Annotated in this window: 92 protein-coding genes, 1 tRNA gene and 2 pseudogenes (1 of these 95 running past the window's edge); 47 read left to right on the top strand and 48 right to left on the bottom strand. The window is 44.9% G+C overall.

Annotation, left to right across the window (positions count from 1 at the left end; genetic code table 11):
- Window positions 1–113 precede the first annotated feature (113 nt).
- Window positions 114–728: a fumarylacetoacetate hydrolase family protein gene (locus NL626_RS07180; protein WP_253657198.1), complete on the top strand. Its 615-nt coding sequence runs from the start codon at window positions 114–116 to the stop codon at window positions 726–728.
- Here the strand turns inward: NL626_RS07180 and NL626_RS07175 are convergent.
- The 3 genes from NL626_RS07175 to NL626_RS07165 all read right to left on the bottom strand — a co-directional run bounded on the left by NL626_RS07175 (window position 725) and on the right by NL626_RS07165 (window position 2,653).
- A complete protein-coding gene (locus NL626_RS07175; RefSeq protein ID WP_005385193.1) occupies window positions 725–1,036 on the bottom strand; it encodes an AzlD domain-containing protein in 312 nt (103 codons plus the stop codon). The two genes, NL626_RS07180 and NL626_RS07175, sit on opposite strands and share 4 nt — an antisense overlap.
- Window positions 1,036–1,746 (bottom strand): AzlC family ABC transporter permease, encoded by a 711-nt coding sequence (locus NL626_RS07170; RefSeq protein ID WP_005375526.1) that lies wholly within the window; start codon window positions 1,744–1,746, stop codon window positions 1,036–1,038. Before NL626_RS07170 ends, NL626_RS07175 begins: the two co-directional genes overlap by 1 nt.
- 79 nt (window positions 1,747–1,825) lie before the next feature.
- On the bottom strand, window positions 1,826–2,653 hold the full coding sequence (locus NL626_RS07165; RefSeq protein ID WP_005385198.1) for an AraC family transcriptional regulator: 828 nt from the start codon (window positions 2,651–2,653) through the stop codon (window positions 1,826–1,828).
- Between the two features lie 229 nt (window positions 2,654–2,882).
- Between NL626_RS07165 and NL626_RS07160 the strand changes: the two genes are divergently transcribed.
- Both NL626_RS07160 and NL626_RS07155 read left to right on the top strand, forming a co-directional pair.
- Complete coding sequence (locus NL626_RS07160; RefSeq protein ID WP_005375522.1) at window positions 2,883–3,515, top strand: LysE family translocator; 633 nt, start codon at window positions 2,883–2,885, stop codon at window positions 3,513–3,515.
- A gap of 79 nt (window positions 3,516–3,594) precedes the next feature.
- The gene (locus NL626_RS07155) at window positions 3,595–4,017 is read left to right on the top strand and encodes a GNAT family N-acetyltransferase (protein WP_005375519.1); all 423 of its coding nucleotides are present in this window, start codon (window positions 3,595–3,597) and stop codon (window positions 4,015–4,017) included.
- A gap of 99 nt (window positions 4,018–4,116) precedes the next feature.
- Here the strand turns inward: NL626_RS07155 and NL626_RS07150 are convergent, their stop codons facing one another.
- Window positions 4,117–5,811, bottom strand: coding sequence for a phospho-sugar mutase (locus NL626_RS07150; protein ID WP_154203950.1), 1,695 nt, complete (start codon window positions 5,809–5,811; stop codon window positions 4,117–4,119).
- A gap of 330 nt (window positions 5,812–6,141) precedes the next feature.
- Between NL626_RS07150 and coxB the strand changes: the two genes are divergently transcribed.
- The 4 genes from coxB to NL626_RS07130 are packed head-to-tail and all read left to right on the top strand — an operon-like array spanning window position 6,142 to window position 10,429.
- Window positions 6,142–7,305, top strand: a complete 1,164-nt coding sequence (gene coxB / locus NL626_RS07145; protein ID WP_005385208.1) for a cytochrome c oxidase subunit II — start codon at window positions 6,142–6,144, stop codon at window positions 7,303–7,305.
- Entirely contained in the window at window positions 7,302–8,933 is a 1,632-nt protein-coding gene (gene ctaD, locus NL626_RS07140) for a cytochrome c oxidase subunit I (protein WP_005375510.1), read from the top strand. The genes coxB and ctaD overlap by 4 nt, the downstream gene beginning before the upstream one ends.
- 20 nt (window positions 8,934–8,953) lie before the next feature.
- Window positions 8,954–9,493, top strand: coding sequence for a cytochrome c oxidase assembly protein (locus tag NL626_RS07135; protein ID WP_005385211.1), 540 nt, complete (start codon window positions 8,954–8,956; stop codon window positions 9,491–9,493).
- Window positions 9,494–9,544: 51 nt separating this feature from the next.
- Window positions 9,545–10,429: a cytochrome c oxidase subunit 3 gene (locus NL626_RS07130; protein ID WP_005385214.1), complete on the top strand. Its 885-nt coding sequence runs from the start codon at window positions 9,545–9,547 to the stop codon at window positions 10,427–10,429.
- A 24-nt stretch (window positions 10,430–10,453) separates the two neighbouring features.
- On the opposite strand, the gene NL626_RS07125 is transcribed toward NL626_RS07130, so the two are convergent.
- Window positions 10,454–10,690: a DUF2909 domain-containing protein gene (locus tag NL626_RS07125; protein ID WP_005375504.1), complete on the bottom strand. Its 237-nt coding sequence runs from the start codon at window positions 10,688–10,690 to the stop codon at window positions 10,454–10,456.
- Between NL626_RS07125 and NL626_RS07120 the strand changes: the two genes are divergently transcribed.
- The 4 genes from NL626_RS07120 to cyoE are packed head-to-tail and all read left to right on the top strand — an operon-like array spanning window position 10,689 to window position 13,929.
- Window positions 10,689–11,480, top strand: coding sequence for an SURF1 family protein (locus NL626_RS07120; protein WP_195723057.1), 792 nt, complete (start codon window positions 10,689–10,691; stop codon window positions 11,478–11,480). The genes NL626_RS07125 and NL626_RS07120 overlap by 2 nt on opposite strands.
- Window positions 11,470–12,006, top strand: a complete 537-nt coding sequence (locus NL626_RS07115) for a hypothetical protein (RefSeq protein ID WP_017635864.1) — start codon at window positions 11,470–11,472, stop codon at window positions 12,004–12,006. Before NL626_RS07120 ends, NL626_RS07115 begins: the two co-directional genes overlap by 11 nt.
- Window positions 12,007–12,017: 11 nt before the next feature.
- Window positions 12,018–13,037, top strand: coding sequence for a heme A synthase (locus NL626_RS07110; protein ID WP_182039330.1), 1,020 nt, complete (start codon window positions 12,018–12,020; stop codon window positions 13,035–13,037).
- Complete coding sequence (gene cyoE, locus NL626_RS07105) at window positions 13,030–13,929, top strand: heme o synthase (protein ID WP_005375639.1); 900 nt, start codon at window positions 13,030–13,032, stop codon at window positions 13,927–13,929. The genes NL626_RS07110 and cyoE overlap by 8 nt, the downstream gene beginning before the upstream one ends.
- Before the next feature lie 82 nt (window positions 13,930–14,011).
- Here the strand turns inward: cyoE and NL626_RS07100 are convergent, their stop codons facing one another.
- On the bottom strand, window positions 14,012–14,485 hold the full coding sequence (locus NL626_RS07100) for an FKBP-type peptidyl-prolyl cis-trans isomerase (protein ID WP_054578695.1): 474 nt from the start codon (window positions 14,483–14,485) through the stop codon (window positions 14,012–14,014).
- Window positions 14,486–14,498: 13 nt separating this feature from the next.
- The gene (locus tag NL626_RS07095) at window positions 14,499–15,131 is read right to left on the bottom strand and encodes a thiol:disulfide interchange protein DsbA/DsbL (protein WP_005375635.1); all 633 of its coding nucleotides are present in this window, start codon (window positions 15,129–15,131) and stop codon (window positions 14,499–14,501) included.
- A gap of 282 nt (window positions 15,132–15,413) precedes the next feature.
- Between NL626_RS07095 and NL626_RS07090 the strand changes: the two genes are divergently transcribed.
- Window positions 15,414–16,040 carry an OmpA family protein gene (locus NL626_RS07090; protein ID WP_025768460.1) on the top strand — a complete coding sequence of 209 codons (627 nt, stop codon included), beginning with the start codon at window positions 15,414–15,416 and terminating at the stop codon, window positions 16,038–16,040.
- A 191-nt stretch (window positions 16,041–16,231) separates the two neighbouring features.
- Here the strand turns inward: NL626_RS07090 and NL626_RS07085 are convergent, their stop codons facing one another.
- From NL626_RS07085 to NL626_RS07070, 4 genes are all read right to left on the bottom strand, one after another.
- Window positions 16,232–16,591: a glutaredoxin gene (locus NL626_RS07085; protein WP_005375631.1), complete on the bottom strand. Its 360-nt coding sequence runs from the start codon at window positions 16,589–16,591 to the stop codon at window positions 16,232–16,234.
- Window positions 16,592–16,702: 111 nt separating this feature from the next.
- Window positions 16,703–17,245 (bottom strand): hypothetical protein, encoded by a 543-nt coding sequence (locus NL626_RS07080; protein WP_005375629.1) that lies wholly within the window; start codon window positions 17,243–17,245, stop codon window positions 16,703–16,705.
- Window positions 17,232–17,777, bottom strand: a complete 546-nt coding sequence (locus NL626_RS07075) for a YaeQ family protein (RefSeq protein ID WP_005375627.1) — start codon at window positions 17,775–17,777, stop codon at window positions 17,232–17,234. Before NL626_RS07075 ends, NL626_RS07080 begins: the two co-directional genes overlap by 14 nt.
- 90 nt (window positions 17,778–17,867) lie before the next feature.
- Window positions 17,868–18,077: a cold-shock protein gene (locus NL626_RS07070; RefSeq protein ID WP_005375625.1), complete on the bottom strand. Its 210-nt coding sequence runs from the start codon at window positions 18,075–18,077 to the stop codon at window positions 17,868–17,870.
- Between the two features lie 365 nt (window positions 18,078–18,442).
- Here NL626_RS07070 and NL626_RS07065 point away from each other — a divergent pair, with 365 nt between their 5' ends.
- Window positions 18,443–18,730 (top strand): alternative ribosome-rescue factor A, encoded by a 288-nt coding sequence (locus NL626_RS07065; protein ID WP_017821594.1) that lies wholly within the window; start codon window positions 18,443–18,445, stop codon window positions 18,728–18,730.
- Window positions 18,731–18,737: 7 nt separating this feature from the next.
- On the opposite strand, the gene NL626_RS07060 is transcribed toward NL626_RS07065, so the two are convergent.
- Entirely contained in the window at window positions 18,738–18,884 is a 147-nt protein-coding gene (locus NL626_RS07060; RefSeq protein ID WP_253657168.1) for a hypothetical protein, read from the bottom strand.
- A gap of 131 nt (window positions 18,885–19,015) precedes the next feature.
- On the opposite strand from NL626_RS07060, the gene NL626_RS07055 reads away from it, so the two are divergent.
- Both NL626_RS07055 and NL626_RS07050 read left to right on the top strand, forming a co-directional pair.
- Window positions 19,016–20,458: a diguanylate cyclase gene (locus tag NL626_RS07055; RefSeq protein ID WP_017635871.1), complete on the top strand. Its 1,443-nt coding sequence runs from the start codon at window positions 19,016–19,018 to the stop codon at window positions 20,456–20,458.
- Between the two features lie 333 nt (window positions 20,459–20,791).
- Window positions 20,792–21,682, top strand: a complete 891-nt coding sequence (locus NL626_RS07050) for an RNA polymerase sigma factor RpoD/SigA (protein WP_017635872.1) — start codon at window positions 20,792–20,794, stop codon at window positions 21,680–21,682.
- Window positions 21,683–21,708: 26 nt separating this feature from the next.
- Here the strand turns inward: NL626_RS07050 and NL626_RS07045 are convergent, their stop codons facing one another.
- The 7 genes from NL626_RS07045 to NL626_RS07015 all read right to left on the bottom strand — a co-directional run bounded on the left by NL626_RS07045 (window position 21,709) and on the right by NL626_RS07015 (window position 31,261).
- Window positions 21,709–22,083, bottom strand: a complete 375-nt coding sequence (locus NL626_RS07045; RefSeq protein ID WP_005375619.1) for a hypothetical protein — start codon at window positions 22,081–22,083, stop codon at window positions 21,709–21,711.
- Window positions 22,084–22,188: 105 nt separating this feature from the next.
- On the bottom strand, window positions 22,189–24,327 hold the full coding sequence (locus NL626_RS07040; RefSeq protein WP_053809549.1) for an ATP-binding cassette domain-containing protein: 2,139 nt from the start codon (window positions 24,325–24,327) through the stop codon (window positions 22,189–22,191).
- A complete protein-coding gene (locus tag NL626_RS07035) occupies window positions 24,324–25,910 on the bottom strand; it encodes an ATP-binding cassette domain-containing protein (protein ID WP_033906826.1) in 1,587 nt (528 codons plus the stop codon). The genes NL626_RS07040 and NL626_RS07035 overlap by 4 nt, the downstream gene beginning before the upstream one ends.
- Window positions 25,900–27,324, bottom strand: a complete 1,425-nt coding sequence (locus NL626_RS07030) for a TolC family protein (RefSeq protein WP_253657167.1) — start codon at window positions 27,322–27,324, stop codon at window positions 25,900–25,902. The genes NL626_RS07035 and NL626_RS07030 overlap by 11 nt, the downstream gene beginning before the upstream one ends.
- Window positions 27,299–29,530, bottom strand: a complete 2,232-nt coding sequence (locus NL626_RS07025) for a response regulator (RefSeq protein ID WP_253657166.1) — start codon at window positions 29,528–29,530, stop codon at window positions 27,299–27,301. The genes NL626_RS07030 and NL626_RS07025 overlap by 26 nt, the downstream gene beginning before the upstream one ends.
- A gap of 3 nt (window positions 29,531–29,533) precedes the next feature.
- Entirely contained in the window at window positions 29,534–30,883 is a 1,350-nt protein-coding gene (locus NL626_RS07020; RefSeq protein WP_033906830.1) for an HlyD family type I secretion periplasmic adaptor subunit, read from the bottom strand.
- A 9-nt stretch (window positions 30,884–30,892) separates the two neighbouring features.
- Entirely contained in the window at window positions 30,893–31,261 is a 369-nt protein-coding gene (locus tag NL626_RS07015; protein WP_031777210.1) for a hypothetical protein, read from the bottom strand.
- A gap of 182 nt (window positions 31,262–31,443) precedes the next feature.
- On the opposite strand from NL626_RS07015, the gene NL626_RS07010 reads away from it, so the two are divergent.
- The 4 genes from NL626_RS07010 to NL626_RS06995 all read left to right on the top strand — a co-directional run bounded on the left by NL626_RS07010 (window position 31,444) and on the right by NL626_RS06995 (window position 55,530).
- Window positions 31,444–51,843, top strand: a complete 20,400-nt coding sequence (locus NL626_RS07010) for a tandem-95 repeat protein (RefSeq protein ID WP_253657165.1) — start codon at window positions 31,444–31,446, stop codon at window positions 51,841–51,843.
- A 431-nt stretch (window positions 51,844–52,274) separates the two neighbouring features.
- Entirely contained in the window at window positions 52,275–52,628 is a 354-nt protein-coding gene (locus NL626_RS07005; protein ID WP_253657164.1) for a hypothetical protein, read from the top strand.
- A 121-nt stretch (window positions 52,629–52,749) separates the two neighbouring features.
- Window positions 52,750–54,750, top strand: a complete 2,001-nt coding sequence (locus tag NL626_RS07000) for a methyl-accepting chemotaxis protein (RefSeq protein WP_253657163.1) — start codon at window positions 52,750–52,752, stop codon at window positions 54,748–54,750.
- Between the two features lie 300 nt (window positions 54,751–55,050).
- Window positions 55,051–55,530, top strand: a complete 480-nt coding sequence (locus tag NL626_RS06995) for a Dps family protein (protein WP_005388254.1) — start codon at window positions 55,051–55,053, stop codon at window positions 55,528–55,530.
- Window positions 55,531–55,636: 106 nt separating this feature from the next.
- Here the strand turns inward: NL626_RS06995 and NL626_RS06990 are convergent, their stop codons facing one another.
- The 5 genes from NL626_RS06990 to NL626_RS06970 form a co-directional block, all read right to left on the bottom strand.
- Window positions 55,637–56,251 carry an HAD family hydrolase gene (locus NL626_RS06990; protein ID WP_021707668.1) on the bottom strand — a complete coding sequence of 205 codons (615 nt, stop codon included), beginning with the start codon at window positions 56,249–56,251 and terminating at the stop codon, window positions 55,637–55,639.
- A 142-nt stretch (window positions 56,252–56,393) separates the two neighbouring features.
- On the bottom strand, window positions 56,394–57,470 hold the full coding sequence (locus tag NL626_RS06985) for a PQQ-dependent sugar dehydrogenase (protein WP_253657162.1): 1,077 nt from the start codon (window positions 57,468–57,470) through the stop codon (window positions 56,394–56,396).
- A gap of 149 nt (window positions 57,471–57,619) precedes the next feature.
- The gene (gene yiaY / locus NL626_RS06980; RefSeq protein WP_005375581.1) at window positions 57,620–58,768 is read right to left on the bottom strand and encodes an L-threonine dehydrogenase; all 1,149 of its coding nucleotides are present in this window, start codon (window positions 58,766–58,768) and stop codon (window positions 57,620–57,622) included.
- Between the two features lie 333 nt (window positions 58,769–59,101).
- Window positions 59,102–59,752, bottom strand: coding sequence for an isoprenoid biosynthesis glyoxalase ElbB (gene elbB / locus NL626_RS06975; RefSeq protein ID WP_017634378.1), 651 nt, complete (start codon window positions 59,750–59,752; stop codon window positions 59,102–59,104).
- A gap of 12 nt (window positions 59,753–59,764) precedes the next feature.
- Window positions 59,765–59,914 carry a hypothetical protein gene (locus NL626_RS06970; protein WP_017634379.1) on the bottom strand — a complete coding sequence of 50 codons (150 nt, stop codon included), beginning with the start codon at window positions 59,912–59,914 and terminating at the stop codon, window positions 59,765–59,767.
- A 120-nt stretch (window positions 59,915–60,034) separates the two neighbouring features.
- Here NL626_RS06970 and yddG point away from each other — a divergent pair, with 120 nt between their 5' ends.
- A complete protein-coding gene (gene yddG / locus NL626_RS06965) occupies window positions 60,035–60,937 on the top strand; it encodes an aromatic amino acid DMT transporter YddG (protein WP_253657161.1) in 903 nt (300 codons plus the stop codon).
- A gap of 151 nt (window positions 60,938–61,088) precedes the next feature.
- Here the strand turns inward: yddG and NL626_RS06960 are convergent, their stop codons facing one another.
- Both NL626_RS06960 and NL626_RS06955 read right to left on the bottom strand, forming a co-directional pair.
- Complete coding sequence (locus NL626_RS06960) at window positions 61,089–61,982, bottom strand: cation diffusion facilitator family transporter (RefSeq protein WP_005389400.1); 894 nt, start codon at window positions 61,980–61,982, stop codon at window positions 61,089–61,091.
- Between the two features lie 176 nt (window positions 61,983–62,158).
- Complete coding sequence (locus NL626_RS06955) at window positions 62,159–63,037, bottom strand: LysR family transcriptional regulator (RefSeq protein ID WP_005375568.1); 879 nt, start codon at window positions 63,035–63,037, stop codon at window positions 62,159–62,161.
- A 171-nt stretch (window positions 63,038–63,208) separates the two neighbouring features.
- Between NL626_RS06955 and NL626_RS06950 the strand changes: the two genes are divergently transcribed.
- The gene (locus tag NL626_RS06950; protein ID WP_017821100.1) at window positions 63,209–63,784 is read left to right on the top strand and encodes a class I SAM-dependent methyltransferase; all 576 of its coding nucleotides are present in this window, start codon (window positions 63,209–63,211) and stop codon (window positions 63,782–63,784) included.
- 148 nt (window positions 63,785–63,932) lie between these two features.
- Here NL626_RS06950 and NL626_RS06945 read toward each other — a convergent pair whose 3' ends face one another.
- A complete protein-coding gene (locus tag NL626_RS06945) occupies window positions 63,933–65,906 on the bottom strand; it encodes an acetoacetate--CoA ligase (protein WP_253657160.1) in 1,974 nt (657 codons plus the stop codon).
- Between the two features lie 222 nt (window positions 65,907–66,128).
- On the opposite strand from NL626_RS06945, the gene phhA reads away from it, so the two are divergent.
- Complete coding sequence (phhA, locus tag NL626_RS06940; RefSeq protein ID WP_053350625.1) at window positions 66,129–66,923, top strand: phenylalanine 4-monooxygenase; 795 nt, start codon at window positions 66,129–66,131, stop codon at window positions 66,921–66,923.
- A complete protein-coding gene (locus NL626_RS06935; RefSeq protein WP_005375563.1) occupies window positions 66,913–67,251 on the top strand; it encodes a 4a-hydroxytetrahydrobiopterin dehydratase in 339 nt (112 codons plus the stop codon). The genes phhA and NL626_RS06935 overlap by 11 nt, the downstream gene beginning before the upstream one ends.
- A 70-nt stretch (window positions 67,252–67,321) precedes the next feature.
- Here the strand turns inward: NL626_RS06935 and NL626_RS06930 are convergent, their stop codons facing one another.
- Window positions 67,322–69,091 carry a choice-of-anchor I family protein gene (locus tag NL626_RS06930; protein WP_253657159.1) on the bottom strand — a complete coding sequence of 590 codons (1,770 nt, stop codon included), beginning with the start codon at window positions 69,089–69,091 and terminating at the stop codon, window positions 67,322–67,324.
- Between the two features lie 199 nt (window positions 69,092–69,290).
- On the opposite strand from NL626_RS06930, the gene NL626_RS06925 reads away from it, so the two are divergent.
- The gene (locus NL626_RS06925) at window positions 69,291–69,635 is read left to right on the top strand and encodes a HopJ type III effector protein (protein WP_253657158.1); all 345 of its coding nucleotides are present in this window, start codon (window positions 69,291–69,293) and stop codon (window positions 69,633–69,635) included.
- A gap of 38 nt (window positions 69,636–69,673) precedes the next feature.
- Here the strand turns inward: NL626_RS06925 and NL626_RS06920 are convergent, their stop codons facing one another.
- Window positions 69,674–69,982, bottom strand: coding sequence for a cysteine-rich CWC family protein (locus NL626_RS06920; protein WP_081007910.1), 309 nt, complete (start codon window positions 69,980–69,982; stop codon window positions 69,674–69,676).
- Between the two features lie 144 nt (window positions 69,983–70,126).
- Between NL626_RS06920 and NL626_RS06915 the strand changes: the two genes are divergently transcribed.
- Window positions 70,127–70,342 carry a DUF3820 family protein gene (locus NL626_RS06915; protein WP_005375557.1) on the top strand — a complete coding sequence of 72 codons (216 nt, stop codon included), beginning with the start codon at window positions 70,127–70,129 and terminating at the stop codon, window positions 70,340–70,342.
- A gap of 40 nt (window positions 70,343–70,382) precedes the next feature.
- Complete coding sequence (locus NL626_RS06910) at window positions 70,383–70,628, top strand: hypothetical protein (protein WP_017821096.1); 246 nt, start codon at window positions 70,383–70,385, stop codon at window positions 70,626–70,628.
- Between the two features lie 169 nt (window positions 70,629–70,797).
- On the opposite strand, the gene NL626_RS06905 is transcribed toward NL626_RS06910, so the two are convergent.
- Window positions 70,798–71,406, bottom strand: coding sequence for a LysE family translocator (locus tag NL626_RS06905; protein WP_253657157.1), 609 nt, complete (start codon window positions 71,404–71,406; stop codon window positions 70,798–70,800).
- Window positions 71,407–71,567: 161 nt separating this feature from the next.
- On the opposite strand from NL626_RS06905, the gene NL626_RS06900 reads away from it, so the two are divergent.
- Window positions 71,568–72,926 (top strand): PLP-dependent aminotransferase family protein, encoded by a 1,359-nt coding sequence (locus NL626_RS06900; protein WP_137283130.1) that lies wholly within the window; start codon window positions 71,568–71,570, stop codon window positions 72,924–72,926.
- Window positions 72,927–73,232: 306 nt separating this feature from the next.
- Here NL626_RS06900 and NL626_RS06895 read toward each other — a convergent pair whose 3' ends face one another.
- Window positions 73,233–73,835 carry a helix-turn-helix transcriptional regulator gene (locus NL626_RS06895; RefSeq protein WP_025768446.1) on the bottom strand — a complete coding sequence of 201 codons (603 nt, stop codon included), beginning with the start codon at window positions 73,833–73,835 and terminating at the stop codon, window positions 73,233–73,235.
- A 45-nt stretch (window positions 73,836–73,880) separates the two neighbouring features.
- Between NL626_RS06895 and NL626_RS06890 the strand changes: the two genes are divergently transcribed.
- The 3 genes from NL626_RS06890 (at window position 73,881) to NL626_RS06880 (ending at window position 76,481) form a co-directional block, all read left to right on the top strand.
- Window positions 73,881–74,552 carry a B3/4 domain-containing protein gene (locus NL626_RS06890; RefSeq protein ID WP_253657156.1) on the top strand — a complete coding sequence of 224 codons (672 nt, stop codon included), beginning with the start codon at window positions 73,881–73,883 and terminating at the stop codon, window positions 74,550–74,552.
- Window position 74,553: 1 nt separating this feature from the next.
- Complete coding sequence (locus tag NL626_RS06885) at window positions 74,554–75,180, top strand: LysE/ArgO family amino acid transporter (protein ID WP_053350632.1); 627 nt, start codon at window positions 74,554–74,556, stop codon at window positions 75,178–75,180.
- Between the two features lie 281 nt (window positions 75,181–75,461).
- Window positions 75,462–76,481, top strand: a complete 1,020-nt coding sequence (locus NL626_RS06880) for a hypothetical protein (RefSeq protein WP_253657155.1) — start codon at window positions 75,462–75,464, stop codon at window positions 76,479–76,481.
- Between the two features lie 123 nt (window positions 76,482–76,604).
- Here the strand turns inward: NL626_RS06880 and NL626_RS06875 are convergent, their stop codons facing one another.
- The gene (locus NL626_RS06875) at window positions 76,605–77,411 is read right to left on the bottom strand and encodes a sulfite exporter TauE/SafE family protein (RefSeq protein WP_253657154.1); all 807 of its coding nucleotides are present in this window, start codon (window positions 77,409–77,411) and stop codon (window positions 76,605–76,607) included.
- A gap of 122 nt (window positions 77,412–77,533) precedes the next feature.
- Here NL626_RS06875 and NL626_RS06870 point away from each other — a divergent pair, with 122 nt between their 5' ends.
- Entirely contained in the window at window positions 77,534–78,328 is a 795-nt protein-coding gene (locus tag NL626_RS06870) for a helix-turn-helix transcriptional regulator (RefSeq protein WP_253657153.1), read from the top strand.
- A gap of 330 nt (window positions 78,329–78,658) precedes the next feature.
- Window positions 78,659–79,909, top strand: a complete 1,251-nt coding sequence (locus tag NL626_RS06865; protein ID WP_225491734.1) for a DEAD/DEAH box helicase — start codon at window positions 78,659–78,661, stop codon at window positions 79,907–79,909.
- A gap of 151 nt (window positions 79,910–80,060) precedes the next feature.
- Here NL626_RS06865 and NL626_RS06860 read toward each other — a convergent pair whose 3' ends face one another.
- Window positions 80,061–80,477 (bottom strand): VF530 family DNA-binding protein, encoded by a 417-nt coding sequence (locus tag NL626_RS06860; RefSeq protein WP_005375544.1) that lies wholly within the window; start codon window positions 80,475–80,477, stop codon window positions 80,061–80,063.
- Between the two features lie 410 nt (window positions 80,478–80,887).
- Between NL626_RS06860 and NL626_RS06855 the strand changes: the two genes are divergently transcribed.
- Window positions 80,888–82,345, top strand: coding sequence for a DUF3360 domain-containing protein (locus NL626_RS06855; RefSeq protein ID WP_005375642.1), 1,458 nt, complete (start codon window positions 80,888–80,890; stop codon window positions 82,343–82,345).
- Window positions 82,346–82,476: 131 nt separating this feature from the next.
- On the opposite strand, the gene trpB is transcribed toward NL626_RS06855, so the two are convergent.
- The 4 genes and pseudogenes from trpB to NL626_RS06835 form a co-directional block, all read right to left on the bottom strand.
- On the bottom strand, window positions 82,477–83,700 hold the full coding sequence (trpB, locus tag NL626_RS06850; RefSeq protein WP_206958535.1) for a tryptophan synthase subunit beta: 1,224 nt from the start codon (window positions 83,698–83,700) through the stop codon (window positions 82,477–82,479).
- Window positions 83,701–84,100: 400 nt separating this feature from the next.
- A pseudogene (locus NL626_RS06845) lies at window positions 84,101–84,409 on the bottom strand (S1 RNA-binding domain-containing protein); the annotation flags it as partial.
- Between the two features lie 359 nt (window positions 84,410–84,768).
- The gene (locus tag NL626_RS06840) at window positions 84,769–84,981 is read right to left on the bottom strand and encodes a cold-shock protein (protein ID WP_005375644.1); all 213 of its coding nucleotides are present in this window, start codon (window positions 84,979–84,981) and stop codon (window positions 84,769–84,771) included.
- A gap of 307 nt (window positions 84,982–85,288) precedes the next feature.
- Window positions 85,289–85,537, bottom strand: a complete 249-nt coding sequence (locus NL626_RS06835) for a hypothetical protein (protein WP_005375646.1) — start codon at window positions 85,535–85,537, stop codon at window positions 85,289–85,291.
- A gap of 289 nt (window positions 85,538–85,826) precedes the next feature.
- On the opposite strand from NL626_RS06835, the gene pcp reads away from it, so the two are divergent.
- From pcp to NL626_RS06815, 4 genes are all read left to right on the top strand, one after another.
- Window positions 85,827–86,465: a pyroglutamyl-peptidase I gene (gene pcp / locus NL626_RS06830; protein WP_253657151.1), complete on the top strand. Its 639-nt coding sequence runs from the start codon at window positions 85,827–85,829 to the stop codon at window positions 86,463–86,465.
- Between the two features lie 198 nt (window positions 86,466–86,663).
- Window positions 86,664–86,927 (top strand): hypothetical protein, encoded by a 264-nt coding sequence (locus tag NL626_RS06825; protein ID WP_017635759.1) that lies wholly within the window; start codon window positions 86,664–86,666, stop codon window positions 86,925–86,927.
- Window positions 86,928–86,990: 63 nt separating this feature from the next.
- Window positions 86,991–87,977, top strand: a complete 987-nt coding sequence (locus NL626_RS06820) for a GTP-binding protein (RefSeq protein ID WP_017821090.1) — start codon at window positions 86,991–86,993, stop codon at window positions 87,975–87,977.
- A gap of 170 nt (window positions 87,978–88,147) precedes the next feature.
- Window positions 88,148–89,440 (top strand): DEAD/DEAH box helicase, encoded by a 1,293-nt coding sequence (locus NL626_RS06815; protein WP_025768979.1) that lies wholly within the window; start codon window positions 88,148–88,150, stop codon window positions 89,438–89,440.
- Between the two features lie 64 nt (window positions 89,441–89,504).
- Here the strand turns inward: NL626_RS06815 and NL626_RS06810 are convergent, their stop codons facing one another.
- The 3 genes from NL626_RS06810 to NL626_RS06800 all read right to left on the bottom strand — a co-directional run bounded on the left by NL626_RS06810 (window position 89,505) and on the right by NL626_RS06800 (window position 94,422).
- Window positions 89,505–92,534: a DUF6701 domain-containing protein gene (locus tag NL626_RS06810; protein WP_253657150.1), complete on the bottom strand. Its 3,030-nt coding sequence runs from the start codon at window positions 92,532–92,534 to the stop codon at window positions 89,505–89,507.
- Window positions 92,535–92,841: 307 nt separating this feature from the next.
- Window positions 92,842–93,681: an arginase gene (locus NL626_RS06805; RefSeq protein ID WP_005375657.1), complete on the bottom strand. Its 840-nt coding sequence runs from the start codon at window positions 93,679–93,681 to the stop codon at window positions 92,842–92,844.
- A gap of 6 nt (window positions 93,682–93,687) precedes the next feature.
- Window positions 93,688–94,422 (bottom strand): IclR family transcriptional regulator, encoded by a 735-nt coding sequence (locus NL626_RS06800; protein WP_005386192.1) that lies wholly within the window; start codon window positions 94,420–94,422, stop codon window positions 93,688–93,690.
- 347 nt (window positions 94,423–94,769) lie between these two features.
- Between NL626_RS06800 and NL626_RS06795 the strand changes: the two genes are divergently transcribed.
- Window positions 94,770–96,242, top strand: a complete 1,473-nt coding sequence (locus tag NL626_RS06795) for an EAL domain-containing protein (RefSeq protein ID WP_005386194.1) — start codon at window positions 94,770–94,772, stop codon at window positions 96,240–96,242.
- Here the strand turns inward: NL626_RS06795 and modF are convergent.
- Window positions 96,230–97,684: a molybdate ABC transporter ATP-binding protein ModF gene (gene modF, locus NL626_RS06790; protein ID WP_222716913.1), complete on the bottom strand. Its 1,455-nt coding sequence runs from the start codon at window positions 97,682–97,684 to the stop codon at window positions 96,230–96,232. The two genes, NL626_RS06795 and modF, sit on opposite strands and share 13 nt — an antisense overlap.
- A 285-nt stretch (window positions 97,685–97,969) precedes the next feature.
- On the opposite strand from modF, the gene NL626_RS06785 reads away from it, so the two are divergent.
- Window positions 97,970–99,520 (top strand): PAS domain-containing methyl-accepting chemotaxis protein, encoded by a 1,551-nt coding sequence (locus NL626_RS06785; RefSeq protein ID WP_025768974.1) that lies wholly within the window; start codon window positions 97,970–97,972, stop codon window positions 99,518–99,520.
- Window positions 99,521–99,681: 161 nt separating this feature from the next.
- Here the strand turns inward: NL626_RS06785 and NL626_RS06780 are convergent.
- A tRNA-Ser gene (locus NL626_RS06780) sits at window positions 99,682–99,772 on the bottom strand.
- A 329-nt stretch (window positions 99,773–100,101) separates the two neighbouring features.
- Here NL626_RS06780 and NL626_RS06775 point away from each other — a divergent pair.
- The gene (locus NL626_RS06775) at window positions 100,102–100,782 is read left to right on the top strand and encodes a MaoC family dehydratase (protein ID WP_005386198.1); all 681 of its coding nucleotides are present in this window, start codon (window positions 100,102–100,104) and stop codon (window positions 100,780–100,782) included.
- Between the two features lie 63 nt (window positions 100,783–100,845).
- Here NL626_RS06775 and NL626_RS06770 read toward each other — a convergent pair whose 3' ends face one another.
- Entirely contained in the window at window positions 100,846–101,670 is an 825-nt protein-coding gene (locus tag NL626_RS06770) for a phosphate ABC transporter substrate-binding protein (RefSeq protein ID WP_253657149.1), read from the bottom strand.
- Between the two features lie 266 nt (window positions 101,671–101,936).
- On the opposite strand from NL626_RS06770, the gene NL626_RS06765 reads away from it, so the two are divergent.
- Window positions 101,937–102,290: a DUF3024 domain-containing protein gene (locus NL626_RS06765; protein WP_017635751.1), complete on the top strand. Its 354-nt coding sequence runs from the start codon at window positions 101,937–101,939 to the stop codon at window positions 102,288–102,290.
- A gap of 33 nt (window positions 102,291–102,323) precedes the next feature.
- Here the strand turns inward: NL626_RS06765 and NL626_RS06760 are convergent, their stop codons facing one another.
- Window positions 102,324–103,133, bottom strand: coding sequence for a helix-turn-helix transcriptional regulator (locus NL626_RS06760; RefSeq protein ID WP_053307810.1), 810 nt, complete (start codon window positions 103,131–103,133; stop codon window positions 102,324–102,326).
- A 71-nt stretch (window positions 103,134–103,204) separates the two neighbouring features.
- Window positions 103,205–105,208, bottom strand: a complete 2,004-nt coding sequence (gene rnb, locus NL626_RS06755; protein ID WP_253657148.1) for an exoribonuclease II — start codon at window positions 105,206–105,208, stop codon at window positions 103,205–103,207.
- Window positions 105,209–105,621: 413 nt separating this feature from the next.
- On the opposite strand from rnb, the gene NL626_RS06750 reads away from it, so the two are divergent.
- Window positions 105,622–107,553 carry a DEAD/DEAH box helicase gene (locus tag NL626_RS06750; RefSeq protein WP_005375680.1) on the top strand — a complete coding sequence of 644 codons (1,932 nt, stop codon included), beginning with the start codon at window positions 105,622–105,624 and terminating at the stop codon, window positions 107,551–107,553.
- A 72-nt stretch (window positions 107,554–107,625) separates the two neighbouring features.
- Here the strand turns inward: NL626_RS06750 and NL626_RS06745 are convergent, their stop codons facing one another.
- Window positions 107,626–109,164, bottom strand: coding sequence for a bifunctional diguanylate cyclase/phosphodiesterase (locus NL626_RS06745; RefSeq protein WP_253657147.1), 1,539 nt, complete (start codon window positions 109,162–109,164; stop codon window positions 107,626–107,628).
- A 363-nt stretch (window positions 109,165–109,527) separates the two neighbouring features.
- Between NL626_RS06745 and NL626_RS06740 the strand changes: the two genes are divergently transcribed.
- A complete protein-coding gene (locus NL626_RS06740) occupies window positions 109,528–110,721 on the top strand; it encodes an acetate/propionate family kinase (protein ID WP_005386205.1) in 1,194 nt (397 codons plus the stop codon).
- Between the two features lie 69 nt (window positions 110,722–110,790).
- Here NL626_RS06740 and NL626_RS06735 read toward each other — a convergent pair whose 3' ends face one another.
- A complete protein-coding gene (locus NL626_RS06735) occupies window positions 110,791–111,720 on the bottom strand; it encodes a LysR family transcriptional regulator (protein WP_253657146.1) in 930 nt (309 codons plus the stop codon).
- A 128-nt stretch (window positions 111,721–111,848) separates the two neighbouring features.
- Here NL626_RS06735 and NL626_RS06730 point away from each other — a divergent pair, with 128 nt between their 5' ends.
- From NL626_RS06730 to NL626_RS06715, 4 genes and pseudogenes are all read left to right on the top strand, one after another.
- Window positions 111,849–112,775 (top strand): alpha/beta hydrolase, encoded by a 927-nt coding sequence (locus NL626_RS06730; RefSeq protein ID WP_253657145.1) that lies wholly within the window; start codon window positions 111,849–111,851, stop codon window positions 112,773–112,775.
- A 60-nt stretch (window positions 112,776–112,835) separates the two neighbouring features.
- Window positions 112,836–113,774, top strand: a complete 939-nt coding sequence (locus NL626_RS06725) for an alpha/beta hydrolase (RefSeq protein ID WP_253657144.1) — start codon at window positions 112,836–112,838, stop codon at window positions 113,772–113,774.
- Between the two features lie 205 nt (window positions 113,775–113,979).
- Window positions 113,980–114,282: a hypothetical protein gene (locus tag NL626_RS06720; protein WP_005375707.1), complete on the top strand. Its 303-nt coding sequence runs from the start codon at window positions 113,980–113,982 to the stop codon at window positions 114,280–114,282.
- 176 nt (window positions 114,283–114,458) lie between these two features.
- Window positions 114,459–114,681: pseudogene (locus tag NL626_RS06715) on the top strand (transposase); the annotation flags it as partial.
- 122 nt (window positions 114,682–114,803) lie between these two features.
- Here the strand turns inward: NL626_RS06715 and NL626_RS06710 are convergent.
- A protein-coding gene (locus tag NL626_RS06710; RefSeq protein ID WP_130545542.1) for a LacI family DNA-binding transcriptional regulator crosses the window boundary here: on the bottom strand, window positions 114,804–115,343 show its 3' portion. 483 nt of this gene lie beyond the right edge of the window; only the last 540 of its 1,023 coding nucleotides appear in the window; its start codon lies off the right edge, out of view; its stop codon occupies window positions 114,804–114,806.

Genomic DNA, 115,343 nt, shown 5'->3' with positions numbered 1-115,343 from the left:
ACAAAACTCAAAACGGGGTGAATGTCTTATTTTTTACACTAGAGGTTGCTATTTAGTGTCGTTAAGTCAATAGGTTAGATTATGATGGGATTTTTGTTTTGCAGGGAAGAATGATGAGTGTTATTCAAGTTGAAGAAAAGAAAGTAGAAGTGGGTAAAGTGCTTTGTGTTGGACGAAATTACGTTGAACATATTCATGAGCTTAATAATGCAATGCCTGAGCAAATGGTGGTATTTAATAAACCCGCAACTTCCGTATCAACAACTCTGCGTTCATTCCATCAAGAGCCCCTTCATTATGAGGCTGAAATCTGCTTTTTGATCAAGGATGGACGTTATTCAGCGGTTGGTTTGGGATTGGATCTGACCAAGCGTGGTTTGCAATCCTCGCTTAAAAATCAGGGGTTGCCGTGGGAGCGTGCTAAGGCATTTGATGGCTCTGCTGTGTTTAGTCGGTTTGTCTCTTTGGATAACATTGATATCAACGAGCTTAACCTTGAGCTCTTAATCAACTGTGTTCGTGTACAAAAAGGTCACGTTAACCAAATGCTCTATCCGCCGCTAACTATCCTGGATGAATTAACCAGTTACACAACACTTCAAGATGGCGATGTAGTGATGACTGGTACACCAAAGGGCGTTGGTGAGGTACATGAAGGTGACATCTTCCTTGGTCGATTAAAGTGTGGCGATGTCACCTTGTTGGAGATTGAGTGGTTGGCGGATTAAAGCCAAATTCGTAGAACGAGAAATACCACCATACTGATAACCGTCGTTAAAAGAACATTTTTAGTAAAATACGCGATTAAAGCAGCCAGTACGGCAGCCAGTAAAAATGGGTTTTGCACATTGACGCTGAGCTCCCCATCGGGAATGAAAACGATCGGTGCCCAGATCGCAGTCAGTACTGCGGGGCTAGCGTAATTGAGTACTTTTTGAGTGCGCGTCCCTAATCGCAATGGTAGCTTGGGTTCTAAAAACAAGTAGCGGCTGGTGAAAACAAGTACCGTCATCAGCAAAATAGCCAACATGATCATTAGCGTTTCTCCTTTACTTGTTCCACAAAGTAACCAGTAAGCATGGCTAAAATGCTCGAAATCATCAAACTTCCCTCAATTTGATAATAGGTTAGGGCAACTGAGCTCACCAAAGCCACAATAACACTCGCGAGCACCGCTGCATTTTTAATGGTGGGTACTACTATCGCGATAAAAGTTGCGGCCACAGCAAATTCCAAACCCATTTCGTTCAGTTCAGGGATTAGACTTCCCGCAATAATGCCCGTCAATGTCGCGACATTCCAAAACAGGTAAAAACTCAGACCAGCCCCAAGTGCATACCAGCGATTAAATTGTTTATCGGAATGGTGGCCTACAATCGCAAACAGCTCGTCAGTAAGTAAGAAGCCGAGTGATAATCGCCATTTTAGAGGGAGCGGTGCAATTTTACTGCGCATCGATACACTGTAGAGGAAGTGTCGAGAGGTGATAAAAAACGTTGTCAGTAACATGGTCACTAGACCTGCTCCCGTTTTAATCATTCCCATCGCGACGAGCTGTGCAGAACCTGCGAACAAAATGGCGGATAGTGCTTGTCCTTCCAAAGGGTGAAGCCCAGTATCAATTGCGAATGAGCCTGCGAGTAAGCCCCAAGGGAGCACTGCGATACTCAAAGGCATCATCGCAAGTGTACCTTGCCAAAATAGCGTGGCTTTTGATTCTTTTTGTAACGGCAAAGTGTGGTCCATAGTTTCTTCTTATTTATTCCTAAATCAGATTACCAAGATAGCTCGGTAGTCGCATAACGCCTTGTACAATATTGCTGCTTTAGCTGTGACGGACGTATTGGCCGGGAGTGACGCCCATGGCTTTTTTAAAGTGTCGATGCAGATGGCTCTGATCATGGAAGCCACATTCTTGTGCCACGTCTGAAATTTTTTGTCCCATTTTTAGTAGCTTCTTCGCCATACGTAAACGTTGCTGAATTTGATAGGCATGAGGCGGAAAGCCAAATTGCTTTTGAAACTCTCTCAGCAGATGAAAAGGGCTTAATCCAGACAGTTTCGCGAGTTCTTCTAGTGAGACGTCCGTTTGTGGAAAGTCTTCCAAAAATTCTCTGACGAGCTGCACTTGTCGCTGAGCTCTGGTTGACTCTTTCAGTGGTGCCCGATGAGTGCTGTGTTTACTGGCTAGCTTGATCAACGTGCCGTAAACCAAAGTTTCTCTCAATAAACGGTTGTCTGATTTTTCTAGTGTTTCAAATACCAGTCGTAACTGACTAGCCAGCTCAGGATCGTAAACCACAGGTTGAGGGAAATAGGGTAGAGCTACATTTGGTGAGCCAAGCTCTTGTCCTAAAGTTTGAAACTGCTGAGGTACGGGGTACATTGCTTTGTATTCCCAGCCGCCTTCCGAGGCTGAATGCCCGTTGTGTACTTCATCTGCATTAACAAGGATGATGCTGTCCTGTGGCGCGATATGATTCCCGCCCGTCCTAAAAAATTGTTGTGCCCCTTTTTCGATGACACCAATAGTGTAACCTTCGTGGCTATGGCGTGAAAAATTCTGCTTCTCATACTTTGCATCGAGAAGTTCTAAACCGCCGAGCTCTTGAGCTATCTTGAAGGTAGCGATTTCCTTATTCTTTTCTTTCATCTTTATCCGGTCTGCTCAAGAAAATCATTTTAGAAGTGTAACGGATCCATCGTGCTTATTTTTGTACAAAATTGCTATTCGATTTTGATAAACAGGCGAATTGATTGCTATTTCTCATATGGGCAAACTATGATTTTTATTTTTTGAGTTATCTTGGCTATTTTGGGCTGGATGATGTCATTTTGTTGGTATAACATTCGCCGCCTTGTTGTAGAAAAGCGGTTCCATCATGATTGATTTATCTGTACTTCCTGTTTATCTCACCGCAGTAGTGGCTTTGTTGCTGTTACCAGGGCCCGATATGTTGCTGATAGCGAGCTCAAGTATGAGTTACGGTAAGAAGGTCGGTCTTTTTGCTAGCTTAGGCAATGCGACGTCTGGTGTTATTCTTACTTTGCTTGCTGCGATGGGCGTATCTACCCTGATTGCCATGAGCCCAATAGCCCTTAAAGTCCTTCATCTACTAGGTGGCGCTTACTTGTTAAAAATGGGTTGGGACTGCTTACGAGCTGAGGCATCTTCGGCTCCAGAGCTTGATGGTCAAAACAAAATGGCATCAACTTATTATCAACGTGCTTTGATGAGTAATTTGCTCAACCCTAAAGCCTTAGTCTTTTTTGTGATGTTTTTGCCGCAGTTTGTCTCAAGCAATATCACGGCATCTTCTGGTGAGCAGATGCTAGCGCTAGGGTTATTGTTGAACGTTCTTGGCTTGTCATTCAATTTATTACTTGTTGGGTTAGCAGGCACATTGGGCAAAGGGCTGCTCGAGAACGAAAAATTCCGCACGTATCAACATAAACTAATGGGGTTAGTGTTTGTTATTCTGGCGTTGTGGATGCTGAGTAGTTTCGCCTTGTAAAGTTATCATATTCCATCAGAAAGCCAGCAATTGCTGGCTTTTTGTTTTAGGATATTGGTGTTTCCTAAGGAGAGGGTATATGAAGCTTGAATTTTGTTTAAATCCAGATCAAACAGACCTTGATTTTGTTCGTGAAGGTATTCGATCTTATAACCGACTGCATTTACCTGAAGGGGAAGTGCATGCTGTAGGCTGTTTCGCAAAAGATGAGAATGGCAAGATCATGGGTGGCTTGACTGGCGAAATGTTTAAAAATACGGTATTTGTTGAGTTTTTGTGGGTAGACGCTGAAAGTCGAACCTCTGGTCTCGGTAGCCAATTAATGTCGATGCTAGAACAAAAAGTAAAGCCTCATGGGGTTACCCATGTTTATTTGGATACCTACAGCTTTCAAGCTCTTGAGTTCTATCTCAAATTGGGTTTTGAGAAAGTGGGGCAGTACTCAGGCTATCCTGCAGAGGGGATCCACAAGTACTTTCTACAAAAGGAAATTGTAGGCTAGGGAAAGCACGGGTTAGCTTGACTTGTTCTCGTTAAAATCAAAAAAAGAGGCGCGAATTTGCGCCTCTTGTTGTATCAAATATCTATGTTTCTCTTTGACTTACAAACTTTGCTGGTGCGCGTCGATAAGTTCGTTCATCTTCGCTTCTGCTGCTTGCTGTGCTTGTTCATAGCTCATATCCGCAGGGAAGAGGTTGATGACTTCGTAGTAACATTTTAGTTTTGGCTCAGTACCAGAAGGACGAACAATCACGCGTGATTGATCTTCTAGGTGATAAATCAATACGTCACTTGCCGGTAAGTCAATGGATTCTTCAGAGCCGTCGTCAAACATGCGAACCGATGTTTTTAGATCTTCGGTTACTGCAACTTTTTTACCAGCAATCTCTGTTGGTGGATTTGCTCGGAGTTTGTCGCCGATTGGTGGAGAGTTCGGGTCGAGAGCAATGCTGCGTTGCGCGTTGAAGTAGAAACCGTGCTCGCGGTACAGCTCTTCCAGTTTATCCCACAGTGTTTTACCTTGCGCTTTAAGCTTGCCTGTTAGCTGTGAAAACGCGACGATTGCAGATAAACCATCTTTATCCCACACCTTGTTACCCACGGTATAACCGAGCGCTTCCTCATAAGCAAACAAGAATGGGTTGGTTTCTGTCTCTTGTTCCATGGCAACGTTAGTAAGCCATTTAAAGCCAGTTAATGTTTGATAGTATTGTGCGCCATGCGCCTTAGCGATGCTGCTCAGCATTCTTGAGGATACGATGGTGTTGCCAACCAAAGCGTTAGGTTGCTGTTCCAACAAGTAATCGCCAAACAGTGAGCCCACCTGATCACCCGTTAGCATTTGATACTCGCCATCTGGGCGTTTAACTGCCACGGCAAAACGGTCCGCATCTGGGTCGTTCGCGCAAGCGATATCGGCATCTACGGACTTACCTAATGCCATCACCATATCCATTGCACCGGCTTCTTCAGGGTTTGGGAAGTTGACGGTTGGGAAGCTTCCATCAGGTTCGCGTTGTTCCTTAACACTTGCCACTTTTTGGAAGCCTGCGTCGGCAAGTAGCGTTTCCGCCATATTCGCGCCAACGCCATGCATTGCGGTGTAAGCAATAGATATATCGGTATTGTTGTCAGGAGTAAGCAGCGCGTTTTCATTCATTGTCTTACGGTAAGTTTGGTAGTAGTCGTCTTCCAACCAAACTAACAAACCGTGCTGTTTTGCATCATCGAGAGACATTAAAGGTAATGGCTTCGTTGTTGCGTCATCAATTTTCGCTGCGATTCCAGAGTCGTGTGGAGGAATAATCTGTGCGCCATTTTCCCAATATACTTTGAAGCCATTGTATTCTGGTGGATTGTGGCTGGCAGTAACAACAACAGCGGCCGCAGCACTCAATGTACGGACACCAAACGCAACAATTGGGGTTGCTGCAACGTCATACGTTAGGTAAACCTTGATACCAAGGGCCGTCAGTACGGATGCGGTATCATGCGCGAATTGTTTTGAATCGGGACGACCGTCGTAGCCAATAACGACACCACGACTCGCGGCATCTTTGACTTGCTCAAGCAAATAGTTCCCTAAACCAGTGGCGGTCTCTTGAATCACCAAGCGGTTCATTCGGTTTGGACCTGCGCCCACTTTGCCACGTAAGCCTGCAGTACCAAAGGCAAGGCGTGAGCCAAAGCGATCAGTAAGCTCTTGTTCATTGTTCGTATCGACGAGGTGTTGTAGCTCTTCACGAGTCTTAGGGTCAGGGTCTCGTTCTAGCCATTGCGTAATTAGTGCTGTCATATCAGTCATTCCTTAGTAGGGGGAGCCTACTTTCTTGGACACTTCGTTTGGTAAGTATCTCAATGTTTTCTTTTAAATCAATGTAAATGGTTCTCAATTACATTTCAAAGAGGGCAATCGATAAACCGAATTAATTTTTCTTATCCGAACAAAATTTAATCATATTTAATTTCTTGAAGAACCTTGGAACTATAACTAGCCTTTTAACATAAATATAACAAACCGTGTCGAAATCGTAGTTTTTGTGATTTTTCGTAAAGTTGTTCGATATTTGCATCGGGACGCAAGGAAGCTCGCGTAGGCGTAGCGGCTGAGCAGAGGAGAGATCTTTTGAAAAGATTAACGACTACTCTAGCCTTATCACTGAATGTGATTTTAATCACATTTTCCTCTTTTGGTTGGTCAAAGGAAAATGACTACAACATGACAAAAGGGGTCACAGAGATAAGTGGGCAAGTGTATGAATTACATATGCTGATTTTCTATATCTGCTGTGTAATTGCTTTGATTGTTTTTGGTGTGATGTTCTATTCCATCTTCCGTCATCGCAAGTCAAAAGGAGCAGTTGCCGCACATTTCCATGAAAGTACAAAAGTGGAAATTATTTGGACGGTCATACCCATCATCATTCTTGTCGCTATGGCGATTCCCGCAACAAAAACTCTAGTAGCAATGGAAGACACAAGCCAATCGGATATCACGGTCAAGATCACAGGCTCGCAATGGAAATGGCATTACAGCTATTTTGGCGAAGATGTTGAGTTTTTTAGTTTGCTTGCCACCAGCCAAAAACAAATTGATGGAATCGAAGCTAAAGGCGCACATTACTTACTGGAAGTAGACAACCCTTTGGTGTTGCCTGTGAATCGCAAAGTGCGTTTTTTGATGACTTCTGATGATGTCATTCACTCTTGGTGGGTACCAGACTTTGCCGTCAAGAAAGACACCATTCCAGGTTTTATCAATGAAGCATGGACAAGAATTGATGAGCCAGGCGTATATCGCGGTCAGTGTGCGGAGCTATGTGGTCGTGCACACGGATTTATGCCAGTGGTGGTGCATGCGATGGAAGAAGAAAAGTTCGATGAATGGCTAGCGAGTAAGAAGGAAGAACTCGCGCTTCAAAAAGCGGCGGCACAAGAAGCGCTCTCTCAAGACTTATCTATGGACGAATTGATGTCGCAAGGCGAATCGATATACACGGCGCGTTGCGCTGTGTGTCATCAGGCAAATGGTGAGGGGATTCCGGGTGCATTTCCCGCGATTAAAGGCAGTCCTATTGCAACCGGAGATGTTACAGAGCACATAGATATTATTGTCAACGGTCGCCCGGGCACCGCAATGCAGGCTTTTTCTAATCAGTTAAGTGACAAAGAAATTGGCGCGGTTATCACATATCAACGAAATGCATGGGGCAACGATACTGGCGATACAGTGCAAGCATCCGATGTGAATGCCTTTAAGGCACAAGGCAGTGCTAAGGAGGAAATATGAGTAAGCCAATAGATAAGGCAGTGAAGTCTGCGCCAGCAGAAGCCAGTGCGAACAGTACCATTGCGATCGATGATGGTCACGAGCATCATGCACCCCAGGGCATCACTCGTTGGTTGTATTCTACAAGCCATAAAGACATAGGCACCCTCTACCTTTGGTTTAGCTTTGCGATGTTTCTAACAGGTGGTGCGATGGCAATGATCATTCGTGCCGAACTGTTCCAGCCAGGGCTACAGCTAGTCGATCCGCAGTTTTTTAATCAAATGACCACGGTACACGGTTTAGTGATGGTATTTGGTGCGGTGATGCCAGCATTTACTGGTCTTGCTAACTGGATGATTCCGATGATGATCGGCGCTCCAGATATGGCGCTGCCGCGCATGAACAACTTGAGCTTTTGGATCTTACCTTTTGCATTTCTTATTTTGTTGAGCTCGTTGTTTTTACCTGGCGGCGGTCCTGATTTTGGTTGGACGTTTTATGCTCCGCTGTCCACGACTTATGGCCCGGATAGCACTGCGCTGTTTGTATTCTCTGTTCATATCATGGGTATCAGCTCCATTATGGGCGCGATCAACGTTATCGTGACGATCGTAAATATGCGAGCTCCGGGAATGACTTGGTTCAAGTTACCAATGTTTGTTTGGACTTGGCTAATCACCGCTTTCTTGTTGATCGCGGTTATGCCGGTACTAGCGGGTGCGGTGACCATGGTTCTTACTGACAAATATTTCGGGACTAGCTTCTTTGACGCAGCTGGTGGTGGTGACCCGGTAATGTTCCAACACATCTTTTGGTTCTTTGGTCACCCAGAAGTGTACATCATGATTTTACCGTCGTTTGGAATCATCTCCGCTATTCTGCCTGCTTTCAGTGGTAAGAAGCTGTTTGGTTATCATTCGATGGTTTACGCGACGTGCAGCATTGCATTGTTATCTTTCCTTGTGTGGGCGCACCACATGTTTACCACGGGGATGCCAGTTTTTGCTGAGCTCTTCTTTATGTATTGCACTATGCTGATTGCGGTACCAACGGGGGTTAAAGTCTTTAACTGGGTTGCCACCATGTGGCGTGGAGCTCTGACATTTGAAACGCCAATGTTGTTTGCCATTGCCTTTATTGTGCTTTTTACTATTGGCGGCTTCTCGGGACTGATGTTGGCGATTGTGCCGGCGGATTTCCAATATCATGACACTTACTTCGTGGTTGCCCATTTCCATTATGTGTTGGTATCTGGTGCGGTATTCTCGATCATGGCAGCAGCATACTACTGGCTACCTAAGTGGACGGGCAATATGTACGACCACAAGCTGAGTTTATGGCATTTCTGGTGCTCAATTATTTCCGTCAATGTCCTGTTTTTCCCAATGCACTTCCTAGGCTTAGCAGGCATGCCAAGGCGCATACCGGATTACGCCATTCAGTTTGCTGATGTTAATCAAATAGTATCAATTGGTGGGTTTGCATTTGGGTTGTCACAACTGATCTTCTTATGGTTGGTGATCAAGTGTATTCGTGGCGGGGAGAAGGCTTCTGCAAAACCGTGGGAACGTGCGGAAGGCTTAGAGTGGACAGTGCCAAGCCCTGCGCCGCATCATACGTTTACTACACCGCCTAAGATTGACTAGCAAAGAGTGGGGTGAGTGACATGAAACCGAATCCATCAAACAAGAAGCTCACCGTGAAGTTGCTTTTGGCGACCCTGTTAATGTTTGGCTTCGGCTATGCACTGGTCCCACTTTATGACGTGATGTGCGACGCACTGGGAATCAATGGAAAGACAAGTGAAGTAGCCGCCATTCAACCGACAGGTATGCAACCGGACATGAGCAGAACTGTTCGCGTGGAGTTTATGGCGCATGTCAGCCCAGATATGCCTTGGGAGTTTAGACCCAAAGTGATTTCGATGGATGTTCACCCAGGTGAAGTCGTACAAACCGAATACCTTGCATTTAATGAAAGCGGGCAGAAGTTGGTGGGGCAAGCCGTTCCTTCTGTTTCTCCCGGGACTGGAGCTGCTTACTTCAATAAGATTGAGTGTTTTTGTTTTAACCAGCAGCCTCTGGATGGTAAACAGCAAGCTCAAATGCCGTTGATTTTTTATATCGAACCGGACTTGCCGGAGTCTATACACACGTTAACGCTGTCTTACACACTCTATAAACTTCCCCCTCCTACAGGCTCTTAGCCACTCAGGGAGAGAGATACAGACCAAGGTTGGTCAGTAAGGAGAGAAATTATGAGTAACAAGCCAGGAACATATTATGTTCCCGCTCAAAGTAGCTGGCCGATCATCGGTGCATTTGCTCTGTTTTTGGTTGCTGTTGGCGCGGGCATGACCGTCCAGGGGACACAAAGTGACGGTGCAGTGGGAACCATTGGTGGCATTGTGCTAGCGGTGGGCTTCTTGTTCTTGCTTTACATGTTGGCTGGTTGGTTTAGTAATGTGATTACTGAATCACTGAGTGGAAAATACAGCTCGCAAATTACTCGTTCTTTTCGCCAAGGAATGAGCTGGTTTATCTTTTCTGAAGTGATGTTTTTTGGTGCCTTTTTTGGTGCCTTGTTTTACGCCAGAATGATTTCTGTGCCTTGGTTAGGTGGGGCAGATAATAACTTCATGACCAACGAAGTCCTGTGGCCAACCTTCGAAGCGATGTGGCCACTCACACTGACACCGGGGGGAGAAACAACACAAGCTATGCCGTGGCAGGGCATACCCCTTACCAATACTATCTTGCTGCTATTGTCGTCTATTACGCTACATATGGCGCATATAAGCCTTGAACAAGACAAAAGAACGGCACTGATTGTTTGGTTAGAGATAACCATCGTACTTGCTGGCTTTTTCCTATATTACCAAGCGGTTGAGTATGTTCATGCTTATCAAGACATAGGGCTCACGTTGCAGTCCGGTATTTACGGTAACACGTTCTTCATGTTGACGGGGTTCCACGGTTTACACGTTTGTCTTGGGACTATCTTCTTGATCGTGCTGCTGTTCAGAATCGCTAAAGATCACTTTTCGCCAAAGAACCATTTTGCCTTTCAAGCGGGCAGCTGGTATTGGCATTTCGTGGATGTGGTTTGGTTATGTCTGTTTGTGTTTGTTTACGTACTTTAGGCGCAGTGTGAACTCTTGGTTCGACTAATAAGGGCGAGGGTTTGGTGCTAGCCAACCCGAGCTGAGCGCAATAAGCAAAAGGACGACCACCAAAGCGGAGAACATGACTCGACGGCCTAAGTAATGACTCATGGGTTTGTCTCTTTTTTCAGGATTATCTGGGTCTTCACGAACCATTTCGATAAGCGCTTTTGCGAGGTTGAAGATAATGAAAAGCAGCAAAAGGACAAGCGTCAGTTTGAATAGAAATACGGTGGACATGGCACCTCCGGTTTCATCATTGTTGTTATCAAGACAATTATGGCTATCGAAACGGTTTTGGGTTGCAGTTGGTTTAACTGTGGTTGTGTTTTCTCTTTTGGTCAAACTGGGTTTTTGGCAGTTTGAGAGAGGGCAAGAAAAACAAGCATTGGAACAAGCCATTCTCGCGCGTGCGGATAGTGCGTACCAAGCACTAAGCGTCGTTCTTGAAGACAACGACTGGCGAGAGGAAAGTATCCTCGGGAAAAAAGTGGAAGTTAATGTTGTTCCTCAGGCGTTTCCCGTAATTTTGTTAGACAACCAAACGCATCAAGGCAGTGTGGGATATTTAGCATTTCAGATTGTATTGACGATCGATGAGCCTAGTGCCTACGCGTTATTGGAGCTTGGTTTTGTCGAGGGAAGAGCAGAACGCTCAGTGTTACCAACGGTCACCAAACTCGATAATTCGACTTTCATCACAGGACGCCTGTACCGAAAATCTACTAATCCACTGAGTTCAGAGTTAATGCCGGAAGTTGGCGATGTTATTCGCGTGCAAAACCTAAACATCGCGCAATTGAATCAGCTACTGAATATTGAACTTATGCCCGCAGTCTTGCAGCCAGACAATTTAACTCGTTGGCCCTATGACTTTCCTTGGAATCCATTGCCACTCAATAGTGCCAAACATTTTGGCTATTCGATTCAATGGTTTTCGATGGCAGGTGTTTTCTTATTACTGACTTTAATTGTTTTTGTTCGTTGGCAAAAAAAGTTGCGTCACATGGAGGTGAAGCATGACATCTAAAGTAACCAAAGGACGACTAATGTTGATTGCGCTGGTTTGTACGTTCGCGCTTCCCGCTGTCATTGCAAAAGTCATTCTCACACAAGGGTGGTATCAAAGCGGAGTGACCAATAGAGGCGAGTTAGTCGAACCATACACGACGTTAGAGCAACTTGGTCAAGAGTCACCTCTCAAAGACCATGGTTGGCAACTCGCTTATGTATTGCCTAACGAATGCACTGAACAGTGTAAACAGCAGCTTTACCTGCTTCAGCAAAGCCATGTTGCTTTAGGTAAGTATCAAGAGCGAGTAGTGCCAGTCGTTTGGCAGACTGAGCATTCAGATCCCATGGAAGTATCGATGTTAGCGATGCAAATGAATGAATTGGTTACCGCAAAAGTGAAACCTGGGCAAATGTTGATCGTTGATCCTCTTGGGCAACTGGTGATGTCTTACTCGCCGAAACCAAATGAGGACTTAGTCCTATTGAATAAAGGTATGTTGGCGGACTTACGCAAGCTCTTAAAACTGTCACGAGTCGGTTAGAGGAAGTGCATATGAAATTAATTCAGTTGGTTAGATTCAGTTTGCTGCTAACTCTCGTGGTGATCATGTTAGGGGCATATACTCGCCTTTCAGATGCAGGGTTAGGTTGCCCGGATTGGCCTGGTTGTTATGGGCACTTTTCTGTGCCGCATCAAGAAGAAGACGTCATACGTGCTAACCTGAACTTCCCCGAGCGGGCAGTAGAGCATGAGAAAGCATGGCTTGAGATGATTCATCGCTATTTTGCGGGAACGTTAGGTTTAGTCATTTTTGCGATGGCAGCGATATCAGTAAGGTCTGAGCGTGTAAATTCAACCATTCCAATGTTGCTAAGCGTATTGGTGATTGGGCAGGCACTTTTGGGAATGTGGACAGTTACTCTTAAATTAATGCCCGTCATCGTGATGCTTCACTTGCTCGGTGGTTTTGTTTTATTGGCGTCACAGGCGATTTTTTACTGCCAATTAAAAGCGCAAGACAATCTCTATTTCTCTCCATCTTCTAGCTCTCTGAGAGGCTTTTCATTGTTGGTTTTCCTGGTTGTTTTGGTGCAAGTGCTCCTTGGAGGGTGGACTTCGTCAAATTATGCTGCGCTGATGTGTACCACACTGCCGATTTGTGAGGGAGACTGGATGAGCCATCTCTCATGGAAAGAAGCGTTTTCTTTCTGGCAAACTGGATTCGAGAATTATGAATTTGGTGTTTTGGAGTATCCGGCAAGAATGACTATACACGTCACTCATCGTATAGGCGCTATTGTTACCGCCACCGTGGTATTGGCTTATAGTATTGGGCTTATGAGGCAAGATTCTCATCATTCACAGAGAATCGGAGGGTGGTTGTTATTCACTCTGGTGTGCCAAATTATGCTGGGTGTAAGCAACGTAGTATTTCAACTTCCTATCTATGTCGCGGTGGCGCACAACCTTGGTGCCGCTGTTATGTTGAGTCTCGTTTGTGTTAGCCAGTTTTACTTGTGGCAGGGTAAAACGGCTTGGAATTACACCGCGAAAGGAGTTCGCTATGAGTAAAGAAATCGCGCTGTCGTTAAATGGGCGAAAGCGACTAAGTTCCGTTTATTTGAAGTTAACGAAACCTAAAGTGGTGGCGTTAATGTTGGTGACGGCAGTAGTAGGGATGAGCTTAGCCCCGGTTGATGATTTCCCCTGGTTGCAGGCGGTAGTTGGCCTAACGGGGATTGGTCTGATGGCAGGGTCTGCGGCAGCGTTTAATCATCTAATTGACCGCCGAATTGATGCGAGAATGGCACGTACACACAAAAGACCATTGCCATCGGGTGAGACTAAACCATCATCGGTGATAGCCTTCGCTACAGTTTTAGGTGTCTTAGGGTTTGTACTTCTATATGCGATGGTCAACCCGCTGACGGCATGGTTGACTTTGATGAGTTTGCTCGGCTATGCGATGGTATACACAATGTACCTCAAACGTGCTACGCCCCAAAATATCGTCATTGCAGGGATTGCCGGTGCGATGCCGCCTCTTCTCGGTTGGACTGCGGTAACAGGGCAATTACATGCGAATGCTTGGCTGCTCGTGATGATCATTTTTATCTGGACGCCACCACATTTTTGGGCTCTGGCTATTCATCGTGTCGAGGATTACCGCAAGGTAGATATTCCCATGCTGCCAGTGACACACGGCATTGAGTACACCAAAACTTCTATTCTGTTGTATACGGTGCTATTGACTTTGGTTTGTGTCCTACCGGTTTTGGTTGGTATGGTCGGCGTGGTGTATCTTTTTGCCTCACTACTACTCAATGTTGGCTTTATGTACCATGCATGGAAGCTAAAATATGCACCAGAGCCAAATACCGCGATGGAGACGTTTAAATTCTCTATCTATCATCTTTTGGCGTTGTTCATTGCATTGCTTTCGGATCACTATATTGGTTTTTAACCTTTCTTAAAACAGAAAACGCCGCGTGGTTCGCGGCGTTTTTGGTTTTGATACTTTGGTTTTAAGACAAAGTTTTCTAGATTTATTGAATTTCTAGCAGTTCAACATCAAAGATCAAAACACTTGCTGGTGGAATTGGGCCTGAGCCACTCTTACCATAGCCAAGCGTGCTTGGTACGAAAAGGCGGATTTTCTCACCCTCTACCATGTATTGTAGGCCTTCTTGCCAGCCTTTAATGACTTGGTTAAGACCAAATGAAATAGGCTCACCACGATTAACAGAGCTATCGAATATCGTGCCATCAATCAAGGTGCCGTGGTAGTGTACTTTTACTTTACTTGTTGCAGTTGGGTGAACCTCACCTTCGCCTTTTTCAAGAACCATGTATTGAAGGCCACTTTCTGTTGTGATAACGCCTTCTTTTTTCGCATTTTCTAGTAAGAATGCTTGGCCTTTGGCAAAGTTTTCATCTGCTACTTTATGGTTTGTCCAAGTACGGTAAATGAAAAAGCCCGCCAAAATAAAAATAATAAGAGGAAACAAAAATTTAGACACGTGATCTCCTTGTCTATTTAGGTTGTTTTAGCAAAAAGTTGATGGTTTCTGCCATGGCTTCAACGCTGTCATGACCACCAGTAATCACTTGATATTTTCCGTTTACGATAAAGGCTGGAACGGAGTTAATTTGGCCGCGAGTCGTGATCGCTTCTGCCTTAGTGATGTACTCAAACAGCGTTTTTTGCTGTGCTTCATCTAAATGGTAAGGGCTGATAAGGTTGCGAGACTCAAAGGCTTTCTCTACGGCGATTTGGCGTTCCTCAGCCGTTGCATCGGCACCCATTTGCACAGCAGTAAAAAGATCCGCCATAAACGCTTTATCTGGTGTTGATTCAAGCTGCATTACGGCAGTATAGAAGATGATGGCGCTCACTTGTGCACTTTCATTGAACGTTACATGCATTTTTTCAACGCTTTGATCGGTCAATGATTCAATTTGAGGGACAAACTCTTCCATTGAGCGGCAGTGGCCACAAGTTAAAGAGAATGCTTCAGTCAGGGGAGCTAAATCATATTCTTCAAGGGATACTGGCAAAACTTCGTATTGTTTGCCTTGCTGAGGCTGACTCTTGCCGCTATCGCATGCCGACAAAGCCATTACGGCAACAACAACAGCAAAGCCTTTCGATATGGTTTTTAACATAGTAGTGCTCTAAATGAGAAATTTGCGTTAGTTTATCGGTTAACGATAGTGACTAAAACCATTAAATAACAATAAAGTGAGACCATTGGTAACAGACTTTGCCTGACGTATGGACTGTAAGGGTAGGGTATTTTAGTGTTGCGTTTTATTTGAGAGATGATTTTGCATTGACTCCAGTGGCATGAACGCTGCATAGACAAACCAGTCGGTGGACAAAAGCGCTAAAGATTCGGCGTGTTTTGTCGACACAATGAACAAGAGTTTTTCTACGTTGGTAATGGTATGAAGCATTGGTTTTTAATTGTTTGTGGCATTCTGGCCGGGTGCAGCAGCCTCGATCAAGATATGGTCCCTGGTGGGAACATTTTAGATACAGCTCCTAAATCAAACACTGAGCTGAGACACCCAGAGTGGGGATACCCGAGCGCATCCAATGTGGCTTCTTCCCCTCGTTCATATCAAACGGCGAGGGCGTCAGTAAAAAAGTCGCAAAACGTGACCTCTCTGGAAATGTTCCTGAGCAGGCATAACATTCCTCACGAGACGCTCAGTGGTGGTCACCTGATGATACGTTTGAAAGAGCAAGTGCATTTTCAAACGGGTTCTGCACGGTTATCTGCTCAATCTCAAGACTGGATTCGAAACATTGGTCACTATCTGGCTGGAAGAACTGATGTTGATGTCGTGATTGATGGTCATGCGGATAGCACGGGAGCTGAAAGCTTCAATGACACGCTATCTGAAAAGCGAGCTCGTGAAGTAGAAAAACAACTATTGGCGACGAGTATTCCACGTCAACGAGTGTTTTCTAGAGGCTTCGGAGAGTATGTACCGAAGTGCAGCAATGCGACAGCGAGTGGTAAAGCTTGCAATCGGCGCGTAGAGCTAACATTGATCGTGGATGAATAACGCAGACGTTAGGCGGTAATCTTCGTTGTGTTGTTCTCACATACCCGTTATTTGCTTAGTGGAGTTTAAGTTCGGAGTTGAGCAAGAAGACTGAATAAGGAAAGCTCGCACGGCAACATTTAGCTAGAAAAAATAGAAAAGAGGCACCGTTAGGTGCCTCTTTTACATCCGCCAATGTTCATAGGGGGAACTTAGGCAAATTCTTTTTCAACGTAAGCGACGATGTCAGATGACTCGTATAACCACTGTGTTTCGCCATCTTTTTCGATACGAAGGCAAGGGACTTTAACTCGCCCACCACCTTGCTCTAGTTCAGCTCGATGAGTAGGATTATTTTTTGCATCACGTAGCTCAATGTTCACCGATTGACGCTTCATTGCACGGCGGACCTTTACGCAAAAAGGGCAGGCTTCAAATTGGTAAAGTGCGTATTGTTTCGCTTTTTCATCAATACGTTGCTGTTCTTCTGCGGTGCGCTTAATACCACGAGGTGAGAACACCGCGTTCAGCAATAAGATAACCTTGCCTAAAATCCAACGGATAAACTTCATAATGATCCCTTGATGTTCATTGGGTAACTGTCCTTTAAGAATGCAATCATGATGCTTGTTGCACTGAGCGTGAAGTCTATCAGTTGTTTGAAATGGATAAAACCATGTATTTTATGCGGAAAATAGACGTTTAAACCAACCCCAAAAGCCACTTGCTGAAGCCGGACGGGCTTCCTTACCTTGATAAAAACTTTGCATGAGTTCGGTTCTGAATGCATCAACGTCCATGCGTTTTATGACAAGCTCGTGCTGCAATGTATTTTGAGTCTGCTCAGCATGATCGTGCGCCAAGCTGAAATCCATATTTAAATAGCCTTGCGTGTATAACCAAAGGTGGGTGACTAAGATTAGGTCTTCAGCAGATTGGTTAGTAAACTTATCCGCGTGCTCATTACCCAAGGAGTCAGTCAGAACTTGCTGCATACGCTGGGTAGAGTGAGCATGTTGCTCGTAGTTAGCACTTGCTTCAATATGTGATTTGGTCAAAAGGCCAAGCAGGTGAAGAGTAGGTGCTGTTGTGGGTTTGTTCTCACAAACTTTTGTAAATAGTTGTGACTGTTCTTTTAACCAACGTCGCTTTGCTGCTTTATGTTCTTTAACAAAGGGGATTTCTTCAAATCCCATCTCTTGACTCAGTTCACTAAGAGACGTCATGGTTTTTTAGTTCCTTCACCGTTACTTCGATATGCTGATCATTGATATCAACAAAAATTGAGCTGCCAGTAATCATAACAGAAAGGCTAGTACCTCGGTCAAGGTGCTGACAAATCAAGTCGATAGCGTCATAGTCAAAGCTCTCTACGTTGACGGGAAGCATTGAGAACTTTCCTGACATTTTGTCCCACCAGACAGCCGCTTTGGTGTTATAAGTGTAAACTTTTACATGCTTTGCTAGGCGAGAAGCTTTCTTAATTCTGTCTGGTTCTGGTTCGCCAATTTCAATCCAGTGAGTAATGCTTTGATCATCGCCAACATGCCATAAATCAGGCTCTTCAATCGTAGAGAGTCCTTTTGTAAACTCCAGATTGCTTTGAGCATTTAAACAGTAAGCTAGAATGCGAGCCAACATTCTTTGCGGCTTTTCAGAAGGGTGAAGGGCGATAGTTAGATTTTTAGAATCGTAATAGTCATTATTCATATCGGAAATGGCGATACGAAATTTGTAAATGGTTGGTTTAAGAGCCATAGATTTATATCGTTTTGTTGGCAAAATAAGTTTTGGGCAAAAAAAATAGCCAGCTTTAAAAGCTGGCTATCGTATCAAATTCTTTAAGAATTAAAGTACTTTGATTTGCTCTGCTTGAGGGCCTTTTTGACCTTGAGAGATAACAAATTCTACTTTCTGGCCTTCAACTAGAGTACGGAAGCCGTCACCAGTGATTGCAGAGAAGTGAGCAAATACGTCAGGACCGTTTTCTTGTTGAATGAAACCGAAGCCTTTAGTTTCGTTGAACCACTTAACTGTGCCAGTAGCTGTGTTAGACATGTCTATTTCCTAAATATCTAAATAATGTAATCTTTCGCCTCAACGGCGCTTATAGCGTGGAAAAATAAATTGCTATTGCGTACCACAGGACGACGGGTTACAAGTAATCCAACGAAATGTGAAAACAAAGAACTTTCTTTCTAGCCGTGTTTGAGTCTAGGTTAATTCCACGAAGAGTCAACATATATTAGTGCTTTATGGACAAATATTTGTATTTAGTCACTATTTAACCAGCATGTTTTTGATTAAATTTCAAATAAATGACGGTGATGTGAAGTTTTTTAGCATAAAATTCAACTAAATCTATAAATTTGACTTATTTATATAATTATTGTCCAATCTGGTTCGACCATTAAGGAGGATTTATGGCAAAGCGTAAAATCAGTCCTCAACCGAGTGGCTCACAACATGAGACCGACTTCGGCAGAGGTGAAATCAAAGACAACGCGTTAAAAGCGGTTGTTACCAGTCAGCTGTTCCAAACACGAGTCGTTAAAGCGAAAAAAGGTAAAGGTAGCTTCAGCCGTAAAATGAAGCATAGAGGCAAAGAGCCCTATTCAAAGTTCTCCCCAAGGTGGATTTTGAATAGGGCTTTTTTATTGGTACTAGGTGTTTGCAAAACTGATGATATTCAATTTTTTAGTACCAGATAAGTTATTCCTAATTTATCATGTACTGCTTCAACTGCTTCAACTGCTTCAACTGCTTCAACTGCTTCAACTGCTTCAACTGCTTCAACTGCTTCAACTGCTTCAACTGCTTCAACTGCTTCAACTGCTTCAGCGAACCAAGCGTTGAAAGTACCAATTAAGTACTAAAACTTACTAAGTTAGATTCATATCAATAAGCGTCACTTCCTGTATTATGCAACTCTACTATATCTTTAGTCTAATCAAACAGCCGAGATTATGGTTTAAAAAGACTGGTGAGAAGTAGGTATGTCATCGACGAGTTATGGTACTTATGGTTGCAAATGTAAAAAAGCGTGTGCATCTTTATTACTACTGTGGCTGTCCATTTGTCCGATGGCGCATGCGCACAAATCAGAGTCTCATTCTTTAATTGTTGCTAACTCCAAAGCGTGGAAGCCGTTCTCTTACCTTAGCCCAGATGGTGAACCTAAAGGTATTTTAATCGACTTTTGGAAAGAGTACGCGGCGAACAACCAAATCGACGTTCAGTTTCTCCTTTTGGATTGGGATGCTTCTTTACAAGCCGTAAAAGAGGGTAAGGCTGACTTTCACGGAGGACTTGTCTACTCGCCCGAAAGAGCGAAGTATATGGACTTTGGCGCAGTCATAATGCCTATCCAAACCAAATTGTACGTAAATAAAGATGTACTTTCGGTTGATATCAGGAGTGTTTTAACTGGCGAAATGACGCTGCCAATTGGCGTTGTTAAAGGAAGTTACGAGTCTGAGTTTGTTCAGACGAATTACCCGAATGCACCTATCGCAGAATACATTAACAATGATTCGATGATACAAGCCGCCGTCGATAAAAAGGTGCTGTACTTCGTTGCAGACCTGCAAGTTGCTAACTTTTATATGGCAACCACGCCGGGAGCGGGTATGTTTGTCCCGACAATTAGCTTATATAGTAAAGATCTTCGGATTGCAGCAGGAATGCACAGTGCAACTTCCATTTTAGAGGTATCACGAGCGTTTGAAAAAGTCATCGATACGGATCGTGAGCGGATCCTCACCCGTTGGAGTGTGGTGAAAACGGTTTATCCACTTTATCTTTTCCCTATTGCTATTTTCATTATGGCGGTCGCAACGCTTTATCATATTTTTGCTCTCAAACGTATGGTTGCTCTTCGGACAAGGCAATTAACGATTGCCAATCAGCAATTGCTGGAGATGACGTTGACGGATTCTCTCACAAAGCTATACAACCGTAGACACCTGATTGAGCAATTGGCGCTACTGAATCATTTGAAGCGAAACTTAACGGTGATGGTGTTTGATATTGATGATTTTAAATCAATCAATGATCGATATGGCCACCTTGCTGGAGACCGAGCAATAGTTGCCATCGCAGAAGCCGCTAAGTCGATGACTGATGACCGAATGACATTGGCGAGAATTGGAGGAGAAGAGTTCGCACTCGTTACGTCTTCTCTGTCAGAGCGAGAAGCGCTCAATTTTGCCAATATGCTTTGTAAAGCCGTTTACGATCAGCCTGTTATACTGGGCGGACAAGCAATTCATTTGAGTATCAGTTTGGGCTGTGCTTACTATCCTGAGTTTACCCACATCGTGAGCTTGCAAGATGCTGACGAGTTGATGTATCAAGGTAAGTCTGAAGGAAAGAATCGTGCAGTTTTCCAAGTTATAACAGACTGTCAGCTTCAACCTGCGCTTCGTCAAGTGAATTAGATCTCGCTACTTCAACTGATACTTCAAACCATCCTCAAGCCTCAAAGTTTTAGTCAGAGTAAGGTGGTAAGCGTTGACGATCACGTTGCGTTGTTTTCTTTGAGGCCAATTTGCGTACAAATACTTGCACTTTCATATATATAACCCCCCATCTGCTCACGTTTTTATCATAGAAGCAGTAATTGTTTCAAAGTGATAAGCGATTTCTTGGTAAAGATCAGAACCCCTGTCTACACTCAGTGTAAAGTAATGCATATAAAGCATAATGCATACAGTGTTGTACAAAAACAATTAAAGAAGATAAGAAATAAGTTGGCTTGAGAAGGACGGGGAATGAACAACGAATGCTTTGCTAGGTTCCGAGCTGTCACGGATGAACTGTCAATGAAAGAATCGTTGTCAGTTGGGAAAGACCCTTATGCTCACTATCTCAAAGATATTGTGGGCATTGATTTGTTGTCTCGTGAAGAGGAGTTGCATTACGCCAAACTTAATCGAGCTGGTGATGAAGAAGCGCGCGAAATGTTGATTGAGTCTAATCTTCGACTTGTTGTGAAAATCGCAAAAGGCTACCTCAAACGGCCAGGCAATAACTTTACTCTGCTCGATTTAATAGAAGAAGGTAACATTGGTTTGATAAAAGCGGTCGATAAGTTCGATCCTGAGCCAGGCTACCGTTTTTCTACTTATGCGGTATGGTGGATTCGCGAGAATATAGAAGCGGCATTAATGAACAATGGCCGCACGGTACGTTTACCTGCTCATGTGTGCAAAGAGATAAATAGCCTGGCTTTAAAAAAGCTAGATGCGTCAAAAAGTGAGAGCAAGGAGTTGTCTATTTCTGAACTCTCACGCTGCTCAGGGGTGAAAGCAGAACGTATAGATGAACTTGTTGCTCTAAGTGGTTTTATTGATGTATCGACCACTGCGGACCTACATCGTGTTCCATTTGTTCTTGAACTGTGTGAAAGTGAGTACACGCCAGATCCACAACAAGACTGTGAAAACCAGTGCTTTACTCAAGCCATTGAAAATATTATTAAAACTTTGCCAACTAAGTTGCAGAAAGTCTTGATCCATCGATTCGGATTATTTGACCAGAGAGTGAAAACCTTGTCGGAAATAGGCCTGTTGTTAAACGTGTCTAACGAGCGTGTTCGTCAGATGCAGATAGAGGCGGTTGAACGCGTGCAGAAACGTCTCCGATTCGATGGTTGGGTTTAAGATTTTTAGCCCCTTATCCTAGCTGATTAATTTACTGGCTTGCTACTCTGTTCTTCCGTAAGTAACAGCAGCTCAAGCTGTGCTTTAGCTGCTGCCTCCAATCTCCATACACTCAATAATCGGTTAAGTGCTGCGCGATAAGTACGACTTTTGAGTAAAAAAGCGAGCGTACTTGTGTAGTTGTTTACGACTTGCGCTTGTGTCTCGACCAAAGCAGTTTTGTTTTCGATGTCGATGTGTTGAAGGTTAAAGTCAGGAAGAAACGCACACTCATACCATACCTCTACAATTTCACGAATTTCGAGTTCTTCTTCAGGCACGTCGAAGTCTTGTAACTGGTAGTTTTCTGGTATTGTTGATAAATAAACCACATCCAATTTGTCTGCAACAAATGTATACATCGGATTCCTTAGTGTACGCGCTTACAGAGTAAATAGTCTCATCGTTTACATTTTTGTCAATGACCGTGCTCAAGTATGAATGATGAACCACACCACATTCCGAACTTAACTTAGACTTTTTAAGTACTTATCGGTTAACCCGAAATACTTCAGGTTGCCATCTGGCTCCAAGACTAAGCTCATATTGGATGTAGAGATCATGCCCGGATCATTCGTTGAGAAAATAACGGTCTTATTGAGTAGTTTATCGCTGAATAACCGCTTGAAGTAGTGCGAGTTTTCTTGCTCTGCACCATTAAATGGCTCGTCAATGATAATCAAAGATTGTTCGCAGTTGCCTAGCCCTAATGCGAGCCGTAGTCTTTGTTGAATACCATTTGGTAAACTTTTACAGATATCAACGCTCAATTGAGTGTCCAGGCCTTGTGGCAACCATGTATCGAGCTCAAAGAAACTCACCATTTCACGCATTTTTTCTGTTGGGATTAATCCATTATGCAAGATGAAGTTAGTCTCCAAGGAGCCTTCAAAAATATGCAGGTTAAACGGGATGTAGTTAATCGAGGTTCGATAGCGGTAACTGTTGAACTGTTTGATGTTATAACCGTCCACCGAAACTGAGCCTTGATAGCGTTCCTCTAGCCCAGCGATAATAGAGATGAGCGTCGTTTTACCGCAACCTGTTGGTCCACAAATCACAACTTTTGCGCCCGGTGGAATTTTAAAACCAAGATTAGTTAAGCCTGTTGCCGCACCACTATAACGATGGCTCACACCAGAGCCGACGATACTACCTTGGAAGAGGCGGATAGGGGGGCTTTTCTCTAACGTTAGCTTATCGTCATTCATCGCCATAAGGTTGTTGATTTGCGCAGAAGACGCCTTAATGGATTGGAACTTAGAAATAGAGTTGTAGATGCCCATAATAGGCCCCAACGCCTTCCAGACTAAAATTACAGTAGCAAGCATTGCACCTGCATCGGAGGTGCCGTCCATCACGCCGATAACGGCCGCGACGATACTTGCGGTACCAATAACCTGAATCAAACTCCCGCCTGCTGCCTGAACCCTGCTATTAGTCACTGAAACATGTTCTGCATCGTTTGTGCTTTGTAAATGTGATGCGCTAAAGCGGGACTGGATAACACGCAATAATGGCAAGCCTTGGATGGTTTTTATACCACGAAGAATCTCATTCCATTGGTAAGAAACCATGGCGTTGGCGCGAGAGCTCTTGGACGTGGCTTGCGAGTAGATGTAACGAGAATAAACACAGAACACCAACATTAGAATCAACCCCGCCATAACGACTAGCGCTGCGGTACCAGACATAAGAGCAATGGCAATAATGAATACGATAACAAACGGCATGTCGAAGTAGCTTAATGTTGACTCTGCGGTTACCAAACGGCGGAAAGTGTCGATGTCCTTCAATCGTGCTAACTGAGAAGAGACACCAGCGGTAGATGTCATCGAATAAGGAAGCCACAACAGTTTGGATATTACGTTTTGAGAAATATGCACCGCCAAATCCTTTCCTGATGTGGCGATGATGTTGACCCGCATTTTCTTGAAAAAGTATTCCGAGAACCCAACAATCACAGCAAATAACGTGAGCCAATAAAGCGTGGCTTGCGAGCTAGAGGTTAAGGCGAAGTTGTACACACTCATAATAAAAAAGGGCTGGAGTGCGCCGAGAATGCTGACCACGAAGCTGAGAATAATCAGGCTTTTGAGTTCATTGTTGTAGCGATAAAACGCGTATTTAATCCAGTTACTGCGGTCTTGAGATTCAGGTGGCGGCTCTCGGAATAAGCGGGAGTATTCGCTGATCGACACCAACAAGCACGGCTTCTTGCAGAGCGGGTATTCAATGGTGTTGTTATTGGTGTAATCAAACAGGATCAGTTTGCCGTCTTTGGTGCCCAAGAAAATCGCAGTGAGGTTTTCTATCTCAATAAAACAAGGATGAGGGTGCCCCTCGATGTGCTCCAACGTTTTTAATTTGGTGACGTCACAACGGTAACCAAGACGTTCAATGGTGGCAATAAAACTGTCGCTGTCTTTTGGTTTAGGGATAAAAGCGTCACTGAGGATAGAAGGTGTGCCTTCCCATTCAAGCGCTATGAGGGTGTAAGCTAAACCACGAATCAAAGGTGACTGATTGTATCGCTCGTCATAACTGCGAGCCTCAAAGTCCAACAAGCGCTGAGGGACATTATTAAAATCAACCAAAATACTCATTGGTCACCTCCGGTAAGTTTGACGCGTTTGAGGCGATGATTGAGTTTGTCCATCTTGTTGCTGACGATGATGAGGATTTTGTCGTTGGCGCGATAGGCGGTGCTGGTCAAAACCAATCGAGCAAAGTCGTCATCATAAACACAGTCGATGTCGTCGAAGATCAACACACGTTTGTTCGCGAGTAAGGCACGCACTAACAACAAGGCATAAGCGACTTGGCGCGAGAATGGGTTGCGTAAATGTCCTTTAAGCTCGGTGTAAAAACCAGCGGGAAGGGCATCGATTTGTGCCTTGATGTTCATGGTTTCGCAAAGCGCAAATGCCGTGTTATTTAAGCTCGGGCGGAAACAAGTCAAGTTGTCGATGATGGTGCCTTCGACGAACGAACTGGTTTTGTCGACCATGAGCACGCTATTACGCCAGACGTTGTAGTTGACGTCATCGAGCGGTGTCTCGTTGATTTGGATATCGAGCTTGCTGTCGGTGTTTTGCCGCGTAATGCAATTGGCGAGGTGGGTTTTACCTGCGCCGCTTTTCCCCGTCAGCAAGTAAGCCTGACCGCGTTCAAACTCAATGCGTTGTTTTTCCGAATACTTCACCGAGATGCGCTCGACTTCCGTCGTGTCGTTTTGTTGTTCTATAGATGCAGCAAGCTCAAGCAGCTCGGCGATACGTTGAATATGAAGCTTGTTCAACTCCCATCGACTCACCGTGCGCATTACTTGCTGGTATGGCGCGAAGTAGCGGTTGGTAAGCATGATGATGGCAGCCATGATGCCTTGGCTCGATTGCATGTTGATAACTGCCGTTGCCAAAACCACCACCACACAAGCGATGGAGAGCTGTTGTATGAGCGACAAGATAAGGTTGAAGTTTGATTCAATTTGCTCGTATTTGATGTTCTCGACTTCACGTTCTTCCACCATTTGTGTCATCAAGCTCTCAACGCGATATTCCATATTGCGCGCTTTGATATCGAGTGGGCTAGAGATGATCTCGATGATTTTAGAAGTAGTTAAGCCTTCGATGTCGGATTTGTTTTCTAAGCTGTTGATTTTCTGCTTGGAAAGACTGAGTGCGAACACCGCCAAAATGATGGAGGCGAGCAAGATGGTCACTCCCGCCCAAATGTTGATCACACCGATAATCAGAATGGTCAGTATGCTGACGGCAAGGTTGATCAATGCCCGTACAGATTCTCCGCCAAAGAAGGATTTAATCTCTGGAATGGTCGCAATACGCTCTAGGTATTCACCGGGTTCTAGACGACGAAACTTCGATATCTCAGCCAAACAGATTGATTGAAACACCTTGTTGGTTAAGTTGGTTTCGAACTGCTTCATGATCACCGACGAAATCTTCTCTTCCTGATTTTTTAAGTGATAGTCGAGGAGGATGGTTATTAAGATAATGGCAAACAGAAGAAACAGCGTGTCTTTGGCTTGGTTAGGTAAAACTCGGTCAAAAATAATCAGTATCGAAAAGGGCAGCACTAAACCAAACAGCGTGGAGATGACCGTTGAGAAAGTCAGATAACACTTGTCAGCAAAGTTAATCTTCTGGGAAAAGTGCTCAGTTTGCATTGCGACCTCCTTTCTTAATCGATGGTTTGGAGAGAAGGTGTTTTGGAACTAAGTCTTGATTGCTTCTGCCTTCGATATCGCCCATCAACTGCATGATGCTTTCGATGGATTGCACCGACAGCATGCCTTTGATTTGCTCAAGATTGATCGATTCAATGATGTAGTCATAACGCGCGCTCTCGTAATCACGTAGCGCGCTAAACAGTTTACTTTCCGCTGCCAGTAAGTCGGTAATGGTTCGCGTACCAAGCTGATAGGCGCGTTGAATGCCTTTGTAGGAAGCGTAGTTGGCACGGATGATGTTCTCGTAACTGCTAATAGCTCGGGAGAAGTCGTTAATGTTGAGTACTGAGGTGTTAACGCTATTGCGCGTCGCGAACAATGAATCTTGGTACAGCAGCTCGGTTCGCTCGATGGAAGTCGACGATTTTTGATAACCGTAGTAATCCGAACCGCCGGAGAAAATTGGCACATTCAAGTTCAACCCGACGCTCGTCGAGTTACTGTCCCCTGTTGCGGTTGGGTCGGTTCGGTCATAGTTGTTCGCATCGTCGTAACGGTAACTGGCAGAGAGCGATACGGTCGGCACAAAGTTTGAACCGCTTTCTTTCAAGCCTCTTCGGCTGCGCTCGACGGTTTTCTTCGCAACCAATAAGTCGTTATTGAGCTTCAAAGCTTGTTCAAGAATCTCACGTTGTTCGGATTCGCTGATTTCCTCCAAGGGAACACTTTCGTAGATGTCTTGTGATGGGGTGACTGGGTATTGAACTTGAATCTCTAAACCGTTCAAAATTACGCGCCGGTCTTTCTCTAAGGTTCTTAAGCGATTGGCAATGCCTTCTTTCTGGGCAATTACCTCATACAACTCGCTCGCCGCAGTGTTGCCAAGTTCCACGTTGCGACGCATTTGGCGCTCACGTGTTTCAGACGATTTAAGTTCTACTTGGGTGGCTTTGATTTGCGCGTTGTTTTTGAGGTATTCGAAATATTGCGTCGCGATTTCAGAAATGGTGCTCTGGATTTTGTTCTCGTGTTTGATTTCCTCAATGTTGAAATCCAGCTTCGCGGTGCCGTATTTGAAGATGTCGCCAAGGTTAAACACCGATTGCGATAAAGACACGCTGTAGCTATTTGAGTTGTAGCTTGAACGTTTATCTGGTGTTCCCGTTAATATGGTCTCGTTTTCATTCCATGTTGTATCAGCGGCACCGTTTAAAGAAGGCAGGAACTTAGAACGGCTAATGTCGATGTTGTATTCGTTTTCTTCCACTCCTTTGTCACTAGCGCGCAGAGATAAATTGTTTTCCAAGCCGAGTTTGACCGCCTCAAGCAAGGTGGTCGCCATTGCCGAAGGAGCATTGCTCAATGTAAGCGCTGCCAATACGCAGCTAGTTAAGTTTCTGTACCGCCACATACTTGTTGATCACCTTGATGATTTCGTCGTTTTTATAAGGTTTGCTGATCACGTAATCCATTCCAGCTTCGATACAAGCTTGGTGTTCATTACTGCTGGTCAATGCTGTCGCGCCTATGATGGTGCAAGGGTTTTGTCCGCTCTCTTGTTCGTATTGTCGAATGCGTTTGGTTGCTTCAATACCGCCCATGCCAGGCATGATGCAGTCCATAAAAATGATGTCCGAGCGCTGATTCATGAAGTGCTGAACAGCGTCTGCGCCATCGCCAACGGTGTCGGCTTCGTATTCTTGCTTGCTCAAAATACGTTTGAGTAGAATCTGTTGAACACGGTCATCTTCCACAATCAGGAATGAGCTGTTCTCCATCTGATCTTCTGAGGCTTCCGCTTCCATGATTGCTAAAAGATTGGGGATAAACTCATACGGAATCGCAGGGGAGTTCAGAATCTTGTCGACAAAGGTATGGCTCTCTTGCGCTTGCTGAGTGCTAGTGACCGAGAGCAGCAACTTGGTGTTCGGGTGATTGCGCAGTTGCGATTTCACCGTTTTGCTCAGTGAGGGCAGCTTGTTTGGCTCGAACGTGTCGGTCAGCATGATGGCATCGTATTCGCCAAAGGTTTTTGCCGCAGAGAAGAGTTCGTTCGGCGTTCGAATTGGCGTAATCTCTAAGCCCAAGTTGACTAACATTTTGCTCATCACATCAATGCGCAGCTGAGAGTTGGCACACAGTAATAGGCGCTTATTGTCGAAGCGAGTTTTCTCGGTGTGGAAGCTTTTGGCTTTCAAATCGAGCTGAATTTGAAAACGTTCCTGATTGCCCGATTGATACCAATGGCTCTCGTAATAGCCATAATCTTTCAACACGCTTTTCGCCAAATCGTCTTTGGTTGCAGTGTGCTGTTTATGGTCGCTCCAGTGTAGGGTATTGAGCTTGGCAAGCGGCACATCCAGCGTGGTTAAGAAGTTTAGATTGATGGTCAGGCGGGTATTTTCAATGTCTGACGCCGCACCTGATTCAATGGTGACAAACAGTTTCTTGTCGGCTTTGAGTTGGATGGCATTTGATAGCTGAAGGAACAACACCCAGAATAAGCTGGTGGATTGTCCTTCAACACGGTTTGGTAAGTTATCTGAGATAAAGCAGTCTAGCTCACCTTCATTTCGCTGCACTTTTGAACTGATGTGAATCATCAATTCAGACAGTACATTCAGCAGTGAAAACTCTTTCGATTTGCTCTCGGTCCCTTGTGAAATGAGTCGGTTGTAGTTCTCTGCCAATTCAGACAGGGTATTGGCAGCCGAGGTTATATCTTGCGCCATCAACACGCCGCTCTCATCGGTCTCTTGAACGAGATATTGCACGCCGCCGTTAATGGTGTTGGTGATGCCACGAATCTCGTAACCAATCAGAGCATAGAGCTGCTTGTAGAGATCGTTATTGCGTTTTTGTTCTTCGAGTTTGCTGAAAATCAGTTTTAGGTGTGAGTAGATCTGACGCTGCTTAGGATTGATGCTCACTTCATTCAGCAACTCTTCCAACCTTTGTAAATCCAGTAGTTTGAGTTCTTGATAAAGCTCATCGAATTCTTGGTCAATGTCTCGCTCATTCGAGCTGGATTTTTTCAGTTTAAGGATTGCCACCAAGTTCGATAGCACTGCGATACCAACCAGTACGACAACGACCACAAACAACCAAATGAAGAACTCGTTTTTCTCCATCATTAGGTCACTCGCATGGTTGTTAAATATGGTCCGGTAGTTGTCGTCCATTTGTAGGTAGTTATTGGTGAGCGAGAGGTACAGTGCCAACACATCGTCGCGTGTTTTTTGGCTGTCTGAGAAGCGATTGATTGCCAGTTCAAGCTGCGTGTATTCGGTCGCGCCCACCAAGCTAAACTCGGTTTTGTTGAGTGACGCGAGCGACTTAAATTGGTCAATTTCGTCTTTCAGAACCTCAAAATCAAGCTCTGTTGTACTGCAATAACGTGCGCTTAAACAGCGTTGAAGTGTTTGAATATCAAACTCGATAGTTTGGTTGAGCTGTTGAGCTTGAACCAACAGAGGCGCGTTTTGCACTTTCTCGACTGAATCCACTTTGTCCCAAGAGATATACAAATAAAAGGCGAGGGCAGCCAGCATCAAGCTGAAAGCAATGCTTAGGCGCATAACAGGAACGGAAATATTGTAAGAAGGTTTGCTACTCATCCATCACCTCTCATCGAATGCGTCTTCGATAGCCGACATAACCGGCTTCGCTGCGTATTCGATAACCCGGCGTGAACCTGTTTTCACGTCTGCGGTAAACTCCATATAAGGGGACAGCTTGTATTGTGTGCCTCCGCGCTCTAGATAGTTTTGACTGATTTGGATTTCCGCGAGGTAGAATTCAGCGTCTTCTTCTTCATAAGAAGAACGGCTGATCGATGCAATTCGACCTTCCAAAAATCCGTATTTGGCAAAGTTGTAGGTATCCATCTTCACTTTGACCGCTTGTCCGATTTCTACAAAACCCATGTCTTTACGCGGGATCTTCGCCTCTCCATGAAGGGCGTTATTGATCGGTGCAATGTCCGCGATGCTTTCACCTGGCGGTATCACAGCGGAGCGGAAGTTGAAGTGCACTTTATCTACTACACCGTCAATAGGGGCGTAAACCACGAGGCGATCCACTTTATCTGAGTGTTGAGGACGTAATATACGTTTCAACTTTAAGTCCTTGTTTGCTTGAATGATTTGTGCTTGATACTCGGCATTACGATTCTCCACCAAGTCTCGGTACTGCTTCTCTAGTTTGTCGAGTTGGAAGCGCTCATTCATGACCGACTCATCAAGGTTTTCTATCTCACGCACCATGTTTGACTCTTGAACCTGCATATTCAGAACATCGACGTAAGACGCCATTTCCTCTTTGTACAAGGTGTTCTTAATATTGAGCTGCTTGCGTATCAAGGAGAGCTGGTTCTCGGAGCTTTTACGGCGCTTGAGCATTGAATCAATAAGCGAATTCTTATGTTGGATATCGTGAGTGATCAACTCTTCATTGGAACGGTTTTTAGAAAACTCTTGCTGCCAGGTATTCATGTTGACTTGCACTAATTCTGGGTACTTTTCGATGTAGGCAGAAAAATCGGGTTCCACCATATCGCGCAGGCTTTCGTAACGAATCTTGTCTAGCTCAAGCTGAATGATCTCTGTGTTTACCGTATCAAGTTGAGTGTTTCTATCCAGAGAGCGAAGGCGTGCAATAGGCTGACCTTCATAAACCACTTCGCCTTTGCGCACTAGCATTTCTTCTAGAATACCGCCTTCAAGGTGTTGCACTTTTTCGATGTCAGATTCGAGCAATAGCTCACCGCGCACCGACACCACAATGTCGATACGAGCCTGAGATGCCACGGCGATAGCCACCATGGAAAGCAAAAAGATAACCAGCAAGGTTTTGTGTACGCTGGTCATTGCACTGGCTAGCACGATTGTATCGTCTGCTGTTACCTTCGAAGCTTCGTTGTTCGAAACGAGCGCCTTTTTGAGGTGATGTTCTATTTGCTTATTACTCATGAGCCACCCCTACGATTCACTACCTGTGCGGCTATCGATTGAATTTTCGATTTTTAACAGCTGGCTAATTTGTTTGTTTACGTTGTTAAGCTCGGTTTTAACGTCCTCAATCAATTCATTAGGAGCAGGGAAATGGTGTTTGTTTAAGTGTTCAAGCTTTGCCAATTTTGGTGGTAAGTCGTCATCACATAACAAGACGAGAATGGTCTTTAGTCTTTTTGAATAACATCTGAGTGCTTCAAAACGGTTTTGTTTATGCAGCATCTCAATATCAATCCCTGCGTCACTGAAATCTTGGTAAAAATCGCCTAATAGCAATTGCAGCCCTTTATGGCTGTTGTCGACTGAGCGCAACAGATTTGTCATATTTATCATTATCCCACCGCACTAATTGCTTTAATGACAACAAGTAAGGATCTTTATACTGGTTTTTCAAATTTTTTTGTTTTTATGGAACTCGAAAGGTATGAAAAAAGTTGTATAAAAAAGTTGGTTTCTAAAAATGGTGTCCTTTACTGCCTCTAAATACGATCAGTTAGCTAAAAGCAACGGAGGCTGTAATGGCAGGCGACACTAATCAAGAAAAAGACAATGAAAAGCTTAACGATGCGGTAGAGCAAACAGAAACGAAGGATACGGGGACAAAAGAAGAAAAACAGCAGTCGACCGTCTCTTCGACTGTAGCGACCGGTGCTGAAAGTGCAGATGCTGTTGATGAAGCCAATCGTGCGATGGAAGAAAATCCTAGTGGCGCGGGTACGGAAGAAGAAGCAGTGAGCTCGGGTGGCGCAGTTCAAGAAGAGGATACTGAAAGTAGCAGCGACTCTGACGCTGCACAATCCAATGTTGTTGATAGTGTAGCTTCTAGCGGAGAATCAGGTGACGAGGCTCTGGGCAGCGGTGGTTCGGATTCTGGGGCGGGTGCCCAAGCGGTCGGTGGTGGTGATGCCTCTGGCTCTGAAGGTGGTTCGGACGCAGAAGGCAATGAAGCGAAAGGACAAGCGGTACAAACTTCATCTGCGCCAAGTGCTTCTTCAGACTCTGAAGGTTCTCAAGGTGGTGACGAGCTAGATTCAGAAACCACTGAAGAGAGCTTCGCGGTGGATGTACAAGACACCAGCGAAGAAACCACGACGCAAGTAGAAGACGATTTCGACTCCGAAACTACGAGCGAGACGTTCCAAATTAAAGTCGAAGGTGAAAATGACGCGCCAGAAGTAGGGCAAGATCTGGCATACATCATGGATGAAGATGGCACTATTACCTTCACTCAAGAACAACTTCTCGGGTACGCGAGTGATGTTGATGGCGATGATCTTGCCGCATTCAACGTGCAAGTGGGTGCTAATGCATCGGTTGTGGATAATGGTGATGGCACTTATACCGTCACACCTGATACTGATTTTAATGGTGAACTCGGCTTAACGTTTGATATCAGTGATGGTCAAGAAACCATTTCTAGCTCGATTGATTTAACTGTTCGTCCAATCAATGACGCACCAGTGCCGGAAGATAAAACCTTTGAGGTGGAAGAAGACGGCACGCTGATCTTCACCGATGCTGACCTGCTTGCTGGTGCAACGGATATTGAAGGCGATAACCTAACCGTTGAAGGTGTGAGCTACGATGGTGGCGACGGCATCCTGACCGACAACGGTAATGGGACTTACACTTTTGCGCCAAATGAAAACTTCAATGGCGATGTGAACTTTAGCTTTGATGTGTCCGACGGCACGGATACGGTTTCTGCCAACATTGATGTAAGCGTTACGCCAGTCGACGATGCACCAGTATCTGGCAATCTTGCATACTCGGTGGATGAAGATGGCTCGATTCGTTTGAGCCAAGAGCAGTTGTTGTCGCAAGCTTCCGATGTGGAAGGCGATGCACTGACGGCATCTAATCTTTCGGTAGATGGCAACGCGACGGTGACTCAAAACGACGATGGTAGCTTCACTATCACGCCGGACGCAGATTTCAACGGTGATATCGACATCAGCTTCGATATTTCCGATGGCACGAACACCGTTCAAGCAACCGCTGATCTAACCGTTAACCCAATAAACGATTTGCCGGTTCCTCAAGACCAGCAGTTCAGCGTGGAAGAAGATGGCACGCTGATCTTTACGGACGCAGACCTGCTTACTGGCGCAACGGATATTGAAGGCGATAACCTAACAGTTGAAGGTGTGAGCTACGACGGTAGCGATGGCATCCTGACCGACAACGGCAATGGGACTTACACTTTTGCGCCAAATGAAAATTTCAATGGTGATGTGAACTTCAGCTTTGATGTATCTGATGGCACAGATACGGTTTCTGCCAACATTGATGTAAGCGTCACACCAGTCGATGATGCGCCAGTGTCTGGCAATCTTGCTTACTCGGTGGACGAAGATGGCTCGATTCGTTTAAGCCAAGAGCAGTTGTTGTCGCAAGCTTCTGACGTGGAAGGCGATGCACTGACGGCTTCTAACCTTTCAGTAGATGGCAATGCGACGGTGACTCAAAACGACGATGGCAGCTTCACTATCACGCCAGCCGCAGATTTTAATGGTGATATCGACATCAGCTTCGATATCTCAGATGGCACGAACACCGTTCAAGCAACCGCTGACCTAACGGTTAATCCAATCAACGATCTACCTGTTCCTCAAGACCAACAATTCAGTGTGGAAGAGGACGGCACACTGCAATTTACTGATGCGGATCTGCTTGCAGGTGCTACCGACATTGAAGGCGATGACCTTTCTGTAACGGGAATCAGCTATGAAGGCACCGACGGCGTTCTAACTGACAATGGTGATGGCACATATAGCTTTGCGCCAAATGAGAACTTCAACGGTGATGTGAACTTCAGCTTCGACGTATCTGATGGCACGGATACGGTTTCAGCGAATGTAGATGTGAGCGTCACGCCGGTGAATGATCCTCCTGTGGCTGGTTCAACGTCTTACACGGTTCACGAAGACAACTCTATTACCATTTCTGACGCGCAACTGTTGGCAAATTCTTCGGATTTAGAAGGGGATGTCTCGATTGAGAGCGTGAGCTACTCTGGTAGCGATGGTGTGTTGCAAATCAATGGAGACGGTACGTACACTTTCTCTCCAAATGAAAACTTTAATGGTGAAGTGACGCTTGATGTTGTCGTCGCTGATGAAGAAGGCGCAACGGATGTCACCACTGCTGGCATTACAGTACTGGAAGTGAACGATCCACCAGTCGCAGGACCAACTTCTTACACTATTGATGAAGATTCAGTTCTGACCTTTAGTGAGTCGCAAGTGCTGTTGAATGCCTCTGATGTGGAAGGCGATGTAGAGCTTGTTGGCATTAGTTACGATGGTCCGGATGGTATTTTCACTGTTAACGATGATGGCACGTGCAGCTTCGCGCCAAACGAGAACTTTAACGGACAAGTTCAACTTGATGTGACCATTCGAGATGAAGATGGAGCAGAAGTTGATACCGTCATCAATGTGAATGTATTGCCAATCAATGATGCGCCAGTATCGGGTGATTTGGCTTATAGCGTTGATGAAGACGGTGCGATTACACTCAGCCAAGAGCAGCTTCTTTCTCAAGCGTCTGATATTGAGGGCGATGACCTGACTGCTAGCGATTTGACTGTCGATGGAAACGCAACCGTTACAGCGAACGATGATGGCAGCTTCACGATTACGCCAGATGCGGACTTTAATGGTGACATTGATATCCAATTCAACATTACGGATGGCACAGACACTATCCAAGCAACGGCGGATCTAACGGTCAATCCGGTTAACGATCTTCCTGTTCCTCAAGACCAGCAGTTCAGTGTTGAAGAAGACGGCACGCTTCAATTTACTGACGCAGACCTGCTTGCAGGGGCGACCGACATCGATGGCGATAACTTAACGGTTGATGGCATTAGCTACACAGGCAGCGATGGTGTGCTGACTGACCACGGTGATGGTACTTACACCTTTGCACCAAATGAAAACTTCAACGGTGATGTCAGCTTTAGCTTTGGTGTTTCTGACGGTACTGAAACCGTACCTGCCAATGTGGACGTGAGCGTCACTCCAGTGAACGATCCTCCGGTTGCGGGTTCTACGTCTTACACGGTTGATGAAGATAATGCGATTACCATTTCCGACGAGCAGCTTCTGGCTAACTCTTCGGATGTGGAAGGCGCAGTGTCCATCGATAGCGTGACCTATGCAGGCACCGATGGCGTATTCCAAGACAACGGTGACGGCACTTATACCTTCATGCCGAACGAGAACTTCAGCGGTGATATCAGCCTTGATGTGATTGTGGCGGATGAGCAAGGTGCGATTGACGAAACGACCGCAGGCATTACCGTCATTGAAGTGAATGACCCTCCAGTTGCCGGTCCAACGTCTTACACGATTGATGAAGATTCAGTACTGACATTCAGTGAGTCACAAATTCTTGCCAACGCATCTGATATCGAGGGCGATGTAGAGCTTGTTGGCATCAGCTATGAAGGCTCGGATGGTATCTTTACCGTCAATGGCGATGGTACTTGTAGCTTTGCGCCAAACGAGAACTTCAATGGTCAAGTTCAGTTGGATGTGACCATTCAAGATGAGAATGGGGCAACCGTTGATACGCACATCAATGTCGATGTCTTACCAATCAACGATCCACCAGTATCGGGTGATTTGGCTTACACTATCAACGAAGACAGCTCAATCACGTTAAGTCAAGAGCAGTTGCTTGCCAAAGCGGGCGATATTGATAGCGAGAACCTTGAAGCCATCAATCTATCGACAGATGACAACGCGACGATTCAATACAACGATGATGGCAGTTACACCATCACACCGGATGAAAACTACAACGGTGACCTAGATCTGACCTTCGATATCATTGATAACGATGGCGGCTCGGTACAAGTTGGTCTGGATATTACGGTTAATCCTGTGAATGACTTGCCACAAGCGCAAGATCAACAGTTCACGGTAGAAGAAGATGGCACCTTGCTGTTCACGGATACAGACCTATTGGAAGGCGCATCGGATATTGATGGCGATGATCTGTCTATCGAAAACGTTCTCTACACAGGAGCAGATGGTGTTCTTACCGACAATGGCGATGGCACTTACAGCTTCGCGCCGAATGAGAACTTCAACGGTGATGTTCAGTTCACATTCGATGTGTCTGACGGCACAGGTTCAACACCAGCATTCATTGATGTCAGCGTGACACCAGTGAACGATCCGCCGGTTGCAGGTTCTACGTCTTACACGGTTCAAGAAGACGGTCAAATCACCATCAGTGACGAGCAGTTGTTAGCCAACTCTTCTGATGTGGAAGGCGACGTAGCCTTGGCGAATGTTAGCTACTCTGGTAACGACGGTAGCTTCGTAGACAATGGCGACGGCACATATACCTTCACACCAAATGAGAACTTTGACGGTAACATTTCGCTCGACGTTACGGTCATCGACCAAGATGGTGCAACGGATACAACAACCGCAGGCATCGATGTTATCGCGGTGAACGACGCACCAGAGACGTCAGGTATTCAAGCTGAGGTAGATGAAGATAACGCCATTACCATCACGCAAGAACAGTTGCTTGCGAATGCGACTGACATTGAAGGTGATGACCTTGTTGCCAGCAATCTACAAACCAATGACCCAGATGCGACGATCGTAGCCAACGATGATGGTTCTTTCACCATTACGCACACCGAAAACTTTAACGGTGAGTTGGACTTCACTTACAACATCAGCGATGGCGAAAATGATGTTCTGACCACGTTGGATCTGACCGTTAATCCTGTCAACGATGCGCCAGAAGCGGGCGACGAGATCTTTATTCAAGCAGAAGAAGACCAAACAGTGGGTGTTTCTCTGCGTGAAGAGCCTGCGTTACGTCTCGACCAAGCCCCTGAAAACGGCATCATTGAAGCAAATCTAAATGACGAATGGGTACAGCTAGAAGTCGGGCAGGAGGTGCCTGCAGACACGGAAGTGCGCTTCATTCCAAACGATGATGCATTGGCAAACGGTACGCATACGAGTCAAATTGGTACCTTTGATGACAATGCGAGCCTTGATGATTGGGGTACTGCTGTTGACCCTTACACACGTGAGTTTGTTGATGGTGATTTGAAAGTTACCGTTCAAAGTAATGATGACCCACTCGGTGCGTGGAATGGTAAAACACACATCGGTCACGGTATTGGCGATACTGACCGCCAAGGCTTGAGCGGTGATGAAAAACTGACTGTGACCGTTGAAGGCCAAGACATCAACGAAATCAGCTTCCACCTAGATGGTCTAGGCGGCTGGTTTATGGAGGAGTCTCGCCACTTTACCGAAGTCGAAATTCGCGCATTCAACTCTGATGGTGACTTGATCGACTCGATGACTTACCACAAAGAAGATCGTGGTAGCTATGAGACGGATTACACCCTAACGGTGAACGAGCCAGTGTCTTACTTTGAGCTAGGTACGATTCAAGGTAACGGTACATACGTGGTTCAAAACATGACGGTTTCGCAAACTTGTCATGATGAAGCGGTGTTCACATCTATTGGCGTGGACGGCACGGAAATCACGGAAACGGTAGAACTGAATATCCGTGAAGGTGACAGTGAAATCGAACTGACGGCTGATCTGCCAAATGTGACCATCGATACCGAAGGTTCTACGCAGTTTGCCTCTGTGGTAATCACAGAGGAGCAGCTTCTCGCACAAGCGAGTGATATCGATAGTGACGTCCTTGATATTCAAAACCTAGAGCTGGTGGGGGATAACGCGGAGCACGCTACGTTAACCGACAACGGCGATGGTACGTGGACAGTCACACCAGATGAGAACTTCTACGGTGAGATTGAGCTTGGCTACCAAGTTACGGATGGTGAACTCACTGACGACAACATCATCAACATCAACTTCGAAGCAGTAAACGATGCGCCAATCGTTTCTGGTCCGATTGTATTGTCGACTGATGAGGATGTGGGCATTACGTTTAGCGCGGACGACCTGCTTGCCAATGCAAGTGACGTGGAAGGCGATGCGCTGTCTATCTCTGATATCTCTTACAGCGGTGATAACGGTGAGCTTGTCGACAATGGCGACGGTACTTACACCTTTATGCCGAATGAAAACTTCAATGGTGAAGTCGACATCGATTACAAAGTCTTCGATGGCACCGATGAAGTCGATACCCATCTAGATCTGACCGTTATTCCGATCAACGATGTGCCAGTCCCTGGTGCACCGCTGCATACTCAAATGCTAGAAAACGGCACGATCATCATCGAAGCAAAAGACCTGTTATCAGGTGCGACCGATGTTGATGGCGACATTCTGCATATCGAGAATCTGCTGCTTGTTGACCAGTCACAAGGTACGTTGACAGACAACGGCGACAACACCTTTACCTTCGAACCAACTTCGAACTTCTATGGTGAAGTGAACCTGACCTTCGACATCAGCGATGGTCAAGCAAGTGCACCAAGCACAGCGAAGATCGATGTTGAGATCGTCAACGAAGGTCCAGAGGTTAGCGGTCCAGTTGATGCGGTCGTCGATGAAGATGGCTCAATTACCATCACTCAAGAAGACTTATTAGCGAACGCGACCGACGTGGATGGTGACAACCTTGAAGCGGTGAACCTGTCGACCAACGATCCTAATGCAACCATCGTTGAGAACGCTGATGGTAGCTTTACGATTACACCGAGCGAAAACTTCTTTGGTGAAATCGAATTTACTTATGACGTAACTGACGCGATCGAAACCGTCGCCGCGGATCTAAACCTCACTGTTAACCCAGTGAACGACCTGCCAGATGTACCTGATTTGTCCTTCACCACAGAAGACGGTGAAGCCATCACGATTACTGAAGCAGAGCTGCTGGCTCAAGCGACGGACATCGAAGGCGATGACTTATCTGTTGTGAACGTGACGAGCTCAAGCGATACGGTTCAAGTGACAGACAATGGCGATGGCACCTACACGTTAACGCCAGAGCAGGGCTTCTTTGGTAATGTTGACCTCACGTTTGATGTGAGTGATGGCACCGATGTGGTGGCGGCAAACATCGACTTGAAAGTTGAGTTCGTCAACGACGCACCAGAAGCAGCGCCAATCGTGGCAGACGTGGACGAGGATGGCTCTATTCTCGTGACACAAGAAATGCTGCTTGAAAATGCCAGCGATCAAGATGGTGATGACCTATACGCAACGGCACTAGAAACCAATGATCCTAATGCCTCTATCGTGGATAACGGCGACGGCACCTTTACCGTTACGCCTTCACAGAACTTCAACGGAGACATCGAGTTTACTTATGAAGTGAGCGACGGTGAATTGAGTGTTGCCAATGAAATGACATTGACGGTGAACCCAGTCAATGACATTCCAATTGTTGCGCCTGGCATGTACCACATTGAAGAGGATGGCAACATCCTGTTCACGCAAGAAGATCTTCTAAGTGGCGCGATTGATATTGATGGTGATGACCTCACCGTTACCAGCATTAACTACTCGGGTGATGAAGGTACTGTAACGGACAACGGTGACGGTACATTTAGCTTCGTACCAGAAGAGCACTTCAGTGGTGACTTGCAGTTCAGCTTTACGGTTTCTGACGGTACGGATGAAGTTGAGCAAGACATTAATGTCCATATCGAAGCTGTGGCAGATGCGCCAGACCTAGTCATCACTGATGGCGACGGTCGAAACGTGGATGACCAAGCGATCTTGGTTGAGCCAGGCGGTATTGTTGAAGTGAACATAGCCGCAGCATTGGTTGACCAAGACTTGTCAGAAACGCTGACTGTGACCGTTGATGGCGTTCCAGAAGGTTCGGTGATCAGCTACGACAACGAAGGGGTGCTTAACGATCAAGACAACGGTATCACCAGTTTCAACGATACTGAAATCACGGTTACGTTTGAAGGTGAAACCGCGGGTTACCAAAACACAGCGGGTTACTACAAAGTCGATGAAGATGGCAACATCACTGGCGTTGAAGTGGTGTACGAAAACGCTTCTCAAGTTGGCGGCGGCGGTGACCTCGTACCGGGACAAGATCAGTTCAGCTTCCAAATCTCGGAAGGGGAAAGCTTCAACCTATTCTTGATTCCTAACGGTCACAACTTCAATGACTTTGCGTCCATGCAAGATGGTCAGTATGAGTTCCGTGCGGCAGATGGCTCTCCTGCGAACATGGATACGGTCGACCCACAACTCGTGTTTGTGGGTGCTGATGGTTCTGAAACCGTGATTCAAAGCCAATTTGGTGATGCAGTCTTCCATGGCGGCACAAGCTCAGAGCTCAACCAAGATGGCATTGAACATACTCGAACTACTGTGAACGAAGACGGTGAACTGGTTTACGGCTTTGAAGATCTCTACGGTGGCGGCGATGCCGATTATAGTGACTTCAACTTCACCATTGATGTAGGTGAAGTGAACAGCCAGATCTACAGCGGTGAAGTAACAGTCGGTCCAGATGGTTCTGTAACGCTTCCAACCACAGCAATTGAACAAGAGCTACAGATTCAATTGCCAGAAGACTTTAACCAACAGCTAGAAATCAATGTAACGGCAACGGCGACAGAGCTATCAAATAATGATTCTGAAACCGTTTCTCAAACCATCTACGTCAATGCAACGGGTGCTCACATTGAACATACGCCTGAAGCATTGCCTGTTTCTGTTGTGGTTGAAGAAGATGGTTCAATCCTAATCACGCAAGAAGATTTGCTCGCTAATGCGCGTGACTTGGATGGAGACCAACTGACAGCACTGAACTTGGCAACGGATGATGAAAATATCACCATCACAGACAATGGTGACGGTACTTACACCTTAACGCCAGATGCGGACTTTAATGGTGACATCACCTTTACGTTCGATGTGTCTGACGGCGATGATGTTGTCTCAACCAACCTTGAGTTATTGGTGTCACCAGTTAACGATGCGCCTGAACCACAAGATCAAGCGTTCACCATTGGTGAAGATGGTGTGCTGACCTTTACTGATGCGGATCTCCTAACAGGCGCTACCGATATTGAAGGGGATGACTTATCTGTTGAGGGCGTCACTTACACAGGGGCGGACGGTGTTCTTACTGACAATGGTGATGGCACATATAGCTTCGCACCAAACGAGAACTTTAATGGCGACGTGAACTTCACTTTCGATGTTTCCGATGGCACGGATACCGTGACGGCGAATATCGACGTAAGCGTGACGCCGGAGAACGATCCACCGGTTGCAGGCAGCACGGCTTACACCGTTCATGAAGACAATTCGATTACCATTAGTAACGAACAGCTGTTGGCTAACTCGTCTGATATAGAAGGCGAAGTGGCGATTGATAGCGTGAGCTACAGCGGTAACGATGGCGTGCTGGAAATCAACGGTGATGGTACGTACACCTTCTCACCAAACGAAAATTTCAGCGGCGAGGTGAGCCTAGATGTTGTCGTTGTCGATGAAGATGGTGCAACGGACTCGACCACTGCAGGCATTACTGTGATTGAGGTAAATGACCCACCAATCGCAGGTCCTACCGCATACACTATCGATGAAGACCAAGTTCTAACCTTCAGTGAATCGCAAGTGCTACTGAATGCTTCGGATGTTGAAGGGGATGTTGAGCTAGTAGGCATCAGCTACGACGGTCCAGATGGCATCTTCTCAGTAAACGGTGATGGTACTTGTAGCTTTGCACCGAATGAAAACTTCAACGGTCAAGTACAGTTGGATGTGACCATTCGCGATGAAGATGGCGCAGAGGTTGATACTTACATCACAGTCGATGTCTTACCAATCAATGATGCACCTGTATCTGGTAACTTGGCGTACAGCGTTGATGAAGACAATTCAATTACGCTAAGCCAAGAGCAGCTACTTGCTCAAGCATCGGATGTAGAAGGTGATGCGCTGACTGCGTCTAACCTAGTGGTTGACGGTGATGCAACGGTTACGGCAAACGACGATGGTAGCTTCACTATCACGCCAGATGCGAACTTCAATGGCGACATTGATATCACGTTCGATATCAACGACGGCAGCGACACTATTGTTGCAACGGCGGACCTAACCGTTAACCCAGTTAATGACTTGCCGCAGCCGGAAGATCAAGCGTTCACCATTGGTGAAGATGGTGTGTTGACCTTCACTGATCAAGACCTGTTGGATGGTGCAACGGACATCGATGGCGATGATCTATCGGTAGAAGGTGTCACTTACACAGGCGCGGACGGTGTCCTAACTGACAATGGCGATGGTACATATAGCTTCGCACCGAATGAGAACTTCAATGGTGATGTGAACTTCACCTTCGATGTTTCCGATGGCACGGACACCGTGACTGCGAATATCGATGTGACAGTCACACCAGAGAACGATCCACCAGTGGCAGGTAGCACGTCCTACACCGTTCATGAAGATAATTCGATCACCATCAGTAACGAACAACTATTGGCTAACTCATCTGACGTAGAAGGCGAAGTAGCAATCGACAGCGTGAGCTACAGTGGCGCAGATGGCGTGTTCCAAGACAATGGTGATGGTACTTACACCTTCTCGCCAAACGAGAACTTCAATGGTGAAGTGAGCCTTGACGTTGTGGTTGTCGATGAAGACGGTGCGACGGATTCAACCACCGCAGGTATTACGGTACTTGAGGTGAACGATCCGCCAATTGCCGGCGCGACCAGCTACTCAGTGAACGAAGACGAAGTCATCACCATCAGCTCTGAGCAGCTATTGGCGAACGCTTCTGATGTTGAAGGTGAAGTTGCGATTGATAGCGTGAGCTACAGCGGCTCCGACGGTATCTTTACCGATAACGGCGACGGCACATTCAGCTTCGCACCAAACGCCAACTTTGATGGCGATGTGAGCCTAGATGTTGTGGTTGTTGATGAAGACGGTGCAACTGCGGCAACTAACGCAAACATCGATGTATTGCCAATCAACGATGCGCCAGTATCGGGCAACTTGGCTTACAGTGTCGATGAAGACAATTCAATTACGCTAAGCCAAGAGCAGCTTCTTGCTCAAGTATCGGATGTAGAAGGCGACGCGCTAACCGCGACTAACCTAGTGGTTGACGGTGATGCAACGGTTACGGCAAATGATGATGGCAGCTTTACCATTACGCCTGATGCGAACTTCAATGGTGACATTGATATCACGTTCGACATCAACGATGGCAGCGATACTATCGTTGCAACGGCTGACCTGACGGTTAATCCAGTTAACGACCTACCACAACCAGAAGATCAAGCGTTCACCATTGGTGAAGATGGCGTTTTGTTGTTCACTGATGAAGATCTGCTTGATGGCGCAACAGATATCGATGGCGATGACCTATCGGTTGAAGGCGTGAGCTACACAGGCGCAGATGGTGTCCTAACCGACAATGGTGATGGCACTTACAGCTTCGCGCCAAACGAAAACTTCAATGGCGACGTGAACTTTACCTTCGATGTTTCCGATGGCACGGATACCGTGACGGCGAATATCGACGTAAGCGTGACGCCAGAGAACGATCCTCCGGTTGCAGGCAGCACGTCTTACACGGTGCATGAAGACAATTCGATCACCATCAGTAACGAACAACTATTGGCTAACTCATCTGACGTCGAAGGCGAAGTCGCAATTGACAGTGTCAGCTACAGCGGCGCAGATGGCGTGTTCCAAGACAATGGTGATGGTACTTACACCTTCTCGCCAAACGAGAACTTCAATGGTGAAGTGAGCCTAGATGTTGTTGTGGTAGACGAAGACGGTGCTACGGATTCAACCACCGCAGGTATTACAGTACTTGAGGTAAACGATCCACCAATTGCCGGTGCAACTAGCTACTCAGTCAACGAAGACGAAGTCATCACTATCAGCTCTGAGCAGCTATTGGCGAATGCTTCTGACGTTGAAGGTGACGTCGCGATTGATAGCGTCAGCTACAGCGGCTCCGACGGTATCTTTACTGACAACGGCGACGGTACATTCAGCTTCGCACCAAACGAAAACTTCAACGGTGATGTCAGCCTAGATGTTGTGGTTGTTGATGAAGACGGTGCAACTGCGACAACCAATGCAAGCATCGATGTATTGCCAATCAACGATGCGCCAGTATCAGGTGATTTAGCTTACAGCGTAAATGAAGACGGTTCTATCACCCTCAGCCAAGAGCAGCTTCTTGCTCAAGCTGGCGACGTGGATGGTGATGACCTAACCGCATCCAACCTGACTGTTGACGGTAATGCGACCGTTGTTGCGAACGATGATGGTAGCTTCACTATCACACCGGATGCGGACTTCAATGGCGACATTGATCTGAGCTTCGACATTACGGACGGTGATGCAACCATTCAAGCGACTGCCGATCTGACTGTGAATCCAGTAAACGACCTACCAACGGTTGGTCAGCCACAGTTCGTCACGCAAGAAGACACCAGCTTCACCTTTACCGAAGAGCAACTGCTGCAAAATGCAGGTGATATCGATGGTGATAACCTAACGGTTGAAAACGTTGCTTCTGACAGTGGTACGTTAGTCGATAACGGTGACGGCACGTACACCTTCGCACCAAACGAAAACTTCGATGGCAACGTGAACGTGACGTTTGATGTCAACGATGGCACCGCAACGGTTCCAGCAGAAGCGAACATTGATGTTCAATCTGTGGTTGATATGCCAGAGTTGTCGATTGCTTCGGACTTGGTAATTGCCTCTGATAACTTCGAGTCTGGCTCGAACGGTTGGAACGCGAATACTGAAAGTTCACAAGGTTTCGAAACAGGCGACATGCTGGGTCGTATTGGTGGCACTGGCGGTGATGAAGCGGTCAGCAAAACTTACGATATCCCAAGCGATGTTAATGAAGTTAATATCTCGTTTAGCTTCTACGAAATTGATTCTTGGGATGGCGAGTCGTTCCAAATCTTTGTCGGCGGCGAACAGCTAACCACCTTGGAGAACTCCGCGTTCCGTACTCAAGATGGTACGACAACGCTTTACGATTCTGACGGTAACGAAGTGGGTGAAGTGATCCACGGAGCCTCTCAACGTGAAGGCTTCAGTGGTTGGAACGACCAAGCACACCAAGTTAACTTAACCGTTCCGGTGGAAGACGGTCAGCTTCAGTTAGGCTTTGGTTCTACGCTAAACCAAAGTATTCCTGACGAGTCATTCGGCATCGACAACATCGAAATCACGGTAGCGGACGCGGATTACCAAATCATTGGTACCGAAGATACACCAGTGCCGCTTGATATTGATGCCGCATTGACCGATACCGATGGTTCAGAAAACCTCGCTATCTTGATTGAAGATGTGCCAGAAGGCAGCTCGCTATCAGCAGGTGTTGATAATGGCGACGGCACTTGGTCACTACAACCAGGCGAGCTAGAAGGACTAGAGTTTATCCCTTCTGCGGACTTCAACGGCGATGTGACGCTAACCGTGAATGCAACCTCTACAGATGTGGATACCGGAACCACGGCAACAGCAACGCAAGATGTGACGATTCATATCTCGCCAACCAATGATGCACCAGAAGTGACGGGTGATATCAGCGCAGTCACTGCCGAAGACAACAGCATTACTCTAACTCAAGAGCAGTTACTTGAGCATGCCGTTGATATCGATGGTGACGATCTAAGTGCAATCAACTTAAGCACCAATGATGAAAATGCGACGGTTGAAATGAACGAGGATGGCAGCTTTACCATTACTCCAAGCGAGAACTTCTACGGTGACATTGAGTTCACCTACGATGTCACAGATGGCGAAGAAGTGGTTGCGGCTGGTCTCGACCTAACGGTAACGCCAGTCAATGATGCACCAGAGCCACAAGATCAAGCGTTCACCGTGGGTGAGGACGGTCTTCTTACCTTTACAGATGCAGACCTGTTAACAGGCGCGACAGATGTAGAAGGTGACAACCTAACAGTTGAAGGCGTGACTTACACTGGCGCGGACGGTGTTCTCACCGACAATGGTGATGGCACGTACAGCTTCGCGCCAAACGAAAACTTCAATGGCGACGTGAACTTCACCTTTGATGTTTCTGATGGCACGGATACCGTGACCGCAAATATCGATGTAAGCGTGACGCCAGAGAACGATCCACCGGTGGCAGGCAGCACGTCTTACACTGTGCATGAAGACAACTCGATCACCATCAGTGATGAGCAACTACTGGCTAATTCGTCTGATATCGAGGGTGATGTTGCGATCAGCAGCGTGAGCTACAGCGGTAACGACGGTGTGCTAGAAATTAATGGCGATGGTACTTACACCTTCTCACCAAACGAAAACTTTACAGGCGATGTTAGCCTAGATGTTGTCGTGGTTGACGAGGACGGCGCGGTTGATACAACAACAGCGGGTATTACGGTACTTGAGGTGAATGATCCACCAATCGCAGGCACAACCAGTTACACCATTGATGAAGATGAAGTTATCACCATCAGCGCAGAACAGTTGTTGGCAAACTCTTCCGATATTGAAGGTGAGGTAGCACTAGATAGCGTGAGCTACAGTGGCAGCGAAGGTATCTTTACCGACAATGGTGATGGCACGTTCAGCTTTGCACCAAACCAAAACTTCAATGGTGAAGTGAATCTTGATGTTGTAGTCGTGGACGAAGATGGTGCGACCGCTTCGACGACGGCAAACATTGATGTTCTGCCAATCAATGATGCTCCAGTATCGGGTGATTTGGCTTACAGTGTCGACGAAGACAATTCAATTACGCTTAGCCAAGAGCAGCTTCTTGCTCAAGCATCGGATGTAGAAGGGGACGTGCTAACCGCGACTAACTTAGTGGTTGACGGTGATGCAACGGTTACGGCAAACGATGATGGCAGCTTTACCATTACGCCTGATGCGAACTTCAATGGTGACATTGATATCACGTTTGATATCAGTGATGGTTCTGACACCTTGGTCGCGACGGCAGATCTAACGGTTAATCCAGTTAACGACCTACCACAGCCAGAAGATCAAGCGTTCACCATTGGTGAAGATGGCGTCTTGCTGTTCACTGATGAAGATCTGCTTGATGGCGCAACGGATATCGATGGCGATGACCTATCGGTTGAAGGTGTGTCTTACACTGGCGCAGATGGTGTCCTAACCGACAATGGTGATGGCACGTACAGCTTCGCGCCAAACGAAAACTTCAATGGCGACGTGAACTTCACCTTTGATGTTTCTGATGGCACGGATACCGTGACCGCAAATATCGATGTAAGCGTGACGCCAGAGAACGATCCACCGGTGGCAGGCAGCACGTCTTACACTGTGCATGAAGACAACTCGATCACCATCAGTGATGAGCAACTACTGGCTAATTCGTCTGATATCGAGGGTGATGTTGCGATCAGTAGCGTGAGTTACAGCGGTAACGACGGTGTGCTAGAAATTAATGGCGATGGTACTTACACCTTCTCACCAAACGAAAACTTTACAGGCGATGTTAGCCTAGATGTTGTCGTGGTTGACGAGGACGGCGCGGTTGATACAACAACAGCGGGTATTACGGTACTTGAGGTGAACGATCCACCAATCGCAGGCGCGACCAGCTACTCAGTTAATGAAGACGAAGTTATCACCATTAGCTCTGAGCAGCTATTGGCGAATGCTTCCGATATTGAAGGTGAGGTAGCACTAGATAGCGTGAGCTACAGTGGCAGCGAAGGTATCTTTACCGACAATGGTGATGGTACGTTTAGCTTTGCACCAAACCAAAACTTCAATGGTGAAGTGAATCTTGATGTTGTAGTCGTGGACGAAGATGGTGCGACCGCTTCGACGACGGCAAACATTGATGTTCTGCCAATCAATGATGCTCCAGTATCGGGTGACTTGGCTTACAGTGTCGACGAAGACAACTCAATCACGCTAAGCCAAGAACAATTGTTGGCACAAGCAACGGATGTAGAAGGTGATGCACTAACCGCTTCCAACCTAGTGGTTGACGGTGATGCGACGGTTACGGCTAATGACGATGGTAGCTTTACTATCACGCCTGACGCGAACTTCAATGGCGACATTGATATCACGTTCGATATCAATGATGGCAGCGATACTATCGTTGCAACGGCTGACCTAACGGTTAACCCAGTCAATGACTTGCCGCAGACAGAAGATCAAGCGTTCACCATTGGTGAAGATGGCGTGTTGACCTTCACTGACCAAGATCTGCTTGATGGCGCAACAGATATCGATGGCGATGACCTATCGGTTGAAGGCGTGAGCTACAAAGGTGCTGATGGTGTCCTAACCGACAATGGTGATGGCACTTACAGCTTCGCGCCAAACGAAAACTTCAATGGCGACGTGAACTTTACCTTCGATGTTTCCGATGGCACGGATACCGTGACCGCAAATATCGATGTAAGCGTGACGCCAGAGAACGATCCACCGGTGGCAGGCAGCACGTCCTACACAGTACATGAAGATAATTCGATCACCATTAGTGACGAGCAACTACTGGCTAATTCGTCGGATATTGAAGGCGGCGTAGACATCAGTAGTGTGACTTACAGTGGCAACGATGGTGTGTTCCAAGACAATGGTGATGGTACGTACACCTTCTCTCCAAACGAGAACTTCAATGGCGAAGTGAGCTTAGATGTTGTCGTGGTCGATGAAGACGGTGCGACGGATTCAACTACCGCAGGTATTACAGTACTTGAGGTGAACGATCCACCAATCGCAGGTGCGACAAGTTACTCTGTCAATGAAGACGAAGTTATTATCTTCACGGAAGAGCAACTGCTAGCGCAATCAAGCGATGTGGAAGGCGACGTGAGCCTAGAAAGCGTCTCTTACAGTGGTAGCGACGGTATTCTAACGGCGAATGACGATGGCACTTACAGCTTCGCGCCAAATGAAAACTTCAACGGTGGCGTAAGTCTCGATGTAGTCGTCGCTGATGAAGACGGTGCAACTGCGACAACCAACGCGAACATTGATGTATTGCCAGTCAACGATGCTCCGGTATCTGGCGACTTGGCTTACAGCGTCGATGAAGACGGTTCAATCACATTGAGTCAAGAGCAGTTACTGGCTCAAGCGGGTGACGTAGACAGCGATAATCTAGAAGCAGTGAACTTAACCGCGGTTGCCAATGCAACCGTTGTTGAGAACCAAGATGGTAGCTTTACGATTACGCCTGACGTGAACTTCAATGGCGATATCGACCTAAGCTTCGACTTGATTGATAACGATGGTGCGAGCGTGGAAGTGGGCGTTGACCTAACGGTGAACCCAATTAACGATGCGCCGCAATCAACGCCAGTGAATATTGCTGGCACCGAAGATACCACCATTCTTATCACGCAGGATATGTTGCTTGCTAACGCGACAGACATCGACAACACCTACGATGAACTGTCTGCTGTCGACCTAGTGATTGATGAGCAATACGGTGACTTGCTAGACAACGGTGATGGCACTTGGTCATTCACTCCGGCAGAGAACTTCAATGGTGATGTGCCAATGTCGTTTGGTGTCAGCGATGGTGATTTAGTGACGCCGGTTGAAGGCAATCTAAACGTCGAAGCGGTTAACGATGCACCAGAAGCGCCAACCATCCAGATGCAAGGCGAAGAAGATGTGGTCATGGTGATTGACCCAGCTTACATCGCTGATCAAGTTACGGATCTTGATGGTGACGAAATCAGCGTAGAAAGCATCACGGTTCGTGCTCCTGCAAACGCGACATTAACCCAACAACCAGATGGTATGTACCACTTGGTGACCACTCAAGACTTCAATGGTTTGGTGGAACTGGGCTACACCGCGACGGATGGTGAAGAAGTAGTTGAAGGCTCGTTGAATGTGGATGTCATTCCAGTCAACGATGCTCCATTCAATGTGGGTAATGCCTTTATGGCAACCGACGAGGATGGCGCATTCACCTTCGACGCTGGCGACCTGATGAACTTGTTCGGCGATATCGATACTGAAAACCTAGTCGTATCACGCATTATCACCGCAGAAGGTGAAGATGGTGGTGAGGTAACAGACAACGGTGACGGTACTTGGACATTCACACCGACTGGCGATTTTGCAGGGGTTTCTGACTTGCAAGTTGTGGTAAGTGACGGTGAGTTTGAGACGGTTCTTGATGTACCAGTGTTTGTTCGCCCTGTTGCGGATGGCGCGGTCATCACAACCGACCATGATGGTCCGTTAGTCTTCGGTGAGGACGAAACAGGTCACCTAGGCTTGAATGTCGGTCTGATCGACGATTCAGAAACGCTAAGTAACCTAGTGATGACTGGTTTCCCTGTTGGCTTCGAAGTTACGGATGGTGTGAACACCATTACCATCACGGAACCGGGTCAATACATCGACTTGAACGAGTGGGATATCTCAGACCTGCAAATGACGCCTCCGGCTGACTTTAATGGCGAGTTCTTCGTAACCGTGACCGCAACAACGGTGGATTACGGTGACGAGCCAGAAGAGTTCGAAGATGGCATCGATTCAGGTGACTTCGAAACCCTAGCGGGTGAACCCGTTATCCTAACCGCTGATGACCTAATCGGATTGGCAGAAAACGTAGACGCTGATGCGGGTGATGAAGTGAAATTCGTTCACCTAGCTGATCGCAGCCAAGGTGAGATTGTCGATAACGGTGATGGCACATGGACATTCAATCCAGCACCAGGCTTTACTGGTGAAGCGGATATCGCTTATGTGATTGATAAAGACGGTGTGCTTCATGATGAGCAAACAGGTGTGGTCGTGAAAGAAGACGCACCACAAGAGAATGCTTCTCCAGAAATCGACAGCATTTCTACCACAGAAATGGCAGCGGATGGCACCTTGTCGTTCACCAATGACGACATGCTATCGACATTGAGCGATGCAGAAGGCGACAGCTTGAGCATTGAATCAGTGAGCCTAATGGAAGGTCAAGGTGTGATAGAGACCGATAACCAAGGTAACTACCAATTCACACCAGCAGAAGGCTACAACGGAGATGTTCAAGTTGGCTTCATTGCAACTGACGGTGAAAACCGCATTGAGAGCTTCTTTAATGTCGACATCCAAGGTGAAGGTGAAACCACAACCAGCGAAGGCTACGCACTGGCTGATGATGGTTCACTAACCCTAACGGAAGCGCAGTTGATTGATGAGCTTGGCATTAGCCCTTCAGCAGAAGTGTTGGATGTCGCCGATGCAAACGATGCAGGTTTCTTCGCGAAATCAGGTGATGAAGAGTGGACATACTGGCCGAACGATGACTTCGATGGCAATTTAGCTATGGATGTTCAGGTCAACGATAACGGTGAAGTATCGACTCAGAATCTGAGCATCCAAGTTGCGGACGATTCAGCGCAAAGTGACGAGCCACAAATCCAAACTGCTCAAGCATCATCAGAGCAGCAAGTTGGCGAAGCGCAACAGCCTGAAGAGCAAGCAGCAAACGGTGCAGACAGTGAAGAGGAGAGCGCAGCTGATGTGACAGCAGCACCAGGCGATACCATTTCTATCTCGGTTCCAGATGAGGTCAGTGGTAACGAATCGGTGGATTATGCAGAAATGTCCGGTCTACCTGATGGTGCATCAGTAAGCAACGCACTGGATAATGGCGATGGCAGCTTCACATTAAGTGGCAACCTGAACCAACCAGTATCGGTTGACCTACCAGAAGGTTACGAAGGTACGAGCGAAATCCAATTCCAAGGTTACGACGAATTGGGCAGCGCGGTAGAAGGTGCGAGTGGCACAGTTGCAGTTGAAGTCGATGATCAATACACCATGCAAGGTTCTGCGCAAGATCAGCAACCAGACATGGCGGGTATGGAATCTGGCGGCAGCGACTGGACAAGTGCGGGAGGTCAAGACCAAGGTGTTGACTTCACGGATGACTCTGGCAGCTTCGACTCGGATACTCAAACGGGTACTGACCAAGGCAACGATTTCGATCAAAGCTCAATGTAACCAGTCCTAGACGAGGGCAGTGTCATTGCTGCCCAAACCAAAGCCATGCAGAGCCTACTTTGCATGGCTTTTTTGTTGGGCTTCTTTCTATGAGCTTTAGAAAAAACTTGGAAATTGAAAAAAGTATTCTTAGCTAGTTTATACCCAAGTAACCTCGAGATGTTAGGTTCAGCGAGAATGGCTTGGTTTGTAGACGCGGCGGCGATTTAAAGGTCTAGTGGGTCTAAATCAAGAATCGACAACAAAGTATACAAACCAAGACAGCTCGCCCTTCGGGAGCGTGTCATTGACTCGGTTTCTGTGTCAAACAACTTGGAAAGAGCTGACTATTACGCTGCGTTGTTTTCCTTGACCCCGAATCAATGACAACGCTCTGAATCCTGCATCTTGAAGTCACTTGGGTATAAGAGTCATTTACAAGGAGGAGCGACATGTACCGTTATGTCAGTTCGCCAAAAGCATCGAAGTACATAGTGCCACCACCACAGCATCGCGAGTTGTCGAGTATCGATGTACCGGAGTCAGAACTTGAGATGCGTGAAATTCTGAACAATTGGTTTGCCGATGGATTGGCGCCCATCATTGAAAATGAGGACAATGACATCTCTGCTAATGAGCAACAGCGCTTTGAGCAGCTCAGCCGCACGGTGGGCGTGTTACTGCGTAATAAAGATTACTACTTCGCCACTAAGCGGATTCTTTCGTTGTGGGATCAAGACTGCTTAGAAACGACTTACGTTAATTATCTGATTTTACGTAGTGAGCGCATACCATACTTCAAATAAGCCCTATTTATCGGCTTAAAATAGTGATTTACATGGTTTTCTTAGTAACTTTTGATACCAGTATTTAACATTTTTGTAAACATCGTTATATTTAAGGCTCATCGTTGTCAGGAGTTTATGGATGAACCTTACGATATCAGGGAAGTTGCAGCTCAGTTTTGTGCTGCTAGCCGTACTTTTTATGGCATCAGCGGTATTCACGTATCGCAACGTCACTACCGTAGAGCAATACGCCTCTTCGTTACTTAAATCCGATTTACCGACCGTCGACACCAGTCGCGGTATCCAACAGTCCGTTCAAGCATCGCTGTCTTCTATTCGAGCCTACATGTTGTTAGGTGGCGATGAAGAGGCGAGCGCACGTCTGAGTGAGGACGTACGCAATATCATGGCATCTACAGACGAGTCGCTTCCAACGTTGCAGGCTTTGATCTCTGAACAGGATTTTCAAGCGATTCAAAGTCAGTGGGACGCGGTAAAAGTTTCTCTAAACAAGCTGATTGAACTTAGCCACAGTGATGAGAACTTACCCGCGCACAACCTCTTTATTAACGAAGCGGCACCCATTGCAGAAGTGGCACTTGATCAGCTTCAAAGCTTAATCAATGAAGAGTCAGGAAACCCATTTGGTGGAGACAGAAAGCGTCTGTTTAAAGTTTATGCCGACAGCTATACCTCGCTCGCCAATGCTCTGTCCGCCTTGCGAGATTTCCTGTTGTACGGGCAGCAAGATCACCTAGACAAATACCACGACTTGATTAAATACCACAATCAGTCTGTGGCGGAAATCGATAGCAAACTCGACAGGCTCACTGATAACGACCAATCATTGTGGTCACTGTTTAAAGAAATGCAGCAACTGTACTTTCCTTTAGCAGAGCAGGTAATTGCATTACGTCAGTCACCAGAATGGAACGAATCAAACTTGTTGATGGCGAACGAACTGTTGCCAGCAGCGGATGCCCTAGACCAAAGTTTAGAAACGATCGTATTGGCTCAGCAAAGTCGTGCTGATCAAAGCGGACAGGGTATTAATCAGTCGATCAAAAACGTACTCACCACCATGCTGATTGCAGCGGCATTGGTTTTGTTTGCCGCAGTAGCGATTTCAAAATACATGGGCAACACCATTGGTCGCCGAGTGAAAAACTTATCGGAGCGTGCAAAGACGATCGCTTCAGGAGATGTTTCTCAGCCTCCGTTAACTGTTGTTGGGAAAGATGAATTGACAGACCTTACCGATTCGATTAACCGCATGAACCAATCGTTAGCGAGCATCGTGGCAGGGGTGAGTGAAAAAGCGCACCAAGTGGATACCAGCATGGGAGCTTTGTTGGAATCGGCGCAAGTCACCTCATCGAATGTTGAACAGCAACAAACCAGCATTGTTGAAATGGGAAGCCAATTGGATGAAATCGCTTTAGCCGCGCGTAACACCCTAGATCAAGCCAATCAATCGGTGCAGAAGCTTTCTGATTCAAAAGGCGAGATTGAACAAGGTCGTGATGCTTTAGAGCAAAACAAAGTCACTATGGAAAGTTTGCACGGCAGCATTGAAACCGCGAGTACGCAAGTGACACAGCTAAGCAAAGAGAGCGAAGCCATTGGTCGAGTGACGGAAGTGATTGAAGGTTTGGCAGAGCAAACTAACTTACTGGCATTGAATGCCGCGATAGAAGCAGCGCGTGCGGGTGACCAAGGACGAGGCTTTGCGGTTGTGGCGGACGAAGTTCGTATGTTAGCGACTCGTACTACTCAATCGACGACAGAAATCAACGGCATCATCAATGCGATTCAACGCTCGACCAATTCTGTGGTTGAGGAGATTGAACACAGTCAATCACTTGCGGAGCAGGGCGCTGAGCACATTGAAAAAGCGGTAACTCGTTTGCTTGTTACTACTGAGCAAATAGGTTCCTTGAATGAACAAATGGCAGAGCTTGCGGCAGCGGCAGAGCAGCAATCTCATGCGACCAATTCGATCACTGGATTGATGTCCGGTATTACTCAATCAGTGGATGAGGTTTCGAATAACAGCCAACGCGCATCAGAGACATCATTGCAAGTAAAAGAGCAAGTTACCGAGCTGAATCAACAGATGGCAACTTTTAAAACGGCGTAGATAAGATTTACGTCTGTTCATCTACTTTTGAACGTTAACCAAATAGTAAAAAAGCCCCAATCCTTTTTACACAAAAAGGGTTGGGGCTTTTTGTTGGATGATACGCCGATATTCGTCTACTTGCTCATTGGATTTGGCTATTTAAATCATAGCTAAAACCAAATTCTCTTCGCCGAGCCGGAGTCGTAATATGACTCCATCGGCAGCAAATACTGCAAAAGAATTTTTAAACTTTATACCAATCTCAGTAAGAGAATCGTTCGTTACTACGATTGGTATCATCCTTCTAGGAGCAAGATTATGAACAAACAAGTAAGCCTAATTGGTCTAGACAGCGAACAATCAGCACAACTAGCTCAACAGTTAAATCAACTGCTAGCGCATTACCAAGTGTTGTACATGAACTCTCGCGGTTACCACTGGAACATTAAAGGTGCGCAATTCTTCGAACTGCACGTAAAATTTGAAGAGATTTACACTGATCTACAAACAAAAATCGATGAGCTTGCAGAGCGTATTCTAACTTTGGGTCATACGCCAGCACACGCATTCAGCAACTATTTGGAAGCAAGTGAAATTAAAGAACATCAAAACGCGACTTCTGGTGAGGAGTGTGTACAAGGTCTGGTTCAAGGCTTTAGCGTTCTACTTCTAAAACAGCGTGAGATTCTACAAAACGCGGGTGAAGCAGATGACGAAGGTACAGCGGCATTGATGGGTGACTACATCCGTGAGCAAGAAAAATTAATGTGGATGCTTAACGCTTACCTACAAGGCTAAGCAGCGCATCACCCAAGCAATCCTTGGGAACGCATGAACAATCGGGAATAAGTCATAAGGGGCACGTTGGTGCCCTTTTTTTGTTTGCGTATTTTATATGTGTGCTTTATTTGCGTGGTAAGGATTCGAAACGGCTCAATAAATCACTGAGTTCATTAAGCGCCAATGAGGCTGAATCATTGAAGGTTTCTTGATTACCGTGATGAACAAGGCAAGAGGGCATCTGCGCGTTATACGCTGCCTGTAAGTCGTAAAGGTAATCGCCGACATAAAGCACTTCATTAGGCATCAAACGCCACTCTTTCGCCAACACCTGTAAAGACAATGGGTCTGGCTTGGGCGGGAAGCATTCACGAGTGATGACTCGTTCCACTGAGATTTGGTTGTGTTCTAGTTTGCGCTGCGTGGCGATTTGACAGTTGCGCGTCACGATAGCGGTTTTGATTTCATTTTGATGCAAGTGGGCGAGCAATTCATGGCAGCCAATCATTGGAGCAGACTGCTCAGCATCAGAAATCTCGTAATCAAATATCACATTATGAGCGTGCTCTCGATGGTGAGGATGCTCAAGTGCGTCGACAAAATCCAATAGATCTTCACTCTGCGGACAGCCAAGCTGTTGTCGCAATTCGCCGAAGTTCATATCAGAACTCACCAAGGTGTTGTCTAAATCAAACACCACGGCTTTAATTTTATCGAGCTGCAAAGGGAATGGAATCATAATGGCCTCGTACAACTTAACCGAACTATCGTTTTAAAAAACAAAAGGTTATTGTTAAGTTTAGATTCTTCTGCTTAGATTGTACGAAAATAAATCACTAGCACGTCACAAATTAAATAGTCTTAACGATTTTAGTGTTCGATTACCTTTCCTCAAGACGAAAGATTTTGCCGCTGTCGGTAGAAAAGTAGATATAACCATCGGGGCTGATGGTTATATCTCTTACTCGCTCACCAAGGTTCTCCATTAATCTTTTTGATTCGGTAAGCTTGCCATTATCAATAGAGACCACGTTGATGTGCGCCAGTTTTAATGCACCGGCGAGGATTTTCCCATCTAACTCTGGGTATTTATCACCACGGTACAAAATCATATTGCTGGGTGCGATAGAAGGGATGTATACCAGCTTGGGATCTTCCATTCCCGGTAACGACTTAGCTTCCCCAACGTCCAACGGTCCCCAATATTCTTTACCATGAGAGACTTTTGCCCAGCCGTAGTTTGCGCCTTTCTTGATTAGATTAATTTCATCGCCACCGCGTGGTCCATGCTCAATCGACCACAGCTGTTTAGTTGCTTCGTCGTAAAACATACCTTGTGGGTTGCGGTGCCCGTAACTCCATATCTCAGGACGAGCTTCGGAAGGTTTGAATGGGTTGTCTTGTGGAACCGAACCATCAAGGTTAAGGTGAAGAATACTGCCAGCATGGGTTTGAGTGTCTTGCCCATTATCACGTTCGCCACGGTCACCGATTGAGAAGTAAACTTTGTCGTCAACAAATGAAATTCGACTGCCGTAGTGACGCCCTGTGTCAGTGATGGCATCAGCAACAAAGAGATCTTTCCAGCTCACAAGCTGATTGTTTTGCAATTGCGCCGTCGCTAACGCCACCGTATTGCCTTTGCTCGTGCGCTTGCTGTAGGTAAAGAAGAGTTGCGGGTTTTGCTTATCGGCATTCGGTGCGAGTGCAACATCCAATAAACCAGCTTGTCCACTGGTGTTCACATTGGGGACGTTAAACAGCTTTTGAGGTTTGCCTGTGGTGATATCCAGCAACGAAACCGTACCGTTCTTTTCATTGACGATAACGCGTTGGTTATCTAAGAACTCGATCCCCCAAGGGATCTGAAATCCATTCGCCACTTCGTTGGCGCGGTATTCGGCAGTGTTGGCAGAAAAGGATAAACAAGCGAGTAGGATAGCAGCAATCGTTCTCATGGTTCCTTCCAATATGAATCGTGTTAATACTTAAAAGCTAACACTAAAAGACTATGTTTGGCAGAGATTCACTTGTATATGAATGTAAAAAATCCCCGATACGAGATCGGGGATTGAATTAAGGCTAGAGAATTGTTTATGTAGCGAGATTACATCGCTTCTTCGAAGATCTTAGAGATTTCTTCGTGAGTTGCTTGTTTAGGGTTAGTGAAACCACAAGCGTCTTTCAGTGCGTTGTCTGCTAGTGTTGGGATGTCTTCTAGTTTCGCACCAAGCTCTTTAATACCTGCTGGGATACCCACATCTTTCGCTAGAGTAACGATAGCGTCGATTGCTGCCGCTGCACCTTCTTCAGCAGACATGCCTTCTACGTTTACGCCCATTGCTTTCGCTACATCACGTAGACGCTCAGGACATACTTGCGCGTTGTAACGCTGTACGTGAGGTAGAAGAATCGCGTTACAAACACCGTGTGGAAGGTCGTAGAAACCACCTAGCTGGTGTGCCATTGCGTGTACGTAACCTAGAGAAGCGTTGTTGAACGCCATACCCGCCATGAACTGTGCGTATGCCATTTGTTCACGAGCTTCTAGATCTTCACCGTTTTTCACTGCTGTGCGTAGATAAGCCTGGATAAGCTCAATCGCTTTAATTGCTACCGCATCAGTGATTGGTGTTGCTGCGATAGATACGTAAGCTTCAATCGCGTGAGTTAGGGCATCCATACCTGTTGCCGCAGTTAGCGAAGCAGGTTTAGCTAGCATTAGCTCTGGATCGTTTACCGAGATAAGCGGTGTTGTGTGCTTATCAACGATAGCCATCTTGATGTGACGCTCTTCGTCAGTGATGATGCAGAAACGCGTCATTTCAGATGCAGTACCTGCCGTCGTGTTGATTGCGATAAGTGGCATCATTGGTTTTGCAGACTGGTCTACGCCTTCGTAATCTGCGATTTTGCCGCCGTTAGAAGCAACAAGCGCGATACCTTTCGCACAGTCGTGTGGTGAACCACCACCTAGAGAGACAACGAAGTCACATTCGTTATCAGTAAGAAGTGCTAAGCCGTCGTTAACGTTGCTGATAGTTGGATTTGGTTGAGTGCCATCAAACACAACGGTTGCTACATCGCGCTCAGTGAGAAGGTCTTGAACTTGTTTGACTACACCGATTTGGTTAAGGATCTTATCCGTAACGATCAAACCTTTTTTAAAGCCTTGAGATTGGATGCTGTCTGCTGCGTCTTTCAAACAACCAGCGCCCATTAGGTTTACCGTAGGGATAAAAAATGCACTTGTCATATTGGATAGCTCCGTCGTTATTTTTAATAATCTTTCTTAATTTGCCATTTACTGTCGCACATTCGTTTCCAGATTGAAGTTGATCTGAAGCAAGTTTACCTACTTAGAGGTACTTGCAAGAGAAAAACTGTGACAGTGATCTTGTTGCACTGCGTATAAGTGCAACACTGATATAAAGTAGAACAAATATGAAACTATGGACGCAAACGATTGGCAGAAATTGACTTCTGACGCGGATATATCTCTAAATTCGACTAAAGTATAAAAAATCCCCATTAATAACTTAATTATCAATGGGGATAGAGAAGTGTTTTATAAGATAACTACTAATAATTAAGCTATTTTAATCAGCTTTGATACTAACTTTTCGATACCTGAAGCCGCTTGAGAGATATTCTCTGCCAACATGTAAGCAGGGGTTGAAAGTACGAGGTGTTTTTCATCAAAAACGATGTCTTCGACAGGGCACGTGGTGTGTTCACCGCCCATTTGATTAAATGCTATTGAGACTGCCTCATCGTTGCCTACCGTTCCTTTCACGCCTTGCTCATAAATCATCGGAATAATGACAGGAGAAATACACAGATAGCCAGCTGGTTTTTTCGCATTAGCAAACGCGCGACAAGCTTGAGCTACGTGTGTGTTAATGGAGCACTCTGCACCTGAAACGGCGAAGTCGGTTAAGTTTTTCGCAGCACCAAATCCACCTGGAAGCAGTAGGGCATCGTATTCATCAACGTTAAGTTTGGCAACATCGTCAATGTTTCCGCGTGCGATACGAGCTGATTCAATCAAGACGTTACGGGTTTCATCCATTTCGTCACCAGTTAGGTGATTGATGACATGGAGTTGGTCAATGTTAGGTGCAAAGCAGTGCCAAGTTGCCCCTGCTTTCTCGATGGCGTAGAGCGCCAACACTGCTTCGTGGATCTCAGAACCGTCGTAAACGCCTGAACCACTTAAAATGACTGCGACTTTTTTCATGTTTGGATTCCTTTACTCTGAACGTTCCTTAGATTGCTCTTCGCTATCTAGACCATGCGTTTCCGAGTGTGTTTTAACGTTTTCACTCTCGTTGTCATCTTCATCATAGTAGCGCACAACAAAGGGTGTAAGCATAACACTAGAGGGCAGAAAATGTTTCATATCAACTCCAACGGCTTAATAGAATGATTTTTATACTGATTTTTATAAAACAGTACGTTGAACCTGATCATTTTTGAGTTAAGCTGACGTTTCCTTTGGCATTCGTGAGTGGTAGGTCACATGAAATCAGTGCAATTTCGTTTCACACTTTATGGTTGTATCGCGATTCTCTCTTGGAGTTGTCTGCTTGGTATCGCGAGGTTGGTTACGGAGAGTTTAGGTCCTGTAGGCGGGGCAGCCATGTTGTACTCTCTTAGCTCTATTTTCCTTCTTATCGTGGTCGGTATTCCAAAGTTGTCTTACTTTTCTCCCAAGTATCTTGTGCTTGGTGGTGCGATGTTCGTCTGCTATGAAATATTTCTCGCTCTATCTTTGGGATATTCCAACTCGCGCGCGCAGGCAATTGAGGTGTCGATTGTCAACTACCTTTGGCCCGCACTGACGGTTTTATTTGCGGTCCTTGGCAGCAATAAAAAAACAAACTGGTTGCTTTATCCAGCAGTTACGCTGGCGTTTGTTGGGGTTGCTTGGACTGTGAGCGGTGAGAATGGCTTATCCATAACTCAGATCATGTCCAATGTTAGTAGTAACCCTCTGGTGTATTTTATGGCTTTCGCTGGGGCGGTTATATGGGCCTTTTATTGCAACTTAACCCAAAGGCAGCAATCTAAACATAATGCGATTACCCTGTTTTTCATTGCAACAGCTGTTTCGCTTTGGGTCAAATATGCGTTTACCGATGAGCCACCAATGACATTCAGTTGGGAAGCGATGGGGTACTTAGTGGCTTCTGCGGCTTTAATGGCTGGTGGTTATGGTTTATGGAACATCGCGATCGTTGGCGGCAATATGGTTTTTCTCGCCACCTTGTCTTACTTCACGCCCATTTTTTCCGCTTTATTTTCTTCCATTATTCTTGGCGTAACTCTGAGCCATAGCTTTTGGCAGGGCGTTGTGATGGTAACGGTGGGCTCGCTGATGTGTTGGTTAGTCACCAAAGAGAAGCGCGAAGCGGCTGGATAAGTTACCAACGAGATCAGAGAATTTAAGTGAGCAACGAACAGATCTCCCTTGCGAGCTGTATTCGAATACGAAGCAACTAAATCGAAAAAATTAAAAAAGCTCCCGAGATTGGGAGCTTTTTATTGAGTTTTAACGGCTCTTTGGTGGCGCTCTAATAAGCGACGTTCAAGTGTAGTTGAAGCTTGAATCTGTGCTTCGACAGTCGCTTGATAAGCTGCTTACGAGTGTGCTCTAGTGTATCAAGCTCCAATGTGTCGTCATCAATATGTACGTCCACATTTACTCGTAGCTCTTGGCCCACCTTCGTTACGCCAGCCAGTTTCAATTGATGCTCAGTCACTTTTTCAATCTCAAGAACATCTTTGCCAACGCTCTGACACAGCTCTTTGCTTGGTGTCATCATTAGTAGTTCACGTAGGGCACCTACTAGCATATCGAACGGTACTTTGAGGAAGTAAAAGCCCATTAAAACCATCATCATGGGGTCGGCATATACTGCATACTCAGAAAATGGCGTTAGTGAAACAGCCCAAGCCGAGATAAATCCTACGGTCACCGCCACACTCAACAAAGTATCCATTTGCCACTGTTTTTTCTCCGCTTCAATCAAGCCTGATGAGAAGCGGCGGCTGCGTTTCGCCATAAACCACCAAGCGTAACCACAGCCGATAACATTCACGATGCCGAATAAGGTCGCAATAGAAGCATCGACCTCGCGACCTCCAGACATCAATGCTGATATCGCAGAGTAGAGAGAGAAGCTTACAACCACTAAAATGACGGCTGCTTTTATCGCAATAACGATTGGTTCTAAGACCGCTTTTCCAAATGGGAATACAGATTTTGAAGGTTTGTTAATATAGTAAGAAGCGGCCAGTGACAATAAAGTTAACAGTAAGCTGACCAAAGAGTAAACACCGTCAAACACGATGACAATTGAGCCTACAAGCAAGCCAAGTACCATACCACCAGCAGCGAACCCAGATGCCAAAAGGGCTGAAATGGTTAGAATACGGTTTTCGTTTTTGCTTGTCCTGTCACACATAAAAGATGCCTTTGAATTTTAATACCTTACTATTCTTCGCTCATAAGGTAATTTAGGCAACCACAAAGTGACCAGTAACTAATCTAAAAAATTGCGCTTTTATTTATGTTCTTATAAAACAACGGCTTACTGTGGTTTTTTGGTGTCAGTAAAATTGACGCTCACTGATAAAATGTTTAGAAGTCAAATAAATACTCGCTCAATTTATCTGCTAACCACGTCATTGCAGGATGCTCAGTATGGCCGTTAGGTGAAAACATACAGTAGTCTTCTTGCGTCAATCCGTATGTGTGTTTGATAACGGCGAGCTTCTGCTGACGAAGGTAATGGCGGATTAATGGTTCAGGAAGCACGCCCCAAGCGTCTTCTTCTAAGATGGTGTTCAGCATGTAGTCAAAACTCGAAAAACCAATATATCGAGTCGAGAAAGGTTGCAGTTCAGGGTTGTCTTTCTCATTTAGGTACACCATTAGTGCTTGCATCTGACTACGTAGATCTTCGTCTGAGACACGGCGCATCTTACTTAGGCGGTGTTCTACACTGCATACTGACATCATACGTATCTTACCTAAAGGGTTATATACGATACGAGGATCGTCTACTCGCTCATAATCAACGCCGAAAGCAAAATCTACTTGGTGGGTACTGACCAAGTTGGCTAAGTCGCCACTGGATGCCAAGATTAAGTTGAAGGTTGTTGAAGGAAAGCGGTTATTCAATGTATGAGATAATTCTTGCCAGAGATCATCAGGTAAGGAGTCGTCACGTGCTACCCAAACTTCCGCGTTAAACCCTTCCGAGATTTGAGCGCAGGTCTTTCTGACCCGTTGTGCGATGATAAGTAGGTGTTCGCAATCTTTGTAAATGGCTTTCCCAGCTTCAGAGAGGGTGAGCTGGTTGCCAGTTCGGTTAAACAATTCAACGTCGAGATCTTTCTCTAATGCCTTAATCGACATGCTGAGTTTGGTGCGATTGCAGTCGAGTTGCCTTGCCGCTTCAGAAACAGAACCACACTCAGCGATGGTGCAGAAGGCTTCTACTTGAGTTAAGTTCATGATTTGACACAACCAATAAATGAATTCAAATAATTTGGGTATTATGCAGATGCGCTCCCAAAGCCATGAAAGATTATCGAAAAAAACGCGAATCCGCCAGATAAGTCTATGGTCTTTTAACGGTTTTGCGGTAATCTATGTGGGTTACAAAAAGTGAACATGGAGGCCACGATGGCACAAGATTGGGACGGCTTAGCAAAAAACTGGGAATCAAATCCAGCAACAGAGCAATTTGCGCAGTCGGTGTTTGAGCAGTTACAACAGCTAACTCAGCTTGATGGCATTAAAGTACTAGATTTTGGATGCGGAACAGGGCAGTTAAGTCAACGATTGTCACCGATGGTTAAAGACATCGTAGCATTAGACGCATCGGAAGCCATGATTGAGGAACTCGATAAAAAAGAGCTCGTCAACGTAGAACCTGTGGTAGATGCATTATCTCGCGGCTTGGTCGCTCAGCACCCTGCGTTTCGTGGACAGTTCGACTTGGTGGTTGCATCATCAGTTTTAGCGTTTGTGGAAGACTTAGACGCGTCATTAACGATCTCGCATTCTCTACTTAACCACGGCGGCTATTTTGTTCATTTTGATTGGATTGCAGAATGTGAACAAGACGGTTTTACCCTTGCGAAGTCTGAGCGTGCACTGAAAGAAGCAGGCTTTACTGAAGTTGAATCGCAACACGTTTTTGACATTACATCTGATGGTAAAACAATGTCGGTATTAATGGGGCTTGGTCGTCGCTAATACCGCTGAATAAAGAACAAAAAATGACAAAAGCGAGCTAACAAGCTCGCTTTTTTCTTATCTGCTGAGGGTATATGTAACTTCACTTGCTCTAAACAAGCGTCGTGGTGCAGGCAAGGACATACTCGAACAACTTAGTCTTCGGAGGTTATTTTGAGACGACTATCCTGCGTATCTCCTCCAGCACTTCAGGGTTGGCTATTGCGCCTAAATTTTCGACGCTTCGGTTGTTAACGACTTGCTTAACGGCTAACTCGACCAGCTTTCCTGAGCGTGTCTTAGGTATATCGCTTATTGCGTAAATTGCACTAGGTACATGCCTTGGAGAACATGCAGACTTTAGCTGTGCTTTGATGGAAGCGATCGTCTCGTCATTGAGCTCTACCCCTTTGACTAATTGGACAAACAGCCATATTTGTTCGTTGCGATCGACTTCTTTCCCTACTGCGATGGAATCTAGAATACCGTCTATACAGTTCACTTGCTGATAGATTTCGGCCGTGCCGATTCTTACGCCACCAGGATTCAACGTGGTATCACTTCGACCATAAAACACGTATCCTCCAACGCTGGTCTGTTCAACATCATCGCCGTGGTGCCAAATATTGTCGAATTTATCCCAATAAGCGCGATGATATCTCTCACCGGTGTCGTTCCAAAAGCCAGCAGGGAAGTTGGGTAATGAATTGGCACAAACCAACTCACCGCGCTCTCCCATTACGCTATTACCTTGTGGGTTAAAGACTCGGACATCGACCCCTAACCCTGCTGATTGGCACTCTCCCCGATAAACGGGAGAAATAGGGTTGCCTAATACAAAGCAGCCACAAATGTCTGTTCCGCCAGAAATCGAGGCGAGGTGTACATCTTCTTTAATGTGCTGATAGACATAATCAAACTGTTCTGGATACAGAACAGAGCCAGTCGAACAAATGGTTTTCAGACTTGAAAATGCATCACTTTTCTGCGGAGAAAAAGATGCTTTTTCCAGCGCCTCTAGGTATTTTGCTGAGGTTCCAAATAGCGTCACTTCGGCTTGTTCTGCGAGGTCCCAGAGCACATTATGAGTAGGGTAAACAGGGCTACCATCAAAAATCACCAAACATGCACCGCTCGCGAGTGAAGAAACGTGCCAGTTCCACATCATCCAGCCGCAGGTTGTGTAGTAAAACACTCGGTCGTTCGGTTGAATATCGCAATGCAGTTGATGCTCTTTCAAGTGATTAAGCACCGTTCCGCCGACGGAATGAACGATGCATTTCGGTTTGCCTGTTGTGCCTGAAGAATAGAGCACAAATAGCGGATCGTTAAAATTCACACGAGTAAAAGTCAGCGCTTCGGGTGTGTATTGATTCAGGACGTTTTGCCAATCTTGGGTGCAGACATCGCATTCAAAAATGTGTGGTTTAAGGTAGCTAATTTGGCAAACTTGTTTAAGACCATCAAGATGATCCGTAATATGCTGGTTTTTCTCAGACATATCGAAAGTTTTGCCATTGAATGTATAGCCATCACAAGTAAACAGGATTTTGGGTTTCACTTGACCAAAGCGCTCCAAAACGCTTTCGACGCCAAAATCAGGTGAGGTGGAAGTCCAGGTCGCCCCTAAACTGGTGGTTGCTAGCATAGCTATCACCGTTTGAGGTAGGTGAGGTAAATAACCAGCGACGACATCACCTTGCTTAATTCCACATTCTTTCAACCATTGCTGCACACTCGAAACTTCTTCGCACAATTGTTTCCAGGTGTAGGTCTGTTTTTCTTCACGTTCATTTTCAAACCAAATCGCGAGATCATCGGGTTGGTGACACGCGTAGGTTAGCAAATTTTCGGCGTAGTTAATTTGCGCGTTTGGGAACCATTTTATATCCCTATTTTCAACAGGTTGCTGCCAGCGACTTTCTGCTCGCTCTTTTATGGTCTCTCCCTGAGTGCCAATGACGTCGCAGAATAGCCAAACTTGCTGCCAAAATTTTTCTACATGATCGAGTGACCATTGATGCAGATCAGCGAAGCTTTCAAGGGTATTTCCTTGTCGATTAATGTGTTCAATAAACTGTGTAATGTTGGCTTCTTCGATACGACTTTCGCTCGGGTGCCATACTTTGCTGCTCTCGCGCATAGGTCCCTCTATAACAAAGTGATAACAGGTTTTAGTTTGAGAGGAATACACGATAAAGTCAAACAAGCCAGAGATTATATCGTGTCATAAAAATCATGCAGTTACGATGCGTTGTAAACAATATGTTACATCGGGATGTTGCTGAGAAAATCGCGTAGGGATTGGAAGCTCTTAAGACTACAGATAGGCTTAATGTAAAGGATTTGTTAATGGAGATGAGCCATGACCCAGTATCGTTCTAAACCCGTAAACCAGGAAGGCAGGGTTGAATGGAGCCGTGAAGAAGACGCCATTTGGCGAGATTTGGTAACACGACAAATGGGTGTGATCCAAAACAGAGCTTGTGAGGCTTATTTACACGGTTTGACGCTGCTTGATTTACCTCAAGACCGCGTTCCTCAGTTACCAGAAATTAATCGTGTCTTGATGGAGACAACAGGTTGGCAAGTGGAGCCCGTTCCCGCGCTTATTGATTTCGACCGATTTTTTAATCTACTCGGTAATAAGCGCTTTCCAGTCGCCACATTCTTGCGTACAAGAGATGAGTTCGATTACTTACAGGAGCCAGATTTCTTCCACGAAATATTTGGTCATTGCGCGATGTTAACCAACCCAGACTTTGCTGCATTTACCGAGCATTATGGTCAACTAGGGCAAGCCGCTACCCCAAAACAAAGAGCCTATCTCGCTCGCCTCTACTGGTTTACCGTAGAGTTTGGCTTGGTGAAAGAAGGGGACAAAACCAAAATTTACGGTGGTGGTATTCTTTCATCTCCTGGCGAAACCCTCTACGCATTAGAGAGTGATGTAGCAATTCGCGACCCATTTGAATTACAAACAGTGCTGAGAACGCCTTATCGTATCGACATCATGCAACCGAAGTATTACGTGATTGATGACTTTTCTCAGCTCTTTAAAATTAGTCAGTTAAATTTATTGAAACAAGCCGATCTAGCGATTGAAGCTGGACTGCTTCCTCCACTTTTTGAACCAAAGGAACCTGCTCATGTTGAATGAACAAAAATGCGAAGCTTGTAGTATCGATGCCATTGCACTAAGCAAAGAAGAACAACAATCTCTGCTGCTGCAATTGTCTGATTGGCAGATCATTGAAAGAGAAGACATACCTCAACTAGAAAAGGTGTATAAATTTAAGAACTTCAAACAAGCATGGGCTTTCAGTAACAAAATCGCGGAACTGGCAGAAGATGAGTTCCACCATCCTTCTATTTTGTTGGAGTGGGGTAAGGTTACCGTAACGTGGTGGAGTCACTCTATCAAAGGTCTGCATAAAAACGATTTTATCTGCGCATCAAAGTGTGACGCGCTAGCATCGGCAGAGTAGGACATTACCTCATACAAAAAACGCCCGGCTTACGTCGGGCGTTTTGGTTCTAAATGACTTTTACATTACTTTATAGATTGATTCGGAAGACGGATGTCGTGCCCGATACCTCATTGCCAACGACGATAAAATGACCACCGTTACGGGTAAAGTAATTAATGGACTCTGGACCTAAATCGCCTGCTTTTGGACTGTATGTGTCGTTCATGCATTCGCCATCTTCGACTTCTGTACATACTGGCTGATTGTAATCACGGCGGTTGACGTAATGCATAAACTGCGCTTGTTTCGGGTCTGTGATGTCATAAATCATGATACCGCCTTGACGCTCCAAGCCGATAAACGCGTAATGACGACCGTTAATTTGTGCTACTTCAATCGCCTCTGGCTCAATACCTTTATCATCACTTCGGTCATCGCCACTATTATTGTTATCGTTGGTGCTGTTGAAGTTCTTGCCTTCATTCAGCAGCGCGATAGTCGCGAAATCGTCACCACTATCGAAGACCAACTTGCCGTTTTCATCCCAAATCGAGAATGAACGCGCGCCAAATGATTGAACATTCTCTTGTGCAGAAAGCGTTTGTTCCGGCTTAATCACTTTTAAACGCGCGAGTTGTTTGTTGTCTTTTAGTGCCTCTGCCAATGGGTGTTCTGCTGCCACTTTCAGCTTCTTACCGCGCACTTCATCAATATGGCTTAAACAGGTTCCTTGCTCAGATGTATATTCATCTGTACCGAGGTAATCGTCTTCATCCCACATAAAGCCAGCTTTGTCGCACAGTTCTTGAGTGGTTTTGAATCCGTACTCACGCCCGTCGCCTTCATTTGCCGATACGATGTAAGTACTCCCATTCACTGAGTAGCTGTCGATAGTGTCAGGCATAAATAAGCCAACCAGTTGTGGGTAGCTTTTCAAGTTCCCAATGATTTTGTCTTTGTTGGATGCATCGAGTTTAGCGCCCGACCAAGACTTCTCACCTGAGCCAACAATTTTTTCTACCGATTTGCTCTCTGGATTGACGATTGCCATGGCGTTATTTTCTTGTAGCGCGACATAGATTTTACCGTTATCTGCAAAAGTGAGGTATTCAGGCTCTAGATCTTGTGCGACGGTGGCGTTTGGCCCCGAAATACGCACATTCATTGGGAGCTCTGCTTTTCGTGAACCATCAAATTCGTTAAAGCCAATTTGTGTCACTTCTGCTTGAGTAACACCAAGGCTCAGATCGATCAAAGTGATACTACCTTCAGGGTCAATGCTGTAATCGCTGTTTGGTTCTCCTTCATTAGCGGTTGCGATGTATCGGCCATCTTTCGAGAAGCCAACCATGTCTGGCAATGCGCCTGTTGGAAACGTCATGACTAATGACAAATCGTCGGAGCGGTACAAGCCAACAATACCATTCGCTTGTTTATTACTGTTTTCAATCGCAACAGCTACCAAACCATTGAATACAGCGACACTGTTTGCTGCGCCAATTTCAATGCCCGCTGCTTCGCCAGCGCTGTTGAGATCAATGAATGCGCTTTGCGTTGGTACGCCGTTGTCATCCATAGACATTACATCGACACGTTTTGCTTGAGCATTAACCACATAGAGCTTATCTGTACAGGCGTCATAACTCACGATTTCAGCTGCCGATGTGTCGAATGGTGCATCAGCAACGGATGTTCCGATAAACGTTAAACCTTGAATTGACGTTTCCCCAGTAACGGGTGCAGTGGTAGGTTTGCATTGTGTAGCGAATGAAGCCACGGTATCTTCGGGTTGTGATGAACACGCGATGGCAAGTGATGACAATGCGAGTGCACCGATTGCCTTTAAAGGGGTGATCATGATATCTCCTTATCAATCAGATAGGTTGTCAATCAGCATGTGTTTTATGCTGCTGTCCATTTCCGCAACTGGAATGATAGAGCGCTGAATGACGTGTGATTTGGTAAGGCTCTGAATATATGTATGATTGATGACTCTTATATTGGCTTTTTATGAAACTAATATGTCATCAATATGATGAAGTAGGGATAGAGGAATAATGGAATTAAAATCGTTTTTAGATTTATTGGCAGCGTCACCAGAGCAGGTCGAATTTGAAGCAACGATGGCGGTGATCGAAGATAACTATACGTTTGAGCCAACCGCTTTTGTAAATGGTGAGACACAAAACAATGCAGGCGAGAACAACGGTTCGTGTAAGATCTTCGCTTGCGGTTTGCTAAACAACCTAGACAAAGAAGCGACGCTAGCCTGCTTTGGCCGTTTTTATCGTGAAGATGTATTGCAGCATCCAGAGAACAGCGATCACCAGAATATTCGTAATTTTATGGTGACAGGGTGGGAAGGCATTAAGTTTGAAGCGTCCGCTTTAACCGCTAAATAAACACCAGTCAGAAAACGATGATCAGTAAGCCAGTCGTATTACGTGACTGGCTTTTTTTCTAGACATTTTCGGCACAAACACAGCTGGTTGGCGCTTGGCTTGGGTAAATCACGGGTTTCAATAGTAAAGCACCAGCATGTCTCTTTGCCTGCGGCGATATCACAATGGGCTTGAGTCCCGCATTCAGGACAACTGTGTGTTGAATCTTCTCCTGCGATTTGTTCGATAATCGCATCTCGTTGGAGATCGGTTTTGTCTTTCCATTGGATGATTTCATCCATCGTTCGGTGACAACCAGAGCATATTCCGGCGTTATTTTTACATGCTGCTCGACAAGGTGACTTCATTGCTTTCTCGTTCTCATTTTTTATGCCGCGTACTCTAGCATAAAGCGAGTCAAGGCCGCCAAAAATAAACGTGACTGCGATTTGCTGGTGAGGAGGGAGAACCAGTGTTACCCTTGGGCGAGTTACCTTAACTCTCTGTCACTTATGTTAGAAAAAGAAAACCTCATTAAACTCGCTAGAATGCAAATGCCATTTGGGAAATATGCAGGGCGAGTGTTAATCGACCTGCCTGAAGAATACTTACTGTGGTTTGATAAAAAGGGCTGGCCAAGCGGCGAGCTAGGGGATTTGCTCAAGCTATGTTTAGCGCTCAAAATTGAAGGCTTAGATAGTGTCGTGAAGCCTTTGAAGCGCATGTAATTAGCTACAGAAACGCCCACTCTTGATGAAAAGACTTATTATGAATTTTGATATCGATGCACTGAAACACCACCAATTGGTCGAAGATGGTAAATTAGAGGGATGTTACATTCATCAGCCAGCTCAAGGTAGCCAGCAAGATGACAAAGCTGTTTTGGCAGAGCGCCAAGCGTTGGAAAAGTTGGGATATAAGGTAATACAGGTTAAAGCTAAAGGCGGGACAACAACGTTTGCCGAGGCGATGCAAAAGCTTGCGAAGGAAACTGGTCACCTGCCTAAGGAGTAAGTGAGTGTAACCTGCCACAGCCTTACAAGTTCTCCCACCAGACTATTTTTTCATTCAAAAGAGCCAGGCCGTTAGGCTGACTCTTTTTTGTCCCAAAGTGTGTTACGCCTCGAAATGCGAATTTAGGTAATTAGCAATTTTATACATACAAAACTCTGCTCTTTGCCATTCAGGCAGAGTGCCTAAAAACTGGTAACAATGATATGAATGTTATCGTCGCTAGGCTGATGTTGAATACGCGCTGTCTTGATACGGTATTGAGATAAATACGAATTTTTTGACCAACCCAGACCCAAGTAATATTTGCAAACAGTCCGAATGTCGTAAACACGAAAGTAATCAATGTAACAGAGAACCAATAGTTAGAAGGGAGACTATAACTTGTGACCAAAGCAAGTGATGCCATCCAAGCCTTCATATTACCCAGTTGAAACAACGTAGCCTGAGTTATGTTGATTGGTTTGCTTTTAGTGGGTTTGCCTGCGAAAGGGTTAGTACATAGCAGCTTAATCATCAGCCAGAACATGTAAACCAGACCGATGTATTTTATAGCGAGATACCAACTTGGATGAGTTTGTAGGGCAACACCGACACCACATGCACAAAGCAGAATTAACCCTATTACGCCAATACGGATACCAATTAGGTGTCGCCATGATTTCCTTATACCAAATTGTGCCCCTGAGTTGGCGAGCAATAAGTTATTTGGGCCGGGTGTTATGGCGGTGACAAACGCAAATAAACTCATCGCTGGAGTTAGGTCCCATAATGTTGTCATTTCTTTTCTTCTCAAATTAGTGCTGATAAGCCAAGAATAAAGGGATGAAGTGAGAGAGACCTACAGTTAATGCGTCATGGTGACAATTCTTTGATTTCATTTTCGTCAGGCCTTATTTATCCTGAATACAAGAGTTAATTGTACCCCTTCGGAGAGAGACAATGTTAGTCCCTGATATATCGGGTCGTTCCGGACCTAAGTTTATGGCACTGGCTGAAGCGATTGCAGAGGTGATAGAGAGTGGTGAACTCGAACCAGACACTAAATTACCTCCTCAGCGTATTTTATCTTATCGCTTAGGTGTGACGGTTGGAACGGTGACGAGGGCATATAGGGAGCTAGAGCGGAGGGGCTTAACGGAACCAAAAGTAGGAAGCGGTACTTATGTACGTAACAGAGAAACTGAACTGAACCACTTTTATCATCCGGTATTGGAAGAAAAAGGCATTGATCTGGCACGTTGCCGACCTTTGCTATTATCGCAACCGAAATTTCTTGCGAATGCGTTGAAAGAGCTATCACACGAGGAAATTGCGCAGGCAGCCGTGCTGGATTACTACTCCGCTGATGGCATTCGGGGTCATAACGAGACTCTTCGACAATGGCTGATGACCAAATTCAATATCGATATTGATGCACGGCGTCTAGTGTGGACTCATGGAGGGCAACACGGGATATCGTTGATTATTCAATCTCTAAGCCGCCCTAAAGATACAATTCTTGCTGAAGGGCTGTGTTATCCAGAGTTCATCTATGCATGTCAGCAATCCGAACGAAAGCTAGTGCCAGTAAAAGTCGATGAACATGGATTAGATCCAGAAGATCTGGCTTTGCACTGTAAGAGGCATCGCCCAAAACTGCTTTATCTTACGCCGGGAATACAGAACCCGACCGGAGCTCAGTTAACGGATAGCCGAAGACTAAAAATCATAGAGATATGTCGTCGTTACAATGTGTTGATTATTGAGGACGATGTTCTCTACTGCCCACCGTCTCATCGAAAGAGTCCCTTAGTTGCTATCGCTCCAGATATTACCTTATACGTGGGCAGTTTTTCTAAGTACTTTGCAGGTGGATTGCGGCTGGGTTTCATCATTCTGCCTTTGTCGTTCAAAGATTTACTGCAACGTGCGCTACGAGCCAGTTGTATGTATGTTAGCCCTTTGATAATCGACCTTGTTTGTCGTTGGTTAACTAGCGGAGCTATGCAAGCCGTGGACAAAGAGATAGCGATGGAACTCAGTGCACGTCATCGGATCTGGAAGGCAGTATTTCCCGAAATCCAGATTGGTGTTCCTGGTTACAATGTGTGGCTACCTTTGCCTGAGCCATTAACAGGGTATCACTTTAACCAGTCGTTGTTGAAACATGGTGTCAGAGTGAGGGAAGCGGAAATGTTTGCTGTGGGTCGGTATGAAGTGCCGGCAGCAGTGAGGATATCACTTGCAGGTCCATTAAGCCGATTACAATTGCAATCAGCTTTAGATATCGTAAGAGAGCAAATCAAACGGTTAACTTAAGTTTCATAGTTCACATGGATTGCTCAATATCTAACTATTCAATGCTCTATTAGGATTGAACACACCGATATACATAAAGTGCTCGAAGTTGTGCTCAAAGTCTCAAAAGTTACTTGAAATCTGAAACTCGCTTAGACGTCTTTTGGGCAGCATCGAGTTGATTCATCTTTGTCGAGAGCCTTCATGTTGAGTACTTTCCAACGCAAAAGTGCCCCATTGTTACTTGGGGCTAGTACTAATCCATCTATTGTGAGTATGGCTTTGCCTTAATAAATCTTATTTGAACTCGCCTCTAAATGAGTGGGCTTATCGATGTAACTCAGCAACGCTCATAGTGAAAACTAAATCCGAATCTGCTTGGTTTGAGTAGCTGTGAGGGACATCCGTTTTAGCTATAGCGGACTGACCTTCATGCAGTTCTATGGCTTTCCCATCAATATTCAAAGTGAGTATTCCAGACTCAACATGAAAAAGTTCAAACGTGCCTTGTGGATGACCTGCTGATTCAAAAACTTCTGATGGTTTCATATTCCAGCGCCACAACTCAATCATATCTGGGCCGCTTGTTCCCGCCAGAAGTTTTGCGCTACCACCGTGCTCGCCAGTCCAAAGCGTTGGAATGTCCTCTTTATCAATGATGTTGACTGTTGGATTACTCGCAACATTCACAATATCGGCAACCGAAATCCCAAGGGCAGCAGACAGTTTACACAACGTCGAAATGCTAGGGTTAGCTGCCCCTTTCTCTACTTCTACTAACATGCCTTTACTTATCCCTGCTCTTTTTGACAGGGCATCCAGTGACAACTTGAGCCTTTTTCGATGTTCCTTGATCCTTGCGGCTACCGCTTGATTAATAAAATCAGCATCAGTGCCACTATCGGTCGATATATTGACTTTTTTGGTCATTGTAATGTATCTTGCATGAAAATGAATCACTGAAGGAATTATCTAATGGTTGTTGTAGTGCCGTCAATCGATGCTCGAATTTCCCAGATTGCACCAGAGTTCAAAGCATTGAGCATATCCGTTAAAGGAACGGAAGTTCAGAGCCAAGAGTATGCAAAACGGGTTCTGCAAGAAGCATGTACTTCCGTCATTGAGAACGACTATCCATGGGCAGAATCACACATCAATGCGTGGGGAGACGTTTTTCGTCAATTTGGCGCTAAACCAAATCGAACCCCTTGCTCGGCTGCTGCACTGCGAAAACGAGTATTGAAAGATGGAGGAATGCAGAGCATTGACCCTATTGTGGATATTTATAATGCCATCAGTATTCGATACGCCATACCCGTAGGTGGTGAAGATATGGACAGTTATCAAGGAACGCCAACACTCACTATCGCAGATGGCTCTGAATCCTTTGACACCATGAAAAATGGTGAGGCTTCAATTGAAAACCCTGATGTTGGGGAAGTAATTTGGCGCGATGAAGTAGGCGTTACTTGTCGTCGTTGGAACTGGAGGCAGGGTGTCAGAACCCGAATTGAATCTGACACACGTAACATGTGGTTTATTCTAGAAAGCTTGCCTGAAATGCCACTAGAACACTTGCAAGTGATCATGCCTGATTCAGTGATAGAGCAATCGTTGGTGTTTGCTTCAAAATCTATTGAGGTTTGATGTGATAAATACTTTGTTAACAGGTGCCGTTGTTTCTGGAAGTTTGATTGTCGCAATCGGTAGCCAAAATGCGTTTCTATTAAAGTGCGGATTAAAAAAGCAATACGCACTGTCCGTTGCCACTATCTGCTTTCTTGGAGACATTCTACTGATCAGTACTGGTGTACTTGGTATAGGGACACTGCTCTATAAAGCACCATTATGGAAAGACCTTTTGACTCTTGGCGGCGTAGTATTTCTTTTCTGGTATGGCTACCAATCTGCAAAATCAGCATGGAATGGTTCAAGTCACCTAGAGTTGGAAAATTCGGACATTGCCCAGAGTTGGTTAAAAGTCGTTTTAATGGCGATGGCTATCACTTTTTTAAATCCACATGTCTATCTGGATACGGTGGTGATCCTTGGTGGTGTGACTGCTCAAATGGAACCTGATGAAAAACTACTGTTTGTTATAGGGGCACTGATTGCATCAGGGATCTGGTTTTATGGATTAGTGTATTTGGCTAACAAGTTGATCCCACTTTTTAGTAAGCCAAGAACATGGAGAATTTTAGATTCTGCGATTTCATGCATCATGTTTGGTATTGCATTGAAGCTCGCAACACCTCTGTTAAGCCAATACATATAGAACGTCTCGATAAAGCTGCATTTCCAATAACTAAACTGCTCCTGCCAGATTGGACACAGATTTTCCATACCAGAAGTTATTCGCATTTTGCTAATTTAAGTAAATGCTCTAAATTATTTCTGTCCAAGAGAGTGCTGGCGCAGTTCAAAGTAGGCACTTGCTTTGGGTTACTCGACTCCAAGTAACTTTATTGCTATGTTTCGCAAAATATATGGAGAATCTCCTGCGCGTTATTTTTCTAGATGCCGTGCAGAATAATGTGTTGACCGGCTGAGGGAAAAATGAAAACCAAAATAATAATGTCTTTTCTACTCGCTACATTGTGTGCCAGTGCCAGCGCCAGTACGAATGAGCCGAAATACCATTCTGCGCTAACAATCAAAACGGCATTCAGTGAAGACAGAGACAAGCCTGTGGAAGTCTATTACTGGTATCCCTCCACGAACGAAAAAAACAATTTCACGTTTGGTAGGGGGAACATTTTTAAATCAGTCGAAACGCAGTTAGATGCCCCTTTAGCAAGTGGAAAATTTCCCGTTGTGCTTTTGTCGCAGGGCGGAACACGGTCAGCGTTTTCCCACAGTGGTTGGATAGCCTCGAGCCTGGCGCAACAAGGTTATGTCGTTGTGGTACCAAAGCCTCCTGCACCGAACGAAATCAATGCAGAAATGGCTGTTGATGAAATCACATTCAGAACCAGTGATTTGGTGCTTGGGCTGAACGAATTAAGTTCGGTCGGGATACTGTCCGGAGGCGTAGATACTGATGCAGTGCAGGGGGTCGGCTTTTTTCTGGGCGGTACATCTATGCTGATGCTCTCCGGAGCGCAAATAAGCCCGGAGAAATATCGAACATCGTGTCACAACGCCACCAATGTAGACTGTCATTGGTTACGCGAAAATAACGTTGATATTACCAGCATCCCGGATAAAAAATTCCCCCGATTTCAGTCTGAAAACAAACTGAAATCGGTCGTCGTTATCAACCCTGAGCTAACGAAAACTTTTGTCCCTGAAACTCTGGCCTTGATGAACAATGCTATCACCGTGGTGACGCTTTCTGATCGGCTACATCCCGCACTGACACCAGCCGAATCACTTGTTGATCTTCCCAATGTGACGTTTCAAGAGATTCCTAGTGCGAGTCAGTTTAGTGCGTTCGCAGAATGTACTGAGCGTGGCATTAAAATTCTCGCATCAGAAGGGGAGGAAGCACTTTGCCAGGAGCGTGACGAGGTTTCCAGAAAGGACAATCATCAGCACATTTTGGATGTAATTCTGGCCAGGTTAACAAAGTCATAAGAGTGCAACAATGAGGAGCTTTCTTACACATTGTGTGCTTGGACCAGCAAAGCGAGAAGTAAGTTTTTGCAGGCTTATCCTTTCACCATAGTGCAAGGCCTACTAGTGACCGTGTTATTTGCTCTAACTAAGTACTTGTACCAACATTTTGAAACTTAGAAGAACACACAAAATACCAACGATTTTCTTAAGAACTTTATTTGGGAAATACTCTGCACAACGCACGCCGAGGCTAGTAGTTAAGTAGCTACTAATGGAGAAGCTGAGCATTGCAGGAAGGTATATGTATCCTAATACTAAGTTGTTCCAATCTGTGTTTCCCCATCCGTTTAACATGTAACCGAGGCTTCCTGACAGCGCGATAGGGAAACCTATCGCAGCAGAGGTACCAATAGCACGTTTTACCTCAAAATTTTGCTGGACAAGATAGGGGGTGATCAACCCCGCACGGCTTATAGAGACAAGTGCTGATACAGAGCCAATCACCGAGCCTACAGTGATATTACCGATAGCCCCATGTGGGTTAGGGTTGTACTCATTTTCAGTGTTGAGAAACATCTTATAAGCAACATACAACATGAATACGCTGAAAAAGCCTGCCAGATAGACTTCTTGTAGATACGATGCTACGAATGTGGCGCAAAATGTTCCGACTAGAACTCCGCTCAACATTTTTACTACCATTGTTGAGTCTACATTCTCTTTTTTGTAGTGAGCGCGCATGCTGCCCAATGTTGTAATAATCATCGAAGCCATTGATGTCCCTAACGCAAGATGCACTACTTCCGTATCAGCTATTCCCTGTAGTGAAAATAGAAACGCAAAAATAGGGACGGCCATTCCACCACCACCCACACCAACGAGTCCAGCGAGAAAGCCAATGCCCAAGCCTGCTGTAATGTAATAGATAATAAAGATAGGTTCGTTCATGATGGTTCTGCCTTCGATGAAATGATCGTTGCTAAAATGTTACTCGAACGCTAACTTGCTATGGTAACGTTAAGAGGACAGAAAATAATGAATAATGGCCAAAATGGAATTGAGTAAATAAAGTGACAAACTCTGATTACAGCGAATGGAAAAATGGCGCCGCACTGATCGTTAAGGAGTGGCAGCATGAAAGGAGCGACTTCAACCATTTGGATCAACGGCCACATAATTGGCACAGTCATCATCGAGGCCAGTTACTGTGTATAGATGAAGGGCTAATTCAGGTCAAAACCGATGAAGGAACGTGGATACTACCACCTCACCGAGCTGGTTGGATCCCCCCAGGTGCGATGCACAGTGTTTATTTTTGTGGTTCTCTGAAAGGTCGTTCATTACTGTTTACTCCAGAGAGTTGTGAGCGGTTTCCAATGAGACCTTGTGTTATCCAAATTAGCGATGTGTTGAAAGCCCTATCGGTTAGAGCATCGATATGGAGCAAAACAGACGATCTATCCATACAGTCTTTACGTATTCTCGCCGTAATATCCGATGAAATCGTCGATAGCCCTCATGAGTCACTCCACATCCCACTGCCCAGTGATCCGAGACTGCAAAAAGTTACTCAAGCAATTTTAATAGACCCAAACAGCAAGCATTCTGTAGAGCATTGGGCCAATATTGGGGCAGTCTCATCTCGGACGTTAAGACGATTGATTCGAAGTGAGTTAAACATGAGTTTTAGTGAATGGCGGCAACAAGTACTGCTAATACATTCATTAGAAATGATAGCTCGAGGGGAATCGGTGGGAGATATTGCACATGCTTTAGGTTATTCGACGCCCAGTAACTTTATTGCGATGTTTCGTCGGGTCTATGGCGATACACCCACGCGTTACTTTTCGAGTCGTGGCATATAGTTGCCAGAGCTTACCTAAATTAGGTTCGTTTTTATGTACTGAGGCTTTACATACATTTACTCACCCAACATAAGCAAGTGCTTCTAACTTCTTTCTACCCCAAATGAGCTGAAATCAATTTCGAAGTGGATAACAGATTCGTCGCGAACGCTACCATCTTGGTCGTAGAGTATTGGTTACCGAAACCATTAACTAATGTTAGTGAAAGGAAATTCCTGAACCCTATAGTGCTTCTTTCACCAATCTTCTGTTTGGGCCATTATTTCTAACATCCAGACGCGAAATAGCATAAGATACACGGCCTTTACTAGCACTGAGCCACTCATCGTAATGACAGATAAAACACAGCAAGCGACATTTGCCGATCTTGGCCTGATTCCAACATTAGTCGAGCGACTAGAAGCGTTGGAATACAGCCAACCGACGCCCATTCAATCCCGTTCTATTCCTGATATCCTTGAAGGGAAAGATATTATTGGTGGTGCCAATACGGGGTCTGGTAAAACCGCTGCTTTTTCGCTGCCAATCTTGCAAAAAATTGTTCAGCAAGACGAATCAAACAATCGCCGTGGCAACTTCGTTTCCCACCTGATTTTAGTACCAACTCGTGAGTTGGCATCACAGGTGGCATATAACGTCAAATCTTACTCATACCATCTCAGAGATAAGATCAAAACGGTTGCCGTATTTGGTGGTGTATCGGTGAACCCACAAATGCTGGCGCTTCGTGGTGGCTGTGACATCATTGTTGCAACGCCGGGTCGATTACTTGATCTGGTATCCAGTAACGCGATTAAGTTGGACCAAGTAAAAACGCTTGTTCTTGACGAAGCCGACCGAATGTTGAGCCTCGGATTTACCGAAGAACTGAATAAGATTCTTGCGTTACTACCAGAGAAGAAACAGACGCTGTTATTTTCTGCTACTTTCCCTGATAAAGTCACGACGCTGGCTCAGCAGTTGCTCCGCGACCCTGTTGAAGTTCAGTTGCAGAGCGCAGAAGCCAGCACTTTGGTGCAGCGCGTGTTTAGTGTAAATAAAGGTGAGAAGACGGCTGTACTCGCGCACTTAATCAAACAGCATCAGTGGCGACAGACTTTGATTTTTGTGAATGCTAAGAATGTCTGTAACCATTTAGCTCAAAAGCTGTCAAAACGCGGTATTACCGCTGAAGTTTTCCATGGTGATAAAGGGCAGGGCGCTCGTACTCGTGTCCTTGACGGTTTTAAGTCTGGCGAGATTCAAGTTCTTATTGCCACCGATATCGCAGCACGCGGCCTTGATATTGAAAAACTTCCAGTGGTGATTAACTTCGATCTTCCGCGTAGCCCTGCTGATTATATGCATCGAATCGGTCGTAGTGGTCGTGCTGGTGAAGTAGGTTTAGGGTTATCTCTTATCGATTACGACGACTACCACCATTTCAAAGTGATAGAAAAGAAAAATAAGTTCCAACTTGAACGCGAGCAGGTAGTCGGTTTTGAAGTGGAAGACGATCAGAGTGAAGCCTACTTTTTACCAATGAAGCCGCGAGCGAAGCCGGCAGGTACGGGTAAAAAGAAGAAAAAGCGTAATCAATAGAAAACGTAAACTACATGTGAGTTTACTTACGGGAGTTGCTGGAGAAAGGGAATGCTCACTAGCTTGAGTCTTCGCTTCTAGCCATTCCTTTAAAGAACAATAGAGCCCTGCTGGAGCTACCAGTAGGGCTCTATTGCTTTTCAAGATAGTGTTATTGGCGACGAGCAGGGCGTCCGCGAGGTGAACGCTTTTTAAATGCAGACGCTGCTTTAGCTTGTGACTTAAGAATAGAGTCAACGGTTAGCGGCATTGGCTCTTTAGGTTCAAGGCCATGAGGGAAGGTACGAGCTCTTGGTGGTAAGTTGTATTCTTCTTCGCTCGCGCGTGGCATACGCTTAAAGCGATAAAGGTAAAAGTTTTCTAATTTTTCTCTCGCCCATTCGGTTTTCTTTAAATACTTCACGCTACTTGCAATCGAAGGCTTAGTGTTAAAGCAATTAAAACGCATTGCTGTATCTAGAATGTCCCAGCCGTAAAAATCTACTAACTCTTGCAACATAGTCTCTAGCTTTAACCCGTGCAGTGGATTGTTCTGTTGCAGCTCGATTCTCTCTTCGTCAGTCATCATTTTTAAGGGCCTTACTCATTAAAGGGCGGAGTTTAACAAAGTATACAATGCAGAGATATCTATAGTTACTTTGCGATGGATGCGAGCGCAGTGCTCTCTACCTTGAAAGTATAAATCGGAATTGGCCGTTCTACTTAGCTCTCTGCTCAAAAATGACTCTTAAAAGTTCAAGCGTCCCAGTTCGATGTTAAATTATTGTGTAATAAGTGAGATTTTTGTTGTTCTTTTACTAATGTCTAATATTCCTACCGATAGCAATACATGCTTAATAGGTTCAAATCAAAAATTAGCCATACCACTTTCTTGGTGTGGCCTCGATGTTTGATGTGGGTGTTGTCTCGTATTGGTCTGTCTACCAAGCGAAACTCTAGTTGACGTAGTTCAACGTTGAAACATAAAAGGATGACTCAATGTCTGACAAAAGTAAGACTTTTTACAGGGATGTGCGCAAAAAACCGCATGAATTTGAAAACCGAGAAGACTTTCTAAATCATGATTTAACCGTCATGAGTTTCCGTCGCTGGGGAATTCATTTGCCCTCACGTGATTACAGTATTGAAATCGAAGACTGGGTACCTGCATTAGCAGCAACCATTGGTAAAGTGGTTATGGTCACTGCCATGGTTTCCGCTTTTGCTGCTCAGTTTGGTTTATCTCCGGAATTCATTGCAGAAAACGTGCGTTACGAATTACTTATCGCTGGAGCCCTGTTCGTCATCTTGTTTTCTGCCATCCTAAACCCGAATGCAAACTTAGCGGGAACCCATGGCCCAATGATACCGCTGATTCCTATGATCGCAGCTGCAGGAGGGCACCCTCTCGCGCTAGGTTTGATGGTATGTGTTTTTGGTTTAATTCTCGCTTTAACCAAAGGTGGCTCTAAACTCATGACTCTGACTGGTATCGGGGTTCGAGGAGGGTTGTTGATCTACCTTGGTGCTGTTGGGTTGCTCGGGCAAATTAATAAGACGGAAGCGTGGGCTGCAAGTACGGACCAAGGTTACATTTCGTTTGTGGTCATAGGCCTAACCGTTATGGTTTACGCTTACTTAGCCAAGATCAATAAACGTTGGCTCGCTATCCCATTGTGCTCTGCACTCGCGGGTATTGTTGCTTATTTGATGGGCGCTGAGTTTGCTTTTACCACAGAGCCGGGCCTGCCTAATTTCAGTCCATTCTACTGGTGGGGGGAAGATACAGGCTGGCAGCTAGGCTGGCCAACCCTAGAGCACTTTATTGCCGTGACTCCATTTGCTCTACTGGCAGTCGCTATGTGGTCCCCTGATTATCTCGGCCATCGTGTGTTTCAAGAACTTAACTACCCAAAAGAAGCGAAAGGTGTACTCATGGATGTCGATGACACGATGGTCGGAGCATCTGTTCGTCAGGGGGTTGGTTCACTCTTAGGGGGCGGAAACCTAGCTTCTTCTTGGGGAACGTACATGATTCCTGCCGCAATTGCCAAACGTCCTATTCCAGGTGGCGCACTGTTAACGGGTTTCATGTGTATTGCGGCGGCGGTAATTGGCTACCCAATGGATCTAGCAATGTGGGAGCCTGTTCTGCGTGTTGCTTTGATTGTCGGTGTATTCTTACCACTTTTAGAAGCGGGTATGCAGATGATCCATAAGCATAAAGATTCACTCAGTGCAGGTATCTGTATTTTTGCCTGTGCATTCGTTAATCCAGTCTTCGGTTGGGCAATCACGATGCTGTTGGATAACCTCGGGCTTATCGGCGACCATGAGCGTGCTAACGAACTATCGCGCAAAGATAAATATCTGATTCCTGGCACTGCGTTTATCGTTTGTGCAGGCTCCCTTGCTATTGTTGGTCAGCTTCCAGGCATTCCAGCTCTTATCGGTTAATCGAATTATGCTCTAAAGGTATAGTGAGAACAGTGAGTAAAGGGACTTGCTTCTTAAAATAGTAGACAAAAACAAAAAGCTACCTAGTACCAGGTAGCTTTTTGCATGTAGGGTTAGGCTACGGAGTTAGGCTATATGAGTGATTCAATGCCGTATTTTGCGCCGTAGTGTTCAACGACAAAATCAATGTCTTTGTCACCACGGCCTGATAAGTTGATCAAAATCGAGCCGGTTTCTCCTTGCTGCGCGAGTTTAATTGCGTAAGCGACAGCGTGTGAGGATTCAATAGCAGGAATTATTCCCTCTTCACGAGACAGCTCAAAGAATGCATCAATCGCTTCGTCATCGGTGATTGAGCTGTAATTGACACGGCCAATGTCTTTTAAGTAACTATGCTGAGGTCCAACCGATGGGTAATCCAAGCCACTTGCTACAGAGTACACTTCCTGAGGTTCACCTTGTGCATCTTTAAGCATGTAAGACTTAAATCCGTGCATGATACCTGGCTCACCGAGTGTGAGTGTTGCAGCATGCTCGCCAACCTTTTGCAAAGAGCGGCCCGCAGGTTCAACGCCGTGAATGGCGACTTGTTCATCCTCTAAGAAAGCAGTAAATAGCCCCATCGCGTTAGAACCACCTCCAACGCATGCGACGAGATTATTGGGTAACTTGCCGGTCATTTCTTTGAATTGAACTCGTGCTTCGTTACCGATAATTGATTGGAAATCTCTCACCATTTTAGGGAATGGGTGAGGGCCAACGACAGAGCCTATCGCATAAAGTTGTGTATCAGGATCTTTCAGATAAGCTTCGAATGCAGAATCTACCGCTTCTTTGAGGGTTTTGCGCCCATGAGTGGCAGGAATGACATTAGCACCAAGGATTCTCATGCGGACGACATTCGGATGTTCTTTGGCGATATCAACTTCACCCATGTAAATATCGCATTTCAAGCCAACCAATGCCGCGGCTGTAGCAAGCGCAACACCGTGTTGCCCTGCGCCAGTTTCAGCAATCAGTTTCTTCTTACCCATCTTTTTAGCGAGAATGGCTTCCCCTAAGCAGTGGTTAATTTTATGTGCGCCTGTATGGTTTAAGTCTTCGCGCTTTAGGTAGATGTCTGCTCCGTATTTTTTAGACAAGTTTTCCGCATGGAAGATTGGGCTAGGTCGTCCAACAAAGTGCTTATACAAGCGAGCGAGTTCCGCTTTAAATTCAGGATCTTTGCTGCATTCCTCATAAGCTGCGTTGATGTCATGCATGATTTGTTCAAGCTCAGGTGGAACAAAGCTACCACCGTATTCACCAAAGTATCCTTCTTCGTTGGGCATAGTGAGATCAAACGAGTTTTTCATTATTTACATCCTAGTTAACGAAAGTATTGATACTTTTATACCCAAAATTTAGAAGTGGTTGTGTGATCAGTTGCTTAAATCAGAGTTCGCGATCTAGTGCACTAGTTAAAAAGTACAGCTTGTGTAGGGGATAATAGTTGTGATGTAGAATCAGGTGGTTTGAATAGGTGCAAAAAAGCCTCGAGAGATCCTAGGCTGTCATAAGAACCTCTCGAGGCAAACAGAATGCTGGAAATACACTCTGCGATGGTGTCTGGAAACAAAAATTAGATTCGTTTCCTTTGTCAGATATTAGGGTTTTAGAATGAGTCGATGTCAGCGAAATGTCACAAGTTAATTGCGGTATTAAAAGCTTATTTTTTATTTTTGATTAATGGATTAGAAAGTAACCTAAAACAGGCTAACCTACCGCGTGTTCCGCGTCTTTTAAGTTGGACATGATCTTTCTTTGTCTCGAATCGGCGTCTTTAACCAACACGTGCACTTTGGTCCCTAAAGTAAACGTGGCGCTCTGGCTGGAAATTTTTTGTTTGACTGCATCAAATTCGAACTCTCCATTTTGAAAACTTGATAAAGGAATGAGACCTTCGATCCGGTTTTCCTCTAACTCAACAAATACTCCGAAGTGTGTGACTCCAGACACCGTCCCCATGAAGTGTTGTCCGATAAATGGCTTCATGTAATGACATTTCAGTGCTGACTCAACCTCTCAGCTAGGGATTATGTGCTCGTAGTTATTAGAATTTATTGATTGAGCAGATATATTTAATTTCATTTTTTCTCTTATATTCGCCAATCGCTTTTATTTTATAAACTTTATTTTTATGAGCAAAGCATGAGGCGAAGTGATTCAGATATGAATGAGATTAATTTAATTCCAAACTGGAATTGCAAGGTAGGTTGTGTGATTACCTAAAGATGTATACCAAAGTGACTTTATTGAAAGTGATTAATGATGGTGTGGGAGAGGTAAGTGATTTGGCTATATAAACTTAGATAGAGAATAGTAAGGGCAGTAATAAGTGGAAGGGGATTGTGGCACCAACAACATTGATGCCACACAAAGAATTACAGTGCAGTTACTTCAGCTGCTTGTAAACCTTTGTTACCTTGTTCAACAACGAACGATACTTTTTGGCCTTCAGTAAGAGTTTTGAAGCCTTCAGAAACAATAGAACGGAAGTGAACGAATACGTCATCACCGCCATTGTCTTGAGAAATAAAACCAAAACCTTTAGTTTCGTTGAACCATTTTACTGAACCAGTTAATTTATTAGACATAGATACCTCTATATTTGATTGTTTTAAATATTGAATTTTTAGCTAATATCAAGTGCTACTATATGATTTTAGAGATAACTATTTTGTCGCAGGAACGTAAACGAGGAATTCGATGTGGAACTGAGAGAAACTTTGATCTTTAATTACATTAATAGCTCTTTCCGTAAGAGCTGATGTGCAGTATACCGACAAAATTAATAAAGGCTAGCCTTTTCTTTTTTATTTTTTTGAGTACACCAAGCGCATTGCTTTCAAAGCATACGCTTGGTGTATAAGACGGCGTGATGTTATAGGTGGCGTCGAGCGCTTAGTGTTTTCTGGTTGGGCCGTTACGAACGATGTCTTTACCATTGTCATATACGTGCTGCGAAACCCAGCGGCCAAGGAGCAATTGGTGCTTTTCTCCTAATACGGCAACAAATGGACGGCCATCGGTATTAGAGGTGGCTAGCGCAACGCCAGTGACACCTTCAAGACCCAGAGCGCCGCTTTCTACTAAATGCAGAAATGCCTCTAACTCTTCAATCGTTTCGATTACATGGTTATCAATATTCATTGTATTCAATCTCTTCGAATTGCATTGCGGTCGCGTACTCTACCTAAGTTAAGCGTGGAAACCAAGCTTCTACGTGCGTCATGTAATGAGAGAACCTTGCCCTGCCACTAATCATCAATAAGTTAGTCTCGATAGTCCGGAACTTGCCTAGATTCAATGAGGCAGAAAACACTCTCTGGTTAGACATGAGTCACATAATGTTGTCTGGTTTATCTCATCAATACTTTTGCTATTGGATGGGGTGAAGGGGAGTGCAATAATTTGTAAAACTCTTTTCCTAAAGGCTGTTATGAAGAAAGTCCTGATTACCGGTTTTGAACCTTTTGGTGGTGACGCCATTAACCCCGCCTTAGAAGCGGTCAAGCAATTAGAGGCTGCGGCCATAAAAGGCGGTGTGATAGTTACTTGCCCAGTCCCCGTAGTTCGATATGACTCGGTGAAAGTCGTTATTGAAGCAATAGAAGCGCACCAGCCAGACTGTGTAATTACTGTAGGGCAAGCGGCCGGGCGTAGCGCGATAACCCCAGAACGTGTCGCAATTAATGTCGATGATTTTCGTATTCCAGATAACGTTGGTTATCAACCGATTGATGAACCCGTGGTGGCTGATGGTCCTGATGCTTACTTCTCGACACTACCGATAAAGCGTGTTGTGCAAACATTGCAAACGCAGGGTATACCTAGTCAGATTTCCAACAGTGCCGGAACATTTGTATGTAACCACCTTTTTTATGGCATCCAACATTATCTAAAAGACAAACCTATTCGTCATGGGTTTGTTCATATCCCATTATTGCCAGAACAAGCAGTAGATGGCAGTCAGCCTTCCATGTCTCTGGAGATGATAGTCGAAGGGCTAAGGCTGGTGGCGCAAGTTTGTATTGCCAATGAAAACGACATATTGGTCAGCGGCGGGTCGATTTGCTAGTAAGTGCTTTACAGTCCACTAAGTGTCTGAAAGCTAGTAATAAGTTCATCGTTTGATGTTGTAATAAATGTTAGCTTTGTCAAATTTCACAAGTAGCGAAAGGAGTAGCATTGAATAGTCAGGTTGGATGTTGTTCAAACTGGCACTCCCCCTAATACAGGAGGTATTAGGGGCTACCCTTACGAAAGGCGAGTTATCATGAAAAGCAACAAAAGTAAGTCTATCGCACTTATCTCTGTCGTTGTTTTCGCATTGGCTATCGCTGCGCTTAAATTCGAAAACACACTCGGAGTTCTTCCCATTGTAGTCGCTATTATCGCGTTTTTTGCCTGCGTCATTTACACCAGTATGTATCTTTCTGATATGAAGCGTTCAGAGTTGATAAGTCACTCTGATCATTCTCAAAAAATGTATACCCACGCATCACGCAATGAGCTTGATGAGCGCGATAAAAAGCGTTGAAGCGAGTCACATTCTCCGTATACTTTGCTGGAGCATTAATGCACTAACGTGTCGGAGATAAGCATGTCAAATCGAGTACCAACCAACATACTGACCGGATTTTTGGGTGTCGGTAAAACGACCACGATTTTAAATCTACTGAAGAACAAACCGGAAAAAGAAAACTGGGCGGTTTTGGTCAATGAATTTGGTGAGATTGGCATCGACGGTGCATTGATGACCGACCAAGGCGCGTTGATTAAAGAAGTGCCGGGTGGTTGTATGTGCTGCACTGCGGGTGTGCCGATGTCGGTAGGTATCACAGCATTATTGCGTCAAAAACCGGACCGTTTATTGATTGAGCCGACAGGCCTTGGTCATCCAAAACAGGTTATCGCGACGCTTACCTCACAGCAGTATGAACCTTACGTTGATCTTAAAGCGACGATTGCCTTGGTTGATCCGCGTAACTTAAGTGATGAAAAGTATCTTTCTAACCAAAACTTCGTGGACCAGTTAGACAGTGCAGATGTGGTTATTGGTAGTAAGGTTGACCTATGTTCCAGCCACGACCTTGATGTGTTTAATGACTGGGTGACGGACCAATCCCCTTCAAAAGTATTCAGTAAGCTTATTCATGACGGTGAGTTGCCGATAGAAGTCTTGGATATTGAGCGGGTTTACGGCAGCGCTTCTTCCCATATCGAGTCACATCATCATGACCACGCTCACCAAGAGCCTCAATTCCAGTTGGCGCCTGGTGAAGCCTTTGTGCGCAAAGAGAACAAAGGGCAGGGTTATTTTAGTTGTGGGTGGTTGTTTGGGGCAGAGTATAAGTTTGATTTTGAAAAGCTTTTCTCTATGCTGTCGGACTTGACCGCAGAGCGTGTTAAAGCAGTGGTCAATACGGATCAAGGTTGTTACGCGTTTAATGTTGCCAACCGAGTCGTGTCGGTGAATGAAATCAGCTTAGAAGGCTTTGAATCACGATTAGAAGTGATAGATTCTCAGCTGTTGCCATGGGATGAGCTTGAGCGAATTCTCCTTCAGTTATCTGGCATCAAACATTAAATCGCGCAAAGGTTAAACGAAAACGGTGAACCACTAATATATCTGTGCTCACCGTTTTTTCTTTTGTAGGATTTCAATGAGAAAAGTGAGATAAATCACTCAAATTCGGGTATAGTGCACGGCTAAATTTTTAAAGCTATTTTTAGTGGTTTGTTTAAGGAATACGCTCAATGTCATTTTCATCTCAAGGTTTTGCGCCAGAAGTGGTTAAAGCACTGGCAGAATGCGGTTATGAAAAGTTAACGCCAATTCAACAGAAGGCGATTCCAATGGCTCGCAAAGGCCATGATATTTTCGCTACAGCACAAACAGGTACTGGTAAAACGGCTGCGTTTTCTCTGCCTATGATTCAGCAGTTGCTAGACAGTAACCGTAGCGCTTCTCGTAAGACTGCTCGCGCACTTATCTTGGCTCCAACTCGTGAGCTTGCTGAACAAATTGCTGACAACATCAAAGCTTACACGAAGTACACGAACCTGTCGGTGGCTGCGATTTTCGGTGGCCGTAAAATGTCTTCTCAAGTAACGGCATTAGAAAACGGTGTAGATATCCTAGTGGCTACACCTGGTCGATTGGAAGAGCACATTGAACAAGGTAATGTCTCGGTCGCACACTTAGAGTTTTTAGTGTTTGATGAAGCAGACCGTATCTTGGACATGGGCTTTATTCACGCAGTACGTAAGATCATGCTAGATGTGGATACTGATCCGCAAATTATGATGTTTTCTGCAACGACTTCGAGCCAACTAAATCTGCTAGCAAAAGATATCCTGCGTAAGCCTAAGCGTATTGAAGTTGAGCGAGCGAATACGACAGCACAGACAGTTGCTCACGTGTTATATCCAGTTGATCAAGAGCGAAAAACGGAACTGCTTTCGGAACTGATTGGTCGTAAGAACTGGAAACAAGTGTTGGTATTTGTGAACTACAAAGAGACCGCAAACGACGTTGTAAAAGAGCTGAAACTTGATGGTATCAAAGCGGTGGTTTGTCATGGTGACAGAGCTCAAAGTGCTCGTCGTCGTGCGTTAGAAGAGTTCAAATCCGGTAAAGCACGTGTCATGGTGGCTACCGATGTCGCTGCTCGAGGTCTAGATATTGAAGATTTACCTCACGTTGTGAACTATGACATGCCTTTCCTAGCGGAAGATTACGTTCACCGAATTGGTCGTACAGGCCGTGCAGGTAAACAAGGTCATGCCGTTTCATTTGTAAACCGAGATGAAGAGCTCACGGTTGTTCAGGTTGAAAATCTAATCCAGCAGCGAATTCGCCGTATTGAGCTTGCAGGCTATGAACCAAAACAGCGTGAATCTTACATTGAAAAGCTGCACTCAAAACCAGCGTTTAAGAATCGTCAAGGTCGTCGTAATAACCCGAACCAGTCGGCAACAGACCAAGGGTCGGCAGAGCGTCGTCTTGCTATGGTGAAGCGCCTGAAAGCGCGTCGTGGCGCAAAGTAAATTACACAGTCTGTGTGAAAAGAGCCCCTCAATTGAGGGGCTCTTTTTGTTTTGTCGTTTCGCGTCAATTTAGGCCAAGCATATTTGGTTCACCACGATAAATAATGCGATCGTTTCCTCGGTGAATACCAAACGTAACAATGACGGGTGGGTTTTCCTCTTCACTTGTAGAGCTATCCCAATCGTATTTCAACCAAGGGATGCGATTGCCTGAGCTGTCTAAATCTAGATGGAATTGTATTTGCTCGCGCGCTGAGTCAATTTGGCTTGCAACGATATCGGTTATCCTGCCAATACTCATCGTTCCAACGCCAGAAAGCAGGGCGTTGTTTGCAGGCGCATGCGACCAAATTGGCGTGCTGAAGTAATATTCACCATTCGCCGTTGTTGAGCTGTCATCGAAGTTAGTCGTAAATCGACCGTTTTGCCAAATTTCCACATCAAGTGGCACTTTGAGCACCATGCCTTGGTTGCCACCTACATCTTGAAAGTTCAAACGACCGAATCGAATGTCCGGTTGTTGAGTGAGCATTTCGCTGTTATCAAAGAAATTTACCTCATCAACGGCTTTAGTCGTGACTATACCTATTTTGCTGCTGTCACTGTTAGTCTCTTTATTAAATGGGCCATCAGGGTATTGTTTATCTGTCGTGTTCTTTTTCCAACATGGGCTATTGTTACAAGTCGCATTGGTCGAGGGCTTCTCGATCACAAACGTTCCAACACTCGCGCTACCCAGTAGTTTCCAGCCTACCTTCTTAGGCTTAGGCGGCAAAAACCGTTCGGAGTATGAGCTTAGCTCGCCTAAGTCGAAATGTTGTTGAAGGTTAGATGAAAAGTGGACGTAGTTCTTCACGTTTTCCATATTCGCATTGAGTGCGACAACATCGTAAGTGACTTTCTCAAAAGGTTGATTCATGTAAGCAAAAGTTTGGCCATGTGGGTAGTGCCATTCTTGGTCTTGCACTTGAAAATATTTTGGGTAAAAACGACCAACGTAACGATAGCCTTCGTTCACAGTCATACCTAGATATTTACTTTCTAGGTTTGCTTTTACTCTCAAGCTCCCGACTTCTTCCCAATATAATCCATTAAAGACGAATTGATCATTCTTGGCTGAATTATGCGCCTGAGCCAGTGAGTCACTACTTTTTAGCAATTTTGAGGTTTGGTTCGCTGTCTCTGATGGCGTATGTTGCTCACTCGACAAGACAACCGATGCTGCTAGAGCGTCATCAAGCGTAAAATTACGGGTGATAGAAGCATCACAATAGCGTGCTGATTCAACAGACCCACTTACAGAGCCGTCAGGTTGCCAAATGATTGGTTTCACCGTTAGAGAGAAAAGTTCTCCGGCAGCAAGAAACCCTTCTCCTTGTTCAGAGGTGCCAGAAGGCAAAGCACGTTGGTTGTCACAAATAGCGAATGTCCATGGTCGCGAGTACACATTAAATGTTCCTTTCACTTCCACTTTGCCTTCTTCAGGGCACTCTTCAAATCCCTCACATTCAAAATGATCGGACAGTGTCACTTCAAATATGCCGGACTCGTTCGTGACAAGACCATGTTCAGACAAGCCGTCTTTAAATTCCGCTGAATAGCTAAAGTTTCCTTCACTTCCTCCTAATGGTTGAACCAATGGATGAAAAACCTTAGGAGTACCATTGTAGTTGCTTGCGACTACAGGTTCGCCGGTGGAAGCACAAGCAAGCAATCGCGTATGCACGTTTTCTGGTTTACCTGCAATAACGCGTATTTCATTTAAAGTGGCGCTTTTCGTCTTTGAGTAGGCCTCAAACATAAATGGCGTAAACATAAAGCTAACCGTTTGATGCTTGCTGGTGTCTTCTGCCATAGTGAAAGTCAGCGTGTAGTTAGTACCTAACGCGATGGTATCAATATCGTTCGGGACCACTCGAACAACGAGCTCACCATTGTCGTCAGACATAAATTGGTTTGCTTTTAATGTCTGCTGACCTTTAACCACCTCTAAAGTGAACAAGTCAGGGTGTGATAGGACAGCACTGACTTCTGCGCTTACAACTTCTCCATTATTGGTTGTTGTAGCTGTAAATTGCGGAAGATCGTTGCCGCACATCAGTGCCATGTCGTCCGATGGTGTGACGCTGAGGTTTAAGTCGTTCTCCGATGGAGGCTGCATGCTGCAATTCGGAACATCTTGAGGGGTGATTGGACAGACTTGGGAAGAGTAGTGACAATCAGCCTCGCCCAATCCACAGTATTGCGTGTATTTGTTGTCTTGTGCTTTCGTTTGTGCACTTCCTGGCGTTTGTTGGATTTCACCACAAACTTGACTAGGCTGATTTGGAGCGTTGTTGAAGTTCAATGTTTGGAAGTATTTAATTGCTGCGGTGGAACTATAGAATGAGCCACTTAATGTAGCTGACGATCCTACAGATTCAGCCGTACCATAGATCGACATATCTTTTATAATCAGAGATTTGTGCGCAGAAACATCACCGACGACAAAATGGTCTTGTAAAGGATGGTTTGTTTTTAGGTGTAGTGTTTCGCCTTGTGATTCGACCTTACCACAGATGTTTGTATTAAATATATTGGTCGTGCTGTGAGTCAAAATGTCACCAATAATGGTGTTGTACTCACCATTAATATGAAGGGCCTCACCTGTTAGCTCTATATCCCCATCGATGAGAACGTTATGCAGCTTTGTTGGATAAGCAGATAGAAGATCACCATAGATAACAGTGTGCTTGTTTTGGTAATCGTCGAGGTTTGATGCTTTCTCATTGTTAACCGTTAATCCGGTAGCGAGGGCGTGTAGAGAGATACGTTTATTGGGTTCACCAATCGTATTATTCCCCTCTAACACAATTCCATAATCTGCTTTTAACGTTATCTCTTTTTCCGGTAATAATGAGGAGACAATTTTATCACCAGCGGGTAGGACTAGTTTCCCTGTACAGCGATAAGTCGTGCCATCGCTTTCGATACTAAAACTCTTGTGTGAGCAAAGTTGAGCTAACTCAGATAGATCTTTTACGTCATAAGTGGTGGCGTGTGAGGTTAGCGGTAAAAAAAGAACCGCAGTGAAAATACTGCAAAGACGCATCATCAAATGTCCTAATGAGTGGAACAAGATGGCATCAAGCGAGCGTGAGCAAATGCTCACTGAAATTGGAATAGCTGCGGTAATTTTTTGTTTTGAAGCCGCTTAGTTATTGAACTTTGGTTATTTTTTATTTCGTATGTCATACCAAAGTTTAGCGGCTTTATTACAACGTAAGTGTCAGGTTAGTTCAAGAGGCAAGTGTGATGTGTGTCGATTTATATGTGTAACTATTTGTTAGTTAAGGATAATAAGTAAGCATGTTGGTTCAGAATCAGGAAGGAAGCGATCCTGATTCTGAATGTTTATAACGCTATGCAGCGTGAACGATGAGTGGAGCCATCTGATATAACTCTTCTAGTATGGCTTTCGTTTGTCTCGAATACACCAGACAATCTCGATCGCCAACGAGCTGAATTGCTCTCACTTTACCTGCAACCAAACATTGCCTAATCGTGCGTAGAACCATTTGGATATCAATTTCTGACGCGCCATCAAGGCTGTTTTTGGTTTTTAGAGATCCAAGGTCGATGCTAATGATTATTTGGTCGCAGTGGTCTAGGTAATTGCCGATCTGTTGCTTAACGTTATTGCGATGACGAAAAGAAAACTCTTTCTCGGTCACCCAATCACAACCTTGATCTTCCGCGTATTCCCACGTTTCCTGCTTCGTCTCTTGCTCACTGACGCCAGCAAAAAACAATCGTACGTTTTGATAGCGAGAAAGAGCAAAATGGAATGCAGAGCCTAAGCGTGGCTCAAGTGTCGGTTTCAAGTTCATGTTATGCCCGATATTTACGACACCCACTTCGTCTCGATAGGATACGACCACAGGTAACATGGACAAGATTGCCTCGGTACAGTTAGTGACTAAAACCGGAATTGAGTGACGAGAAAGCGAAAGACTTAACGCTTCCTGAAACTCGCCATTCTCCAGTTTGTCGTGGTTGAAGTGCCCATAGTTTTCAGCAGTTTCGTGATCATGTTGTTGGTAAAGCCAATCACTAGCATTTTCCAAACTTTGATCAGCTAATTCAAACGCGCCCTTAGACATGGGTGGCAAATACTCACACACTGTCATAAAAGAAAAAGGGTAATGCTGCGGCTGTTTCACGGTGTGGTGGAGTTTATAGCGTTTGAAAAAGCTTAACATGATGAATTACCTTTCTGGTGGTAGTGCCCTTGCCGCTTGCAGTACATGTAAAATAATGCGCTGCTTATCCTTTTCGACTCGGTGGGCCGGAGCCATCACCGAGACTGCGCCAATCAGTTTGCTTCCTTTCATTACCGGTGCGCTAATACCTGAAACACCAGGGTCAATCTCAGAAGTACTGACGGCATATCCGTGTTTACGGATGGTTGTGAGCTCTTTTTCCCACTCGTCGCGTCGGTGATCTTGATTAAAGTATCTCAAGATTTTCTCGCATCGACTTTGAGGCATAAAAGCGAGCATCACTTTAGATGAGGCACCGCGCAGCAGAGGTTGACTTTGACCCTGGACGAAGCTGCAACGCAGCGCCTGCATACTTTCTTTCTGTCTGACACAAAGCGCACGATAACCCGCTGGTACCATATAAGCGGCCATTTCCCCGGTTTGTTGTACCAACCTAGCCAGTATGGTTTCGACCATGTCGAGCCCATGTTGCGCGGTCTCATAGCTGTGCATGAGTAATAATGCCGCCGGACCAACGACAAATGTCTTGTCGTGAACGCTTTCTTCGATCAAGTTCCACTCTTTAAGCAGTTTTAAGTGTCGGTAAAGGCTGCTTAAAGGAACGTTCAATTGCTCGCTTAGCGTTTTCGCAGAAACTGGGAACGGACTAACTGCAACTTGCATTAACAACTGCAGTGATTTTTCGTTTACCTGGTTAGCATTAGCTTTGTTTGTCGTCATGAGAGTGTTGTAACGTGTTGTAGGAGTTACGACAAATATAATTCTTAATCACTGAGAAAAGAAAAATAATTTTAATGGGTAATTCTTACATGATGAGAAACAGACAGGTAAAGACTTTCGCAAGTACCGATAGACATAACATGGTGTCGAATTAAAGTCTCAGGTTTGAGGCGCTTGATACTAAATTGGAACAGGAGTGATTAAGACATTGTTTAGTTTGCGGTATTACTCAGCGTTTCGCATACTGAGTTAATCCAAACAAATAATGTTAAAAACGTGAGTTGCTAGCGGGTATCGGAATCGAGGTACCATCTCAGTAAATCGGTTTTATAAAAGGTTACTTTTATATGCTGAATAAGGCGATTTTTAAAAAAGCCATCATTTTCCTTCTGCCTATTCCCTTGGTTATTGGAGAGGTTTTGTATTTAGCTCGTGAAAGCGTGCAAAACAATCTCAATCATTTATTAGAAAAAAATGTGCAAATTGCAGATGAAATTTTATTCCAAATAGAGACAGAAAACCGCACGGCGTTGCTACACCCTGAACGATGTGAAGAGCTCCAGCAAAGCTTAATGTTTGAACGAGATATTGAAGAAATGCTCATTGTGAAAGAGGGAGTCATTACTTGTTCTTCGAAATTGGGAAGTATCTCTAAACCGTTAGCTGAGCACATCGCCTTTCCCAAGGGACAAACGCTAGCGCTTGGTAGTGTTGATAGCTTGTACGATCAGTTCTTGCTAGTGGTAACGGAAGGAGAGCGGGGTTATCAAGCCGTAACGATTATCGATCATGACTACTTTAATGCGACAATAGGGTTTAACAACGATTTACGCCTAAAACGCTCTGCGCTGTTTATCCATGATCAAGTTTCACCAGAAGGAGCATTAAGAGCGGGAAGTAATCCTATCGGTATCAAATCGTCGCAAATGTTTGAGTATGAAGCTTTGAGCGAAGCCAGCGATCTTTTCGTCAAACAGAGAACACTTTCCTATTTTTTGTACTCAATTCCAATTATTTTCGTTATCTACCTTTGCTTGTATGCGTTGAATAAGTTTATTGATCCCCATCGCAATTTGATACTGGATCTTAAAAGAGCGATAAAAAGAGGAGAGTTGACCCTGTATTACCAACCGCAAGTTAACGTTGATACCGGTCAGTTATTCGGGTTTGAAGCGCTAGTGCGATGGGAGCATCAAAGTAAGGGGTTCATTTCTCCGGATGAGTTTGTCCCTGCGGCAGAGCAAAGTGGATTGGTTTTTTTACTTACTGATTTCGTTCTGGATAAAGCGGCAGAGGACTTCAGTAAATTAGGCTTTGATCAGCCAGTCCACCTTGGTATTAACGTGCCGCCTGGTTATTTAGTCGGACCAAACGCGATCAGAAAAATTCAATTGCTCGACAGACAGTTGAGCCGAAACAAAGTCTCATTAGGGGTAGAGATAACGGAGCGTCAGCTCATTGATTCAGAGGCGAGAAAATGCATTGCAGCGCTGCGAGTGCATGGTATTGATGTGCTGATCGATGATTTTGGAACTGGCCAAACCTCGTTAGCATTTCTACAGCACATGCGCATAGATTACTTAAAAATCGATAAGTGTTTTGTCGAAACTATTGGTATTCCTAGCCTTAGTGCTTCTGTCTTAAAAGCGATGGTTCACTTCGCGGAAGAATTACAAGTACAATTGATCGCTGAAGGCGTGGAAACCATAGCGCAAGCTGAACACTTAAAGCAGATGGGAGTGAGATATCATCAGGGATACCTGTACTCCAAACCATTACCTTATGAGCAGCTTGCGCAGCGAAGTCATTATGATTGGTAGACGTTAGCTCTATAACACTGAGCATTTTCATCAAACACAAACTCTAACTCATTTTTGATGCTATCTAAGCGGTCTTCTTGGTAGTGAGACACATACAATAGTTGGCTTAAATTCTCTCTAGCGATGAGTTCAAGTGTGTTCTTAACTAACCGTCTACCCAAAAAATCTAACCCTTGATACGGCTCGTCCAAAATCAATAATGTGGGTTGTTTCACGATGGCTCTTGCAATCAGTAACAGTCGCTGCTGGCCGTACTCTAATTGCTTAAATGAGGTTTTTTTGTACTGGCTCATATGTAAGATATCGAGCCACTCGTTTGCAATATCCATCTCTTTGCGAGTTGGCTGGTTATACAACCCGATCGAATCGTAAAATCCTGACAAAATGACTTCTAATGCGCTGCAATTGACTCGATATTGGAGGTGTAGCGCTGAAGACACCATGCCGATATGCTGCTTAATTTCCCAGATTGTCTCGCCAGTACCACGCTTTTTACCAAAAATATCAATGTCATTGCTGTAGCATTGCGGATGATCGCCAAAGATCAATCCAAGTAAGGTACTCTTTCCACAACCATTTGGACCTTTGACCTGCCAATGTTGGCCCTTGTCTATGCGCCAGTTCAAGTCAGTAAAAATCTTCTTATCGGTGTATTCAACAGCCCCATTCTTTAGTTCAAATATTGGGTTGTTGAATGGCGTCGAGTGCTGATGCTGACGTATCAAGCTCATCATTTCTTCACTCTGTTGTTCTGACTGAGATTTAATTTGTCCAATGATTGGATGATTATCCCAACTGGACTTATCCATTGTACTATCAAGTTTTCCTGCACTGAAAAGCGCGATGCTATTGATCCACTCAGGCATGTCAGATTCGCGAGAGAAGGTTATGAGTAGTTGCACATTTTGAGAAAGCGAGTGTAAATAGCGAGCGAGAGCAGCTCGGTGCGCAATATCTAAGCCAGTAAATGGATTATCGAGTAATACTAAGTCAGGTTGTGTGGCTAAAGCTCGGGCGAGCATTACTCTTCTGGTTTCTCCGGTAGAGAGAACGCGGAAGCCACTATCTCTAAGATGGCTTAGGTCGAGATCATTAACTAGCTGTTCAGTTAAGTTAGTGTCTTGGCTCTGCTCTAGGATTAATGAATAAACAGTGCTTCCTTGGTCGATACGATTAAGAAAATCCGTATCATCCTTTTCTAATTCTCTTTCCAGTAATCGCTGTTGCTCTGATAACGACACTTGCGCAACGGACAGCCCATTTAGCTCAATTTCCCCACTATTTGGTGACATTTCATCACAAATAAGGTCTCCAAGCAGAGAGCCAATATCTCCATCCGCGCTGAATATCCCCCAAGACTGCTGAGTGTTAATTTTCCAATCGTCAATAAACAAGTGTGTCGTATTTCTCTTAGCTGCAAGCTGACGAAAGTGAATAGTCATTGTGTTTGTCTTCCTTGTTTTCGTTTTAGTGGATTACTTATAACAATTTACGAACTCAGTACGGAAGCGCTTTTGTGTATTAATTTTGAACAGTGCTCAGTCTTGTGCATATCAACGAAGCCTTGTATTAGAGGATAAAAATGCGACTAGAGTCATTAAGTAACAAGTAAGCTTGTCAATAATTTTGTTTTATTTTTGAATCAACCTATCATTATGCATGTAAATGTTATGCTGATAAATTCATATTTGCCGTTTGTTAATTAATCAATGTAAGGACACATGTTTATGAGTGAAACGGAATACGATTACCCTTCGAGTTACAGCCTAGTTTCCATTACCGATACCTCCAGTTACATCAAATATGCCAGTGAAAACTTTAATGAAGTCGCGGGGTTTGATGAAGGGGAGCTTATCGGTAAACCCCACAATGTTGTGCGTCATCCTGATATGCCAAAACAGGCTTTTAAAGATTTATGGACTCACCTGAAAACTGGCAAACACTGGATGGGAATGGTCAAAAATCGACGTAAAAACGGCGGCTATTATTGGGTTGACGCGTTTGCTTCTCCCATAAAATCTAATGGTGAAGTTGTGGAATACCAATCAGTGAGATTTAAACCTGAGCGTATACACATCCAGCGAGCGGAAAAAGCGTATTCGAAGCTTCGAAATAATCGTAAGCCGTGGAAAATGTATCTTCCTCGTACACGTTTGTGGATGAGATCGGCCTTCTTCCTTTTAATTTCAAACCTTCTTGGCTTACTCATTCTACAAATGAATCAATCACCAGTGATAGCGTTTGGCGTTGTTGCGTTACTTTCCGTTTTCTCTATTTATGTATTAACCAGACCAGTTGAGAAGCTCGCTAAACAGGCTAGGCAAGACTTCAACAATCCACTCATGGAATATATTTATTGCGGAAGGATCAACGATCTGGCTGAGATTGAGCTGGGTATGAAGATGCGTAAGCAATTTGCCAATGCGCTATTGGGGCGCGTTGGCGTGTCTGTAAAAGACTCTTGCGAAAAAACGCGCGCAAGTGCTAACAGTGCTGCGACAAATAGCCAGCAAGTGACGGAGAACTTAAGCGCACAGAAAGTGGAGATTGACTCGGTCGCAACAGCGGTCAACGAGATGCAAGCCTCTTCATCTGAGATATCAAATAATGCTCAAGCGACCGCCGAGGCTACGTTAGAAGCGCAAAATACGATGATAGACAGCCGTAGCGTTATCGATAATGTTAACCAATCGGTACTAGAGCTGGTGGGTGAGCTCGGCGAAATATCTAAAGTGGTCATACGTTTGAACCAACAAACCGAGCAAATTGGAACCGTTGTTGAAGTCATCAATGGTATTGCCGAACAAACTAATTTATTAGCGTTGAACGCTGCAATTGAAGCCGCGAGGGCAGGCGAACAAGGCAGAGGGTTTGCCGTTGTAGCAGATGAAGTGAGAACCTTAGCTAAAAGAACTCAGGAATCGACAACAGAGATTAAATCGGCCATTGAAGGGATTCAAAATGGGAGCAAATCAGCGGTTTCTGCGTTAGAGAAAGGTAATGAAATGTCGACCGGAACGGTAACATTGTTAGGTACTGCTTTGGATAGCATTCAACAACTGGAGTCCCTTGTTCAGGACGTCGTCGAACGAAACCAACAAATTGCGGTCGCGATAGAAGAGCAGGTTTATGTAACGGATGAAATAAATGAAAACATCCAGTCGCTTAATTTAAAGTACAGTGAATCGTATGAACTGATGACTGAAACGAATCATATGAACACCAAAGTGCAAAATTGCACCAATGACCTGTCTGAAATGATTAAAAAGTTTGCTTAAACTTTAGAAAATCGAAGTTAAAAGCCCGCTAAACATTAGCGGGCTTTTAACTGGAATATAGTGAAGTGCTGGATTCGTTTACGAGCGAGGATTTCTAAATCTCGTTTTTGTAAGAGCTAAAACGACGAAAGCTCGCAATAAATGCGAGCTCTCTAAATAAGTGGCGGAGAGATAGGGATTTGAACCCTAGATACGCTATTAACGTATGCCGGTTTTCAAGACCGGTGCTTTCAACCACTCAGCCATCTCTCCGTTGTGGGCGGTATAATAAGGAGCATAGTCCGACTTGTAAAGTGCTGAATTATAATAGAAGTACTGTTTGCTTGTTTTATGATCACTGATGTGATGTTGGACAGTTTGAAAGCGGAGTGAAAAAGGGACAAAAAGTACCAATTTATAGAGTTTTTACTTTATATTGGCGCACGTCAATAAAATGGTGTTTTATTGTTATCTTGCTGATATATAAGACATAACATGCTTTTAGGGTACATGTGTTCGCCCGAAAGTATTTGCAAGACTTTGTGAACTAATTCAAAATTAACTGGTATAGCCAGTTGTGCTTAGAATTCTTAAGGGTGTTTATGAAGGTCACAAATCTATTTAAAGACAAAGTTGATGCGATTTCTGCTCATCAATCCGAGTTTATGAATTGGATGTCTCCAACGTTACGCGATTATTGGAGTGACTTTTTGGGGAAAGCTCAAAATAGCTTTCTTTTCTCAAAAGTTCGTGATCACCAGCAGCCAGCCGTCAACGAAGAAGTTGCACCTCAACCTGCACCGATCGTAATGGCACCTGAGGCTCAAAAGCTTTATGACGAGTTAAGTGAAAAAATTGGCGAAGTTATTCACACTGGTGATTGGGTTCATGTGTCTCAAGAACGTATTAACCAATTTGGTGCGGTAACGGAAGACATGCAATGGATTCATACTGATCCAGAGCGTGCTTCAACTGAATCTCCATTTAAGACAACTATCGCTCATGGCTTTTTAACATTAGCATTGCTGCCTAAACTGACGGATTCAGTTGATCCAGAAAAGCCAATGTTCCCAACAGCTAAAATGGTAGTTAACTTGGGTTTAAACCAAGTCCGTTTCCCTTACCCTGTCAAAGCAGGCAATAATGTTCGTGCAGTCAGCACGTTAACAAAAGTAACGCCAATCAAAAAAGGTTTGGAGATTGAGCGCGAAATTAAAGTGGAAATTGAAGGTATTCGCCGACCTGGTGCGGTTGTGGTCTCTGTAATTCAACTGCATTTCTAATTCCGAAACCGGAGAGAACACTACATAGGAAAAGAGAGCATCAAGGTGCTCTCTTTTTTATTTTTACTGATTAAAGTTTTTTACTGGCGTATAACCGTAATCTGCAATCGCTTTTTGTCCCTGCTCTGAACGAAGGAAAGCGATAAAACCTTTACCTGCATCGCTAATCTTATCTACTTTGTATAGCACTAGGAATGGTCGCGCCAACTTGTACTTATGATTGCTAATGTTTGTCGAGGTTGGGTCAATACTATCTAACTGAATCGCCTTGATCGAGCGATCTACTGACCCTACAGAGATAAAACCAATGGCGCGAGTGTTATGGTTAACAATGGTTTTTACCATGCTGTTGCTGTTTACAACCAAGTTGTTTGGGCTGATATCCGAGACAAGGCGATCATTAACGATTTTGGTCAGTCCCAGCAAGCTTTCGAAGCTGTAACGTGAACCTGAAGACGCTTCTCTAGTAACCACCGCGATAGGCTGATCTGCGCCCCCGACCTCTTTCCAATTCTTAATCTTACCTTTGTAAATATCAAACAGCTGTTGCTGAGAAAGGTTTTCTACAGAGTTGGTACGGTTTACAACAACAGCGAGGCCATCATAAGCGATAGGGTATACATTGAGATCTTCACCTTTTTCGCTTTCAGTCAGATAGCGAGAGCTCATGCCTATTTCGGCTACTCCTTTATTGACCATGGTGATACCAGCACTCGAACCAATGCCCTGAACAGCAACGTAATCGTCTGGGTGTGTTTTGTTATATTCCTCAGCAAGTACATCCATCACACGAGCAACCGAAGTTGAACCCGAGATGTTGATTTCTTTTGCAATGGTAGGGAGGGAGACTGCTATGGCCAATAACGTCGCCACAGTAAAACGTAACATATTAAACTCCATATACGGGATAAAGCAGAGTTTATGATATTGCGTTCAGGTTACACTTTTGTGAACTGTTAGCGCTAAACAGGGGAATTGTTTCTAGTCAAGAGGTGATGGAGCTAGCGTTTCCAAGTGGACTGAGATGATAATCTGGGCAAATGATAATATAGCTATCTTATACTTGAGTTAGGTAGATAACTACCATCGGTGATGATGTAAAGGTTATATACTAGGATCGGCAGCTCTAACTATCATCCATCGGGAGAACGTTGATGTCAGTGTCCCAAATGGCGACAAGTCGTTTATACAAATCAGTTCAATCGCTCTGCTCTGCGCGTAATGCTAACTTGCCTGTCGAACAGGGCAAGTGCCTCTATGAGCTAGTAGAAAATGGCGTTGAGCTTCATCGGGCGCATTTTCTCCTCGACTCCCAGCATAGCGAGTATACTTCTCCCGTCGCGAAGATCATGTTTGATGAGGACAACCAACTTTGGTATTTCTATGTTCCCACATATCACAACGAGCTGTTAAGGTGGGTGCCTTATAAGCCACTTCCATTTAGCCGAATGCTTGAGGACTTACTCAACGAATTGGAGCGTGATCCTCAAGCGTGTTTTTGGGAATAGGGTGAGCCCAACGGATGCGAATGCCGACATGATTTATACTTTAGGCTTAACGACTTGGTTTCTAAAGTCTTTGGGGGTCATGTTGTAAACGGATTTAAATGCTGTACTGAAATGCGCTGCACTTTTAAAACCAGACTCAAACGCTATTTCTGTTATTGATTTTTCTGACTTGCGCAGTTGGGTTGCTGCGAAGTTTATCCGTTTCACCTTTAATATCTGAGAAAACGAAAGATCATCTGCGGCGAGGCGACGTTTTAAGGTCGCGATGGACATGCTCATATGAGCCGCTAAGCCTTCTAGCGTGATGTCTTTTTCAATATTACCCTCAATGTACTTAATGGCTTTTTGAGAGTCGCTCAGGCTACTTGCATCATCTATGATAGATAGGATGTTTGGCTCTACCTCAACCATCAACGACAGCAATGCCATTGCGATATGGCTTTGTGTGTAGTCTGGAGCGTTGCGACTCGCTAACTTAACCAACATGTCCTTCAATTGTGCTACTTCGCTACTGGATTGCGTTGAAAAAGGATAGAAGCGCCTTTCTTCCGTTTTGGAACGTAGCATCGGGTGCGCTTTCTTAAAGTCACAGAATATATTTGGGTTGAAGACTAAAGCCAATGCTTTAAAGCCTCCGTCACTAGAGACGGCTTCTGCACTGCTCAGATCTGCGGAGTTATAGAGTGTGAAATCTCCGGCTTTAAGTTCAAATTGCTCACCATTAGGTTGATGAACTAATAGGGCACCTTCTTCAACAATATATAACCCATTATGTGTTGCAGTGTAACGCTCACTTTTGCGCGCAGTGAAGTGATTAAAGCGAATGATCTCAATGTTCGGCATACTCGTTCTTATCGTTTTACATAACAAATAAAAAAGGCGCTCAATAGAGCGCCTTTTAACTTCATTCGGTATTATTCACTTACAGTCTGTTCTGTTTGTGCTGCTGGTTGTTCAGCGAATACCTGGGTTGGCTTTGCAACTAAACTGCGGTTTTCTTGGTTTACGTCCGCAAGGACAATTTCCAATGTATCCCCAAGTTTGTATACGACCTCTTTATCGATAGAGATTGTACCGTTGTCGCCATTGCACTCAATTCTTTCTTTATTATCAAGAATTAGTGCACCAGGAATAAAGGCTGCTGCGCCATTTTCGAGAAGTCGGACACGTGCGCCTGCACGATTAATATCGAAAATCTCACCTGTGAAACAAGTTTTCTTGCTCGGCTCATCAGCAAGCGTGCGTGCATATAGCCAATCTGAGACATTTCGCTCAGCGATTTTATGATGTTTACGATGTAGAGCTAGCTCTTCGCCTACTTGGTCATCTGGTTTTTGTACGGGTTCTTTACCAAGGATGACGGCCTTCAACATACGGTGGTTGATCATATCACCGTATTTACGAATTGGTGATGTCCAAGTTGCATAGATGTCTAAACCCATTGCGTAATGAGGCAGAGGCTGATTACCCACCTCACTGTATGCTTGGAACTTACGAATGCGGTTATCTAGATAAGACGTTTCTTGAGCTGCCAACCAGCGGCGCAACGCAGCAAAGCCTTCTAGTGTAGCAATAGACTCCGCTGTGAACTCCAACTGGCCTTCTGGATTGACAAGTTGAACCACTTCTTCAATCTTCTCGTTCTTGATACCTGCATGCGTATTGAAGACACCTGTTTCAAATTTATCGCGTAATGTACGACCTGCACAGATGTTTGCGGTAATCATGGATTCTTCAACAAGGCGGTTTGCACTGCGGCGCATGTCTGCGTGGATAGCGATTACATCGTTATCTTCACTGAGCTCAAAACGGTAGTCAGGACGATCAGGGAAGACCACTGCGTTTTTCTCACGCCATTCAGCGCGAGCAAGAGAGAACTCATAAAGATCACGAACGATGGTCGCGATCTCTTCAGATGGCGTCCATGCTTCAGAGCTGCCGTTTTCTAACCAATCAGACACGTGATCGTATGCTAGGCGTGCATGTGATTTGATGTTTGCCGCGAAGAATTTAATATCGTCGCCAATCACACCATCTTTACTTACCGTTACGGTACAGCAAATAGCAGGGCGGGTTTCACCTTCAATCAGAGAACATAGGTTGTCCGCTAAATCACGAGGTAACATCGGGATGTTGCGGCCTGGAAGATAAATAGTATAGCCACGCTCACGCGCTACTTTATCCATTTCATCTTCAGGTGTGATGTAGGCGGTTGGGTCCGCAATAGCGATGGTGAGTTCGAAATCGCCAGATACGGTTTTCTTCGCGTACAGCGCATCGTCCATATCTTTAGTCGATTCACCGTCGATAGTGACGAATGGAACATGAGTCATGTCTACGCGTTCTAGCTCCGCGTCGTCTTTCAGTTCCCAGTTATCGATGCCTGCTGGCTCAGAGTTTGGTAGATCGTTTTGAGCAAGCGTTACCCACCAAGGCGCAATTTTATCATTCGCGTCAGTGATTTTTTCAGAAATTTCTACGAAGAAAGAATTATCGCCTTTTAGAGGGTGGCGAATAAGATGTGCGACAACCCAATCACCTTCGGCGAACTCGTCAGGTTTTAGACCTTTCTTTAGTTTCGCTTTAAGAGATAGCTTTTTAAGCTGTGGGTGATCAGGTGCTACGTTGAGCTTGCCTTTGAACATTTTTACTCGACCAATAAAGCGAGTCACGGCTTGTTCCAGCAGCTCTTGTGGCTCTGCAACTTCGCGTTCATTTTCGGTGCGGATAATGGCGATGACTTTGTCACCGTGCATGCACTTTTTCATGTACGCAGGCGGGATGAAGAAGCTCGTCTTACTGTCCACTTCCAAAAAGCCAAAGCCTTTATCTGTGGCTTTTATTGAGCCTTCTTTTTTAGGCAGGTTTTCTTGGATTTGCTGCTTAAGCTGAGCGAGTAGTGGGTTATCTTGAAACATCTTTTCTTAAATTACCTATGGAGTTGGGCACACTATAATCATTGCGAGCTATTATTACTACCTGTGGAGCGTAATTTCGCCGTGAATTTTGCCAATTTAACCACGAGAAATTGGCTTAAATATTGATGAAATTCTCATCTGTGAGTTACGCGAATCTACGGGGAATGGTAGGGTTGGTGGAAAAACATGCTAAAAATACCATTGTTGAGAATAAATTGTGATGTAATTCAATTTTTTCTGGATTTTTTTATGCTTTTAAGGAATAATCCGCCTCCCTTAGTCGTCCCTAATGGCTTATCGCGGTTGTGTACTGTGCTGTGTTCCCGTCTGAATGGAATCAGTATCTGGATGGATCAGTATCGAATTGGAAGAGCATATGGGACTGTTTTTTTGTTTAATTAAGTAGGATCCCAATGCAAGATTCTGTTATTCAATTCAGTGATTTATCTCTGAATGATTCTATCCTTTCTGCTCTAGACGGAATGGGTTTCGTGTCACCAACTCCAATTCAGGCTGCGGCAATCCCACACCTATTGGAAGGTGCTGACGCGCTGGGTAAAGCTCAAACAGGTACAGGTAAAACAGCAGCGTTCTCTCTGCCTCTTCTCAACAAACTCGATCTAAACCAACGCAAACCGCAAGCGATTGTACTTGCTCCGACTCGTGAGCTGGCAATTCAGGTTGCAGCGGAAATGAAAAACCTTGGTAAAAACATCAAAGGTTTGAAAGTTCTAGAGATTTACGGTGGCGCATCTATTGTCGACCAAATGCGTGCTCTTAAAAGTGGCGCTCATGTAGTTGTTGGTACTCCAGGCCGTGTTCAAGATCTTATCAATCGCGAACGTCTACACCTAGACGAAGTTAGTACTTTCGTTCTTGATGAAGCAGACGAAATGCTAAACATGGGTTTCGTAGATGATGTAACTGCGATCATGGAGCACGCTCCAGAGTCAGCACAACGCGTTCTGTTTTCTGCAACTATGCCTCCAATGCTGAAGAAGATCGTTGAACGTTTCCTTCGTGACCCTGTAACGGTTGACGTTGCTGGTAAAAACCACACTGTAGACAAAGTTCAACAACAGTTCTGGGTAGTGAAAGGTGTAGAGAAAGATGAAGCGATGTCTCGTCTTCTTGAAACTGAAGAAACTGACGCGTCAATCGTATTCGTACGTACTCGTCAAGATACTGAGCGTCTGGCTGACTGGCTATCTGCACGTGGCTTCAAAGCAGCTGCACTGCACGGTGACATTCCTCAGTCTCTACGTGAACGTACTGTTGATCACATCAAACAAGGTGTTATTGACATCCTAGTTGCAACTGATGTTGTAGCTCGTGGTCTTGACGTTCCACGTATTACGCACGTATTTAACTACGACATCCCATTTGATGTTGAGTCATACATCCACCGTATCGGTCGTACTGGCCGTGCTGGACGTAAGGGTAAAGCGATCCTTCTAGTTCGCACTAACCAAATTCGTATGCTTCGCACTATCGAGCGTGTAACTAAGTCATCTATGGAAGAAATCCAACTTCCTCTACGTGACCAAGTTGCTGAAGCTCGTCTAGCTAAGCTAGGCGCTGAGCTTGAAGCAGAGAAAGAGCACAAAGCACTAGACAAATTTGCTGAGCTGGTAGAGAAACTACAAACTTCTCTAGACATCGACCCAGCAACACTTGCTGCTATGCTTCTTAAGCGTCAGCAAGGCAAACGTCCTCTGTTCTACATTGGCGAAGACCCAATGGTTGAAGCAATTGAGCGTGACAAGCAACGTCGTAAAGAGCGCCGTGAAGGTGGTCGCGACGGCGGTCGTAACTTCAACAACCAAGACTGGGATACTTACCAGCTTCAAGTTGGTCGTGAGCAAGGCGTTCAAGTTAAAGACATCGTTGGCGCTCTAGCAAACGAACTAGGTCTAGGTAAAGGTTCTATCGGTGCGATCAAGCTAGCTCAAGGTCACACATTCGTACAGCTACCTAAAGCAATGACTTCAGACGCGGCGAACAAGCTAAGCAAACTACGTATCCGTCAACAAGATGTTGGTGCTGTAGTATGTGATTTCGATGATTTCCGCGAGTCTCGTGGTGGTCGCCGTGACGGTGGTCGTCGCGATGGTGGTCGTCGTGATGGCGGTGGTTACCGTGGCAACCGCGAAGGCGGCAACCGTGGTGGTGATCGTCGTGAAGGCGGCCGTCGCGAAGGTGGCTTCCGTGGTAACCGTGACGGCAACCGCGATGGCAATCGTGAAGGTGGCGAACGTCGTTTCGATCGCAACCGTGGTGGTGATCACCGTGGTGCACATCGTGGTGAACGTGGTCACGGTCGTGGCCGTCGTACAGACGCATAATCACGAGTGATTAAAGCGACGGTTTAAGTCGCTACAAAAAGAATTGAAAGCCGAGCAAAGCGCTCGGCTTTTTTATGCGCGTCTAATACGGTTTTGCTTTTCATCGTGTTTGTTTACCCAACTTATTACTTCGTCTAAGGGCAGGGCAGGACAGAACAAGTAACCCTGAATGATGTCACAGCCTCGACTTCTCAAAAAATGTAGTGTGTCCATGTCTTGAACGCCTTCTGCTACGACCGAATACCCTAATCCATGTGCTAGCGCAATCGTGTTCTCAACGATAGAGCGGGAGCCTTCTGTGCGGCTTGCTGTGGAAAGAAATGAGCGGTCGATTTTAATTTGATCAACCGGAAGATCTCTTAACAGTGACAAAGATGAATACCCAGTGCCAAAATCATCCAAGCTGATCTTTATACCTAATCCTTTTATTTGATGAATTAAGGGGTTGAGCTCAACGACCCTATCGATCGCCATCGTTTCAGTGATCTCTAAACTTATTAGGTCAGCGAATTGCGGGTTTACTTTGAGCAAAGTTTCTAAGCGATTAAACAGCAAGTTAGATGAGAGATCTTTCGCTGATAAGTTTACGTGGACAGGAAGCTTAATGCCTTTCTCTATAAATGTTTGCAGATCCCTTTCTACTTGGTTAAGAACCCACATGGTAATGTTGTGCACCTGATTGCTACGCTCTGCGATAGGAATGAAGTCGTTGGGTGAGATCGTTTTACCATTTTCGTCATGCCAACGAATCACTGCTTCAAAACCGACAGCTAAGTTAGTGTGTGCATCAATCAACGGTTGGTAATACAACTGAAACTCTTCTTTTTCAAGCGCACATTGAATACGAGAAGATATCTCAAGTTGGTACTTAGCCCCGACGTTCATATCCTCATTATAAAACGCAAAAAGATTGCCATTACGCTTGGCGTGATACATAGCGATATCTGCGTGCTTGATCAAAAGATCATTGGTTAGGGCGTCATATGGGTAGGTGCTTATACCGAAAACAACGCGGCAGGAAACTTGAAACTCATCTAAATGAAAGCGTTCAGACATTGCAGAATCTAGTTCTTCTATGAGTTTTCTACCCATTTCCTCGCATGAAGAAGATGTCAGGATGACAAATTCATCACCACCAACGCGGAATATCTGGTCATTGCCTTTCAGTTTCCCCTGAAGGCGTTGACCAATTTGAATAAGTAACTGGTCTCCACAAAAGTGACCCATTGCATCGTTGACTTGTTTAAAATTAACCACGTCAAAAAGGATCACCGAGAATGGGTCTCTAGATTGTATTCTGCCTTCGATAGACTCAAAGCAGTATTTACGATTAGGGAGCCCAGTAAGAGCGTCATGGACGGCATTGCGCTTCTCTCTTTCAGCAACAGTATGAAGCTCTAATATCGAATCGTTGCTCCACTTAATCACCAGCACGACAAAGATACTGCCGCCAAAAAGTATAAGAGAAACCCCCGTTTCTAAGAGAGAAGCAATAGGTTTTTGCATGATGGCGTGCAAAAAAACGGCATAAGCAAAAATGAAACAGCTGATTAACAATAATAGGAAAGTCCACCCGGTTACGTCAGTTTTCGAGCAGATGTTTTTTGTCATCTGCCATCCCCAGCAGAGCAAAATCAAACCTAAGATCACTAATAGAAATGCAATAGTGGGCACATTATTACCCCGATTTATTGATTGGTTTGTTATTTTTGTTCACCCAATAAACAACGTAGCTTATATATCTGACTTTGTACAAATTGACCTATTCATAAATTATGTTTAACAAGTGATATTTTTTAGCCTTCAAATAAAATCAAAACTTGCTACAGATCAACAAAATTTGTTCAATCAAATCGCTTTTACTAAAAGATTGTTGAAAGATTAAAAAATTATTGAATAATAGAGGGGCAAACAAGAAGTACGCAGCGCACAAGCGCTATTACAACCTCTGCTCTACAACAGGATAACTATTTCATGTCTAATTCGTTTGTACTGGTGATCAACTCTGGTAGCTCTTCATTAAAATTTGCTGTTATTGATTCTGAAACCGGTGAAGCTTTGGTATCAGGTATTGGTGAGTGTTTTGGCCTACCTGAAGCTGAAATCAGTTGGAAATATCAGGGAGAAAAAACCGTTGAAGCAATTCCAGCTGGCGGTAACCATCATCAGTACGCTGTTGAGCGAGTGGTAAAACTACTCGAAACTCTAGGTTTGAGCTCAAAATTTGTCGCTGTAGGCCATCGCATTGTCGCAGGCGGTGAAACCTTTAAAGGAACTGTGAAAGTTGATGAAACAGTTATTCAAGAAGTAGAGCGCCTTGCTGAACTTGCACCACTTCATAACAAAGCGAACGCTGAAGGCATGAGAGCGGCAATGGCGGCGTTCCCTTCACTGCCTCAATTTGCTGTATTTGACACTGCTTTCCACCAAACAATGCCAGCCAAAGCCTTTATGTACGCACTTCCTTACGAGCTTTACGAAGAGCATAAAGTGCGTCGTTACGGTGCTCACGGCACAAGCCACTACTACGTAAGCCGTGAAGCAGCGAAAATGCTAGATAAGCCGGTTGAAGAAAGCAGCTTTATCACTGTGCACTTAGGTAACGGTGCATCAGTGAGTGCGGTTAAAAATGGCGAATGTGTTGATACAAGTATGGGTTTGACGCCGTTAGCTGGCCTAATGATGGGCACTCGCTGTGGTGACCTCGACCCAAGTGTTATCGAGTTCCTTTTCCGTAAAGGCTGGGAAAAAGACGAAGTGTTCGAGATGATGAACAAGAAGTCAGGTTTCTTAGGTGTATCTGGTGTGACAAGTGATGCTCGTGGCGTACTAGAAGCAATGGAAGCGGGGAATTCACGTGCGAAGTTGGCATTTGAGATCTTCACTTACCGCGTTGCGAAATACATTACATCCTACCTCGCGGCTCTGGATTCATTAGACGGCATCATCTTCACTGGTGGTATTGGTGAAAACTCACTACCAATTCGTCGTGAAATCTTGAAAAACCTAAAACTGTTAGGTTTTGTTGAAGATGAGAAAGGTAACGAAGATGCAAGATTTGGTAACGCAGGTGTTATTGCAACATCTGAGTTGTTAGGTGCCAAAGCTCTTGTTATTCCTACTAACGAGGAATTTGTGATAGCCAAACAATCGGTTGAGCTATTGTAATATATAACGAAAACAGAAAGTTAAAAGCGAGCCTCGTGCTCGCTTTTTTTATTTAAAGCAATTTGGCAATTACTCTTTGGGTTTCAGAGCTTCGCGCTTTTCGATTAAAAAATCCATCAAGACGCGGATTTTTTTCGGCATATGCTCTCGTGAAGGTATATATAAATAAAACCCTGGAAACTCTTTGCACCAAGGTGTCAGAACTCGGGTCAATCTTCCCTCATTTATGTGCTTTTCCACCCATAAATCAATATGCTTCACTAAACCCACACCCTGTATTGCAGCTTGTAACATACTATAGTCATCATTAAAAATAGCATTGCCTTTAGGCTCGAAAACTAGGGTGCGCTTTGCAACATCTGGAGAGGTTAGGGACCAATGATCAATTGTTCCGCTAGAGGTAAAACGATAAGCAAGGCAATTGTGACCTTCTAAATCCTCAGGAGTTTGAGGTAGTCCATTTTGCCTAAAGTATTCAGGAGAGCCCACTATTGCCGTTGTTAACGGCGGAGTAATAGGGACCGCAACCATATGTTCATCTAAGCTTAATCCTAAGCGAATGCCAGCGTCAACGCCTTCTGCGACGATGTTAGAAAAGCCATCATCCATGATTAGCTCTAGGCGTATTTTAGGATAACGAGAGAGGAACTCATCTAGATAGGGCTCAATAAGCAGCCGAGCAGCGGTTCTTGATACACTGATACGGATTAATCCCGAAGGCTCAAGATGAGAGTCGTTCAATTCGTTAACGACCTGCTCAATGTTCATCAATGAAGGTTGCAAAATATCAAGCAGACGTTGGCCTTCTTCTGTCAGCGACATACTTCTGGTGGTTCGATTAATTAACCGAACTTGTAGCTGTTGTTCTAACGCTTTTAGGTGTTGTGATAAGGCAGCACGGGTTACCCCCATTTCTAAGGCTGCTTTAGTGAAACTGCGATGGCGAGCAATATGTGCAAACCACGTCAGTGATGAAATTAAAGAAGGTTCTATTCTCATTTGTTAAGTATAACTAAACAGTCATGTAGATAAAACGATATTTATCCGAAACAGTGTGTTGACTAATATTACCTCGAAGCTCAGGTCAGCCTGAGATGAACAGTTAACCTCTAATGGAGAATGTCGCTATGTCTAAAGTCACTTTCAAAAATCTCAATGGTCAAGGTATTGAGATTTCAGCGGTTATCAACTTCCCTACAGATTTTGATGCAAGTAAACAATATGCTGCAGTTGTTGTTTCACACCCAGGTGGTGGCGTAAAAGAGCAAACCGCAGGCCTATATGCGAGTAAACTTGCAAAAAGCGGCATAATTGCCATTGCGTTTGACCGTTCGTATCAAGGTGAAAGTACAGGTGAGCCTCGCCAAATGGAAAACCCTTACACGAGTACTGAAGACGTGAGCGCAGTCGTCGACTATCTGACAACGTTAGAGTACGTCGATAACGATAAAATTGGCGCAATGGGGATTTGTGCTGGTGCGGGCTATAGTGCAAATGCAGCGATCAATGATCGTCGAATCAAAGCACTGGGTATGGTTAGTGCCGTAAACATTGGCCAAATGTTCCGTAATGGTTGGGATAATTCGGTTAACGATGCTGACGCTGTTGGTTACTTAGAATTTGGTTCGAATGCTCGCACAACCGACACGAATGGTACAGAATTCGCGACTATTCCTCTAGCTCCGATGCGTGAAGAAGATGCCTCAAATGCAGAGCTACGCGAAGCTTGGGAGTATTACCACACACCACGTTGTGAACATCCAAATGCGCCGGGTTTTGCTCTAACTCGTAACTTAAACCAGATCATTACTTACGATGCGTACCACAAAGCGGAAGCATTCCTAACTCAGCCAATTCTTGCTGTCGTTGGTAGTGACGCAGGCAGCAAATGGATGAGTGATGACCTGATAGAACGTGCAGCGAGTTCAGATAAAACCTTGTATGTCATTGATGGTGCAAACCATATGTCGCTTTATGATGTTGCCGAATACGTCGATGACGCAGTATCCCAACTCGCATCTTTCTTCCAACGCACTCTTCAATATTCCCGATGAAAGGCTCAATTGCTTCGAGCCTTTCTGCTCTCAAGGCTTTTTACTCTTAAGGTATTGATTATGAATATGCAAAAAATCACTTTTAGAAATGCTGATATGTCTTGGGATATGTCTGCATTAATTTTATTCCCAGAAGGCTTCAATGAATCGAAACGCTACCCAACAATGATAAGTGTTCATCCTTTTGGTAGTTGTAAAGAACAAACATCCAGCGCTGTCTATGGTAAAGCCCTTGCTGAGTTAGGTTACGTCGTGATCGCATTTGACGCGAGCTTCCAAGGAGAATCGGGAGGATTGCCTCGCTACGTAGAAGACCCAAGTCAACGTGTTGAAGATATCAGTCGCGTTATCGACTATGCAGTAACTTTACCATATGTCGATGAGAATAGAATTGGTGGACTCGGTATCTGCGGCGGTGGTGGTTACATGATCAATTCAGCCCTAACCGAAAAGCGCTTGAAAGCTGTCGTAGGTATTGCGCCTGTTAACTTAGGCCGCTTGTTCCGTGAAGGCTTTAGTATGTACGACCCTATCGCCAATCTTGAGGCTATGGCTGCACAGAGAACAGCCGAAGCTCGCGGCTCAGAGCTGAAAATCGATGAACTTCTTCCTCCAAATATTGAATTTGCAAAAGAAAATGGATTAACAGAACGAGACGTGTTCGAAGCTACTGAATACTACAAAACATCACGTGGACAAACCGAAGGTGGTGCAACTCGTATGCTGTTTTCACATGCACAGAAAACACTGAGCTGGGATGCCTTTGCATTTGCCGAAACGTTATTGACTCAGCCTGTTATGGCCGTGGTAGGGCAAAAAGTCGGGGCGTTTGGTGCTTATCGTGATGGGCAGGAAATTTATGGCCGCTCTGTTCAATCAAAAGACCGACAGCTGGTTAATTTGGAAAATTGGTCTCACTATGAACTGTATGACCATCCAGAAGCAGTCGGCATTGCAATGGACAAGGTTTCTGCATTCCTTGAAACACACTTAAAATAATCTAATAAGTTAGAAGCGTTTTGTAGAGTTGCAAAGCGCTTATTTTTAACAGCGTAAGATGTAGTTCGAAGCGAGTAGGTCGGTAAATCTTCGTGCGAATAACCTCATCTACAGGCTATTGACTAAATACCACTGCCAAATACTGTTTAAGACAATGTACACTGAAACCTAATTAAAGGCGTTAGATAGGAATGAAGTTTAATTTATGCGCAAATCAGATAAGAAGGTCGAGAATCTAATTAGAGAAGTGTTGACCGAAGTTTGTGAAGATACGCTAAAAGGCTACGATGGCTTTCTTTGGGTGACTCATACCGTCAAATTCTCTTCTTTTCCACAAAGTTTAGAAATAGTCTGCGTATTCGAAACGAAGCAAGATCGAGCTAACTTTTTTGAAGGAGAGGGCCGCCAGCATGTTTCCACAACTATTCAAAAGGCATTTAATAAGGTAGGAGTGCAACTAAAGAACGTCAGTAAGCAAATCAGTTACGATACAAAACAAAAGCATTAGCGCGGGCAGCAATTGAAGTGAGTTAGGGTTGTTTTAGGTATCCAAAGAGTTTTTATATAAAGCCTGAAGACTAAGCTTGGGCTTTCTCTGCCAAACTTATCTTTGCCCCAATCCTTGTTTAGAGTGCAGTGCGACTCATTTTACTGGATAGCTATTTGACCTACTAAAACTAATCGCTAAAAGGAAAAAGTAGCTTGATGCTTTGTGATCAGTTTGGGGGACTTGAAGTTCAAATATAGAAATCGGTAGTTTTGGTGTCGAGGGTACTATGTTGATGCGGTGGGCAAAAACACCAGCAAGATCCAAGGCTACATTATGCACCAACTAGAGCTGGATAAAATGGGAGACCAGTTGTCGAACCCATATCTAGGTGGCCCGCTTAAGGGCCGCAAGCGATAGTCATATACAAATGTCAGATCACTGAGCGCCTGTTAGGGAGCGGCTAGCAAGAAAGCCTTGCAGGCGCATATGAAAAACCACCTGCTATGCCGGTGGTTTTTTTTGAGCGTCGGAAAATCCAATCACGCAGATTTTCTTTTGATAAGCGCCCCTTTTATCGACATATTGATGGGTTGTTTGTCTGGGGAACGAATTCTTTCTAGAAGATCTGACACGGTGACTTCACAAAGCTGATTTATGGGCTGCTCGATGGTAGTGAGACTGTATGGAAACCATTTGGCGGCCTCGATATCATCAAACCCAGTCACTGCAATATCGTCGGGGATGTTGAGTTCAGTGTGCTCCTTGATTGCATTAATTACACCAATCGCCACTTCGTCATTCCCGCACATCACAACGTCTGGTCTTTTGTCGGAATTTTCGAGTAGAGATAACAGGCTGTGGTAACCTGAATCTACAGAAAAGTCATCATACAATACGCCTATGTTCTCAAGCTCTAGTTCTTCGATACGTGAGAGATAACCTTCGACTCGGCTGATCGTTGTTGATGCATTTTTATTACCTGCAATACATGCAAATCGTTTGTGTCCTTTTGAATCTAGGTAAGTGATCAGGTCTTTTGTGGATTGATAATTATCAGTGCAAACAGAGCTGGCATAGAC

Source organism: Vibrio sp. Y58_MX_L22 (assembly GCF_024181865.1).
In the GTDB taxonomy this organism is placed as follows: domain Bacteria; phylum Pseudomonadota; class Gammaproteobacteria; order Enterobacterales; family Vibrionaceae; genus Vibrio; species Vibrio alginolyticus.
This window is presented reverse-complemented; position numbering and strand designations above follow the sequence as displayed.

Bases quoted from the DNA above. Each gene is read 5' to 3' on its own strand.
- NL626_RS07180 (WP_253657198.1), top strand. From the start codon at position 114: ATGAGTGTTATTCAAGTTGAAGAAAAGAAAGTAGAAGTGGGTAAAGTG.
- NL626_RS07175 (WP_005385193.1), bottom strand. From the start codon at position 1,036: ATGATCATGTTGGCTATTTTGCTGATGACGGTACTTGTTTTCACCAGC.
- NL626_RS07170 (WP_005375526.1), bottom strand. From the start codon at position 1,746: ATGGACCACACTTTGCCGTTACAAAAAGAATCAAAAGCCACGCTATTT.
- NL626_RS07165 (WP_005385198.1), bottom strand. From the start codon at position 2,653: ATGAAAGAAAAGAATAAGGAAATCGCTACCTTCAAGATAGCTCAAGAG.
- NL626_RS07160 (WP_005375522.1), top strand. From the start codon at position 2,883: ATGATTGATTTATCTGTACTTCCTGTTTATCTCACCGCAGTAGTGGCT.
- NL626_RS07155 (WP_005375519.1), top strand. From the start codon at position 3,595: ATGAAGCTTGAATTTTGTTTAAATCCAGATCAAACAGACCTTGATTTT.
- NL626_RS07150 (WP_154203950.1), bottom strand. From the start codon at position 5,811: ATGACAGCACTAATTACGCAATGGCTAGAACGAGACCCTGACCCTAAG.
- ctaD (WP_005375510.1), top strand. From the start codon at position 7,302: ATGAGTAAGCCAATAGATAAGGCAGTGAAGTCTGCGCCAGCAGAAGCC.
- NL626_RS07135 (WP_005385211.1), top strand. From the start codon at position 8,954: ATGAAACCGAATCCATCAAACAAGAAGCTCACCGTGAAGTTGCTTTTG.
- NL626_RS07130 (WP_005385214.1), top strand. From the start codon at position 9,545: ATGAGTAACAAGCCAGGAACATATTATGTTCCCGCTCAAAGTAGCTGG.
- NL626_RS07120 (WP_195723057.1), top strand. From the start codon at position 10,689: ATGGCACCTCCGGTTTCATCATTGTTGTTATCAAGACAATTATGGCTA.
- NL626_RS07125 (WP_005375504.1), bottom strand. From the start codon at position 10,690: ATGTCCACCGTATTTCTATTCAAACTGACGCTTGTCCTTTTGCTGCTT.
- NL626_RS07115 (WP_017635864.1), top strand. From the start codon at position 11,470: ATGACATCTAAAGTAACCAAAGGACGACTAATGTTGATTGCGCTGGTT.
- NL626_RS07110 (WP_182039330.1), top strand. From the start codon at position 12,018: ATGAAATTAATTCAGTTGGTTAGATTCAGTTTGCTGCTAACTCTCGTG.
- cyoE (WP_005375639.1), top strand. From the start codon at position 13,030: ATGAGTAAAGAAATCGCGCTGTCGTTAAATGGGCGAAAGCGACTAAGT.
- NL626_RS07095 (WP_005375635.1), bottom strand. From the start codon at position 15,131: ATGTTAAAAACCATATCGAAAGGCTTTGCTGTTGTTGTTGCCGTAATG.
- NL626_RS07090 (WP_025768460.1), top strand. From the start codon at position 15,414: ATGAAGCATTGGTTTTTAATTGTTTGTGGCATTCTGGCCGGGTGCAGC.
- NL626_RS07085 (WP_005375631.1), bottom strand. From the start codon at position 16,591: ATGAAGTTTATCCGTTGGATTTTAGGCAAGGTTATCTTATTGCTGAAC.
- NL626_RS07080 (WP_005375629.1), bottom strand. From the start codon at position 17,245: ATGACGTCTCTTAGTGAACTGAGTCAAGAGATGGGATTTGAAGAAATC.
- NL626_RS07075 (WP_005375627.1), bottom strand. From the start codon at position 17,777: ATGGCTCTTAAACCAACCATTTACAAATTTCGTATCGCCATTTCCGAT.
- NL626_RS07070 (WP_005375625.1), bottom strand. From the start codon at position 18,077: ATGTCTAACACAGCTACTGGCACAGTTAAGTGGTTCAACGAAACTAAA.
- NL626_RS07065 (WP_017821594.1), top strand. From the start codon at position 18,443: ATGGCAAAGCGTAAAATCAGTCCTCAACCGAGTGGCTCACAACATGAG.
- NL626_RS07055 (WP_017635871.1), top strand. From the start codon at position 19,016: ATGTCATCGACGAGTTATGGTACTTATGGTTGCAAATGTAAAAAAGCG.
- NL626_RS07050 (WP_017635872.1), top strand. From the start codon at position 20,792: ATGAACAACGAATGCTTTGCTAGGTTCCGAGCTGTCACGGATGAACTG.
- NL626_RS07045 (WP_005375619.1), bottom strand. From the start codon at position 22,083: ATGTATACATTTGTTGCAGACAAATTGGATGTGGTTTATTTATCAACA.
- NL626_RS07040 (WP_053809549.1), bottom strand. From the start codon at position 24,327: ATGAGTATTTTGGTTGATTTTAATAATGTCCCTCAGCGCTTGTTGGAC.
- NL626_RS07035 (WP_033906826.1), bottom strand. From the start codon at position 25,910: ATGCAAACTGAGCACTTTTCCCAGAAGATTAACTTTGCTGACAAGTGT.
- NL626_RS07030 (WP_253657167.1), bottom strand. From the start codon at position 27,324: ATGTGGCGGTACAGAAACTTAACTAGCTGCGTATTGGCAGCGCTTACA.
- NL626_RS07025 (WP_253657166.1), bottom strand. From the start codon at position 29,530: ATGAGTAGCAAACCTTCTTACAATATTTCCGTTCCTGTTATGCGCCTA.
- NL626_RS07020 (WP_033906830.1), bottom strand. From the start codon at position 30,883: ATGAGTAATAAGCAAATAGAACATCACCTCAAAAAGGCGCTCGTTTCG.
- NL626_RS07010 (WP_253657165.1), top strand. From the start codon at position 31,444: ATGGCAGGCGACACTAATCAAGAAAAAGACAATGAAAAGCTTAACGAT.
- NL626_RS07005 (WP_253657164.1), top strand. From the start codon at position 52,275: ATGTACCGTTATGTCAGTTCGCCAAAAGCATCGAAGTACATAGTGCCA.
- NL626_RS07000 (WP_253657163.1), top strand. From the start codon at position 52,750: ATGAACCTTACGATATCAGGGAAGTTGCAGCTCAGTTTTGTGCTGCTA.
- NL626_RS06995 (WP_005388254.1), top strand. From the start codon at position 55,051: ATGAACAAACAAGTAAGCCTAATTGGTCTAGACAGCGAACAATCAGCA.
- NL626_RS06990 (WP_021707668.1), bottom strand. From the start codon at position 56,251: ATGATTCCATTCCCTTTGCAGCTCGATAAAATTAAAGCCGTGGTGTTT.
- NL626_RS06985 (WP_253657162.1), bottom strand. From the start codon at position 57,470: ATGAGAACGATTGCTGCTATCCTACTCGCTTGTTTATCCTTTTCTGCC.
- yiaY (WP_005375581.1), bottom strand. From the start codon at position 58,768: ATGACAAGTGCATTTTTTATCCCTACGGTAAACCTAATGGGCGCTGGT.
- elbB (WP_017634378.1), bottom strand. From the start codon at position 59,752: ATGAAAAAAGTCGCAGTCATTTTAAGTGGTTCAGGCGTTTACGACGGT.
- NL626_RS06970 (WP_017634379.1), bottom strand. From the start codon at position 59,914: ATGAAACATTTTCTGCCCTCTAGTGTTATGCTTACACCCTTTGTTGTG.
- yddG (WP_253657161.1), top strand. From the start codon at position 60,035: ATGAAATCAGTGCAATTTCGTTTCACACTTTATGGTTGTATCGCGATT.
- NL626_RS06960 (WP_005389400.1), bottom strand. From the start codon at position 61,982: ATGTGTGACAGGACAAGCAAAAACGAAAACCGTATTCTAACCATTTCA.
- NL626_RS06955 (WP_005375568.1), bottom strand. From the start codon at position 63,037: ATGAACTTAACTCAAGTAGAAGCCTTCTGCACCATCGCTGAGTGTGGT.
- NL626_RS06950 (WP_017821100.1), top strand. From the start codon at position 63,209: ATGGCACAAGATTGGGACGGCTTAGCAAAAAACTGGGAATCAAATCCA.
- NL626_RS06945 (WP_253657160.1), bottom strand. From the start codon at position 65,906: ATGCGCGAGAGCAGCAAAGTATGGCACCCGAGCGAAAGTCGTATCGAA.
- phhA (WP_053350625.1), top strand. From the start codon at position 66,129: ATGACCCAGTATCGTTCTAAACCCGTAAACCAGGAAGGCAGGGTTGAA.
- NL626_RS06935 (WP_005375563.1), top strand. From the start codon at position 66,913: ATGTTGAATGAACAAAAATGCGAAGCTTGTAGTATCGATGCCATTGCA.
- NL626_RS06930 (WP_253657159.1), bottom strand. From the start codon at position 69,091: ATGATCACCCCTTTAAAGGCAATCGGTGCACTCGCATTGTCATCACTT.
- NL626_RS06925 (WP_253657158.1), top strand. From the start codon at position 69,291: ATGGAATTAAAATCGTTTTTAGATTTATTGGCAGCGTCACCAGAGCAG.
- NL626_RS06920 (WP_081007910.1), bottom strand. From the start codon at position 69,982: ATGAAGTCACCTTGTCGAGCAGCATGTAAAAATAACGCCGGAATATGC.
- NL626_RS06915 (WP_005375557.1), top strand. From the start codon at position 70,127: ATGTTAGAAAAAGAAAACCTCATTAAACTCGCTAGAATGCAAATGCCA.
- NL626_RS06910 (WP_017821096.1), top strand. From the start codon at position 70,383: ATGAATTTTGATATCGATGCACTGAAACACCACCAATTGGTCGAAGAT.
- NL626_RS06905 (WP_253657157.1), bottom strand. From the start codon at position 71,406: ATGACAACATTATGGGACCTAACTCCAGCGATGAGTTTATTTGCGTTT.
- NL626_RS06900 (WP_137283130.1), top strand. From the start codon at position 71,568: ATGTTAGTCCCTGATATATCGGGTCGTTCCGGACCTAAGTTTATGGCA.
- NL626_RS06895 (WP_025768446.1), bottom strand. From the start codon at position 73,835: ATGACCAAAAAAGTCAATATATCGACCGATAGTGGCACTGATGCTGAT.
- NL626_RS06890 (WP_253657156.1), top strand. From the start codon at position 73,881: ATGGTTGTTGTAGTGCCGTCAATCGATGCTCGAATTTCCCAGATTGCA.
- NL626_RS06880 (WP_253657155.1), top strand. From the start codon at position 75,462: ATGAAAACCAAAATAATAATGTCTTTTCTACTCGCTACATTGTGTGCC.
- NL626_RS06875 (WP_253657154.1), bottom strand. From the start codon at position 77,411: ATGAACGAACCTATCTTTATTATCTATTACATTACAGCAGGCTTGGGC.
- NL626_RS06865 (WP_225491734.1), top strand. From the start codon at position 78,659: ATGACAGATAAAACACAGCAAGCGACATTTGCCGATCTTGGCCTGATT.
- NL626_RS06860 (WP_005375544.1), bottom strand. From the start codon at position 80,477: ATGATGACTGACGAAGAGAGAATCGAGCTGCAACAGAACAATCCACTG.
- NL626_RS06855 (WP_005375642.1), top strand. From the start codon at position 80,888: ATGTCTGACAAAAGTAAGACTTTTTACAGGGATGTGCGCAAAAAACCG.
- trpB (WP_206958535.1), bottom strand. From the start codon at position 83,700: ATGAAAAACTCGTTTGATCTCACTATGCCCAACGAAGAAGGATACTTT.
- NL626_RS06840 (WP_005375644.1), bottom strand. From the start codon at position 84,981: ATGTCTAATAAATTAACTGGTTCAGTAAAATGGTTCAACGAAACTAAA.
- NL626_RS06835 (WP_005375646.1), bottom strand. From the start codon at position 85,537: ATGAATATTGATAACCATGTAATCGAAACGATTGAAGAGTTAGAGGCA.
- pcp (WP_253657151.1), top strand. From the start codon at position 85,827: ATGAAGAAAGTCCTGATTACCGGTTTTGAACCTTTTGGTGGTGACGCC.
- NL626_RS06825 (WP_017635759.1), top strand. From the start codon at position 86,664: ATGAAAAGCAACAAAAGTAAGTCTATCGCACTTATCTCTGTCGTTGTT.
- NL626_RS06820 (WP_017821090.1), top strand. From the start codon at position 86,991: ATGTCAAATCGAGTACCAACCAACATACTGACCGGATTTTTGGGTGTC.
- NL626_RS06815 (WP_025768979.1), top strand. From the start codon at position 88,148: ATGTCATTTTCATCTCAAGGTTTTGCGCCAGAAGTGGTTAAAGCACTG.
- NL626_RS06810 (WP_253657150.1), bottom strand. From the start codon at position 92,534: ATGATGCGTCTTTGCAGTATTTTCACTGCGGTTCTTTTTTTACCGCTA.
- NL626_RS06805 (WP_005375657.1), bottom strand. From the start codon at position 93,681: ATGTTAAGCTTTTTCAAACGCTATAAACTCCACCACACCGTGAAACAG.
- NL626_RS06800 (WP_005386192.1), bottom strand. From the start codon at position 94,422: ATGACGACAAACAAAGCTAATGCTAACCAGGTAAACGAAAAATCACTG.
- NL626_RS06795 (WP_005386194.1), top strand. From the start codon at position 94,770: ATGCTGAATAAGGCGATTTTTAAAAAAGCCATCATTTTCCTTCTGCCT.
- modF (WP_222716913.1), bottom strand. From the start codon at position 97,684: ATGACTATTCACTTTCGTCAGCTTGCAGCTAAGAGAAATACGACACAC.
- NL626_RS06785 (WP_025768974.1), top strand. From the start codon at position 97,970: ATGAGTGAAACGGAATACGATTACCCTTCGAGTTACAGCCTAGTTTCC.
- NL626_RS06775 (WP_005386198.1), top strand. From the start codon at position 100,102: ATGAAGGTCACAAATCTATTTAAAGACAAAGTTGATGCGATTTCTGCT.
- NL626_RS06770 (WP_253657149.1), bottom strand. From the start codon at position 101,670: ATGTTACGTTTTACTGTGGCGACGTTATTGGCCATAGCAGTCTCCCTC.
- NL626_RS06765 (WP_017635751.1), top strand. From the start codon at position 101,937: ATGTCAGTGTCCCAAATGGCGACAAGTCGTTTATACAAATCAGTTCAA.
- NL626_RS06760 (WP_053307810.1), bottom strand. From the start codon at position 103,133: ATGCCGAACATTGAGATCATTCGCTTTAATCACTTCACTGCGCGCAAA.
- rnb (WP_253657148.1), bottom strand. From the start codon at position 105,208: ATGTTTCAAGATAACCCACTACTCGCTCAGCTTAAGCAGCAAATCCAA.
- NL626_RS06750 (WP_005375680.1), top strand. From the start codon at position 105,622: ATGCAAGATTCTGTTATTCAATTCAGTGATTTATCTCTGAATGATTCT.
- NL626_RS06745 (WP_253657147.1), bottom strand. From the start codon at position 109,164: ATGACAAAAAACATCTGCTCGAAAACTGACGTAACCGGGTGGACTTTC.
- NL626_RS06740 (WP_005386205.1), top strand. From the start codon at position 109,528: ATGTCTAATTCGTTTGTACTGGTGATCAACTCTGGTAGCTCTTCATTA.
- NL626_RS06735 (WP_253657146.1), bottom strand. From the start codon at position 111,720: ATGAGAATAGAACCTTCTTTAATTTCATCACTGACGTGGTTTGCACAT.
- NL626_RS06730 (WP_253657145.1), top strand. From the start codon at position 111,849: ATGTCTAAAGTCACTTTCAAAAATCTCAATGGTCAAGGTATTGAGATT.
- NL626_RS06725 (WP_253657144.1), top strand. From the start codon at position 112,836: ATGAATATGCAAAAAATCACTTTTAGAAATGCTGATATGTCTTGGGAT.
- NL626_RS06720 (WP_005375707.1), top strand. From the start codon at position 113,980: ATGCGCAAATCAGATAAGAAGGTCGAGAATCTAATTAGAGAAGTGTTG.